This window comes from Camelimonas sp. ID_303_24 (genome assembly GCF_053543495.1).
This window is the reverse complement of the sequence record NZ_JBLLJM010000005.1, coordinates 515,694-631,036: the sequence shown is the minus strand read 5'-3', so window position 1 is coordinate 631,036 and position 115,343 is coordinate 515,694. Positions and strand designations below refer to the sequence as shown.

Genomic DNA, 115,343 nt, shown 5'->3' with positions numbered 1-115,343 from the left:
CGGCGACACGCTGTTTGCTCTTGGTTGCGGCCGCCTGCTGGAAGGCTCGCCGGAGGACATGTGGCGCTCGCTGCAGAAGCTCGTGGCGTTGCCTGACGACACGCAGTTGTTCTGTGGCCACGAGTACACGCTGTCGAACGCCCGTTTCGCCCTGGCGGTCGACCCGGACAACGCCGCGCTGAAACTGCGCGCCGCCGTGGTGGAGGGCCAGCGCGCCGATGGCCAGCTGACCGTGCCGTCGCTATTGCGCGATGAGAAGACCACCAACCCGTTCCTGCGCGCCGACCAGCCAGCGCTGGCCGCTTCGGTCGATCTCGACGGTTCTGATCCGGTCGCCGTGTTCGCCGCCCTGCGCGAGTGGAAGAACAATTTTTGACGCCAGCGGACGCGCCTTGCCGGCGCGTCCGCTGCCCGCGCGCCTTTTTGTTATCGCGCCGCCTGTTGTCGCGCTCGTCGCCATGACGGGCGCCTGCGCTGCAAACATGCGCGGTGGTCTGCCGTCTCCGCTGGCTGGCCGCGCCGGTTTCAGTCGCCGAAGCTGAGCATGGCCATCCGGCCGGTCAGCACCACCACGCCGGCGTCCTCATCGACGATCTGGCCTTCGAGCCGCACGACATGCCCCCGGCTTTTCGGTTCGATCGCGGTCACCTCCCATTCAAGGCGCAGCCGGTGATTGGCCAGGCAAGGCGCCTTGAACTGCACGGCGTAGTCCACCCCCACATAGCCGCGCGCCAGATCCGGCTGCTCCCGCGTTGCTGGCCAGCCCTGGCTCACCGCGCCGGCCAGCAGGGCCGAGGTGTGGGCGCCGCTGGCGAACAGGCCGCCGAAGCGGGTGCGGGCGGCGAACTCCTCGTCATGATGCACCGGATTAAAATCGCCCACGAGGGTGGCGCCAGCGCGGATGGCGTCGACGTCCAGCGTCAGCCAGCTCTGCGTGCGCGCACCCACCTGAAACATAACCATTCCTGCCTCCCGCCGTTTCCAATTCTTGCGTTTCTGGTTTTGGAGCGCTTTCCGGTCTGCCGGTAACGGCTGATCCATCAAAATTCGCTCAAACAAGGAGAATTCTGGCCGCTTGCGATCCGGGTTGAGCGGAAACGGCTGCAAGGCGCGGGCTGGGGCCGGGCGCGCTCATGGAAAAGGCGGCCCGTTTGCCGGGCCGCCTCGCATCGGTTCATCCGCGGTTCGCCTCAGGAGAGCTGGCCGTGGCAGTGCTTGTACTTCTTGCCGGAGCCGCAGGGGCAGGGGTCGTTGCGGCCAACGCGGCCCCAGGTGGCGGGGTCGTTGGGGTCGCGGGCGCCGCCGCTCTCCTGGGCCGGCTGGACCGGCTGGGGCAGGTAGCCGGCGGTGATGAAGTCCTGGCTGACGTTGAAATCATCCTGGCCGGTGAGCGGGTCGAGATGATGCCCTTCCATCGGCGGCAGCGACGGTTCCGGCGGCGCCTCGAACATCACTTCCACGCGCATCAGCTGGGCGGTGACCTGCTCGCGCAGGCTGACGATCAGCTGGTCAAACAGCTGGAAGGCTTCCGCCTTGTATTCGTTGAGCGGATCGCGCTGGGCGAGGCCGCGCCAGCCGATGACCTGACGCAGGTGATCGAGGGTCACCAGGTGCTCGCGCCACAGGTGGTCGAGCGACTGCAACAGCACCTGCTTCTCGATGTAGGTCATCAACTCGGGCGAGTTCTTCTCGATCCGCGCCGCATAGGCCTCGTCCGCGGCCTTGTGCAGGCGCTCGCGGATTTCCTCGTCGGCGATGCCCTCTTCCTTCGCCCAGTCCTCGACCGGCAGGTCGAGATTGAGCCAGCGCTCCACGCCTTCCTTCAGGCCGGCGACGTTCCACTGCTCCGGATAGGCATCGGCCGGAATGTTGCTGGCGACCACGTCCTCAACCGTCGATTCGCGCATTTCGTCGATGGTTTCGCGGACGCTTTCGGCGCCCATGAAATCGCGGCGCTGCTCGAACACGACCTTGCGCTGGTCGTTCATGACGTTGTCGTATTTGAGAATGTTCTTGCGCGTGTCGTAGTTGCGCGCTTCCACCTTGCCCTGGGCCTTGGCGATGGCCTTGTTGATCCAGGGGTGGAAGATGGCCTCGCCGTCCTTCAGGCCAAGGCGCTGCAGCATGCCGTCCATGCGGTCAGAGCCGAAAATGCGCATCAGCTCGTCCTGCAGCGACAGGAAGAAGCGCGACAGGCCCGGGTCGCCCTGACGGCCCGAGCGGCCGCGCAGCTGGTTGTCGATGCGGCGGCTTTCGTGGCGCTCGGTGCCGAGCACGTAAAGGCCGCCGGCGGCCAGCGCCTTCTGCTTCAGCTGGGCGACTTCCGCGCGGATTTCGTCCTCACGGGCGGTCCGCGCCGGGCCTTCCTCCATGTCGCCCAGCTCATAGGCGATGCGCATGTCGGCGTTGCCGCCGAGCTGGATGTCGGTGCCGCGACCGGCCATGTTGGTGGCGAGGGTGATGGCGCCCGGCACGCCCGCCTGGGCGACGATGAACGCCTCCTGCTCGTGGAAGCGGGCGTTCAGCACCGCGAACTGCTTCGACGGCTTGCCGGCGCGGGCGCCTTCGAACAGCGGATCCAGCACGCGCGGATTGCTGAAATCCATCATGCGCAGGCCCTGCTCCTCAAGGAAGGCGGCCAGCAGCTCGGACTTCTCGATGGAGGTGGTGCCCACCAGGACCGGCTGGCCGCGCTCCTGCGCCTCGGCGATCTCGGCGGCGATGGCCTGGAATTTCTCGCGCTCGGTGCGGTAGACGGCGTCGTCCTCGTCAACGCGCTGCACCGGCAGGTTGGTGGGGATCTCCACAACCAGCAGGTTATAGATGTCGAGAAACTCGTCGGCCTCGGTGCCGGCGGTGCCGGTCATGCCCGAGAGCTTCTTGTACAGGCGGAAATAGTTCTGGAAGGTGATCGAGGCCAGCGTCTGGTTCTCGGGCTGCACCTGCACGCCTTCGCGGGCTTCCAGCGCCTGGTGCAGTCCTTCAGAATAACGCCGTCCCTGCATCATGCGGCCGGTGAACTCGTCGATGATGACGACTTCGCCGTCCTTGACGATGTAATCCTTGTCGCGGGTGAACAGGGTGTGGGCGCGCAGGGCCTGGTTCACATGATGCACCAGGGTGGCGTTGGCGGCGTCATAGAGGCTGCCTTCCTGCATCAGGCCGGCTTCGCGCAGCAATTCCTCGATGCGCTCGTTGCCCTCTTCGGTCAGCGATACGGAGCGCTGCTTTTCGTCCAGGTCGTAGTGCTCTTTGGTCAGATGCGGGATCAGCCTGTCGATCTGGTTGTACAGATCGGAGCGGTCTTCCAGCGGGCCTGAAATGATCAACGGCGTGCGGGCTTCGTCGATCAGGATCGAGTCGACCTCGTCGACCACCGCGAAGGCATGCCCGCGCTGCGTCATCTGCGCGATGTCATACTTCATGTTGTCGCGCAGGTAGTCGAAGCCGAATTCGTTGTTGGTGCCGTAGGTGATGTCGCAGGCATAGGCGGCGCGGCGCTCATCGTCGTCCAGTCCATGGACAATGACGCCGACGCTGAGGCCAAGGAAATTGTACAGCCGGCCCATCCAGGCGGAGTCGCGGCTGGCGAGGTAATCGTTGACGGTGACGTTGTGGACGCCGTCGCCGGGCAGGGCGTTGAGATAGGTGGCGAGCGTCGCCACAAGGGTCTTGCCCTCGCCGGTCTTCATCTCGGCGATGGACCCATCGTGCAGCACCATGCCGCCAACCAGCTGCACGTCGAAGTGGCGCTGGCCAAGCACGCGCTTGCCGGCTTCCCGCACCACGGCGAAGGCTTCTTCCAGCAGGTCGTCCAGGGTCTCGCCGGCGGCCAGACGGGCGCGGAAATCGTCAGTCTTCTGGCGGAGCTGGTCGTCCGTCAGCTTCACCATCTCGGGCTCGAGCGCGTTGATGCGCTTGACCCGGGCCTGATAACCCTTGACCCGACGGTCGTTGACCGAACCAAACAGTTTCTTCGCGAGTGCGCCGAACATCGAAGACCTTTCGGACTGGCGGACCGCCACAGAGAGGCGTGCGCCGCCCTGTAAATCAGGGCGTCGCGAACAAGTCCACCGGAAACGTCCGCCGGCGGCCATGCGGCGCCGGCGTCCTGAAACATATCAATCCGCCCTCCGGGTGGGGGGCGGCCCGGATTGCGTCACACAGTAATGGTCGCAATCCAGAACTGGCGCATGTCCCGGAAATGGCGCCATCTGCCGATGGCATGCGCCTCAAGTCATTGCGCGCGCTTCATTATCTGAGGGCGCTGCGTTCGCCGGACAACAACCGGCGATCGCACCCGAAGCGCGGCGTTCGCCGCAGATGGCGCATGCTTTTCAAGCGCCCACATAAGTATTGCGCCGCCAGTATTCAACCGGCGGCGCAATGCCTTGTGGAGCAGGCTACCTATAGCAGGTTCGGGCTTTTCCGGCAAAACCCGCGGCCCGCGACCTGCAAGACCTGGACGCCCTGTCAGGAAGCCCATGTGCCGGATGCGCCGGCTTCCCGCGTCAGTCCACCGGCTTCAGCCCGGCCTCGATCTCCGCCCGGCGCGGCTCGAGGAACGGTGGCAGCGAAACGCTTTCACCCAGGGTTTCCAGGGGTTCGTCCACCGCGAAACCGGGTCCGTCCGTGGCGATCTCGAACAGGATGCCATTGGGCTCGCGGAAGTAGAGGCTCTGGAAGTAGTAGCGCTCGACCTCGCCGCTGTTGGGAATGCGCAGATCCTTCAGCCGCGCCGCCCAGGCGTGATACTGCTCCGGGTCCGGCGTGCGGAAGGCGACGTGATGCACGGCGCCCGCGCCCTGCCGCGCCCGGGGCTGGCCAGAGGCGTCGACCACATGCACCTCGGCGCCGGCGCCGCCTTCGCCCATGGTCCAGACCCGCACCGCGCCGTTGACGGCGTCGGCGTAATCGCGGGCGAAGCGCATGTTCATCACCCGCTCCAGCACCATCTCCAGCATGGCGACGTCGCGCACCGCCAGGGTGATGGGGCCGAGGCCGCGAATCTGCCGCTCTGCCGGCACGGAGCTGCGGTCCCAGACGTGGGCCTCTCCTTCACCGCCGTCATCAATGAGCGCCAGACGCTGCCCCTCCGCGTCCTGGAAGTCGAGCGTCAGGCGGCCGTCGCGGGTGATGATCTCGCCATGGCTGACGCCGAGATCAGCGAACCGCTGCTTCCACCAGGCCAGGGTATCGGCGCCGGCGACGCGCAGGCCCGTGCGGATGACGCTGTCGGCGCCGCGCTGTTCAGGCGCGGCCGGCCAGTCGAAAAAGGTGAGATCGGTGCCTGGCGCGGCTTCGCCGTCGGCGTAAAACAGGTGCCAGGCGCTGACGTCGTCCTGGTTCACCGTGCGCTTGACGAGGCGCATGCCCAGCGTGCGGGTGTAGAAATGATGGTTGTCGCGCGCCTTTGCGGTGATGGCGGTGACGTGGTGGATGCCAGTGAGCTGCATGGCGCCCTCCTTCTCCGGCGCGGCCGGCTGTGGTGATTGCGTGGCCACAAGCTGATGTGTCCCGCCGCGCAAATCCAGATACACCGTCGCATGCGCTGAATTGCAAATTTGCAATCAAGGCGGATGGAGCCCTGGCCCCGCCGCCATCACGGCTCCAGCTCCGTGTCCCAATAGAGATAGTCCAGCCAGCTTTCGTGCAAATAGTTGGGCGGGAAGTTGCGGCCAGCCTCGTGCAGGTCGAAGACGCCCGGCCGCGCCGGCGCCCGGGCCGGAATCATGCCGATGTCCCTGGGCATGTGGTCGGCCTTGCGCAGGTTGCACGGGGCGCAGGCGGTGACGACATTGTCCCAGGTGGTCTGGCCGCCGCGCGAGCGCGGGATCAGGTGATCGAAGGTCAGGTCCGAGCGCGCGCCGCAATACTGGCAGGTGAAGCGGTCGCGCAGGAACACGTTGAAGCGGGTGAACGCCGGCTCGCGGCTTGGCCGCACATAGCTTTTCAGCGACACCACGGAGGGCAGCTGCATCTCGAAGCCCGGGCTGCGGGCGACGACGTCATAGGTCGAGATGATGTTGACCCGGTCGAGAAACACTGCCCGGATGGCGTCCTGCCACGACCACAGCGACAGGGGATAGTAGCTGAGCGGCTTGAAGTCCGCGTTCAACACCAGCGCCGGGCAGTTCTCCGGGCTGCGGCCTGGGTTGGCGCGAAACGGTGTCCGGACTCGCATGTGAAATGTCACTGACGCGATCTCCCGCAGGAGAGCAGGCGCCAGTCGGCATCAGGCTCCGGGTGGCGACCCGTTCTCGGTCCAGACGGGCCCTGACCGTCACGTCGTCGCCGCGCCCGCCATCGCCAGCAGGCGCTGTTCCGCCGTCACGATGACCGGCATGCGGGTGCGGAGCCGTTAACAGGAAAACGCGTCAACAGCCCGAGGGCCACATCAACCGGCCGCGCGCTCCGCCCGACGTGGAGCGCCTGGGAGCCTGCGTCCGGCTGCTGTCCCAAAAACGCGGGACGCCAGCCAGCGACAGGTGATTCCCTCGACCCTTCGCTGCAGGATGACGCTGTTCCACGACAATCGCATGATGCCGGATGCGGGCGGCGCGCCGGCGTGCGGGGCGCGGAGCAGCAGACTTGCGAATCCACACCAGTTCGCGCCAGACGGGCGCGGCAACCCATGGCGGACCGCAAGGCCGGGCGTAGCCTACACGCGGCGACGGCGGTTTGTGAAGCGTTGCAGCGTCACGATGACAAAAGCCCCCGCGAGGGCGGGGGCCGGGCATCAGGCTGGCAACATTGCGCTGGTAGATCGCGCTGGTGGACTCAGCGCGTCGGCAGCGGCTTTTCGCCACGATAGTCATAGAAGCCGCGCTGGGTTTTGCGGCCCAGCCAGCCGGCCTCGACATATTTCACCAGCAGCGGGCAGGGGCGGTATTTCGAATCGGCCAGGCCCTCGTGCAGCACCTGCATCACCGAGAGGCAGACATCGAGGCCGATGAAATCGGCGAGTTGCAGCGGGCCCATCGGATGGTTGGCGCCCAGCCGCATGGCGGTGTCGATCGAATCGACCGAGCCGACGCCCTCGTACAGCGTGTAGATCGCCTCGTTCACCATCGGCAACAGGATGCGGTTGACGATGAAGGCCGGGAAATCCTCGGCGATGGTGATGGTCTTGTTGAGGGCGCGGATAAAATCCTTGGCCTGCTCAAAGGTCGTGTCTTCGGTGGCGATGCCGCGGATCAGCTCGACCAGCTGCATCATCGGCACCGGGTTCATGAAGTGCATGCCGATGAAGCGCTCGGGCCGGTCGGTGGAGGCGGCGAGGCGGGTGATCGAAATCGACGACGTGTTGGAGGCAAGCAGGGCGTCGGGACGCAGCACCGGGCAAACGTCGCTGAAAATCTTGCGCTTGGTTTCCTCGTGTTCCGTCGCCGCCTCAATGACCAGGTCGCATTCCGACAGGTCGCTGAAGGTGAGCGCCGGGGTGATGCGGGCGATCGAGGCCTGGCGATCAGCCTCATCAAGCTGGCCGCGCGCCACCTGACGGGCGAGGTTGCCATTGATGGTGGCGAGGGCCGAATTGAGCCGCTCCTCGCTCAGATCATTCAGCCGGACGTCGAAACCGGAGGCCGCGCATACATGGGCGATGCCGTTGCCCATCTGACCCGCGCCAATGATGCCAACTTTCCTGATTGCGATCGCCATGTCTTTGCCACCTGAGAGTGAATCGTGCGTGCGGCCGCGAGGGCGCCGTTGAGCGTTTCTCTGGTCCGGTGGACGCCACCTCGCGCGAAGAAACTGCGTCAATGCAAAAAGATAGAGCAGAAATCCGGTTCAGCCTGACGGACCCTGCCCTGGCGGCCCGGCGCGCCGCAGTCGCCAGAACCCGGCGCGTACTTTAGCGATGTTGCCCTGCTTTGGACAGGGTCTAACCGTTGCCCTGCAATGGCGGCGCGCGGCGGGGGGCAGGATGCGCCCCGAAGATCCGATTATGCATGATAAATGCTGTGATATCAACGTGTTGCAGTAATTGCGGTCTGCGTCGGCCCAGAGAGCAGGGCGCTGGCGCGGCGGGCGTCGCCGCCGGATGCCCCAGGCAAATTGTCGCAATGCCTTGATGCAACAATCCGGGCGGCTCCAGCGGCGATCCGCCGGCTGGAACCTTTTCTTTTGGACGGAATCTGGTCGGCCCGGCGATTCCAGCTGATCGGAAAGCGCTCTGGTCGGCCATGAAAAAGGGCGGCGCATCGCTGCGCCGCCCCAGGAATTCATGCGCGCAAACCCGGCGGGCCTGTTCGCCGGCTTACTTGCCGAGCGCCGCCTGCAGTTCCGGCAGCAGGGTGAACAGGTCGCCGACGAGGCCGTAATCCGCCACCTGGAAGATCGGGGCTTCTTCGTCCTTGTTGATGGCGACGATCACGCGGCTGTCCTTCATGCCAGCGAGATGCTGGATGGCGCCCGAGATGCCAACGGCGATGTAGAGCTGCGGGGCGACGACCTTGCCGGTCTGTCCGACCTGCAGGTCGTTCGGCGCGTAGCCGGCGTCGACAGCGGCGCGCGAGGCGCCCATGGCGGCGCCGAGCGCGTCAGCGACCGGCTCGATGTACTTGGTGAAGTTCTCGGCCGAACCGAGCGCGCGACCACCGGAGACGATGATCTTGGCCGAGGCCAGCTCCGGACGGTCGGACTTCGACAGCTCTTCGCCCTTGAACGACGACACGGCCGGATCAGCGGCGGCGGCGACGTTTTCGATGGCGGCCGAACCACCCTCGCCACCGCTCTGGAAGGCGGCGGTGCGGACGGTGATGACCTTCTTGCCGTCGGTCGACTGCACGGTCTGGATGGCGTTGCCGGCGTAGATCGGACGCTCGAAGGTGTCGGCGGAGATGACCTTGGTCACTTCCGAAATCTGCATGACGTCGAGCTGGGCGGCGACGCGCGGCAGGATGTTCTTGCCGTTGGCGGTGGCCGGAGCGACGATCGCGTCATAGGCGCCAGCCAGCGACACCACCAGCGCGGCGACCGGCTCGGCCAGGGCGTTGGCGTAAGCGGCGTTGTCGGCCACCAGCACCTTGTCGACGCCAGCCAGCTTTGCGGCCTGCTCGGCCACGGCGCGGGCGCCCGAACCGGCGACCAGCACATGCACCGGGCCGCCGAGGCCCTTCGCGGCGGCCACGGCCTTGGCGGTGGCGTCGTTGAGGGCGGAGTTGTTGTGTTCAGCCAGAAGCAGGGTGGTCATATCAGAGAACTCCAGCTTCGTTCTTGAGTTTCGACACGAGTTCCTCAACCGAGGCGACCTTGACGCCAGCCGAACGCTTCGGCGGCTCGACGGTCGAGAGAACCTTCAGGCGCGGAGCCACGTCGACGCCGAGCGTCTCCGGAGAGGTTTCGTCCAGCGGCTTCTTCTTCGCCTTCATGATGTTCGGCAGCGACGCGTAGCGCGGCTCGTTCAGACGCAGGTCGGTCGTCACGATGGCCGGCAGCTTCAGCTCAACGGTCTGCAGGCCGCCGTCGATCTCGCGGGTGACCGAGAGCTGTTCGCCAGCGACTTCGATCTTCGAGGCGAAGGTGCCCTGGGCCCAGCCGAGCAAAGCGGCGAGCATCTGGCCGGTCTGGTTGCTGTCGTCGTCGATGGCCTGCTTGCCGAGGATGACGAGGCCCGGGTTTTCGGTCTCGATCACCTTCTTCAGCAGCTTGGCGACGCCGAGCGGCTCGACGTTGGCGTCGGTCTTCACCAGAACGCCGCGGTCAGCGCCCATGGCGAGCGCGGTGCGGATGGTCTCGCTGGCCTGCTGGGGGCCGATGGAGACAACGACGATCTCGGTGGCGACGCCCTTTTCCTTCAGGCGGATCGCCTCTTCGACGGCGATCTCGTCGAAGGGGTTCATCGACATCTTGACGTTGGCGAGTTCCACGCCGGAGCCGTCCTGTTTGACGCGGATCTTGACGTTGTAGTCGACGACCCGCTTGACGGGCACGAGAATCTTCATACCGGCTTCCCTTCAAGCACGAACGGGGCAGGAGAGCGGCCAGTCCCCGCGCGTGCGCGCATTCCCGACAGTCGTCTCCCGATGGGGGCGGAACCTGGCGGCGCCGCCGTCTGTTGTCAACGTATCCATGCAGCCCTTTTCGCGCGCCTTTCGACGCTCCTGGCCGCATTGCCTGCCGGAACAGGCGCTCAGGCGCGAAGCCTGGAAACGCTCCAGATTGCCATGTCCGCTCCGAAGCGTCGGCGCCACACCAGTTTCACCGGCTTTTTCGGGCGCGCCGCAGGTCCGCCGGACGCGCAGCGCCGCCTTCCGGCGCCGGTTTCGGCAAATGGTCGAATGTCAGCGGTTTTGGCCTGGAGTCCAGAGCACGTCGGCCGCGCCCCGGTCATTGAGCCAGCGGGCGGCGACGAAAAAGAAGTCCGACAGACGGTTGAGATATTTGATGGCCGCCGGCGAGACGATCTCGTCCTCGCGGGCGTCGAGGGCCACAACCAGACGTTCGGCGCGGCGGCAAACCGTGCGCGACACGTGCAGGGCGGCGGCGGCGGGTGAGCCGCCAGGCAGGACGAAAGAACGCAGGGGCGACAGGTCGGCGTTCAACTGGTCGATCTCGTTCTCCAGCCGCGTCACCTGGGAATCGGCGATGCGCAGCGGCTCGTATTTCATAGGCTTGCCGGTTTCCGGCGTGGCCAGATCGGCGCCCAGGTCGAACAGATCGTTCTGGATGCGGGCCAGCATGGCGTCGACCGGCCCCTCCAGCGTTGCGGTCGAAAGCCGCGCCACGCCGACGGTGGCGTTGGTTTCGTCCACCGTGCCATAGGCCTCGATGCGCAGGTCATGCTTGGGACGGCGCTCGCCGGTGACCAGGCCGGTGGAGCCCTTGTCGCCGGTGCGGGTGTAGATGCGGTTCAGCGCGACCATGATCGTCCTGTCCAGTTTGATCCGGTTGGGGGCGACCATGTCCGGCCGCCAGGATGCGAAGAGACGAAACGGCGCCCACCTTGCAGGAGGTCGCCAGCCCGTCGGTTCAGAGCGCCCGCCACCACAGCACGCCCATGGCGATGAGGATGGCGACGAACTGCAGCAGCACGCGCATGCGCATCAGTTTCTGGGACCGCTCCGGGCTGCCGCCGCGCATCATGTTATAGAGGCCCATGGCCAGCACCAGCGCGACCGCCGCCACGGCGACGCCGACCAGCCAGTTTGACGCGTCCATTCCTCTTCTCCCGCCTGACATCAGGCAAAACCCTGTCGCACCGACATGGAGTTTCGCCTGGTAATTGACCTTGCCGCTATTCCGGCGCCGGATCGCGCTCCAGATCGCCTGCCATCACGCCTGTGATGACGCGCCGTTCTGGCCAGCCCGTTTTGACCGATGTTCGCCTTGTCTGGGCGCCCGTCCTGGCTGGCCCCCGTTCTGGCTGGCCCCGTCCGCCGCCGTATTAGCGGGGACCGAGCAATCTCTCCAGATAGTCCAGCTCTTCCCGTGAGCGTTCGCTGTCGCCGAGCCGCCGCCGCAGTTCGTCGAGAATGCGCCGCGCCCGGGCGCCGGCGGCTTCGCCTGGCTCGCCGCTCTCCATCTGCCCGGCGCCGCGATCCTGGCCGCGTAGCGGGCGCCCCAGCGGGTCCGTTTCCGCCGCGCCGCCATTGGCGCCGCGCGCGCCCGGCTGCGCGCCGTCGCTGTCTTCGCCCTGTCCGCGTCCCTTGCCGTCCGCCTCCGCCATCTGCCGGGCCAGGTCCTGGGCGCCGCGGCGCATCTGGTCCAGGGCGCGGCCCTGGGAATCAACCGCTTCGCCGGGGCTCTCGCGCTCCAGCGCCTCGCCGGCGCCGCGCATTTCACGATCGGCGTCGCCAAAGCCCTTGCCGGTTTCCGCGCCATCGCGCTTCAGCTGCTGCTGAAGCTCATCAAGCTTGCGGCGCAGGGCCTCCTGGCGCTGGCGCAGGTCGCCGGGGCTGGCGTTGGCATCGGCATTGGGCCTGGCGCCCGGCTGCGCGCCGCGACCCGCGCCATTCTGGCCCTGTTGGCCCTGATTTGGGCGCTCGCCCCGTCCCGTTCCATCGCGTCCGCCCGGCTGGCCCTGGCGCCCGTCTTCACCGGGGCCGTCCTGTCCCTCGCCGTCCTGTCCCTCGCCGTCTTGCTCCTGCTGGCCCTGGCGGAAGGTTTCGTCACGCAGCGCCTGCTGTTCGCGCATCAATTCATCGAGATCGCCAAGCGCCTTGCCGAGCCGGCGTCCGGCTTCGCCCTGGGCGCCCTGATCGCCGCCCTGCTGCCCCCCCTGGCCGCCGCCCTGGGATGGGCTGGCGGTGCGCAAGTTCTCCATGAGTTGCCGCAGACGGTCGAGCAGGCGCGCGGCTTCCTCCCGCTGTCCCAGGCGGGTCAGTTCCTCGATCCGGTCGAGCAGCTTCTGCAGGTCGTCCTGGGTGATGGTCTGGGCGTTGGGGTCGCCTTGCTGCTGCGGCCGCGACCGCGCCTGCCGGCCCATCTCGGCCACATAGCGGTCCATGGCCCGGCGTAATTCCTGCGACAGGCGGCGGATCTCGTCCTCGCCGGCGCCGCGCTCGATGGCGTCGCGCAGCGCCTGCTGGGCCTGGCGGAGCTGCTTCTCCGCGTCCGACAGGTCGCCATCCTCGATCACCAGCGCCAGCTGCCAGAGCTGTTCGGCCACATCGATCAGGGCCGGGTCGCCATCGGCGTGGCGCAGCTGCTCCGCCACCTGGCGCAGGCCGAGATAGATGCCCGATCGCGGCGTGAACAGCTCCGGCGCGATCAGCAGCGCGTCCAGCGCCGTCTGCACGCGCTTGCGGACATCGGGGGTGAGAATCAGGTCGCGCCGCTGCTCGACCAGCGCGCGCGCCAGCGGATCGGCGAAGGTGCGCTCCGGCAGGGTGAGCGTCACCGTCTCGCTGCGCCCCTCCTGGCCTGCGTCGTCCTTCACCACCAGGGTCAGGGACACACTGGCGCCGGCCCAGGGGTGAGAGGCCAGCTCCGCCACCGTGCGCAATTCCGCGCCATCGCCCGGGTTGGCCGGCAGGTTGAGGGGGATGTCCGGCGGCGCCGCCAGACTGCGGCCTTCGCCGCCGCCGGCGCGCTTCACCTCGGCGTGGCCGGAGGCGAGGCCGTAATCGTCCGTCGCCGTATAGGTGAGGGTGAGCGAGCCGCGGGCGCCGCCGGCGGGTATGCCCTTGAGCGCCACCTTCGGCGGCTGGTCCGGAATGGCCTGGAAGCGGACCACATGCGCGCCGCCGCCGGCGCGAATGGCGGCTTCGCCGTCGCCGGTGATCCTGTAGCGCACGCGCTGCAGCCCGGCCGGCGGCGCATCGCCCGCGTCGCTGGCCACTGGCGCGAGGCCGGAGCCGGCGTTGACCGTGAGACCGTCGCCGCCCGCGGCCTGCACCACAAGAATGCTGTTGACGGGAACCCGCACCGGCCCGGCTTGCGGGGCGTCGGAAGCCAGATCGAGCATGACCGGCGGGCGGCGGGTGTAACGCGGCGGGTCGATCCAGCCGTCGAGCCGGCGCGCGTTCTCCGCCGCCAGGTCGAGGCTCCAGTTCCAGGCGAAGCCGGAGGCCAGGCGTCCGCGCCAGTCCGGCCCGGCGACAAAGGCGGCGGTGACCAGGGCGAGCACCGGAATGGCGCGCAGGGCCCGCCGGTCATGGTCTGCCATGCGCACCGTCGGGGTAGGCAGGCGCAAGGCGGCCAGCCGCCGCTCCAGCATGGCCTGGTGGCGACGCCACAACGCCTGGGACGTGGGATCGGCGAGGCCCGTGGCCTGGGAGTCGGCATAGGCCGAGGCGATGCGGGCGGACGCCAGGCTCGCGCCGGATGCATCGCGCGCCGACCGGTCGAGGCGCGCCAGGGCTTCGTCACGCCCGGGCCAGCGCAGGCGGGTCAGCGGCCACAGGGCCGCGACGGCGGCGATGGCAAAGCCAGAGCGCAGGACATGGGCGAGGGCCGGCGGCGCGGCCGTCCACAGGCCGGCGAGAGTGGCGGCGAGATACAGCAGGACGACGCCGGCAAGCGGCCACAACGCCGGCCACAGCCGCTCCCAGAACAGCGCCGCCTGGGCGAGGCGCGTCAGGCGCTTCAGCCGCAGGTCGCTGCGTCTGGACGTGGCTGTCGCGCCGGGCGCGTCAGCGCGCGGCCCGGATGGCGGCGTTGCTGTCATCCATGTCTCCGCGCGACGGCTGGCGTCGCGCTCTGTCTGGTCCGGATCAGAACCCCACTGTCGGCGATGAACAGGGCGGGGCCATGACCGCTGGCGGCAGCGCAACAATCGGCGACGGAAGCGATTGTTGCAATGTCCGCATCATGCGCGCCCGCCCGGATTATTCCAGCCAGGCCGGCAGGCGATCCATGGCGATGATCTCGTCGACGGTGACGCGCGGCCGCACCACGGCCCAGGCGTCGCCCTTCGCCAGCACCTCGGGCACCAGCGGCCGGGTGTTGTAGGTGGAGGACTGCACCGCGCCATAGGCGCCGGCGGTCATCACCGCCAGCAGGTCGCCGGCCTTCAGCTGCGGCAGCGACCGGGCCAGGGCGAGGTAGTCGCCGGTTTCGCACACCGGGCCGACAATATCCGCCACCATGTGCGGCGCATCCGCCGGGCTCGCGACCACCGGAACGATGTCGTGATACGCCTCGTACAGGGTCGGGCGGATCAGGTCGTTCATCGCCGCGTCAACGATGACGAAGGTCTTGCCCTCGCCATGCTTGACGTAGAGCACCTCGGTCACCAGCACGCCGGCGTTGCCGACGATGAGGCGGCCCGGCTCGAACACCAGGGTGAGGCCGAGATCGCGCGTTTCCTCGCGGATGATGCGGGCGTATTCGGAGGGCAGGGGCGGCGGTTCGTTGTCGGTGCGGTAGGGAACGCCGAGACCGCCGCCGAGATCGACATGATGCAGCTGGTGGCCGTCGGCCAGCAGGTCGCGGGCAAGGCCGGCGATCAGCTTCGCGGCGTTGGCGAAGGGGGTGAGATCGGTGATCTGGCTGCCGATGTGCATGTCGACGCCGCGGATCGTCACGCCAGGCAGCCCGGCGGCGCGGGCATAAACCGCGCGCGCCAGCGAAATCGGAATGCCGAACTTGTTGTCGAACTTGCCGGTGGAAATCTTGGCGTGGGTCTTCGCGTCCACGTCCGGATTGACGCGGATCGACACCGGCGCCTTGCGGCCCATGCTCACCGCGACTTCAGACAGGGTCTGCAGCTCCGGCTCGGACTCGACGTTAAAGCAGAGGATGCCGGCTTCCAGCGCCATGGCCATTTCAGCCCGGGTCTTGCCGACGCCGGAAAAGACAATGCGCTCGCCTGGAATGCCCGCCGCCAGGGCGCGCCGCAGCTCGCCGCCGGAGACAATGTCGACGCCGGCGCCAAGACGCGCCAGGGTCTTCAGCACCGCCTGGTTGGAATTGGCCTTGACCGCGTAGCAGACCAGCGCCGGCCCGTCGCTGAACGCCTCGGCGAAAACGCGATAGTGCCGCTCGATGGTGGCGGAGGCGTAGCAGTAGAACGGCGTGCCGACATCCTGGGCCACATGGCGGAGATCGACGTCCTCGGCGTGCAGCACGCCATCGCGATATTCAAAGTGACGCATGACAGGTCCAGACGGTGACAGGTTCCAGGCGGCGCGGATTGCTGGCGACGCGAATTTCTGGCGGCATCAGATCCGCGACGTCAGATCATGGCCGGCCGGAGGGGGAGCGCCGGCTCCCGGGACATCCGGCGCGCGGCGCGGTTCCGGCCGGAGCCGCGTCCGTTCAACGGGTTGACGTCGCGGCGCGGGCGGCCGGCGTCAGAGCAGCGGATCGAGAATGAATGGCCGCTTGGGAATGGTGATCCCCTTGGGACGTTTCTTCTGGCCGCCGGGAATCGGCGAGGTCACGACTGAATCATTGCTGTCGTCGTCCTCATCGCCGCCAACCACCGCGCCGGTGCGCTGGCTGTCGCCGGCCTGGGCCTGCTGCGCGGCGGCGTTGGGCGGCGCTTCGAGCGCGCCGCGACGGCCACAGCCGGCCAGCGCCAGGCCGAGCGCCAGGACGATGAGGGCGGAGCGCGTCGCGCCGGAGGCCGACAGGCCAGGGATTGCCGTATTGCGAGCCAAGGGCTGGGTCCCCACAGGTGTTGACTGATGGCGGCTCGGTCCAGAGCCGCCTTCCGGTCCAGATTGACCGGAGCATGCTCTATGCCATGAAACCTTGCGTTTGCGAAAACGGCGGCCCGGGAAGCAGGGCCGCCGCGTGGGCGCGGCGCCGCGCTCAGGCCCCGGCCCTGTCATTGCGCTCCAGCTTGCGCAGCCAGCGGCGCGCCTCGCGGCGCACGTTGGCCGGCGCCGTGCCGCCGAAGCTGACGCGGCTGCGCACGGATTTCTCCACGCCCAGCACGGTGAAAATCTCCTGGGTGATGCGCGCCTCAACCGACTGCATCTCTTCCAGCGACAGCTTCTCCAGCCCCACGCCTCGTTCGGAGGCGAGGCCGACGATGCGGCCGGTGACGTGGTGCGCCTCGCGGAACGGCAGGCCAAGCACCCGCACCAGCCAGTCGGCCAGATCGGTGGCGGTGGCGTAGCCGCTGCCGGCGGCCTTGCGCATGGCCGGCAGGTTCGGCGTCAGGTCCTGCACCATCCCGGTCATGGCCGCGAGACACAGGGAGAGGGTCTGGATGGCGTCGAAGGCGCCTTCCTTGTCTTCCTGCATGTCCTTGGAATAGGTCAGCGGCAGGCCCTTCATGACGATCAGCAGGCCATTGAGCGCGCCGATGACGCGCCCGGCCTTGCCGCGCACCAGCTCCGCCGCGTCCGGATTGCGCTTTTGCGGCATGATCGAGGAGCCGGTGGAGAAGGCGTCCGACAGGCGCACGAAGCCGAACTGCGGCGTCGCCCACAGCACGATCTCCTCGGCGAAGCGCGACAGGTGCACGGCGCAGATGGCGGCGCCCGACAGGGTCTCCAGCACGAAATCGCGATCGGACACCGAATCCAGCGAATTGGCGGTGGGGCGGTCGAAATCGAGCGCCGCCGCCGTCTGGTGCCGGTCGATGGGGAAGGAGGTGCCGGCCAGCGCCGCCGCGCCCAGCGGGCATTCGTTCATGCGGCGGCGGGCGTCGATGAAGCGGCTGCGGTCGCGCCCGAACATCTCCACATAGGCCAGCAGATGGTGGCCGAAGGTGACTGGCTGGGCCGATTGCAGATGGGTGAAGCCGGGCATCACCGCGCCGGCGAACTCCAGCGCCCGGGTGGCCAGGGCGTGCTGCAGGGCGGCGAGCTGGCCATCCAGATCATCAACCGCGTCGCGCACCCACAGGCGCATGTCGGTGGCGACCTGGTCGTTGCGCGAGCGGGCGGTGTGCAGGCGGCCGGCGGTGGGGCCGATGAGGTCGGCGAGGCGCGACTCCACATTCATGTGGATGTCTTCCAGCGCGCGGGAGAACTGGAATTCGCCGTTTTCGATTTCGCCGGCGATCTGGCGCAGGCCCTCGGCGATCTTTGCGGCGTCAGGCTTTTCGACGATGCCGGCCTCGGCCAGCATGGCCACATGCGCCAACGAGCCGCGCACGTCCTGGGGGCCAAGCCTCTTGTCGAACTCGATCGAGGCGTTGATCTCTTCCATGATAGCGGCTGGCGCTGAAGAGAACCGGCCGCCCCACATCTTGTTGCTCATTGTCCGCCCGATCCTGGATTCATGAACGTGTCAGATAACAAATCGCGCGCCCCGCGTATCGCGGCTGTCGCCGTTCTCGCCGTCGCGCTCCTGGGCGCAGGGGTATATTGGCTTGCGCAAGATCGCAATGTTTCTGGTGGCCCGGGCGGACAATGCCCGGCCCAGGACATGGCGCCGCTCGCCGGCCTCGCAAAGGGCGACATGGCCGGCATGCGCATTCTGTCACGGCCGGAGCGGCTGCCGGAATTCACATTCGTGGACGCGGCCGGCGCGCCGAAGACCATGGCCGACTTCAGGGGCAAGGTGACGCTGCTGAACCTGTGGGCCACCTGGTGCGCGCCCTGCAAGCTGGAGATGCCGGCCCTCAACGCCCTGCAAGGGGCGAAGGGCGGCAAGGACTTCGAGGTGCTGGCCATCAACATGGACAGCCGCGACGCCGGCAAGCCGCGCGAATGGCTGAAGGACAACAAGATCGACCACCTGGCCTATTACGCCGATACGCCCGGCAAGATTTTCCAGGCCCTGCGCGGCGCCGGCCGCGCCTCCGGCCTGCCGGTGACGCTGCTGATCAACCGCGACGGCTGCCTCGTCGGCGCCCTGGATGGCGCGGCGGAGTGGCATTCGGAGGATGCGAAGGCGCTCATCAAGGGAGCGGTTGGGGGGTGAGGGGCGCGTGCGGATGGCGTCGGCCGGTCACAGGCGTCTTTCTTTGACGTCCTGCTTCGAAAATAAGATTCTTATGCTTGGTTTTTTGTATCCATGGCGATTTCGCAACTGAATAGTTGCAGATTGGCGTAGAAAAGATGCTTCGCTGTCGGATGCGAGGCTGACGGCAGTTGCTTTCACCGCTGCCGCTCGGGGGCAGGGACAGAAGCGGATGCCAAAAAGCTACCATCATGGCCCCATCACAGACCACTTCGACGGCCGGCGGTTCTCGAATCCGCGGCATCCGCCAACGGACAGGAAGATTGCCGATCTGTGGCGCTGGTGGCGGTCCGGACAGCGGGAGCAATGGCCGCGCCAGATCGCCGTGACCCAGGTTACGCCTGAGGCAGATGCGGATGGCGTCAGCATCACCATGGTTGGTCACGCCACGCTGCTGATCCAGGCGGGCGGCTGTAACATTCTCACCGATCCGGTGTGGGGCGCGCGGGCGGGGCCGCTGTCGTTGCTTGGTCCAAGGCGCGTCACCGCGCCGGCGGTTCGCTTCGCCGATCTGCCGCGCATCGACGCCGTGCTCCTCAGCCACAACCACTACGACCATTTCGACGCGCAGACCCTGCGTCGCCTGCAGAAGCGATGCCAGCCGGTGTTTGTGACGCCTGTTGGCAATGAGCGCCTGTTGCTGAAGGTCGCGCCCGGCGCCCGGATTTTGACTGGCGACTGGGGCGATGTGGTGGAGCTGCCGCGCGGCGTGGCGGTCCGTTTCACGCCGGCCAATCACTGGTCGCGGCGGGCGTTGCGCGATACGCGCATGGCGCTGTGGAGCGGCTTCATGATTGAGACGCCGGCGGGGCGCGTCTGGTTTGCCGGCGATACCGGTTATGGCGACGGCGGCGTTTTTCGCGACATTCGCGCGGCGTTTGGCGCGCCTGACGTGGCGCTGATCCCGATTGGCGCCTATGAGCCGCGCTGGTTCATGGCCCCGCAGCATGTGAACCCGGATGAGGCCGTGCAGGTATTTCGGGACATCGGAGTAGGGCGGGCGCTGGGCATGCATTGGGGCACGTTCCAGCTCACGGACGAGGGGCGCGAGCGGCCGCGCGAGGCGCTGGAGGCGGCGCTGCGGCGCGAGGGCATCGACGCTGACCGCTTTGTGGCGGCGAAGCCTGGCGATGTCTTCAGCTTCTGAGACGCCGGCCGCGTCTTGCGGATGCGGCGCATAAAGCAAAACGCCCGCGCTGGGGCGCGGGCGTCACATTCAGTATGCATCGTGTCGGCGGCTTTGCAGCGGTAAGCCTGTTCGCGCCAGCTAGGCCTCAGGCCTCCTGCTTCACCGCGATGCCCTTGCCGTTGAACAGCTCCTGCAACTCGCCGGCCTGGAACATCTCGCGGACGATGTCGCAGCCGCCGATGAACTCGCCCTTGACGTAGAGCTGCGGGATGGTCGGCCAGTTGCTGTAAACCTTGATGCCCTCGCGCACCGCGTCGTCGGCGAGCACGTTGACGCCCTTGTAGGTCACGCCGAGGTAGCCGAGGATCTGGGCGACCTGGCCAGAGAAGCCGCACTGCGGGAAGTCCGGCGTGCCTTTCATGAACAGCACGACGTCGTTGGACTTCACGGTGTTGTCGATCTGGGCGTTGATGTCGGTCATGTCGTGTTCCTGTTGTCGCAAAGCCTTGCGTCACAACGCTCTGCGCGCCCGACGCCGCCGTAATAGCTCTCACCCCGCCCGTCAAACCGCGATGAACGGCGCCGAACGGATCCATTTGCCGGGCGCACTATAGGGCGTTTTTGCCCGCCTGTGACGTCCCCGCAAGCTCCACCCTCATGTGTGCGACGCAAGACATAAACGCAAGCGACTGCGGGAGGATTTGTCGCGCCGCCGGCCGGAAACGCAGCCCGCCGGATTTTGCGCCCGGCCGGGGCCGCGCGCATGTGCTGTGGAGCACCTACGGGGCGAACGCGGCTGGCTAAAACAATAGCCATGGAGCGGGGTTGCTCCAGAGGACTTTGGGGGCAGGCAAATGACCGCAGTGAAATCAATCGGTTCGATCATGTTCGCGACGCCCATCGGTTGGGCTGTGATGGTCACTGGCCTGATCGTCTGGGCGCGCCTGGCAGCCGGCTGACTGGCTGGGGCGCTCATTGAGATGAGGGTTCGATCTTCTGGCCGCCTTCGGGCGGCTATTGTTTTGTCTGGCTGCGCAATGGTGAAGCCCGGCCGCTCATGACGGTCTGGTTGCAGGTTCGCGCAGATACAAAAAGGGCCAGGGTTGCCCCCGGCCCGTCGCTGAATGCCTGACCAGCAAAGAAGACGTCGCCTCAGTCCTGCGTCGGCGTCACCGTGGTCAGGGCCAAAGCGTGCAGCACGCCGCCCATGTTGCCCTGCAAGGCGGCGTAGACCATCTGGTGCTGGGCGACGCGGCTCTTGCCGCGAAACGCCTCCGAAATCACCGTGGCGGCGTAATGGTCGCCGTCTCCGGCCAGATCCTGGATGCGAACGATGGCGTCCGGCAGCGCCTTGCGGATCATTTCTTCAATTTCACGGGCCTGCATGGCCATGGCGCATGTCTCCAGGAAGTACTTCCCTGACGCAAGGTGGACGTCGCCTGGCATCGGGAAAATGCGTGAACTCAAAATGCGGAAGCGTTTTCCAGCAATGCTGGGGCGGCCCCGCCTGGATGGCGGGGCGCGCATCAACCATCAGGGATGATCGATTTCGCCGGCCATGTAGCCCGGCAGCCAGTTGTCATGGCCATTGCGCAGGTCGGCGACCTTCGCTGGCGCCTCGCCCGGGATGTTGATGGCGTCGCCGCCAGCCACGCCGAGCTTGCGGAATGGAACGCCGGCTGCGTTTGCCTCGGCCGCTACCGCATCGATGGTCGCGGCGTCGGCGGCGATGACATAGCGGGCCTGGTCCTCGCCGAACAGGAAGGCGTGGGCCGGGATGCCGGCCGGCAGCGCGTCGAACGCGACGCCGATGTCGCCGGCCATGGCCATTTCCGCCACCGCCACGGCGAGGCCGCCGTCGGAGCAGTCATGCACCGTCGTCACCTTGCCGGCGCGGATCAGGCTGCGCACGAAGTCGCCGTTGCGACGCTCAACCGCCAGATCGACCGGTGGCGGCGCGCCTTCCTCACGGCCGCAGATGTCGCGCAGATAGACCGACTGGCCAATCCAGCCCGTGGTGTCGCCGATCACCGCCAGCACGTCGCCGGCCTGGCGCAGCGCCACGGTGGCGTGCAGGGTGACGTCGTCGAGCAGGCCAACGCCGCCGATGGTCGGGGTCGGCAGGATCGAGCGGCCCTGGGTTTCGTTGTAGAGCGAGACGTTGCCGGAGACGACGGGGAAATCCAGCGCCAGGCAGGCCTCGCCAATGCCCTTCAGGCAGCCGACGAACTGGCCCATGACGTCGGGCTTTTCCGGGTTGCCGAAGTTCAGGTTGTCGGTGATGGCCAGCGGCAGGCCGCCGACGGCGGTGATATTGCGCCATGCCTCGGCCACGGCCTGGCGGCCGCCCTGCACCGGGTCAGCCTCGCAATAGCGCGGCGTCACGTCGGTGGTCATGGCCAGGCCCTTGGGGCCGTCCTCGATGCGGACGATGGCGGCGTCGCCGCCGGGCTTCTGCACCGTGTTGCCGAGAATCAGGTGGTCGTACTGCTCCCACACCCAGCGCTTCGAGCACAGGTCCGGCGTCGCCAGCAGGCGGGCGAGCGCCGTGGCGTTGTCCACCGGCGCGGCGACGGAGGCCGGGTCGATCGTCGGCTGGAAGGCGTTGGCGATGTGCGGGCGGTCGTACAGCGGCGCTTCGTCGCCCAGCTCCTTGATCGGCAGGTCGGCGACGGTCTCGCCCTGGTGCTTCACGACGAAGCGCAGGGTGTCGGTGGTGTAGCCGACAACGGCGAAGTCGAGGCCCCATTTGCGGAAGATCGCCTCGGCCTCTTCGCGCTTCTCGGGCTTCAGCACCATGAGCATGCGCTCCTGGCTCTCCGAGAGCATCATCTCATAGGCGCTCATGCCCTCTTCGCGGCACGGCACGTTGTCGAGGATCAGCTCGACGCCGAGGTTGCCCTTGGCGCCCATTTCCACGGCGGAGCAGGTGAGGCCGGCGGCGCCCATGTCCTGGATGGCGATGACCGAATCGGTCTGCATCAGCTCCAGGCAGGCTTCCAGCAGCAGCTTTTCGGCGAAGGGGTCGCCGACCTGCACCGTGGGGCGCTTCTCGTCCGAATTGGCGTCGAACTCGGCCGAGGCCATGGTGGCGCCGTGGATGCCGTCGCGGCCGGTCTTGGAGCCGAGATAGACGATCGGATTGCCGACGCCGGCGGCGGCCGCGTAGAAGATGCCGTCTGTCTTCGCCAGGCCAACGGCCATGGCGTTGACGAGGATGTTGCCGTCATAGCGGGTGTGGAAGCCCACCGAGCCGCCGACCGTCGGCACGCCGAACGAATTGCCATAGCCGCCGATGCCGGCGACGACGCCAGAAACCAGGTGGCGGGTCTTCGGATGATCCGGCGAACCGAAGCGCAGGGCGTTCAGGGCCGCGATCGGCCGGGCGCCCATGGTGAACACGTCGCGCAGGATGCCGCCAACACCCGTGGTCGCGCCCTGGTAGGGCTCGATGTAGGACGGGTGGTTGTGGCTCTCCATCTTGAAGGCGATGGCGTCGCCGTCGCCGATGTCGATGACGCCGGCGTTCTCGCCCGGCCCCTGGATCACCCACGGCGCGCTGGTCGGCAGGCCCTTCAGGTGCAGGCGGGAGGACTTGTACGAGCAGTGCTCGTTCCACATGGCCGAGACGATGCCAAGCTCGGTGATGGTCGGCTCGCGGCCGATCAGCTCAAGGAAGCGCGCGTATTCATCGGGCTTCAGGCCATGCTCGGCGACGAGTTCCGGGGTAATCTTCGGGGCTTTGGCGGTCATCGGTCGGTCTGTGCTCTGTCAAAGGGGGCGGCGGGCCGGGGCGGAGGCGCGTTCAGGCGGCCATGCGGGAGGCGAGGCTCTCGAACAGGCCGCGCCCGTCGGTTCCGCCCACCAGCGCGTCGATCAGGTTTTCCGGATGCGGCATCATGCCGAGCACGTTGCGCTTTTCCGAATAGATGCCGGCGATCGAATTGACCGAGCCGTTGCAATTGGTTTCCGGTGAGACAACGCCGTTGGCGTCGCAATAGCGGAACGCCACCAGCCCCTCACCCTCAATGCGCGCCAGGGCGTCGGCGTCCGCGGTCCAGTTGCCTTCGCCGTGGGCGATGCAGACGTCGATGACCTGGCCTGGCGCGTAGCGGTGGGTGAAGGCGGTGTCGGCGCGTTCGACGCGCAGGTTCTGGCGCTTGCACATGAAGCGCAGGCGATCGTTGCGCATCAGCACGCCTGGCAGCAACTGCGCCTCGCACAGGATCTGGAAGCCGTTGCAGACGCCAAGCACAAGGCCGCCGCGCGCCGCATGGGCCTGCACCGCCGCCATGATGTTGGAGCGGGCAGCGATGGCGCCGCAGCGCAGGTAGTCGCCGTAGCTGAAGCCGCCCGGCAGGACCACCAGATCCGTGCCGGCGGGCAGGTCGGTTTCTGCGTGCCAGACCATGGCGGGGGCAACGCCGGAGGCGTGCTTCAGCGCCCGGGCGATGTCGCGCTCGCGGTTGGAGCCAGGGAAGGTGACGACGGCGGCTTTCATGATGCGTCCCGTGACGGTTGGGGGGCGAAGGCCCGGCTGAGCGCGCCGCCCATGATGTCGAGGGCGGCTTCGGCCACCCTCACGACCTTCGACATGGTGAGGAAGCCATGCATCTGGTCGCTCATATGCAGATAGGTGGCCCTTACGCCGGCTTTCTCAAGGGCGCGGGCATAAGCGGCGCCTTCATCCGCCAGCGGATCGTGGCCGGCGGTGAGAACGAAGGCCGGCGGCAGGCCGGCGTGGGAAGGGGCGTGCAGCGGCGAGGCGCGCCAGTCGGCCCGGTCCTGTCGCGATACGCCGTAGTGGTCGATGAACCAGCGCATGGTTTCGCCGGTGAGGGGGAAGCCGTCGAGGTTCATCGTCTGCGACGGCCAGGCGTCGCGCATGTCCACGGCCGGATAGATCAGCAGCTGGTAGACCAGCGGCGGGAGGTCGCCGTCCCGGGCCATCAGCGCCATCACCGCCGCCAGATTGCCGCCGGCGCTGTCGCCGCCCACGGCGATGCGCTGCGGGTCGACATGCAGGCGGCGGGCGTTGTCGGCGACGAAGCGCACGGCGGCGGCGCAATCCTCCACCGCGGCGGGAAAGACGTGCTCCGGCGCCAGCCGGTAGTCCACCGCGACCACGGCGCAGCCGGCGGCGTTGGCCAGCCGGCGGCAGACGTAATCGTGGGTTTCCAGATCGCCAATGACCCAGCCGCCGCCGTGAAAATAGACGAGGCAGGGCAGGGGGGCGAGTTCGTCGGGACCGATGGGGCGATAGTACCGCAGCGGCGTGACGCCGCCGGGGCCTGGCGCGGAAAAGTTCTCCACCAGCGCCACGTCCGGCGCGTCGGGACCCAGCGCCCGCCGCGAATTGCGGTAGGCCTCGCGCGCCTCCAGGGGCGACAGCGCCGTCATGGCGGGCCGTCCGGCTGCCTTCATGAGGTCGAGGACGGTCCGGGCGTCAGGGTCCAGCATCGCCGTGCTCCAGCGTCAGGAGAGGATTTCGACCCTGTAGTTCTCGATGACGGTGTTCGCGAGAAGACGCTCGCACGCATCCTTCAGGGCCGCTTGCGCCGCCTCAGGTTGGGTGTGGGCGAGTTCAATGTCAAAGACCTTGCCCTGGCGGACGCCAGTGACGCCTGCGACGCCGAGGGACGAAAGCGCGCCTTCGATTGCTTTCCCTTGCGGGTCGAGCACGCCGGTCTTCAGGGTTACGGTGACTCGGGCCTTCATGGATGCTCCGCACTGTCCGGGTGTGAAAGGGGGGATTAACCGTTCTTGCCCGCCCAGGCAATCACACAGCGGCGACCAGGCGCAGTCCGATCGCCGCAGGCAGCCCGCCGCGTCAGCGCAATGTCTTGCGGGCGTGGCCGTCGTTGGCGTCGCCGTGATCCTCGCTGGAGGTCTCCGGCGGCGCGCCGGCGGCGCGGGCAGGCGTGGTTTCCGGCTTGCGCGCCGGTTCGCCCGTCGGGGTGGTGGTGACGAGGCCGCCGCCGCGCCAGACCAGCCAGGCGTAGCTGCTGATGGCGATCACCGACATCACCGGCATGATGACCCGCAGCGAATTGTATGGCTCGTTGAACAGCAGCGCCGCCACCGCCGTACCGGCAAGGCCGCCGCCGATCTGCATGAAGCCGGTGACGGCCGAGGCTGCGCCGGCGATGCGCGGGAACGGCGCCAGCGCCGCGGTGGTCGCGCCCGGCATGATGAAGGCGTTGCCAAAGGCCCACAGGGCAGTCGGCGCCATCACCGAGATGAACGAGGGCGGCCAGATGCGCAGGCCGATGCAGAAGCCGATGCCGGACAACGCCACCAGCAACAGGCCGATGGGCACGAGGCGGGTGGCGTCCATGCGGCGCAGCAGCACGCCGGCCAGCGCCGCGCCGGTCATGAACGAGCCGGTCTGCGCCAGCATGCCCACGCCGAACTGCGTCGGCGTCAGCCCCACCTTCTCGATCATGACGAAGGGCAGAATCGCCGCCAGGGTGTAGAGGCCGCCCGGCGACATGGCGATGAGCAGCGACGTGGCGACAAAGGTGCGGTTGGAGAACAGGGTGCGGTAGCTGGCGAGAACGGCGGCGGGCTTCGCCAGCGCCCGGTCGCGGTTGCGGTTGGTTTCGGGGGCGACAAAAGCAATGAGCCAGATGGCGACCGAGCCATAGAGCACCATGACGAAGAAAATCGCCTGCCAGCCGATGGTGGACAGGATGACGCCGCCAAGCGTCGGCGACACCGCCGGGCCGATGGCCAGCATCACCCCGATGAGATTGAGAATGCGCGCCGCCTGCTGGCCGCTGTACTGGTCGCGCACCATGGCGCGCGACATCGAGATGCCCGCCGCCGCGCCAATGCCCTGGAGAATGCGGCCGGCCAGCAGCCAGGACAGGGTGGGCGCCGCCGCGGCTATGACGCTGCCAGCGAGGTAAATGGCGAAAAAACTGATGCCGACCGGCCGGCGGCCATAAGCATCCGACATCGGGCCGCAGACCAGCTGGGCCAGGGCGAAACCGACAAAATAGACCGTGAGGGTGAGCTTGATCGCCGCCGGCGTGGTGTCGAAGGCGTGCACCATGGCCGGCATGGCCGGCGTGTACAGCGACATGCTGATGGGGCCGAGCATGACGACGAGCGCGCCGATCACCGCCGTGCGCATCTCGCTCATGCGTACATCAGGATCCAGGGCGGCGGAAGGCCGCAGGCGCAGCTTCACGGCGCGGTTTCCGGCGCGGCGCGGCTGCCGCCAGGGTTTTGGGTTTCGCCAGGGCTCTGGCCTCGGCCAGGACTTTGCGCGACGCGAAGCGCGCCGGTGGCGGCGATCACCATCAGGGCCAGCGAGGCCAGCACGTTCCAGCCGGCCATGGACAGCCCGAACAGGCGCCAGGCGGCCTCGGTGCAACTGACGACGCGGATTGACCGCAACTGGTTCAGCAGGTTGGCGGCGTCCGTCGGCGCGCCCTGGCCGCTACAGCCAGGGGGGCCTGGCCAGAACTTCCACTCCACCCCGGCGTGATAGGCGCCGAGCCCGGCGCTGATCAGGAAGACGAGGGCGAGCAGCAGCAGGCCGACGCCGCGCAGGCGCTTCTGCGGTTCAGGCGTGGCGGCGATCAGCGCCGCCAGCGGCGCGCCGAAATACCACGGCAGGCGCTGTTGCAGGCAGAGCGGGCAGGGCTGGTAACCGAAGACATACTCGAAAATGAGGAAAGTGACGATGACCGCCATGGCGCCCGCCATGACGATGAGGGCCGCGCAGCGGGATATGGACATGCGGGCCAGCATGGCGGCCTCCTCAGACCAGGAACCTGGCGGCGACGAAGCCGGCGATGATGAAGAAGACGATGGCGAAACCGATGACGCCGGCATGGCGGTCCATGAGGCGCCGGATCGGCTCGGCGAACAGTTGCATGGCGCCGGCCACCAGCGCGAAACGCAGGCCGCGCGTGACGATGCACAGGGCCACGAACCACAGCAGATTATATTCGGCGAAGCCGGACATGATGGTCACCAGCTTGAAGGGGATCGGCGTCAGTCCCTTCAGCAGGATGATCCAGTGGCCGTATTCGGCATAGGATTCGCGGAACTTCGCCACGCCGTCCTGCATGCCGTAGAAATTGATCACCCACTGGCCGAGGGAATCAAACAGCAGGTAGCCAATGGCATAGCCGACAAGCGCGCCGAGCACCGAGGCGACGGTGCAGACAAAGGCATAGAACCAGGCCTTGCGCGGGCGCGCCAGGGCCATGGGGGCCAGCATCACGTCGGGCGGAATCGGAAAGAACGAGCTCTCGGCGAAAGCCACGAGGGCCAGCGCCCAGGTTGCCCCTGGCCGGTTGGCCAGGCTCAGGGTCCAGTCATAGAGCCGTTTGAACATGGAGACCTTCTTATTGAGCGGCTGGCCGGAGGTCTAATGCCCTGTTGGGCGCCGCGGATATCCGGCCCGGCGTTTTTTGCATGGCCAGATTTTCCGCGATTTCGGGCCCGGTCACTGTGCCAGCGCCTGGTTTCCGGATGATGAATGGCAGGCGTTGCCCGGACGCGCGTCGCCTCCGTCACGGGCTGGCTCCAAACGCAAAAACGGGCCCGGCGAACCGGACCCGTTTCAAGGTCATTTCTGTTCAGATTGGGGCGAAGGGCCCTGATCTTCCCGAAAACGTCAGGGCTGGACCAGACGCGGGCCGCCAGCCTGGGCGTTCTCGGACTCGCCGAGGATGCCGAGGCGACGCGCCACTTCCTGATAAGCCTCGACCAGTCCGCCCATGTCGCGGCGGAACCTGTCCTTGTCGAGCTTGTCGGCGGACTTGACGTCCCACAGACGGCAGGAGTCCGGCGAGATCTCGTCAGCAACGACGATGCGCATCATGTCGCCTTCCCAGATGCGGCCCGTCTCCATCTTGAAGTCGATGAGGCGGATGCCGGCGCCGAGGAACAGGCCGGACAGGAAGTCGTTGACGCGGATGGCCAGGGCCATGATGTCGTCGATTTCCTGCGGATTGGCCCAGCCGAAGGCCGTGATGTGCTCCTCGGAGACCATCGGATCGTCGAGCGCGTCGTTCTTGTAGTAGAACTCGATGATCGAGCGCGGCAGCTGGGTGCCCTCCTCAAGGCCAAGGCGCTTGGCGAGGGAGCCTGCCGCGACGTTGCGCACCACGACTTCGAGCGGAATGATCTCGACTTCACGGATCAGCTGCTCACGCATGTTGAGCCGCCGGATGAAGTGGGTCGGCACGCCGATGTCGTTGAGGTTCTGGAATATATATTCCGAGATGCGATTGTTCAGCACGCCCTTGCCGTCAATCACCTCATGTTTTTTGGCATTGAAGGCGGTGGCGTCATCCTTGAAGTGCTGGATAAGCGTACCAGGCTCCGGGCCCTCATAGAGGACCTTCGCCTTGCCTTCGTAAATACGACGGCGACGATTCATCGGCGTATACCGTGTCTTAAGAAAATCCATAGGGGACCGCCGTCGCTCCTTGAGAAGGGATGAAGTCCGCGGCCAGCGGGCTTTCTGGGTATCCGACCCGCCGGGGCAACCTAGCCGATCGGGGGCAGAAGCACAATGAGTGAGTTAAGGCGCTGGCCAGGCGCATTGTCACGGTCGTGAGCAGAAGGCAGACACTTCCGGCTATTTCAGGGCATTGTCCAGAAATATATGGATTGTATACAGTTTTTGCGATCACCTGTTGGGGGCGCCGTTGCGGAATATCAGGCATGGCGACTGTCGCCGTCGCTCTGGAAAACAAGGCGGGGGTTTTGCCCTGCAGCCACTGGCAAACCCCGGGCGCGCTTCCTACATCAGGATCTCAATTCGTATGAAACACCAGTCGGGGCCCTCTACATGACGTCGTTTAACAAGCGCGAAGAAGCCTTCGAGCGTAAATTTGTTCTTGATGAAGAGCTGCGTTTCAAGGCGATGGCGCGGCGGAACCGCCTGTTGGGCGAATGGGTCGCCGGCAAACTCGGCAAGTCGGGCCAGGAGGCGAGCGACTATGCCAGGTCGGTGATTCTGGCGGACTTCGAGGAGGCCGGCGACGAGGACGTGTTCCGCAAGGTGAGCGGCGACCTTGCCGCTGGCGGCGTGACGATCAGCGAAACCGAGATTCGGGACACCATGGAGCGGCTGCTGGCGGCGGCTGTGGAAGAGGTGCAGGCCGGCTCCTGACCTGACGGGGCGCCCCGGACTTCCAGCGTCCCGGCGCCGGTGAGGCGCCGGGACGCTGCGCATGGCAGTGGACAGAGCGGAAGGACCAGCCCCTCCGGGCGTTGACCTGAGGCGACGCGTCGCTATGATCCGCGCCCAATGCCCCTGTGGTGGAATTGGTAGACGCGCTCGACTCAAAATCGAGTTCCGAAAGGAGTGCTGGTTCGAGGCCGGCCAGGGGCACCAATATTTCGCGCCCGACGCATTCGCGTCGGGCGTTTTTTTGTGGGCGGCGCGGTTTTGACGGGCGCAGGCGTTGTCGGGCCGGAGCGGCCGTTTTTTCTGGCTGCGCCGAGAGGGCCGGTGACTGGCGGGCTGGGGCTGGCGGACTTGAGCTGGCGAACCTGGGCTGCGCTGCGGGCGAAGCACGGCTTCTTCCCCGACACTGGCGCGCCAGGTCACAAATTGGGCGTTTGCGGCAGCCTCATATGCGTATATCTGGCGCATCTGATCGCGCCGGACGCTGATTCCGGCCCGGTGGGGCTGGTGTATGGCGGCGTGGCCCTGAGCGGCTGCCGTCTGTTTTTGCAAGCGCAGCAACGAGCTGCAGGGAGTTGGGCATGACCATTCGCCGCATCGAGAACGGCCCGCGCATGAGCCAGGCCGTGGTTCACAATCAGACCGTCTATCTCGCTGGCCAGGTTGCCGGCGGCGCCTCCGTCGCTGAACAGACCCGGACGATTCTCGGCCAGATCGACGCGCTGCTCGCCGCCGCCGGCTCCGACAAGACGAAGATCCTGACCGCCACGATCTATCTCACTGACATCGCCACCTTTGGCGAAATGAACCAGGAGTGGGAAAAGTGGGTCTCGCCCGGCGAAACCCCGGCCCGCGCCACTGTCGAGGCTGGCCTTGCCGCGCCGGAGTACAAGGTCGAGATCGCCGTTATCGCCGCGATCTGAGGCATTCTGGCCAGACGGTTGTCGATGCGCGGGGCTGTCCCCGCGCATTTTTTTTGTGCCCCGGCCGCTTCTGGCCTCGGCCATGGGATATTCCCGGCATCCGGGGTCTCAGTTGGCCAGCACCAGCGCCCAGTAGGAGCCGTAACCCTTGCCGGGCGAGGTGGCTTTCGCCAGGCCGATGCGGCGCATGTCCGGCAGCAGCATGTTGCGGTTGTGGCCGGGTGAGCGCTTCCAGCGGTTGATGACGTCGGCCACGTCGGACGAGCCGGCGCTGAGATTTTCCGCTGCGGCGCCGGGCGCGCCATAGCGCTCCATGCGCGCGCTGAAATTGCCGTGGGTCAGCTTGCCGTACTGGGCGACGGCGACGGCCTGTTCCGTGGCCGGGGCGTTGAGCGCCGTGTCGAGACGCACTGGCGACAGGCCGTTCGAGACGCGCCAGGCGCTGATGAGACTGGCGGCGCGGGCGGCGTCAGCGGTCGAGACGGAAATGTCCTCACGGGCCACGCGCTTTTCCGGCTGCAGCGCGCAGGCGGCAAGAGCGGCGGCGAGGACTGTGACGGCGCAGGCCGCCCGGATTGGGGAGAGATTTGTCATGGCCATCTGCCATGGCGCTGAAATCAGGCGACAATTCAGCAGCCGCCGGAATTTTTGCTGGTCGCGCCGGCTTTGCTGGAGGGGCTCCGGGCGCCTCCCGTGCTGGCGGGGAGCGTTTCACGCAAGCCGTCATGCCGCGCTCCTTCCGTCATGGCCGGGACCTGTTCCGGCCATCCACGGAAGGTTGTGGGGGCTGTGACTGGCCCAGGCGCGCATGCCCGGACGCGTATTCCATGACGCGTATGCCATGACACGCATGCCCGGACACGTATGTCTGGCCCAGGGCAGAAAGCGCGTTGGCCCACCGCGACGGGCGCAGGCATGCGGCGCTGGGGGCGCTGCGCATTCCCGGGTCTGGCGGCCCCGCCGTTTCGCGTCACACGTCGAGGTTGGAGACCGTGAGGGCGTTGTCCTGGATGAAGGCCCGGCGCGGCTCCACCACGTCGCCCATCAGCTTGACCAGCAGATCGTCGGCGTCCTGGACGTCCTTGACCTTCACCTGAAGCAGCGAGCGGTTGTCGCGATCCAGCGTCGTTTCCCACAACTGGTCCGGGTTCATCTCGCCAAGGCCCTTGTAGCGCTGCAACGAAAGACCCTTGCGGCCGGCGGCGGTCACCGCCTCGAACAGTTCGTTCGGGCTGTGAATCGGCGTGATGTCCGCCCTGCGGAGCAGGGTGGCCGGCGCGGCGTAGACGTCGTGCAACTGGGCCTGACGCTCCGACAGGCGCAAGGCTTCCCCTGAAGCCAGCAGGCCGGCGTCGAGATCCACCGCCTGTTTCACGCCGCGCACCATGCGGGTGAAATGGTAGCCGCCATTGGCGATCACGCCCGTCCAGCCGCGCTCGGTCTCTTCCGAAATCACATCGAGCCGGGCGGCGATGGCGGCGGCGATCTGCGCCGCGGCCTCCGGTTCATTGTCGACGATGCCAGCGCGCAGGCCGCCGGCGATGGCCGCCTGCTCCACGACGGTGCGGTTGTAGCGGGTGTGCAGGGACGACAGCAGCGTGCGGACGTTGCGGGCCTCCTCAACCAGGGTGCGCAGGTCAAGGCCGCCGCGCTCCTCGCCGTTGGCGAGGCGCATGGTGGCGCCGTCGAGGCCGGCGTCGATCAAATAGTCGTCCAGGGCGCGTTCGTCCTTGAGGTACTGCTGGGACTTGCCCTTGGTAACCTTGTAGAGCGGCGGCTGGGCGATATAGACGTGGCCGCGGTCGATGATCTCGCGCATCTGGCGGAAGAAGAACGTCAACAGCAGCGTGCGAATGTGGGAGCCGTCGACGTCGGCGTCCGTCATGATGATGATCTTGTGGTAACGCAGCTTGTCCGCGTTGAAGTCCTCGCGGCCAATGCCCGTGCCCAGCGCCAGGATCAGGGTGCCGATCGTCTCCGACGACAGCATCTTGTCGAAGCGGGCCCGCTCGACATTGAGGATCTTGCCGCGCAGCGGCAGCACGGCCTGATACTCGCGGGCGCGGCCCTGCTTGGCGGAGCCGCCAGCCGAATCGCCCTCGACGATGAACAGTTCGGAGAGCGCAGGATCGCGCTCCTGGCAGTCCGCCAGCTTGCCAGGCAGCGAGGCGATGTCCAGCGCGCCCTTGCGCCGCGACAGCTCGCGTGCGCGCCTGGCCGCTTCACGGGCCGAGGAGGCCTCCACCACCTTGCCGACGATCACCTTCGCTTCGGCGGGGTTCTCTTCCAGCCACTGGCTGAGCGCCTCGTTCAGCGCGCCCTCAACGGCGGGGCGCACCTCCGAGGACACCAGCTTGTCCTTGGTCTGCGAGGAGAATTTCGGGTCCGGCGCCTTCACCGACAGCACGCAGGTCAGGCCCTCGCGGCAGTCGTCGCCGGTGAGCGAGACCTTTTCCTTCTTGCTCAGGCCGCTGGAGTCGGCGTAGCCGGTGATCTGGCGCGTCAGGGCGGCGCGGAAGCCAGCGAGGTGGGTGCCGCCGTCGCGCTGCGGGATGTTGTTGGTGAAGGCCAGCACGTTCTCGTGATAGGTGTCGTTCCACCACAGGGCGGCCTCGACATCGATGCCGTCGCGGGTGGCGTGCACGACGATCGGCTTGCCCACCAGCGGCGTTTTGGCGCGGTCAAGATAGCGCACGAAGGCTTCGACGCCGCCTTGGTATACCAGCTCTTCGCGTTTGTGCTCGGCGCCGCGGGCGTCGGTCAGGATGATGCGCACCCCCGAATTCAGAAACGCCAGCTCGCGCAGGCGGTGCTCCAGGGTGGGGTAATCGAATGCGACCTGGCTGAAGATCTCGGGCGAGGGCAGGAACGACACCTTGGTGCCGCGATTGCCGTTGGACGGGCCGGTGACGGCCAGGGGGGCCACCGCATCGCCGCCGCGAAACTCCATGGCGTGCTCCTGGCCGTTGCGCCAGATGGTGAGGCGCAGCCAGGTGGACAGGGCGTTGACCACCGAAACGCCGACGCCATGCAGGCCGCCGGACACCTTATAGGAGTTCTGGTCGAACTTACCGCCGGCGTGCAGCTGGGTCATGATGACCTCGGCAGCTGAAACGCCCTCTTCCGGGTGCAGATCGGTGGGGATGCCGCGGCCGTTATCGGTAACGGTGCAGGAGCCATCCGGATTCAGGGTGACGGTGACTTCGGTGGCATGGCCGGCGAGCGCCTCGTCGATGGCGTTGTCCACCACCTCGTACACCATGTGGTGGAGGCCAGACCCATCGTCCGTGTCGCCGATATACATGCCCGGACGCTTGCGGACCGCATCCAGACCTTTCAGGACGCGGATCGAATCGGCGCCGTAGCTTTCGGCATCGGCGTTACGGGCTGCTTCTGACATCTGTTTCCCTGAATTGCAGACGGGCTTCATACGCCTGACGGCTGGAGCGGGCGCCGTGCGCCAGACCGGCGAATGCCGGCCAGCGCCACCGGGTGCGCGCGCGCGCGTACATTACGAATCCCGACCCCATCTATATAGGCCTTTCACAGCCAGCGCGCCAGTCGCGGCTGGCGCGGATTGTCCAGGGCGTAATGAAGATGCCGTCCGGCGAACGCGGCTGGAAATTTCGTTGCGCCAATGGGTTGGCCAGAGGGCTGGCCAATGGGTTGGCGTGTGGGCTGGCGGCGCGGACGCTGCTTCAGGCCGGCGCGGTGTACGGGGCCGCCGCCCCCGGCGTCACCCGCAACAGCTGCGAGCCGGCGGGCAATTCGCCGAACAGGGCCGGGTCGGCGCCGGTCATCCACACCTGGGCGCCAAGCTCCGTCAGCTCCAGGTACAGCGCCCGGCGCCGGCCCGGGTCCAGGTGGGCGGCGATCTCGTCCAGCAGCACCAGCGGGGCGATGCCGCTCATGGCGGTGACCAGGCGGGCATGGGCCAGCGCCAGACCGATCAGCAGGGCTTTCTGCTCGCCGGTGGAGCACAGTTCGGCCGGCATGTCGCGTGGGCCATGGCGCACGGCCAGATTGGTGGTCTGGGGGCCGGAGAGGGTGCGCCCGGCGGCGCGGTCGCGGGCGCGGCCGTCGCGCAGCAGACGCCGGTAATGGTCTTCCACGTCGAGGGCGGGGGCGCTGGCCACCATGTCCTCGATGGCCCCGTCGAGGCGCAGGTCCGCCCAGGGAAAGGCCGAGGGCGCGTCGCGGCGCGTCGCGGCAAGGGCGGCGAGGCGGTCGGTGGTTTCGCGGCGGGCCGAGGCGACTGCGACGCCCAGCTCCGCCACCTCGCGCTCCACCGCATCGAGCCAGGCGCTGTCGGCGCGCGGGTCTTCCAGCAGGCGGTTGCGCGAGCGCAGGGCGCGTTCGAAGGCGTTGACGCGCGCGCCATGGCTGGCGTCAACCGCCAGCACCAGGCGGTCAAGAAAGCGGCGGCGGTCGCCAGGCGGGCCGGCGAACAGGCCATCCAGCGCCGGGGTCAGCCAGACAATGCGCACATATTCGGCGAAGGCGGCGGGGGAGGGGGCGGCCTCGCCGTCAATGCGGCTGCGCCGGGAGAGCGCGCCCGCCCGCTCCTCGAGCGCCGCGCCGAGCCGGACGCCGCCGCTGTCCTCATCAAGGGTGATGGAAACGGCGAAGGTCGCGGCGCCGGCGGTTGCGTCGCCAGCCGGCGCTGGGTCAGGCAGGGTCTGGCCAACTCGGGCGCCGACAACTGCTGCGCCACCTTGGGCCATATGACGCATGTCGCGCAGTTCGGCCCGCCGCAGGCCGCGGCCGGGGGAGAACAGCGAGATGGCTTCAAGGATATTGGTCTTGCCGGCGCCATTGTCGCCAACAAGGGCGACCAGCGCGGCGTCGGCGCGCAGATCCAGCGCGCGGTAGCTGCGAAAGTCGCGCAACATCAGGCGCGTGATGCGCGGTCGTAGGGTCATGACGCTGTTCCGGAGCCTGGCGGGCCGGGCCTCGACCCGCTTCCCCGGATCGTCTGGCGATCAGGGGAGCCGTGATCCCGTCCCTGTCAGGCCTGGCGCATGGTCCCGGGTCAGGGGGGGGCTCCACCTTGCCCGAATATGCCCCAGGCCGCCGGCCTTCTCCTGAAAATCAGACGCGCATCGGCATCAGGACGTAGAGGGCGGGAGCGCCTTCGCGATCCTGGACGATGGTGGGCGAGCCGGCGTCGGCCAGCTTGAAGAAGGCGGTGTCGCCGTCAAGCTGGGCGGCGATGTCGAGCAGATAGCGGGCGTTGAAGCCGACATCGAGCGGCTCGCCCTCATAGTCGACGCTGATTTCTTCCACGGCCGAGCCGGAGTCCGGATTGGTCACGGACAGGGTCAGCTTGCCTTCCTGCAACGACAGCTTCACGGCGCGGCCGCGCTCGGAGGAAATGGTCGAGACGCGGTCCACGGCGGGCGTGAACTCGCCCAGCTCCACCACCATGACCTTGTCATTTCCGGCGGGAATGACGCGCTGGTAGTCGGGGAAGGCGCCGTCGATCAGCTTGGAGGTAAGCACCACGGGGCCGATGGACAGGCGGATCTTGCTGGCCGACAGCTCGATGACCGCGTCGCCGTCAACGCCGTCGAGCAGCTTCTGGATTTCCGCGACGGCCTTGCGCGGCACGATCACCCCCGGCATGCCCTCGCAGCCGGCCGGCGCCGCCACGTCCACCCGGGCGAGACGGTGGCCGTCGGTGGCCACGGCGCGCAGGGTCGTCTCGCCGTTGCCGGCGGCGGCGTGCAGGTAAATGCCGTTCAGGTAATAGCGCGTCTCCTCGGTGGAGATGGCAAACTGCGTCTTGTCGATGAGGCGCTTGATGTCGGCGGCCGGCGCGGCGAAGCGGTGCGGCAGCTCGCCGGCGGCGATATCCGGGAAGTCGCTTTCCGGCAGGGCCTGCAGGGTGAAGCGTGAGCGGCCGGCGCGGATGAGCATCTGCGAGCCGTCGCCGGCGCTTTCCAGCGATACCTGCGAACCGTCGGGCAATTTGCGGACAATGTCATAAAGGACATAGGCCGGCACGGTGGTGGCGCCAGCCTGGGCGATTTCGGCGGCGACAGCTTCGGTGACCTCCAGATCGAGGTCGGTCGCCTTCAGGTTCAGCGCGCCGTCGGCCGCCCGCAGCAGCAGGTTCGACAGGATCGGAATGGTGTTGCGCCGCTCGACAACGCGATGGACATGGCCGAGCGCCCGGAGCAGAGCAGTTCTCTCGACAGTGACTTTCATGGCCTGACCCGTTGACGTTGTGGAGGGACCGTGGCGGCGGGAGCCCGACGCCGGAAGAGGGGCCTGGCGGGTCCGGCATGGACCCGCGCAGGGCTGGAGACAATGCAATCTTGCCGCTTCCTGCGCAAGCCCGGAAGATGCAACCGGGGCGACAGCTGGGGCCGTCCACAGCCGGCGGCCGCGACCTATCAGGACTTTCCGCCCCCGGCAGGCTCGACATGGGCCGGCCCTCCACCGCATCATGCGCGTCAAAGTGGCGGCGGCGAAGCCCGGTCGGGCCCACGCGCCGCCTTGCATGCCAGGCGCATGGGCGCAGCTGTTCCGCTGCATCCGTCAATGTTCCGGCTTACAGGGAGATCCGGCCAGATGAGCGTGCAAAAAGGCGTGCTGGACAGCATTATGGCGTTCCGGGACGAAATGGTTGCCTGGCGGCATGACATTCATGCCTGGCCGGAGATCGGCTTCGAGGAGACCCGCACCGCCGCGCTTGTGGCGGACAAGCTGGAAAGCTGGGGGTATGAGGTGCATCGCGGCGTCGGCCGCACCGGCGTTGTCGGCGTGCTGCGCGGCCGGGCGGTGAGCGGCGACGGGCGCTCGGGCGGCAATGTGCGGCGCGTCGGCCTGCGCGCCGACATGGACGCCCTGCCGATGGAGGAGACGACCGGCCTGCCGTTCGCCTCGCGCAATCCGGGTCGCTTCCACGGTTGTGGCCATGACGGCCACACCGCCATGCTGCTGGGCGCGGCGCGCTATCTCGCCGAGACCCGCAATTTCGACGGCGTGGTCAATCTGATCTTCCAGCCGGCGGAAGAGGGGCTGGGCGGCGCCCGCGCCATGCTGGCGGATGGCCTGTTCGAGCGTTTTCCCTGTGACGAGATTTACGCCCTGCACAACGCTCCCGTCGGGCCCAGCGGGCATGTGGGCATTTGCCGGGGCGCGGCCATGGCGGGCGCGGATTTCTTCGACATCGAGATCACCGGCAAGGGCTCCCACGGCGCCATGCCAAATGCGGGCGTCGATCCGGTGATGGTCGCCACGGCGCTGGCCCAGGCCATGCAGACCATCGTCAGCCGCAATATTGATCCGCACCAGCCGGCCGTGGTGTCGGTCACCCGCATCCACGCGGGCTCGGCCTACAATGTGATCCCCGAAAAGGCGACGCTTGCCGGCACTGTCCGTGCTTTCGACGACAGGGTTCTCAAGAAAATTCGCCAGCGGATCGAAGCGTTGGCCCAGGGCATCGCCGCCGCTTACGGGGCCACGGCCCGGGTGGAGATGCGCAACATCTTCAGCGTGCTCAACAATCACGACGTCCAGTGCGACGTGGCGGCGGAAGCGGCGACCGAACTGCTGGGCGCCGCAAAGGTTCATCTGGACGAGACGCCCAAGATGGGCAGCGAGGATTTCGCCGACATGTTGCAGCAGGCGCCTGGCGCCTATGTGTGGCTGACCGGCGACGTGTCGGCGCCGCTGCACAATCCGTCGTTCGTCTTCGATGACAAGATCCTGCCGGTCGGCGCGGCTCTGCTGGCGCGCATCGCGGAGAAGCGGGCGCGGGCAGGCTGAGCGGCGCGCGGCTGCGTCGCGGCGGCGGAAAGTCTCCGCGCCATCCATCCGTCGCGGCAAATCAGGAATATGAGACGACTGTGCGGGCGGCGCGGCGCGCCATCGCCTTATGTCCAGTATTTCTGGTCGTTTTTTTCTGGCCGCCGCAGTGTGTTGACAGGGGCTGAGCGTTCGCGGCGCGATGCGCTTTGCCTGGAATGCTCCGCCATCCTTTTTCCCCCATGTATTCCTGCGCGGAATTCGGGGTTCATTTCTTGCAGGGGCGCTCCGGCTTTGCCGCGATGCGTGGGCAGTGGGCAGTGGGCAGGGCCCAACAAAAAACCCCCGCTGGGGCCAGCGGGGGCGTAGCCGGGGTTGGCGGAGCGCGCTCCCCGCTTCCGGAGCCGCGACGGCGGCTCCAGCTCTCTCGCGCTCCGGCTATTGCGCCGTGTCCGCGCGGGGCGGACACTGGCGCGTGCGGCCGGCCGCTGCGGCTCAGTCGAGCAGCATGCGCTTCAGCAGCTCCACTTCTTCTGACAGCGAGCGGTCCTCGCCGACCTGTTTCTCGATCTTGCGCACCGCATGCAGCACGGTGGTGTGATCGCGGCCGCCGAAGCGACGGCCGATTTCCGGCAGCGAGCGCAGGGTCAGCTGCTTCGACAGATACATGGCGATCTGGCGCGGCTTGACCACCGCTGCGGTGCGGCGCTCGGACAGGATGTCGGCGCGCGACACGTTGTAGCGCGTGGCGACAAGCTTCTGGATGTCCTCGATCTTGACGCGCTTCGGCTCGCGGGTGCGCACCAGGTCGCGGATGGCGTTCTCGGCGGTTTCCACCGTGATCTCGCCGCCCGACAGGGTGGTGTGGGCCAGCAGGCGGTTGACGGCGCCGTCAAGGTCGCGGCCGTTGGTGGTGATCACCGAAGCCACATAGGTCACGACTTCCGGCCCAACCTGGAACGCCGGGTGCTTCACCTGCATGGCGGCGATGCGCGCTTCCAGGATGCGCGTGCGCAGGGCGTCGTCGAGCGGTCCCATTTCGACCACAAGGCCGCCGGCAAGACGCGAGCGGACGCGCTCGTCCAGGGTTTCCAGCTCGGCCGGCGGCCGGTCGGCGGCGACAACGATCTGGCGGCCTGCGTCAATGAGCGCGTTCACCGTGTGGCCGAACTCCTGCTGGATCGACTTGCCCTGGATGAACTGCACGTCGTCCAGAACCAGCAGGTCGATGGCGCGCAGCTTCTCCTTGAAGGCCAGGGCGGTTTGCGACTTCAGGGCATTGACGAAGCCATACATGAAGCGGTCGGCGGTCAGATAAATGACCTTGCGGCCGCGCCGCTCCATCTCCTGGGAGACGGCCTGCAGCAAATGGGTTTTGCCGAGGCCGACGCCCGCATGGAGGAAGAACGGGCTGTAAAGCGGGGCGCCGCCGTCATGGCTGGAAATGCGTTCGGCGGCGGCGTGGGCGAGGGCGTTGGAGCGGCCCACGACAAAATTCTCGAAGCACAGGCGCGCGTCCAGCGAATTGCCGACGATCTCGGATTCGGCGCCGGCAACCGGGGTCGCCGCCGGGGCCGCGGTGGCGGGCGCAGGCGCGCTGGCCGGCGCGGCGTTGCGGGCCGGCGCGGCGAGCGCCTGGGGCTGGGCCTGCGGCGCGGGGCGCGGCGCCTCATCTGGCATGCGTGACGAGATCACGGCCCCGCCAGCGGAGCGCACGCCGATAATCAGCCGGGAGGCGCCAGGAAAGCCGGTGCGGAAAATGGTGAGGACGCGATCAAGGTAATTGGCCTCGATCCAGCTTTTGAGGAAGCGGGTGGGTACAGTGAGACGCGCGGTATCGCCCGAAATGGCGTCCAGCTCCAGCCGGCCGAACCAGCTCGAAAACACGTCTTCGCCAAGTTCGGCGCGCAGGCGGCGGCGCACGCCGTTCCAGGCGTCGGCGCGATCTTCCGGCGACATCTCGCCAAGGCTCCCGAGGGCGTGATCTGCGGCGGCGGCGTCCCGGATGTCGTGACCATTCCCAGCGGCGCTGATCTCACCCTTAAGCATACCTACGCACTCCGTGTCAGTTCTGGCGCATGACCGGTCCGTCCCCGGTCGCGGTCACGCGCGGTTTCAGTTGGCTGGGGCCGGGCATATAATGTTCGTTACGGGGCCGGACAGCCGTCCCGTGCAAACACAACATGCTCCAGGCAAACGCCACCCCGTTCAGCAGGCGCTGGGCGCCACGCTGACGCTCACAAGTATTTCCACACTCAAGTCAACGCAAAACATAACGACTTCAGCTAGCGCTGGCGCATGTTCTTGCATGGCGGAAAAAACACGTTTTACCCGCCTCTTCAAAGGGTGGAATTACATAAAACATCTTGAGGAAAACCCGGGGTGACCCGAGTGAAGTGACCTTACATGCGGGGCGCGGCCCCCGCAACTCGCTTGTTGGAAACTTTCAGCCAAGGGGCTGGCGCCGGAGCCCCGATGGCCGGGGCCGTCCTTCGGTAGCGTTTTGCAAGCCATTGGGAGTACGTCAGTTTCCGGATGGAAAAGGCAGGTGTGGCGGCCGCGTGACATTCATATGATTGCGATACAAACGTCCTGTCACAATTGGCTGGAGAGCCGATGATTCGATTGGATCAGGATGCTTTGCATCGTAAACACATGGCATTGCTAAGCTTTTCATGACCGCTTGCGCGCTGCCTGGTCTGTCGCTGCGCTGTAATATCAGCGAATGTGTGTCAATCCTTCCGACGGAAGAAAATACGTCTGGCGCGACCTCGTGAAGACAATAAAAAAGGCGCAGCGACAAGGCGCTGCGCCTTTCAATGTCAGTGCTGCGAATGTCAGGCGCTGAGCGCCTTCACCCGGCTTGCCAGGCGCGACACCTTGCGCGAAGCCGTGTTCTTGTGCAGCACGCCCTTCTGGGCGGCGCGCATCAGCTCCGGCTGCGCAGCGCGCAGCGCGGCGGCGGCGGTAGCCTGGTCGCCGCCGGCAATCGCCTCTTCAACCTTGCGGAGGAAGGTGCGCATGCGGCTCTTGCGGCTCTTGTTCACAGCCGTGCGAGCGAGGATCTTTCGGGTCGCCTTTTTGGCCGACGATGTGTTGGCCATCGCGCCGTCCTTGTGTTGTGCGGGGCGCCGCCTGCCGGGGCAGGGGCAACGCCCGGAGAGTTAAAACAAAGCGGACGGCGCCGGGCCGTCCTGTTGGTCTGGCTTATAGGAGCAGGCGGGCCCGGCGTCAACGCGCGGCGGCTGAAATTCAGAAGATTTCCGGCGCGGACGGATTCCCCCTGCAAACTCAACCCAGCATGGATCGCCACGGGCCGGCCGGGTCGAGAAATAGCCGCAGCGCCATGGCGCAACAGGCGATGACCAGCAGCGGGCGGATCAGCCGGGCGCCATTGCGGATGGCCAGATGGGCGCCGATTCTGGCCCCGGTCCACGCGCAGACGCCCATCAGCAGGCCCAGCGGCCAGGCGATTGGCTGGGTGAGGGCGAGAATCGCCAGCGCGCCGGCGTTGCTGGCGAAGTTCAGCGCCTTGGCCCGGCCGGTGGCGCGAACCACGCCAAGGCCAAGCAGGCCGACAAAGGCCATCATCAGCAGCGAGCCGGTGCCGGGCCCGAACACGCCGTCATAAAAACCGATGGCCGGCGCCACGGTGGCGGTGAAGACGGCGGGCGGGATGCGGTGTCCGCGATCGTCATCGCCTGGGCGACCGGCCAGACCCATGTACAGGGCGATGGCGACCAGCATCGGCGGCATCAGCAGCCGCAGGAAGCCGGTTGGCAGCGCGCTGACCAGCAGCGCGCCGGCCATCGCGCCGGCGGCGGCGAGGGCGAACATGGGCGCGGTGGCGCGCCAGTCGATCAGCCGCGCGCGGGTGAAGGCGAAGGTGGCGGAGCCGGAGCCAAAGGCGGCCTGCAATTTGTTGACGGCGAGGGCGCTGGCTGGCTGGAAGCCAGCGAGCAGCAGCGCCGGCAGCACCAGCAGGCCGCCGCCGCCGGCGATGGCGTCGATCAGTCCGGCGACGAAGGCAATGAGCAGCAGGACCAGGACAAGGCCGACGCTGAGGCTGGCGCCGGGAAGCAGCGCGCCGCCCCAGTCCAGCGGCGTGGCGAGCAGGGCGTGGGCGGTGGCGGCGATATCAGGCATGGGGCTGGCGTCTGGAGCAGAACCGGCTCGCGCTGGCCGGAATTGCGCCCCGCCTTCTGGCATGGGGCGCTTTCCGTATGCGCGGCGGCGGCCTCGCCGGAAAGCGTCGGGGCAGGCCGGCAAAATGGCGACGCCCCGGCGTCAGGTGCGCCGGGGCGTTGCGTTCATAGGGCAAAATCTGGTCCGGCTGAACCGGAAATTCGCCTTTTCGTTTAACGCGGCGCGATGTGTTGCGGCGCGCGGCGCGGTAGCCTCAGGAGTTGGTGAAGTTCGGCGGCCGCTTGGCGACGAAGGCGGACATGCCCTCCTTCTGGTCGGCGGTGGCGAACAGGGCGTGGAACACCCGGCGCTCGAAGCGCACGCCCTCGGACAGGGTGGTCTCGAAGGCGCGGTTGACCGTCTCCTTGGCCAGCATCACCGATGGCAGCGAGAACGAGGCGATGGTTTCCGCCGCCTTGAAGGCTTCCTCCTGCAGCTTGTCGGCTGGCACGACGCGGGCGACGAGGCCGGAGCGTTCGGCCTCTTCAGCGTCCATCATGCGGCCGGTCAGGCACAGGTCCATGGCCTTGGCCTTGCCGACGGCGCGGGTGAGGCGCTGGGTGCCGCCAATGCCCGGAATGACGCCAAGCTTGATTTCCGGCTGGCCGAATTTGGCGTTGTCGGCGGCGATGATGATGTCGCAGATCATCGCCAGTTCACAGCCGCCGCCAAGGGCGAAGCCAGCGACCGCGGCGACCATCGGCTTGCGCCGGGCGGCGATGCGATCGCCGGTGACGAAGAAGTCCTCCAGATAGGTGGCCGGATAGGTCTTCTCTTCCATTTCCTTGATGTCGGCGCCGGCGGCGAAGGCGCGATCGGAGCCGGTGAGCAGGATGCAGCCGATGTTGGCGTCCGACTCGAAGGCGTCGAGGGCGAGATTCAGCTCGTCCATCAGCTGGGCGTTCAGGGCGTTCAGCGCCTTGGGGCGGTTCAGGGTGATGACGCCGACCTTGCCGCGGGTCTCGGCGATGATGGTTTCATAGCTCATGTGCAACTCCCTGCCCTGAGACGCCGGACAGCGGGCCAGGCCCGCGCGGCGTGTGTCGTTTTGCGCCTGTCCCGTCATGGCTGATGGGTGCGCTGCAATCCTGCTCTAGCCTGGCCAGCCCGCCGGCGTCCATGGGCGCCTGATAGATCAGGGCGCCTGATGGTTCAGGGCGTCTGGCGGTACGGGATGTGGGCAGCCCCCCTGAAACATCGCCCGGATGAACGGGGGCCGATCATGCTCCCGGTTTCCGGTCCAGGCGAATTCCGGCCGGCTCGGCGCTTCGGTCTGGCTGGACCGTCCCTAGCGCTGGCAGCTTTCGCACCAGAAGGTCGAGCGGCCGGATTGCACCGATCGCGTGATGACGCCCTTGCAGCCTGGGGTGGGGCAGGGGCTGCCGGCCCGGTCGTAAACCCGGAACGCGTGCTGGAAATAGCCAAGGGCGCCGTCGGCGTGGTGAAAATCCTTCAGGGTGGAGCCGCCGGCCGCCACCGCCTCGGTCAGCACGTCGCGGATGACCCCGGCAAGGCGCTCCGCATCGGCGTCGTCGAGCGTTCCCGCCTTGCGGTAGGGCGACAGGCCCGCCCGGTGCAACGCTTCGCTGACATAGATATTGCCAAGCCCCGCGATCAGGCGCTGGTCGAGCAGCGCGGCCTTCAGCGGCGCGGCCTTGCCCGCGAACAGCTGGCGCAGCAGGGCGCCGCCCAGGGCGTTGCCCAGCGGCTCCACGCCGATATTGCGAAATAGCGGATGGGAATCGAGCGCGGCGCGGTCGATCAGATCCATGAAGCCGAAGCGGCGGGCGTCGTTATAGACAATGGTGGCGCCGCCCGTCAGATGCAGCAGGACGTGATCGTGCGGCGAGGGCGCGGGGCCGCCAGGCGCGGTGACAATATTATGGTAGAAGGCGCCGGGGGAACTGACGCGTTCTGGCGTCTGCGCCGGATCGCCATCCGGCGCGTGAATGGTGAAACGGCCGGTCATGCCCAGATGCATGGCCAGCACCTCGCCCGAGGACAGGTCGGCCAGCAGATATTTGGCCCGGCGTCCCAAAGCGATCACGGTCTGGCCGGTCAGCCGCCGGGCGAAGTCTTCGGGAAACGGGAAGCGCAGGTTTGGCCGGTTGACCTCAACCCGGGCGATCGTCGCGCCGGTGAGCACCGGGGCGAGCCCGAGGCGGACGGTTTCGACTTCGGGCAATTCGGGCATGCTGGCTCCTGAGGCTTGCTCCTTATAAGCGCCGTCATAAAGTCGCAGCAAGGCGGAGACAGGGAAACAGCGGGCGGAAACCGTGCCGGCAGACGTGGCGGCGCCGGCCAGGTTTCGCTATGTTGCCGGCTGCGAAAGGATGGCCCCATGACAGCCCCGACTCATGACGCGACCGGCGGCGAAGCCAGCGCGCGCACGCACTTCGGTTTCTCCACCGTGGACCTCGACAGCAAGCAGGGCCTTGTTGACGACGTGTTCCACAAGGTGGCGAAGCGTTATGACGTCATGAACGACCTGATGTCGGGCGGGCTGCACCGGGCCTGGAAGGCTGACATGGTGGCGGCGCTCAATCCCTCGCCGACGCGAACGCTGAAGGTGCTGGATGTGGCCGGCGGCACCGGCGACGTGGCTTTCCGCACCCTGAAGGCCGGCGGCGAGAACACCGAAGTCACCGTGCTCGACATCAATCGCGAGATGCTGGCGGTGGGCCGGGAGCGGGCCGGCGACCGTTTCGGCGATCGCATCGAATTCGTCCAGGGCAACGCCGAGGCGCTGCCATTCCCGGACAATTCCTTCGACGCCTACACCATCGCCTTTGGCATCCGCAACGTGCCGCGTCTGGAGCAGGCGCTGGCGGAGGCGTATCGCGTGCTGCGGCGCGGCGGACGCTTCCTGTGCCTGGAATTCTCCAATGTGGACATGCCGGGGCTGGACAAGATTTATGACGCCTATTCGTTCCACCTGATCCCGGCCATGGGCCGGATGGTGACTGGCGACAGCGAACCCTACCGTTATCTGGTGGAATCCATCCGCAAATTCCCTAACGCCGCCCTGTTCTCGGCAATGATCATGGACGCCGGCTTCGCCCGGGTGAAGGCCCGTCCCATGACCGGCGGCGTCGTCGCCATGCACTCGGGTTGGAAGCTCTGAGACCGTGTTCAGCACCCTGATTTATGGCGTCCGGCTTGCCGGGGTGGGCTTTGTGTTCGCGCGCGAGGGCGCGCTGGCGCTGGTCGACCCTGCGATGCTGCCGCCCGCCGGCCGTTTCGGCCTGCGCCTGGCGCGGCTGGTGGAGCGGCGCGGCGCCGACGCAAGCCACGGCGAGGGGCGGCTGGCGGCGGCGCTGACCCGGCTCGGGCCCAATTGGGTCAAGCTCGGCCAGTTCATGGCCACCCGGCCTGACGTGGTTGGCGTGCGCATCGCCCGTGAGCTGGAGCGCCTGCAGGACCGGATGCCGCCGTTTCCGACGGAGGAGGCGCGGGCCATCGTCGCCCAGTCGCTCGGCCGTCCGTTCGACGAGATGTTCGCGGAGTTCAGCGAGCCCGTCGGCGCGGCCTCGATCGCCCAGGTGCACATGGCGCGCCTCGCGCCTGGCGCCCGGCGACAGGCTGGCGAAGCCGGAGATGATGCGTCTGGCGACATGTCCGGGGCAGAGACGGCGCTGGTGGCCGTGAAGGTGTTGCGCCCTGGCGTGCGCGGCCGGTTCCAGCGTGATCTGGGCGCCATGCGCTTCGCGGCGCGTACGGCGGAAAAGTTTTTGCCGGCGGCGCGGCGGCTGCGTCCGATGGAGGTGGTGGAAACCCTGTCGCGCTCGGTCGCCATCGAGATGGATCTGCGCCTGGAGGCGGCGGCCCTGTCGGAAATGGCCGCCAACACCGCCGGCGACGCGGGCTTCCGCACGCCGCGCGTGGAATGGTCGTTCACCGAGCGCGACGTGATGACCAGCGAATGGATCGACGGGGTCAAGCTCACCGATCTGGCGGCGGTCGATGCGGCGGGGTTCGACCGCAAGGCGCTGGCGGCGAACATTATCCAGTCGTTCCTGCGCCATGCGCTGCGCGACGGATTTTTCCACGCCGACATGCACCCCGGCAATCTGTTCATCGATCCCCAGGGGCAACTGGTGGCGGTGGATTTCGGCATCATGGGCCGGCTGGGGCACAAGGAGCGCCGCTTCCTGGCCGAGATCCTCTACGGCTTTATCTCGCGGGACTACCGGCGGGTGGCGGAAGTGCATTTCGAAGCCGGCTATGTGCCGGCCTCCCACAGCGTCGACGACTTTGCCCAGGCCATCCGCGCCATCGGCGAGCCGATCCATAACCGCCGCGCCGACGAGATTTCCATGGGCCGGCTGCTCACCCTGCTGTTCGAGGTGACGGGCCTGTTCGAAATGCAGACACGCCCCGAACTGGTGATGCTGCAAAAGACTATGGTGGTGGTTGAAGGCGTGGCGCGCAGTCTCGATCCACATCTCGACATGTGGAAAACCGCCGATCCGGTGGTGCGGGCCTGGATCACGCGCAATCTGGGGCCGGCGGGCCGGGTGGAGGAAATCGGCCGCGGCGCCTCGGCGCTGATCTCGCGCCTCGGCAGCCTGCCGGATACGCTGGAGCGCGGCGAACGGGTGCTGGCCCGGCTTGAGGATGCAACCACGGGCGCGGGCTTCGCCATCAACGCCGACAGCGCCGATCGCATTGGCCGCGCCGAGGGACGGGGCCTGCGCCTGGCGACGCTGGCGCTGTGGGTGATCGCCGCGCTGCTGGCGGTTCTGGTCTGGCGCATGTGAGGGGTGAGCTGCGAGCGGGTGAGGCGCACTCTTGAGACACACTCCTGGAGCGGGCCTCTGGAACGCACTCTTGGGGCGTATTCTTGGGGCGTATTCTGGAGCCCGCGCCGCCGCGCGCCAAGCTGCGCCTCCTGCTGCGCCTCTTGCCGCGTATTTTGCCACGATCTTGCCGGGCGTCTTGCCATTGGCGCGCCCATGCGGCAGGCAATGGCGACAATGCCTGGGGCGCGCGTCTGCGCGCGGTCCCCGTCAGTGGAACAAATGCGAAGGAGACGTCCATGCTGTCAGGTCGCCGGGTCCTTCTGATCATCGGCGGCGGCGTCGCCGCCTACAAGGCGCTGGATCTGATCCGGCGGCTCAAGGAGCGGGGCGCCGTGGTGCGCTGCGTGATGACCGATGGGGCGCAGCAGTTCGTGACGCCGCTGTCGGCGTCGTCGCTGTCGCAGGAAAAGGTGTTCACCGATCTGTTCTCCCTCACCGACGAGGCGGACATCGGCCACATCAGCCTGTCGCGTGAGGCGGATCTGATCGTCGTGGCGCCAGCCACCGCCGATCTGATGGCCAAGGCCGCCAACGGCCTGGCGAATGATCTGGCGACCAACATTCTGCTGGCCACCGACAAGCCCGTGCTGATGGCGCCGGCGATGAACCCACGCATGTGGGGCCATCCGGCGACGCGCCGCAACGCCGCGACGCTGGCGGGCGACGGGGTGCTGTTCGTTGGCCCCAATGCCGGGACCATGGCCGAGCGCGGCGAATCTGGCGTGGGGCGCATGGCCGAACCGCTGGAGATTGTCGCCGCGGTGGAAGCCGCCCTGGCTGGACCGGGCGCCGGATCCGCAGCCCAGGTCGGATACCAGAACGTCATCTACCAGGGGCAGGGCGTTGGCGCCACAGCGGCGCCGGGCTTCGGCCGTTTGCAGCCGCAGGGACCGCTCACCGGCCTCAGCGTGCTGGTCACCTCAGGGCCCACCCACGAGCCGATTGATCCGGTGCGCTATATCGCCAACCGTTCGTCCGGCCGTCAGGGGCACGCCATCGCCCAGGCCGCCGCCCAGGCCGGCGCCCACGTCACGCTGATCAGCGGGCCGGTGAACCTTCCCGACCCGCCCGGCGTGCATGTGGTGCATGTGGAGAGCGCCCGCGAGATGCTGGCGGCGGTTGAAGTGGCTTTGCCGGCCGACGCGGCGGTGTTCACCGCCGCCGTGGCCGACTGGCGCGTCGCCGGGGCGGCGGAGGAAAAGATCAAGAAGCAGGGCGGCGGCGCGCCGTCGCTCAGCCTGGTCGAGAATCCGGACATTCTGGCGACCGTGTCGAAGCTGACGGCTGGCCGGCCGCAACTGGTGGTGGGTTTCGCCGCCGAGACCGAGAAGGTGTTGGCCCACGCCGAGGCCAAGCTGGCGCGCAAAGGCTGCGACTGGATCGTCGCCAATGACGTCTCGCCGGAAAGCGGCGTGATGGGCGGCGATCGCAACACGGTGCATCTGGTGACGGCGGAGGGCATCGAGGACTGGCCGACCATGGGCAAGGACGAGGTGGCGCGCCGTCTCGTCGCCCGCATGGCGGATGCGCTGGCGCGAAGTGGCGCCAAAAGCGGTGGGGCGGATCGTTCTGGCGCGGCGTCATGAGCGGCGGGCGGGAGATGCAGGAGATATTGCTGCGCCGGTTGCCGCATGCGGCCGGTCTGCCGTCGCCGGCCTACGCCACGGCCGGCGCCGCCGGCTTCGACCTGCGCGCCGCCATCGATGCCGAGATCACGCTGGCGCCGGGCGCGCGGGTTCTGGCTCCGACAGGTTTCTGTTTCGCCGCGCCAGCGGGCTGGGAGATCCAGGTCCGGCCCAGGTCCGGGCTGGCGGCGAAGCACGGCGTGACGCTGCTCAATACGCCGGGCACCATCGACAGCGACTATCGCGGCGAGGTTTTCGTCTGCCTGATCAATCTCGGGCAGGAGCCATTCATCATCCGTCGCGGCGATCGCATTGCCCAGGCGGTGGCGGCGCGGGCGCCGCAACTGGCGTTGCGGGAAGTTGACGCCCTGGATGACACGGCGCGCGGCGCCGGCGGCTTCGGCTCGACCGGCGTGGCCTGAAAACCGGCCGCGGCGGCATGCGATCAGCGTGCGTAATTTACACTTTATGGAGTGAAAAGCTTTTGTTGCACGACAGAGGCTGTTAAAAACTGTCTCCACCAGATGAAAATGCGACCCGCCGCAAGGACGCGCGGGCAGGGAGACCAGGGCCATGATGCTGTTGTCGCGACGGAGCGTGCTTGCCATCGCAGCGGTTGTCGACGTCGCGCTTCACGCCCGCCCTTTGCCGGTGGCCGCCAAGCTGCTGGCGGCGCGCCACCGGCTGCCGCCGCGCCATCTGGAAACCGTATTGCAGACCCTTGTGCGCGCCGGCATCCTCAAGGGCGTGCGCGGCCCGCGCGGCGGCTATGAGCTGGCGCGGGAGCGGCGGCGCATCAGCGCCGGGCAGATCGTGCGCGCCGTGATGGCGGCGCAGGAGGACGAGGGGCTGCCGCCGCTGCCGGAATCGAAGCTGGTTGAACAGGTGATCGAGCCGTCCGTGAAGGAGGCTGGCGAGGCGTTCCTCGACCGGCTCGATTCCGTGACTATTGAGGATCTGTGCCGCGATGCTGAAGCCCGCAGTGTGTTTGGCGATGTCGCGGCTCCAATGGATTTCACGATATGATTTGTGAAAAAAATATTTGCACATTTTTCTGCAGGTTATAACGTCGACCCGGTCTTTCATCGGGTCGGCGGGCAAGGGCCGGTCGCCCGGCCTGAACCGGCGTCGCCGGCAAACGGATTTCTTTAACGGGTCGCATTTTCTCATGCGAAGCGATGTCGCCTTCGCCGGAAATGCCACAGGGGAGCAGGTCATGGCGGATAACTCGTCCAGCAGCGCAGACGGCAAGAAGCCCGGTCGCGGCCGCATCTATGATTCCATCACCGCCACCATCGGCGATACACCGCTGGTGCGCCTGTCGCGTCTGGCGGCTGAAAAGGGCGTCAAGGCCAACCTCCTGGCCAAGCTTGAGTTCTTCAACCCGATCTCCAGCGTCAAGGACCGGATTGGCGTCAGCATGATCGACGCCCTGGAGGCCGAGGGGCGCATCGCGCCGGGCGCGACGCTGATCGAGCCAACGTCCGGCAACACCGGCATCGCCCTGGCCTTTGTGGCGGCGGCGCGCGGCTATCGCCTGATTCTGGTGATGCCGGAGACCATGTCGATCGAGCGCCGCAAGATGCTGCAACTGCTCGGCGCCCAGCTTGAGCTGACCCCAGGCGCCCAGGGCATGCGCGGCGCCATTGCCCGCGCCCAGGAACTGCACGCGCAGATTCCCGGCTCGATCATCCCGCAGCAGTTCGCCAATCCGGCCAATCCGGCGATCCACCGCGCCACCACGGCGGAGGAAATCTGGAACGACACCAACGGCGAGGTGGACTATGTGGTCTCCGGCGTCGGCACTGGCGGCACCATCACCGGCGTCGGTCAGGTGCTGAAACAGCGCCGCCCCGGGGTGAAAATGGTGGCCGTGGAGCCGGAGGACAGCCCGGTGCTGTCTGGCGGACAGCCGGGGCCGCACAAGATCCAGGGCATCGGCGCCGGTTTCGTCCCGGACGTGCTGGACCGCAGCCTCATTGACGAGGTGATCACGGTCGGCAACCAGACCGCTTTCGACACCGCCCGCCAGCTTGCCCGCGTCGAGGGCATTCCTGTCGGCATCTCCTCCGGCGCCGCCGTGGCGGCCGCGCTGGAGCTGGGCGCCCGCCCGGAGGCCGCCGGCAAGAACATCGTCATCATCATCCCGTCCTTCGCCGAGCGTTACCTGTCGACGCCGCTGTTCGAAGGGCTGTGAGATCCAGGCCGGCCCGTTCGGGCCGGCCGCTCATGCAGGCGGCCCCTGCCGCCGCGCGGGCAGCAGGGGCCGGGACAACAAAAGGCGCGCCGTCATCGACGGCGCGCCTTTTTCGTTACTGACTGCGCCAGGACGTCATTGAGCCGGCTTGTAGTCGTCCGTCAGGATCGGTCCAAACAGCACCCAGCGCTTGCCGTCGAAGCGCATCATCTGGAACTGCTTGTTGATCTTGTAGTCGTCTTTGGTCTCGACGCTCATTCCTGGCAACGCCAGGTCTGGCGTGAAGTTCCGGATATTGGTGGCCTGCTTCATGAGGTTGGCGCGGGTGAGGTTGTCGCCGGCCTGCTTCAGGATCTGCTCCAGAAACTGGGCGGTGGAGTAGCCATAGGTGGCGATGCCGCTGTCGCGATCCTCATTGGGGGCGTACTTGGCCATGAACTCCTTGTAGCGCTTCATGCCCGGATCGTTGGCCCACTGCGGATCCAGCGGATCCTTGCCGTAGTTGACCGAGATGATGTCCTTCGAGTTCTCCAGCCCGGCCGGGACCAGCGTCTGGCTCACCGGGGTGGCGTTGATGTCGAGGATGTGCACCGGCTTCCAGCCCATCTCGGCGGCCTTCTTGATGGCCTGGGCGCCAAAGCGCGGCGTCGACATGTTGTAGAACAGGTCCGCGCCGGATGCCTTCAGCTTGACCATCTGGGCGTCGATGGTCGGGTCGCTCAACTCATAGGACGCTTCGGCGACGATCATGGATTTCGCCTTGTCGCCCAGGGCGTCCTTCAGGCCCTTCACATAGTCTTTCCCAAGGTCGTCGTTCTGGTAGAGGATGCCAATCTTGGCGTTGGGGTGGTTCGCGAGGATATATTTGCCGTAGATGTGCGCCTCCGACTGGTAGTTCGGATTATAGGCGAGCGTCCACGGGAAGTTCTTCGGGTCGGTGAACCGGGTCGCGCCGGTCGACGCCAGCAGTTGCGGCACCTTCTTCTCGTTCAGATATTTCTGCACGGCGGCGTTCGACGGGGTGCCGATGATCTGGAAGGTGCTGAGGACGCCATCGCTCTCCACCAGCTTGCGCACCTGCTCCACCGCCTTCGGCGGGTTGTAGGCGTCGTCGTACTGGATGAAGTTGATCTTGCGGCCGTTGATGCCGCCTTTCTCGTTCAGCATGCGGATGTAGGCTGCCTGGACGCGGCCAATGCCGCCATAGGCCGAGGCGGGGCCACTGAGCGGCGTGGTCTGGCCGATCTTGATCTCGGTGTCCGTGGCGCCCTGATCGTATTTCTTCTCTGCAAGGGCGGGAGTGGTCAGAAGGGCGGGCGTGGCGAGCGTCGCGGCGAGCGCGAACGCGGCCCATGCCGGCATCCTGGGTCTGCTCATGCGTCTACCTCCAGAACATGGCGCGTCCGTTGTCGCGCCTGTGTCCACCACGATAATTTGGCCTCACGGACAAGTGTATTCGTCTTCCGGCGAATGCCGGGGAGAAAAAATCCCCCGTCAAGTCAACGGGTTTACATAAAATTCGTGGGCGTCCGGCCAGTCTTCGGGCAATTCTTCACAACAGAGCCTCACAACAGAGCCTCGCAACAAATCCTCCTGAAAAATCTTCTTGAGGGATCCTCCTGGCAAATGCTGGGGCCTGACGGCGGCGACGGGCCTGGCGCAAAAAGAAAACGCCCGGCGCGGGGCCGGGCGTTTCCTGTTGCTGCTGCGCTGCCGGAGGGCTTCAGCCTTCCTTGGCGTTCTTCATGCGCTTGCGATCGTTCGGGTCGAGGTAACGCTTGCGCAGGCGGATGGACTTCGGCGTCACTTCCATCAGCTCGTCGTCCTGGATCCACGCCAGCGAACGCTCCAGCGTCATGCGGATCGGCGGCGTCAGCTTGACGGCCTCGTCCTTCGACGTGGTGCGGATGTTGGTGAGCTTCTTGCCCTTGAGAACATTGACCTCAAGGTCGTTGTCGCGGTTGTGGATGCCCACGAGCATGCCCTGGTAGACCTTGACGCCGGCGTCGATGATCATCGGGCCGCGATCTTCCAGGTTCCAGAGGGCGTAAGCCACCGACTCGCCCTGCTCGTTGGCGATCAGCACGCCGTTGTTGCGGCCCGCCAGTTCGCCCTTGTAGGGCTCGTAGCCGTGGAACAGGCGGTTCATGATCGCCGTGCCGCGCGTGTCGGTCAGCAGTTCGGACTGGTAGCCGATCAGGCCGCGGGTCGGGGCGTGGAACACCAGACGCAGGCGGTTGCCGCCCGACGGCTTCATCTCGATCATGTCGGCCTTGCGCTCCGACATCTTCTGCACGACGGTGCCGGAATATTCCTCATCGACGTCGATGACGACCTCTTCCATCGGCTCCAGCGTGTTGCCGTCGTCGTCCTGCTTGAACACCACGCGCGGACGCGACACGGCCAGTTCGAAGCCCTCGCGACGCATGGTCTCGATCAGGATCGACAGCTGCAGTTCGCCGCGACCCGAGACGAAGAAGCTGTCCTTGTCAGCCGATTCCTCGATCTTCAGCGTCACATTGCCCTCGGCCTCCTTGTACAGGCGGTCGCGGATCATGCGGCTGGTGACCTTGTCGCCTTCGGTGCCGGCCAGCGGGCTGTCGTTCACCAGGAACGACATGGTCACGGTCGGCGGGTCGATCGGCTGGGCCTGGATGGCTTCGGTGACCGAAGGATCGCAGAAGGTGTCCGCCACCGAGCCCTTGACCAGGCCGGCGATGGAGACGATGTCGCCGGCCTCGCCGACTTCAATCGGCTGGCGCTCGATGCCGCGGAAGGCGAGGATCTTCGACACGCGGCCGTTCTCGACCAGATTGCCGTGACGGTCGATGACCTTGATGGTCTGGTTTGGCTTCACCGTGCCGGAGGCGATGCGTCCGGTGATGATGCGGCCAAGGAAGGGGTTGGCTTCGAGCAGGGTGCCGAGCATGCGGAACTGGCCAGGCTCGACCTTCGCTTCAGGCACGTGCCTGAGCACCAGATCGAACAGCGGGGCCAGGCCCTGGTCGCTCGGACCCTCAGGCGCCTCGGCCATCCAGCCGTCGCGGCCGGAGCCGTAGAGGATGGGGAAGTCGAGCTGCTCGTCGGTGGCGTCGAGCGCCGCGAACAGGTCGAACACCTCGTTGATGACCTCGTTGGCGCGGCCATCGGGACGGTCGATCTTGTTGATGGCGACGATGGGCTTCAGGCCGATCTTGAGGGCCTTGCCGACCACGAATTTGGTCTGCGGCATTGGGCCTTCAGCCGAGTCGACCAGCACGATCACGCCGTCGACCATCGAGAGAATGCGCTCTACCTCGCCGCCGAAGTCGGCGTGGCCGGGGGTGTCGACGATGTTGATGCGGGTGTCCTTCCAGACGATCGAGGTCGCCTTGGCCAGGATGGTGATGCCGCGCTCTTTCTCGATGTCGCCGGAATCCATGACGCGCTCGGCGACGCGCTGGTTCTCACGGAACGAGCCGGACTGCTGCAGCATCTTGTCGACCAGCGTGGTCTTGCCATGGTCAACGTGCGCGATGATCGCGATATTGCGAAGTGACATATAAAGGCGCCTGCCTGTGTTTCAGCGCAATTCGGAAAGTGAACGGACAACGCCTGTTCGACTGGCCGATTCATTCAGGCTGAACACGACCATGCAACGGCAACCGCCGGGTCCCGGGGGACCTGCGCCAATTTTGCTGATGCCCCCATATGCAAGCCGGCGGCGCAGGATGCAACCCCCGAAGCGTGTTGTTTTTACACGCAATAGCGCCGCATCCCGGCGTAAAAACCTGGCAATCGGGGGCCTGGGAGCGGGGAGGGGCGGCTGAATCCGGGCGCGCCGGCTCGCGCCGCGCCCGCCTGGATATGGCCTGGGTTTGCCGTCGGCCGGGTGTGCGGGAGCGCCTGAGGGCGGCTCCCGGAGCTTTTCCGAAGCTGCTCCCGGTGCGTTTCCCGGAGCCGTCCCCAGAGCCCTTGCCGATCAAAATGGATCGGAAAAGGGCTTCTGGGTCCTGTGTTTGAGCGAATTCTGGCCGATCAGACGGTTCCGTCTGATCGGCAGGCGCTTTAGAGGCCGAGCTTCTTCTTGCGCTGGGCCAGGGTGCGCAGGCGCAGGGCGTTGAGCTTGATGAAGCCGGCGGCGTCGCGGTGGTCATAGGCCACGGCGCCCTCCTCGAAGGTCACCAGATCCTGGTCGTAGAGCGAGTAGGGGCTCTGGCGGCCGATGACATGGATGCCGCCCTTGTAGAGCATCAGACGGACTTCGCCGGTGACGAATTCCTGGCTCTTGTCGATGAGGGTCTGCAGCATCTCGCGCTCGGGCGAGAACCAGAAGCCGTTGTAGATCAGCTCGGCGTATTTCGGCATCAGCTCGTCCTTCAGGTGAGCTGCGCCGCGGTCGAGGGTGATCGACTCAATCGCGCGGTGGGCGTCAAGCAGGATCGTGCCGCCGGGGGTCTCATACATGCCGCGGCTCTTCATGCCGACGAAGCGGTTCTCGACGAGGTCGAGGCGGCCAATGCCATTGTCGTGGCCGAGTTTGTTAAGAGCGGTCAGCAGGGTCGCCGGGCTCATCTTCACGCCATCGATGGCGACGGCGTCGCCCTTTTCGAATTCAATGGTGATGATGGTCGGCTTGTCCGGGGCGTCCAGAGGCGAAATCGTCCGCGAGAAGACGTAGTCCGGCACCTCGTCGTTCGGGTCCTCCAGCACCTTGCCCTCGGAGGACGAGTGCAGCAGGTTGGCGTCGACCGAGAACGGGGCTTCGCCGCGCTTGTCTTTGGCGATCGGAATCTGGTGCTTCTCGGCGAAATCGATCAGCGAGGTGCGCGAGGTCAGGTCCCATTCGCGCCATGGGGCGATCACGGTGACGTCGGGCTTCAGCGCATAATAGCCGAGCTCGAAACGCACCTGGTCGTTGCCCTTGCCAGTGGCGCCGTGGGACACGGCGTCCGCGCCGGTGCGCTCGGCGATCTCGATCTGCTTCTTTGCGATCAGCGGGCGGGCGATGGAGGTGCCGAGCAGGTAGACGCCTTCATACTGGGCGTTGGCGCGGAACATCGGGAAGACGTAGTCGCGCACGAACTCCTCGCGCAGGTCCTCAATGTAGATGTTCTCGGGCTTGATGCCGAGCAGCAGCGCCTTTTCGCGCGCCGGCTCCAGCTCCTCGCCCTGACCGAGGTCAGCGGTGAAGGTGATGACCTCGCAACCGTAGGTCGTCTGCAGCCACTTCAGGATGATCGAGGTGTCGAGCCCCCCCGAATAGGCCAGAACAACCTTGTTGACGCGCTTTGCCGTCATGATCTTTCCATCGCAAATACCGGATGCGCGCGCCCGGTTGGGGACAGGCCCCGGGCAGGGTGTGGGCTGGCGCGATCCGCGGGTTAACCGGGAAACTGGACATGCCCGCCCGGAAGTTCTCCGGCCAGGCCATACGCGCGCGGACTATAGGGCGAAGCGCCGCGCGCGCAAGCCGCGAGCGATGCCCGCCGCCGCCAAAAACACGTCAGCGCCTTGACATTGTGAGCGCGACCCTGATGTTGCAGGGCGAAACCGGTGCGCCCGGCGCGGGCGGGTCCAGAAGGCCGGACCGGCGGCAGGGCGCCTGGATTTTGAACCTTTGGTCACATTGGCGCAGGGCCTGGGCCCCGCCGCGGAGATCCCGTCATGGCGCATATCGATATCGCCCGACGCGTGTATGACCACAGTTGGAAGCTGGACCCGATCGTCCGCAGCCTGCTGGATACCGATTTCTACAAGCTGCTGATGTTGCAGATGATCTGGGGGCTGCGCCGCGACGTGCGCGCCGATTTCACCCTGATCAACCGCTCGAAGGACATCCGCCTGGCGGACGACATCGACGAGCAGGAGCTGCGCGACCAGCTCGACCACGCCCGCACCCTGCGGTTCTCCAAAAAGGAGATGATCTGGCTGGCCGGCAACACCTTCTATGGCCGCAAGCAGATCTTCGAGCCGGACTTCCTCGACTGGCTGGCGGATTTCCAGTTGCCCGAATACGAATTGCGCCGCGAGGACGGGCAGTTCGTGCTCAATTTCACCGGCCTGTGGACCCACACCAGCATGTGGGAGATCCCGGCGCTGGCCATCGTCAACGAACTGCGCTCCCGCGCCGCCATGCGTCGCATGGGGCGGTTCGATCTTGATGTGCTCTACGCCCGCGCCAAGGCGCGCCTGTGGGAGAAGGTGGAGCGCCTGCGGCAGCTGCCGGACCTGCGCATTTCGGATTTCGGCACCCGCCGGCGCCACGGCTTCCTGTGGCAGCGCTGGTGCGTGGAGGCATTGAAGGAGGGGCTGGGCAAATCGCTGCTCGGAACCAGCAACGTGCTGCACGCCATGGAAACCGACCTGGAGGCCATCGGCACCAACGCCCATGAGCTGCCGATGGTGATGGCGGCGCTGGCCGACACCGACGGCGAGCGCCTGATGGCGCCTTATACGGTGCTGGAATCCTGGAAGAAATACTACGGCGGCAACCTGCTGGTGGTGCTGCCGGATGCCTTTGGCACCACCAGCTTCCTGAAGCACGCCCCGGACTGGGTGGCGGACTGGACCGGCTTCCGCCCGGACTCCAAGCCGCCGATCGAGGGCGGCGAGGAGATCATCGCCTGGTGGCGCCTGAAGGGCCGCGACCCGCGCGAGAAGCTGCTGGTGTTCTCCGACGCGCTCGACGTCGATTCCATCGAGAAGACCTACCATCACTTCCATGGCCGCGTGCGCATGAGCTTTGGCTGGGGCACTAACCTCACCAATGATTTCGAGGGCTGCGCCACCCGGCCGGATCTCGATCTGCGCCCGGCGTCGCTGGTCTGCAAGGTGTCCTCGGCCAATGGCCGCCCGGCGGTGAAGCTGTCGGACAATCTGCAGAAGGCCACCGGGGCGCCGGAGGCCATCGCCCATTACATGCAGGTGTTCGACTACGAAACGCCGTCGCGCCTGGAGCCGGTGGACGAGCGGGTTGCGTGAGCCGGGGCTGACATGAGCGAAGGCGGGAGAGGGGGCGCAGGCGCGGGCTGGAGCGAATCGGCGCCGGCGTGGATCGCCGCTATCGACAGCGATTTCTCGCGCCACGCGGTGCTGGATGCGCCGATGCTGGCCCGCGTCCGGGCGGGCGGCTACGGCGACGCCCTTGACGTTGGCTGCGGCGAGGGGCGCTTCTGCCGGATGATGCGCGCCGCCGGCGTCCGCCCGGTTGGGGTCGACCCGATCCCGCTGATGCTGGAGATGGCCCGCGCCCGTGATCCGGGCGGTGACTACCGCGTCGGCCGGGCCGAAAAGCTTGATTGGCCCGACGCCAGTTTTGACCTGGTGGTGAGCTATCTCACCCTGATCGATATCGACGACATGGAGCAGGCGGTCGCCGAAATGGCGCGGGTGTTGCGCCCGGGCGGCGCATTGCTGATCGCCAATCTCAATTCATTCTCGACCGCCGGCGGCTGGGAAGGCGAAGGCGCGGCGCAGCGTTATGCCATTGACGGCTATCTCGACAGCCGCGCCGAATGGGTGGAGTGGGCCGGCGTCCGCGTGCGCAACTGGCATCGGCCGCTCTCCCGTTACATGCAGGCGCTGCTGGCCCAGGGGCTGACGCTCGCCCGTTTCGACGAGCCGGAGCCCGATCCGGCCTGGCCCGACGCCGCGCGCGTCGCCCGCTACCGCCGCGCGCCCTGGCTGTTGCTGATGGAGTGGCGCAAGCCATAGGCGCCGGGCGCATCGCATGGCTCGCTCCTGAGGTTGAAACCTGCTAGAGCCTCGCTCCAAATTCCCACACGCGGTTGCGCCTCCAACGATGGCGCGGCCAGCAACCGGCGGCCTTGCGCCGCCAGATCGCATTTTGATGAACGTCCAGACCTCGCCGGAAGCGCAGGCGGTCGAACGCCGCCGGACCTTCGCCATCATCTCCCACCCGGACGCGGGCAAGACCACGCTCACCGAGAAGCTGCTGCTGTTCGGCGGCGCCATCCAGCTCGCCGGCGCGGTGAAGGCCAAACGCGGCGGCGCGGCGACGCGCTCGGACTGGATGGGCATCGAGAAGGAGCGCGGCATTTCCGTCGTCACCTCGGTGATGACCTTCGAATACGGCGATCACGTCTTCAACCTGCTCGACACGCCAGGCCACGAGGACTTCTCGGAGGACACCTACCGCACCCTGACGGCGGTGGACGCCGCCGTGATGGTGATCGACGCCGCCAAGGGCATCGAGGCGCGCACGCGCAAGCTGTTCGAGGTCTGCCGCCTGCGCGACATTCCGATCGTCACCTTCGTCAACAAGCTCGACCGCGAAGCCCGCGATCCGTTCGACCTGCTCGACGAGGTGGAGAAGACGCTGGCCCTCGACACCTCGCCGGTGACCTGGCCGATCGGCAGCGGCCGCTCCTTCGCCGGCACCTATGATCTGCGCAACCGCCGCGTGCGGCTGGTGGACAAGGACGACGCCGGTTTCACCGTCACCGGAACGGATGACCCGAAGCTGCTCAGCCTGCTGCCGGAGCATGAGCGCGACGCCTTCCACGAAAGCGTTTCGCTGGCGGAAGCCGCGCTGGAGCCGTTCGACCTGGAGGCTTTCCGTCAGGGGCACCTGACGCCGGTGTTCTTCGGCTCGGCCCTGCGCAATTTCGGCGTGCGCGACCTGATCGACGCCGTCGCCGAATTCGCGCCGCCGCCGCGCGGCCAGCAGGCGGCCACCCGCATGGTGGAGCCAACCGAGAAGCGGATGAGCGGTTTCGTGTTCAAGATCCAGGCCAACATGGATCCGAACCACCGTGACCGCATCGCCTTCATGCGCGTCTGCTCCGGCCGGCTGACGCGCGGCATGAAGGCGCGGCTGGCCCGCACCGGCAAGCCGATGACCCTGTCGGCGCCGCAGTTCTTCTTCGCCCAGGATCGCTCCATCGCCGAGGAAGCCTTCGCCGGCGACGTGGTCGGCATTCCCAACCACGGCACCCTGCGCATCGGCGACACCCTGACCGAGGGCGAGGATCTGGTGTTCCGCGGCGTGCCGAGCTTCGCGCCCGAAATCATGCGGCGCATCAAGCTCACCGATCCGATGAAGGCCAAGAAGCTGAAGGAAGCCCTGCAACAGATGGCCGAGGAGGGCGTCGTGCAGGTGTTCCAGCCCGTCGATGGCTCCGGCGCCATCGTCGGCGTGGTCGGCGCCCTGCAGCTCGACGTGCTGAAAGAGCGGTTGCAGGCGGAATATGGCCTGCCGATCGATTTCGAGCCGACCCGTTTCTCGATCTGCCGCTGGATTTCCAGCGACAGGGCGGGCGAGCTGGACAAATTCGTCAACGCCCACACCTCGTCGATCGCCCTCGATCTCGACCGTGAGCCGGTGTTCATGGCCACTACCGCCTTCTCGCTCAGCTATGAGCAGGAGCGCTGGCCGGACATCAAGGTTTCGGACATCAAGGATTATCAGGCCGGCGTTGGCGGCTGATTTCGCGCATACAAGGTGGTTTCGATGGCCCTTCCTCCGCTGCTTTCCCTTGCCGGCGTGCGGCTGCGTCTGGGCACGCAGCAATTGCTCGACGGCGCCGAGCTGTCGGTGGCGCGCGGCGACCGGGTGGTGCTGGTGGGCCGCAACGGCTCCGGCAAATCCACCATGCTCAAGGTCGCCGCCGGCCTGCTGGAGCCCGATGCCGGAACCCGCTTCCTGCAACCCGGCGCGACCCTGCGTTATCTGCCGCAGGAGCCGGATCTCTCCGGCCATGACACGGTGATGTCGTGGGTGATGGAGGGGCTGTCCGAGGGCGACGACGCCTGGCGCGCCAGCATGTATCTGGAGAAGCTTGGCCTGACTGGCGACGAGCACCCGGCCAGCCTCTCCGGCGGCGAGGCCCGCCGCGCCGCGCTGGCCCGCACCCTGGCGCCGGAACCGGACATCCTGCTGCTCGATGAGCCGACCAATCACCTTGATCTGCCGAGCATCGAATGGCTGGAAGAGGAGCTGGCCGGCCTGCGCACGGCGCTGGTGCTGATCAGCCACGACAGGCGCTTTCTGGAAAAACTTGGCAAGTCGATCGTCTGGCTGGATCGCGGCCAGACCCGCCGCGCCGATATCAGCTTCGACCGTTTTGAAGCCTGGCGCGACGAGGTTCTGGAGCAGGAAGAGGTCGCGGCCCAGAAGCTCGACCGCAAGATTGCCGCCGAGGAACACTGGGTGCGCTATGGCGTCACCGCGCGCCGCAAGCGCAATGTGCGCCGCATGGGCGAGCTGTCGGCCTTGCGCCAGCAGCGCCGCGAGGCCCGCAGCGCCGTCAACCAGGCCTCGGCCCAGGTCAGCATGGCCGCCTCGGAGGCGGAGCTGTCCGGCAAGCAGGTGATCGAGGCGAAGGCCGTCAGCAAGCATTTTGGCGAACGGGCGATCGTCCGCGACCTGTCGCTGCGGCTGCTGCGCGGCGACCGGCTCGGAATCATTGGCCCCAACGGCGCCGGCAAGACCACGCTGATCAATCTGCTGACCGGCGCGCTGGCGCCGGACGGCGGCGTGATCCGCCTCGGCGCCAATCTGGAGCTGGCGACGCTGGACCAGCGCCGGGCGCTGCTCGACCCGGAGGCCACCCTGGCCGAAACCCTGACCGGCGGGCGCGGCGACAATGTCTTTGTCGGCGGCCAGCCGCGCCATGTGGTGTCCTATATGGCGGACTTCCTGTTCCCGCCGGAAATGGCGCGCACGCCCGTGAAGGTGCTCTCCGGCGGCGAGCGGGCCCGCCTGATGCTGGCCCTCGCCATGGCCAGGCCCTCGAACCTGCTGGTGCTCGACGAGCCGACCAACGATCTCGACCTGGAGACCCTGGACGTGCTGGAGGAGATGCTGGGCGCCTATTCCGGCACCGTGATCCTCATCAGCCACGACCGTGATTTTCTCGACCGCATCGTCGACGCCGTGCTGGTTCCGGAAGGCGATGGCCGCTGGCAGGAATACGCCGGCGGCTACAGCGACATGCTGCGCCAGCGCGGCGGCGACATCGCCAGCGCCAAACTGGCGGCGAAGCCGGATGCGGGCAAGGCCGCCGCGAAGCCTGTGGAGAAACCTGGCGAGAAACTGGCGGAAAAGCCGGCTGGGAAGGCCGCCGCGAAGCGCATGAGCTTCAAGGACAAGCACGCCCTGGAGACGCTGCCCAAGACCATGGCCGAGCTGGAAGCCAAGCAGCAGGCGGTGCAGGCGAAGCTGGCCGATCCGGATCTCTACGCCAAAGACCGGGCGGCGTTCGAAAAGTTCACCGCCGCCGCAAGCCAGCTTCAGGAGCAGCTTGCCGCCGCAGAGGATCGCTGGCTGGAGCTGGAGATGCTGCGGGCGGAAATCGAGGGGGAGTAGGCGACGCCAGCCTTCAGGACATCGTGCCGCCGTTGTCTGGGCGCGCGCCAGAATCTGTTCGCGCCGCAGGCCGGGTGGCCCGGAAACACATGCCCGCCATTATCGGGGAAGCCGCTCTTTGAACGCGGCCCCGGCCTCCTGATCTGATGTCTTGTCTGCGGCGGTGGTTCTGCTCGCGCATGCCGCGGGCGCCCGTTCAGGGCGCCAGGGCGTTTTCCAGGGTTTCGACGTTGCGTCGCATCATGTCGATGTAGGTTGGAGCCGGGCCGTCCGGCGGCGACAGGGAGTCGGTGTAAAGCTGCCCGCCTGGTTTCACGCCGGTTTCCCTGGCGACCCGCTGCATCAGGCGCGGATCGGCGATGTTCTCCAGAAATACCGCCGGCGCCTTTTCGGCGCGGATCTGGCGCACCACGCGGGCGACGTCGGCGGCGGAAGCCTCGGTGTCGGTGGAGAGCCCCTGCGGCGCGATAAGGCCAAGGCCATAGGCGCGGCCGAAGTAGCCGAAGGCGTCGTGAGTGGTGATGATGCGCCGGCGGTCGGCCGGGATCGCCGCCATGCGGCGACGGATGTCAGCGTCAAGATCATCCAGACGGGCCAGATACGCGGCGGCGTTTTTTTCATAGACCGCGCGGCCGGCCGGATCGACGGCGATCAGGCCGTCGCGGATATTGCGCGCATAGGTCCTGACATTGGCCACGTCCTGCCAGGCGTGTGGGTCGAGGCCGCCATGGTCGTGCTTTTGGGTTGCGCCATGGTCGTGGTCGTGGTGGCTCCCGTCCCCGTCCAGATGGGCGGCGTTGACGCCTTTGCTGGCGACGACGACCGGCGCTTTGGCGCCAGAGGCGCTGATGAGCCGGGGCAGCCAGCCTTCGAGGGCGAGGCCATTGGTGATGATCAGCCGGGCCGCGGCGATGCGCTTCGCGTCGGCCGGCGCTGGAGAAAAGACATGCACATCGCCGCCGGGACCGACCAGGGCCGCGACCTCCACCCGCTCGCCGCCGACCTGACGGGCGAGATCTGCGAGAATCGAGAAGCTGGCGACAACGGGAACCTTGTCGGCGCCAATGCCGTTGCCATCGCTGGCGTGGGCGCCTGGCGCGCCGCAGGCAAGAGTCAGCGCAGCCGTCAGCGCAGCCGCCAGCATGGCTCTGCGGTTTATCCGGACGGTGCGACCGGGGTAGGCGTGCATGGACTGGCTCCCTCAAAAACGCCTTTCGGCTCGGCGGCGACCGCCTGCGTGACTGGCGCGGATGCAGACGACGGTCGGTATGTAATGAAATAACATTACGACTTCAACCGCCGCATGGCGGCGTCGCGTTGCTTCCCGGGCGCGGCCCCGTCCAGTTCGCGCGGTGGCTCAGGCGTCGGCGCGCTGGAAAATGATTTCCATGGTGCGCGTCATCGTCTCCAGATCCTGGGGATCAATGCCGGCGACGATTTCAGCCTGGTAAGCGTGGGCGAGCGGAACGATCTGCCGGTACAGCTCCTGCCCGTCGTCGCTCAGCCACAGGTTGATCTCGCGCCGGTCGTGCGGGCTGACTTCGCCGCGCACCAGGCCGCGCGCCTCCAGCGCGGTCACCGCGCGGGACACCTTGGTCTTGTGCATGCGGCTGTGCTGGCCGATCGCCTTGGCGGTCAGCGGCGAGAACGCGCCCAGCGTCGCCAGCACCCGCCATTCGGGAATGGCGAGTTTGAAGCGGTCCAGATGCTGTCTGGCCAGCCCCTGGGCCACGACCTCCGACAGCACGGCCATGCGGTAGGGCAGGTATGACTGAAGATTGAGCTCCGGCGCCTCGCCGTCAGCGACCCCGTCGTTGGACATGATGCTCATCTGGAATATTGCGGCCCGATATTGCGGCAACGCCCGCATAGCACGGTTCGGCGGGAAGGCGTAAATGTTTTGAGAGGGCGCTTCACGCGCGCCGCGCGGCGTGCTGTCCTGCGCTGGAGATGGGAAAATACCGGCCCCGGCGGCGCGTGGTTCTGGCGGCGGGGCCTGTTCCCGCGGCGGTTGCCGGGAAAGCTCCTGGTGGGCAGGCTCCCACCGGACACGCTCTCAGGGAGATGTGGGATGATGGATCTGATGGTGCACCTCGACGGCTCGGCGGAGGACGAGGTCCGGCTCGCCCATGCGCGGACGGTGATCGCCAGCGTTGGCGTCGCCAGCGTGACGCGTCTGATCGGGCTGTTCACCAATGCGTTGCCGGAGTTCGCCACGGTGATGCCGATCGAGGCCGGGGCGGCGGCTGTCTCTGTCGTGGCTGACATTGAGGATCAGGTGCGGCGCGAGGGCGACAATATCGAAAAGGCGCTCAACGAGCGGCTTGCCGGCTATGGCGCGCCCTATGAGGTGCGCCGCCTTGAAGCCCGCCCCGCCGGTCTCGCCCGGCTGGCGGCCCGCCAGGCGCGCTGGGCCGACCTGTTCATCGCTACCTGCCCCTATCGCGGCGATGCGGAGCAGGATTGGGGTGATCTGGTCGAGGCGGTGCTGACCGAGAGCGGACGCGGCGTGCTGCTGGCCCCCCCCGGCGCCCATGCGCCGGAGAAGTTCGATCGCATCCTGATTGGCTGGCGCGACTGCCGCCAGGCGACCCGGGCCGTCGCCGAGGCCATGCCGCTGATCGCCAGCGCCCGCCAGACTGATATCGTCTACGCCTTCACCAAAGAGGATGAAGCAACGGACCGCTCCGCCGAGGACCTGGCCGCCCATTTGCGCCGGCAGACGGCGCAGGGATCAGGACAGGTCGCCATTCATCCCGTGAAGCTGGACGCCGGCGTCGCCACCGAGGCGCTGCTGGATGAAGGCGAGCGCCTCGGCTCCAACCTGATGGTCATGGGCGGCTATGGCCAGTCGCGCTGGCTGGAATGGTTCATGGGCGGGACGACGCGGGACGTCATCACCCAGACCGACCGGGCGCTGTTGCTGGCGCATTGAGGCGTTTTCCGGTGAAGCGGGGGGCCGTTTCACCGGACATCATCCAGGGCTATCGCGTCTGGATCACTACCCGGCCAATGGCCTTGCGGTCGCGGATCAGCTCGAACGCTTCGCGCCAGCGCTCCAGCGGCACAACGTGGGAGATGTGCGGCTTCAGCCTGCCGCTGGCCGCCAGTTCGGCCAAAGCGGTTTTGGCGCGCTGGCCGCTGGCCGGATCGTGCTTCGCCGATTCACCGGCGCGCACGCCGAGCACGCTGGCGCCCTTGATCAGCACCAGATTGGTCGCGGCCTTGCCGACGCCGCCGGTGAAGCCGATGATCAGCAGGCGACAGCCCCAGTTCATGCAGCGCAGGCTCTGCTCGAAAACATCGCCGCCGATCGGGTCGAACACCACGTCAGCGCCCTTGCCGCCGGTCAGGCGCTTGACCTCGTCCTTGAACGGACCGGCGCCGTAAAGAATGGCGTGGTCGGCGCCGCTGGCGCGGATGACGTCGAGCTTCTCCGGCGATGAGGCGCAGCCGATCACCGTTGCGCCCATCATCTTGCCGATCTGCACGGCGGCCAGGCCAACGCCGCCGCCGGCGCCATGCACCAGCAGCACCTCGCCGGCCTTCAGATGGCCGCGCTCGTTCAGCGCATACCAGGCCGTCAGGTAGGCGACGCGGAAGCAGGCGCCCTCGGCGAACGACAGGGCGTCCGGCAGGGGCTCCAGCTGGGTTTCCGCCGCCACCGCCTCTTCCGCGAAAGCGCCGGTCTTGCCTGCCATCATCACCCGGTCGCCGACCCTGAAGCGGGTGACGCCCGGCCCGACCTCGCTCACCACGCCCGCCGCCTCCATGCCAGGGACGTAAGGCGTCTCGGGTTTGAACTGGTAACCGCCGGTGGTCATCAGAAGATCGGGGAAATTGATGCCGGCGGCATGGATCTCGACGCGTACCTGGCCTGGGCCGACCGGCGCGCGCGGCGCCTCCTGCAGCGACAGCCCGTCGAGGCTTTCAAGGGCGTGACAGACGACGGCGCGGGGCATGGGCGTTTCCTTCATGTTTCGTCATTATTGTTGTTGTGCGTCGCGGAAAAATCCCCTCCCGGGCGGAGGGGCGACGGCGATCAGGCGGCGCGGCCGCGCAGGATGGCGTCGCGGATCAGCGGCATGCGGTCGTTGCCAAAATACATGTCGCCGCCGTTGACGAAGATGGTTGGCGAGCCGAAGCCGCCGCGCGCGATCACCTCATCGGTGTTGGCGCGCAGGGCGTCCTTGACCTCCTGCTGGCCGATGGCGGCGAAGAAGGCGTCGCGATCAATGCCGAGCCGGTCGAGGATCGGAACCAGGTGCTCATCCTGGGAGATGTCGTTTTCATCGCGCCAGTAGCTCTCGAACACGGCGCGGGCGAACGGCTCCATCTTGCCCTGGGGCAGCAGCCAGACGCAGCCGCGCATGGCCTTGACGCTGTTGACCGGGAACACCTTGGGCCAGTTGATTTCAATGCCGCAATGGCGGGCCCAGTCCTGCAGGTCCTTGCGCATGTAATGGGCCTTCTGCGGCACCGGCTGCTGGCGCGAGGCATAGACCGTGGGATTGATGGTGTTGAAGATGCCGCCCACCATGATCGGCTTCCAGGTGATGGTTTCACCCAGTTCGCCAGCCAGCTTGATGAGCGAATCGAAGCCCAGGTAGGTCCACGGGCTGGAGCAGTCGAAGAAGCATTCAATCGTGGTCATCGGAAAAGGCCCTGGATGCGGAGGATCAGTTGCGGGTCGGCGCGGCGCCGGCGGCGGTCTGGCCGAACAGGACCTTTTTGGCCTCGTCGGTCATTGGCTTGCGCCAGTCCTTGCCTACGTCGAGGCCGGCCTGCAGCTTCGGCCGCTGGCGCAGTTCGGCGTACCACCGGGCGATGTGCGGGTAGGCGTCCAGGGAGATCTCCTGGGCCTTGTGGGTCATGATCCACGGGAAGATGGCCATGTCGGCGATGGAATATTCGCCGGCGACGCAGGCGCCGGTTTCGCCAAGCTGGCGGTCGAGCACGCCATAGAGGCGCCGGGCTTCATCGCCGTAACGCCTGATGCCGTAGGGCACCTGTTCCGGCGCGTAGAGCTTGAAGTGGCCGTGCTGGCCGAGCATGGGGCCGAGGCCGCCCATCTGCCACATCAGCCATTGCAGCGCGCGGTAGCGCCCGCGCACGTCCGCCGGCAGGAACTTGCCGGATTTCTCCGCCAGATATTCGAGAATGGCGCCGGATTCGAAGATCGACACCGGCTCGCCGCCGTCAGCCGGGGCCGTGTCGACGATGGCGGGCATGCGGCCATTGGGGCTGATCGCCTGAAAGTCCGCCTTGAACTGGTCGCCTGCGCCGATGTTGACCGGGACCAGCCGGTAGGGAATGCCGGCTTCCTCCAGCATGATGGTGATTTTCCAGCCGTTCGGGGTCGGCCAGTAGTGCAGGTCGATCATGGGGTGTTTCCTCCTCGGCCAACCTTGCTGGCTGGCTCCAGCCTGCCGGGGCGTTGAGCCTCCCCGGCAGGATCGCGCCTGGCTGGCGCCGCGCCCCAGATATTCAGGGCGTCAGATTTTGGTGCAGATCAAATCTTGCGCAGATCAGATTTTGGGATTGGCGTATTTCGCCGGGCGCTTTTCCATGTTGGACATGATGGCTTCGACCTGGTTGGGGCTGCCGATCAGCACGCCCTGTTCGATCGATTCATCAATCAGGCCTTCCATGGGCGAGACGATGCCGGCGCGGTTGAGGATGCGCTTGCTGGCGCGGATGGCGTCCGGGCTCTTGTCGGCGATCTGGCGCGCTGTCTCCATCGCCTCTGCGTAAGGGTCGGCGCAGACGCGGGTGGCGAAGCCATAATTCAGGGCTTCCTCGCCGTTGAAGATGCGGCCGGTGTAGGTCAGCTCGCGCACCACGTCCTCGCGGGCGAGGTGGCGCATGATCTGGGTGCCGGCCATGTCCGGCACCAGGCCCCACTTGATCTCCATCACCGACATGCGCGTGTCCGCCGTGACGTAGCGCATGTCCGCGCCCAGGGCGAGCTGGAAGCCGCCGCCGAAGGCGACGCCATGCACGGCGGCGATCACCGGCACCGGCAGTTCGCGCCAACCCCAGACGGCGTATTGCGGGCGGTTGGCGGCGCCATGGGTGCGCGGCTCCAGCTTGCGCGGCACGGCGGCCTTGCCGTCGTCCTGGCCATTGCCAGCCATCCTGCCGAAATTGCCCATGTCGAGGCCGGCGCAGAAGGCGCGGCCTTCGCCGGAGAGCACCACGACGCGCACGTCAGGGTTCTTGCCGAGGGTTTCGGTCGCCTCGACCAGCGCGTCGAACATGGCGTGATCGAGCGCGTTCATCTTGTCGCTGCGCACGAGCTTCACGTCGGCGACGCCGCCGGTGATGTTGATTGCGATGCGGCCCTGCATGGTCTTCCGTTCCTCCTGCCAGGTTCGTCTGGTGTGTCAGGCTCCTGCGGCCAGAACAGCCCGCAGCCTAACAAGCATTCGATTGAATTTGGTTGCTGATGGTCAGGAGCGCGCGGCAATTGTCAAGCGCCGTCGCATCGACGGCGCGTGGCTCAGGTCCCCGTCCAGAGCCACGCCGCCCCGCGCACGCCGGAGCTGTCGCCGTGCGCCGCCTTGCGCACCGGCGTGTCGAATACGTCCGAGAAAATGTGCGGCGTCAGGGCGGCGGGCAGATCGACGTACAGTTCGTCCACATTGGACATGCCGCCGCCCAACACGATGATGTCCGGATCGAGTACATTGATAACGGCGCCGAGGCCGCGCGCCAGCCGCTCCAGATAACGCTGGTACGACGCCCGGGCGAGGCGGTCGCCGGCGCGCATGGCGGCGATGACCTGCTGCGCGGTCATCGCGTCTGGCGCGGGCTGGCCGCTGGCCCGCAGCAATGCCTGATGGTCGCGGGTGAAAGCCGGGCCGCTGAGAAAGGTTTCGACGCAGCCGCTCCGGCCGCAATAACAGGCGTGACCAGCCGATTCCGCCTCGCTCACGCCAGGAAGCGGCATGTGGCCCCATTCGCCAGCGATGGCGTTGCGCCCGGTCAGGGGGCGGCCGTCAATGGCCAGTCCCGAGCCGACGCCGGTGCCGAGGATCACCGCCCAGACCACGCGCGCGCCAGCCCCGGCGCCATCGGTGGCCTCGGACGCGGCGAGGCAGTTGGCGTCGTTGGCGATGAGCGCCGGGCGGCCCAGCGCCGCCTCCAGGTCGCGTTGCAGCGGCCGGCCGTTCAGCCAGGTGGAGTTGGCGTTGCGGATCAGGCCGCTGGCCGGGGAGGGCGAGCCGGGGATGCCGAAGCCCAACGGGGTGCTGCGTGGCGGGCAGCCTGCCTCTGCCTCCACCTGCGCCACCAGCGCGGCGATGGCGGCGATGCCGGCCTCATAGTCATGGCGCGGGGTGGCGACGCGGCGGCGCGCCAGCTCCCGGCCGTCGGCGGCCAGCGCGATCGCCTCGATCTTCGTGCCGCCGAGGTCAACGCCAAGGCGAACAGTGTCGGGGCGAGCGCCATCAGGGCGCCTCTGGTCTGGATGGCCAGCGCCAGGATCTGCTTCAAGACCTGCTTCAAGGCCTGCGTCACGACTGGCGCCCGCGGGCGCCGCGCCCGTCGCGGCGGGCGTCCGCGAGCCGGATATCACCGGGTCAGACGTTCGATGTGCGCGGCGAGCGCGTCGGCATAGCTCTGGAGGAACTTGCGCGTTCCGTCATCGGTGATCGCATCGGCGCTGTCGATCAGGCCGGGTTTGGCGCTGAAGTACAGCTCGGGCTGCGACATCAGCAGGGCGCCGGCGGCGCTGATGGTGGTGCGCACATGGGCCTGGGCCGTCGCCGTGCCAATGGCGCCCGGGCTGGCGCCGGCGATGGCGGTGGGCTTGTGCATCCAGCTGCTCTTGCCATAGGGGCGGGAGCCCCAGTCGATGGCGTTTTTCAGCAGCGGCGAGGTGGAGCGGTTGTATTCCGGCGTCAGCAGCAGGGCCGCGTCGGCCGCCTCCAGTTCCTGCTTGAAGCGCAGCACGGCCGCTGGCGGATTTTTCCACAGGTCGTCATTGTACATGGGAAGATCGTCGATCTTCAGAAAACGGAAGGCGAGCCTGCCCTCCGCCAGCTTCGCCAGGGCGCGGCCAAGCTGCTGGTTGAGCGAGCCTTCCCGCACGCTGCCAACGACGACTGCAACTGTCTTCATCTGGTTTACCTCGTTGTGGCCCGCCGTGCGTCCGGTCCTGACGCGTCCAGCTCTGGAGCGTCCCTGTCGCCGCCATTGCCAATCCCAAACGCATCCGGCGTAATGCACCGCAAATTATGTATCGACCGGCCCGTCGGAAAGAGGCGCGTCGAGGGAGGATTATCATGGCGACCTTGCGACCCGGCCTGGGGCACCCCTTCGCGGGGCAGGACATCCGCACGCTGGTAGACTACCGCGCCCGGGCAAGCGCCGACAAACCCTTCATCATCTGGGAGCCATTCGAGGGGCCAGGGCTCGCCTGGTCCTTCGCCCAGTTCGCCAACCGGCTGGCGCGTTTCGCCGCCGGCCTGCAGGCGCGCGGCGTGCGGCCCGGCGACCGGGTGCTGGTGCACCTGGACAATTGCCCGGAATCGATCGTCTCCTGGCTGGGCTGCGCCTATGCCGGCGCGGTGGCGGTGACCACCAACGCCCGCTCCAGCGCTGATGAGCTGACCTATTTCGCCGATCACAGCGGCGCGGTCGCCGGCATCACCCAGCCGAAATTCGCCAACCTGGTCGCCGGGGCGTGCAAGGGCCTGCGCTGGCTGGCGGTGACCGAGACTGACAATGGCGCGGACGCTGGCGCCAACGCCCCCGCGCCGGCGGATGCTTTCAGCGCCATCGACGGCGATCCGTCCGCCCTGCTGGCCCGGCCGCATGATCCGATGGCGCCGTTCTCGCTGCAGTTCACCTCCGGCACCACCTCGCGACCCAAGGCCGTGCTGTGGACCCACGCCAACGCCTTGTGGGGCGCCAAGGTGAACGCGGTGCACGAGGAGCTGCGCGCCAGCGACACCCACCTGATGACCATGCCGCTGTTCCACACCAACGCCCAGGCCTACACGCTGCTGGCCAGCCTGTGGGCCGGGGCGACCTGTGTGGTGCAGCCGCGTTTCTCCGCCTCGCGCTTCTGGCCCGTGTCCCTGAAGCATGGCTGCACCTGGGCGTCGATGATCCCGTTCTGCATCAAGGCGCTGATGGCGCACGACGTGCCGACGCACAGCTACCGGGCGTGGGGCGTGGGCGTGAGCGACGCGCCGTGGGACGCGCATTTTGGCGTGCGCTCCCTGGGCTGGTGGGGCATGACCGAAACCATCACCCACGGCACCGTCAGCGAGTTGCACAGCTACAGCCGGCCGATGTCGATGGGGCGCTGCGCGCCCGAATACGCCGTGCGCATCGTTGACGACAATGGCGTTGAACTGGGCGCCGGCGAGACCGGCGATTTCCAGATCAGGGGCATCCCGGGCCTGTCGCTGTTCGCCGCCTATGACGGCAACGAGCAGGCGACCCGCGATTCCTTCACCGACGACGGCTGGTTCATCACCGGCGACCGGGTGTCGCTGATGGAGGACGGTTTCTTCGTCTTCGCCGACCGCAGCAAGGACATGCTGAAGGTGGGCGGCGAGAATGTCGCCGCGTCGGAGATCGAGCGCGTGGCGCTGCTGGTGCCTGGCATCTCCGAGGTCGCGGTGGTGGCGAAAAAGCATCCGATGCTGGATGAAGCCCCGGTCGCTTTCATCCTGCCGCTTGCCGGCCAGCAGCCGGCGCCGGATCTGGCGGACCAGGTGCTGGCCGCCTGCAAGGCGCAACTGGCCGGCTTCAAGGTTCCGCACGAGGTGCGGGTCGTCGCCGAGCTGCCGCGCTCGACGCTGGAGAAGATCAACAAGGCGACCTTGCGCAAGATGCTGGCTGACGAGCAGGTCTGACCAGCGCAAGGGGGACGGCGCCGCGTGCGACGGCGCACGGGCGGATCGCCAGGGACGCGACAGGATTGGGATGTTGCAGCGATTGCCGGCCAGGCGGAGCCGTCTGGCCGGCAAGAGCGCGCGCAAAACAGGCAACGCTGGCGTATTTCCGGATCCATAGTGACCGGAAGCTGCCCTGGCGACGCAATCCGTTTTGAAATCCGTTTTGACGGCGTCCCTGGAGCATCCAATGAGCAGAGTATGGTTTGACGGCGCGATCGCGGGTTCGCGCGCCGCCGGATTTATGGCGGCGGCCCTGCTGGCGGCGATCCAGCTGGCGGCTCTTCCGGCCTCGGCGCAGCCGGCGGGCAAGGCGTCCGCGCCCCGGATCGTTGATCGTTGCGTGCTGGTGGTGGATGCGGCCAGCGGCGCGCGCGTGCACCGCGAAGGCGATTGCGGCGCGCGTCATGCGCCGCAGTCAACCTTCAAGATCCCGCTGGCCCTGATCGGCTTCGAGGCGGGCCTGCTGGCTGGTCCGCACGATCCGGTCTGGCGTTACGACGGGACGTTCGAGGCGCCGGAACGCGACCGCAAGGATGTGGACCCGGTGATCTGGGAGCGCGATTCGGTGGTCTGGTTCTCGCGTGAGCTGGTGAAGCGGCTGGCGGCGCGCGATGGGGCGGGCGCTTTCGGCGCCTGGGTCGGCCGGCTGAACTATGGCAACCAGGATGTCTCGGGCGATCCAGGGAAGAACAATGGTCTGACCAACGCCTGGCTGTCGTCTTCGCTGAAAATTTCTCCGGAGGAGCAGGCGGCGTTTATCAACCGCCTGTTGCGCAACGATTTGCCGGCTTCGGCCCGGGCCATGCAACTGACCCGCGACGTCCTTCCCGAATTCGCCGCCAGCGACGGCTGGACCATCCGCGGCAAGACGGGAAGCTCCGCCTGGATGAAAACCGCGGACGGGCGGCAGGGCCATGGCTGGTTCGTCGGCTGGGCGCGCAAGGGCGAGCGCACGCTTGTCTTCGCCGTTCACGAAACGGTCCGTAACCTGCCGCCGGGCGAGTATGTCGGCCCGCGCCTGCGCGCCGCGACCCTGCGCGACTTCTCCGGCTGGCTCGAACGGGGCAAGTGACAATGGACGCCGCGTCGCTGATGGGGCTGGCGCGAATCCAGGTCTGGCTGGCCGGTTTCGCGTCAGGAAAGGGCGGCGAGCTTCAGGCCGCCGGCGTGTTGCCCTTGCGGACGTAGCGCAGCACGCCGATGACGTGGCGGGCGACGTCCGCCGGCGACATGTGCGATGACGGGCGATACCAGATCACCGCGCTGTTCAGCGCGCCGAGCACATGCAGGCGGAACAGGTTGCGGTTGACGTCGTCCGGCAGGTCCAGCGGCTCAATCAGGCTGTCGAACAGCCGGTCGTGCTCGTCGCGGGACTGGATAAGGCGTGGGCGCACGCCCAGCAGGCTGGGCGGGAATTTCACGTCAAGCACTGCCGTCCGGTCTCCGGTCAGCAGGGTTTCACAGTGGGCGATGGCGGCGGCCTCCAGCCGGGCCCAGGCACCCTCGACGCCTTCAATCGCTTTTTGCACCGCTTCCGACACCATGCGGATATTGGCGTCATAGACGGCGACGAACAGCTCTTCCTTCGAGGCGAAATGGTAGTACAGCGAGCCCGAGAGCAGGCCGGTGGCGGCGGCGATCTCACGCATGGAGGCGCCTTCAAAACCACGGGCGGCGAACAGTTTGCCGGCTTCCGTCAAAATCTGCTTGCGGCGCTCCGCTGCGCCCGCGTCGGCGCCACGCTCATTGTCCTTGCGCATACGTCCCGTCGATCTGGCCATGCAACCTCCACTACGCGCCACGCCGCGCCCGGGGAAAGGCGCGCCAACGCCAGACCTGGCCCGAATCAGCCGGGGCGTCGTCCTTTGTCTCTGTCCTGACGCGATTTTCTGGCGCCGGCCGCTGGTGCGGCGCGCCTGAAAATGCCCTGGCGGCAACCTCCGGTCGCGGGGGGCGCGACGGTGCTGCGACATCAGTCTAACAAACGATAGGTTGACGGGCTAGCGGCATTGACCAATATCGTTTCGCCTCTTGGTCTTCCATCCCACATCGGTTACAGGCCAGTGGAACTGAACAACGCGAGAGGCGCCTTCGCCAATCGCGCGACGGAGAAGAGTGGCATGGATATCAACGGCGTTTCCGCGATCGTCACCGGCGGTGGTTCGGGCCTCGGCGAGGCGACGGCCCGGGCGCTGGCGGCGAAGGGCGCGAAGGTCGCCATCGTCGACCTGCAGGATGACAAGGCGGCCCAGGTCGCCGCCGACATTGGCGGCATTGCCGTGCGCGCCGACGTCACCAGCGAGGCTGATATTCGCGCCGCCCTCGCGGCCGCCGCCAGCGCCCATGGCGTCGTGCGCGTCGCTGTCAACTGCGCTGGCGTGGCGCCGGCCGCCCGCGTGGTCAGCAAGAAGGGCGTCCATGCGCTCGACATGTTCCAGAAGGTCGTCAACATCAATCTGATCGGCACCTTCAACGTCATCCGCCTCGTGGCCGAGGGTCTGATGGAGGCTGAGCTGCGCGACGGCGAGCGCGGCGTCATCGTCAACACCGCCTCGGTTGCGGCGTTCGACGGCCAGATTGGCCAGGCCGCCTATGCCGCCTCCAAGGCCGGCGTCGCTGGCCTGACCCTGCCGGTCGCCCGTGACCTCGCCCAGTATGGCGTGCGCGTTTGCACCATCGCGCCGGGACTGTTCCTGACGCCGATGCTGCTGGGCCTGCCGGAAGAGGCGCAGAAGAGCCTTGGCGAGCAGGCGCCGTTCCCCTCGCGTCTCGGCAACCCGTCGGAATACGCCAGCCTTGCGGTGCAGATCGTCGAGAACTCGATGCTGAACGGCGAGACCATCCGCCTCGACGCCGCCATCCGCATGGCGCCGCGCTGAGGCTGCGCCGGCAGGGCGGACGCCGCCCTGGGCAGGTTCTGCGCCTCCTGAGGCGCGCGTATCGGGCGGAGCGCTCCTGAAGGGGGCGTCCGCCATTGTGGAAGGCGCGGTCCCCTGCGGGCCGCGTCGCAGGGGAGGAAACATGACGCTCGAACGCATGAAGCTGACCATCGATGGCCCGGTCGCCATCCTGGCGTTCAACCATCAGGAAGTGCTGAACGCGCTGTCGCCCAAGCTGCTGCAGGACTTCAACACGGCGCTCGACACCATTGAGGACCCGGCCAGCGGCGTGCGCTGCCTGGTGCTCACCGGCGAGGGCCGCGCTTTTTGCGCCGGCGCCAACCTGCAGGGCGACATGGGCAAGCGCGACGGCGGCAAGATCGACGCCGGCGCGGCGCTGGAAACCGTCTACCACCCGATCCTGCGCCGCCTGCGCAACCTGCCGTTCCCGATCATCACCGCTGTCAACGGCCCGGCCGCTGGCGCCGGCATGAGCTTCGCGGTGATGGGCGACCTGATCGTCGCGGCCCGCTCCGCCTATTTCATGCAGGCGTTCCGTCGCATCGGCCTGGTGCCGGACTGCGGCTCCACCTGGCTGCTGCCGCGCCTGATCGGCCGCGCCCGCTCGCTGGAGCTGTCGCTGCTCGGTGACCGCCTGCCGGCCGAGAAGGCGCTGGAATGGGGCCTGATCAACCGCGTCGTCGACGACGGCGAGGCGCTGAACGAAGCCCTGAAGCTGGCGACGGAACTGGCCAACGGCCCGACCGTGGCTCTGGGCCTGATCCGCAAGCTGTATATCGAATCGACCGACAACAGCTTCGAGGAGCAGCTTGATCTGGAGCGTCAGTCCCAGCGCACCGCTGGCCGCGCCGAGGATTTCGCGGAAGGCGTCCAGGCGTTTCTCCAGAAGCGCCCGGCCCAGTTCAAGGGCCGCTGAGGCCGAAAGGCGGCGTTCGCAGCCATGCAAACGCCGCGCTGCCTGAATGATCTGAAAGCCCTGGCGAAAGCCGGGGCTTTTTGTTTGACTGGGTATACAAAACAGGTCGGGCGCTTCAGGGCGCGACGCATGGCGCAGCCAACAGGCGCGCCAGACCAGATAACAGGGCGGATATCCGGTTCAGCTGAACGGATCTTGCGCCATGGGGAGGACGCATGAACTTCAAATATATGAAGCTGACCCTCGATGGTCCGGTGGCCGTGCTGGCGTACAACCGGCCAGAGGTGCTCAACGCCATGTCGCCGGAATCGCTGGCTGAATTTGGCGAGGCGCTCGACGTTATCGACGATCCGGCCAATGGCGTGCGCTGCGTGGTGCTCACCGGCGAAGGCCGCGCTTTCTGCGCCGGCGCCAATCTGCGCGAGCGCGCCTCCGGGAATGCGCCTGAAGCGGGGGCTGTGCTCGATACGTCCTACCACCCCATCCTGCGCCGGCTGCGCGACCTGCACTGCCCGCTGGTGACGGCGGTCAACGGACCGGCGGCGGGCGGCGGCATGGCGTTCGCGCTGATGGGCGACCTGGTCGTTGCTGTCCGCTCGGCCTATTTCATGCAGGCGTTCCGCCGCATCGGCCTGGTGCCGGATTGCGGCTCCAGCTGGCTGTTGCCGCGCCTGATTGGCCGGGCCCGTTCACTGGAGCTGTCGCTGCTGGGTGGGCGTCTGCCGGCGGAGAAAGCCCTGGAATGGGGCCTGATCAACCGCGTTGTCGACGACGGCGAGGCGCTGAACGAAGCGATGAAGCTGGCGCGCGAACTGGCCAGCGGCCCCACCGTGGCGCTCGGCCTGATCCGCCGGTTGTATGCGGAATCGAGCGAGAACAGCTTCGAGGAGCAACTTGACCTGGAGCGCCAGTTCCAGCGCCGCGCCGGGCGGGCCAGCGATTTCGCCGAGGGCGTGCAGGCGTTTCTGGAAAAGCGGCCGGCGCAGTTTACCGGGCGTTGAAGGGCGTTTTGTCCTGAGGGGCAGGTTCCGCGAACATGAAAAAGGGCGCCCGCTGGAGCGCCCTTTTCCGTTTTCTGCGCCAGGCAGGCTTATTCGGCTGCTACCTGCGCGCCTTCCGGCAGGGTGCGGGCGTCGAGCACGATCACCTCGGCGTCCGGTTGGGGGGCGAACAGGCGCTGCACCAGATCATCGCGACGCTCCAGCGCGGCGCGCTGGTTGATGTAGCCCTTGTCGGTGATCTCATTGCCATCGACGGAGGGTGGCTCGGACATCAGCAGGGCCCGGGCGATGCGGGTGCTGGAGCCGGGGTTCTCCGCGTTGTAGGTCTTCAGGCCGTCGCGCACGGTGGCGATCACCGCCGGGTGACGGATCAGTTCCTCGGCGCCGGCTTCCGGCAGCCCGGCGATCTGCCGGCAGGCCAGGACGTTGGGGAACACCAGCAGGGCGATGTAATCCTTGTCCTGGCCGGCGACCACCGCGTCCTGCGCCGCAGGCGACATGGCGGCCACGGCGGCGACGCGTAGCGAGCCGACATGGACGAAGGTGCCGGTCATCAGCTTGAAGTCCTCGACGACGCGGCCGGCGAAGACGAGGCCTTCCTCCGGGCGGTTCGTGTCGACCATCACGCCGGCGTCGCCGATCTTGTAGAAGCCTTCCTCGTCGAACGCCTTCTCCGTCAGCTCCGGCTGGCGGTAGTAGCCGGGGGTGACGGTGACGCCGCGCAGGCGCAGCTCATACTTGTCGCCGACCGGAACCATCTTCAGCTCCATGCCCGCGAAGGGCAGGCCGATGAGGCCGACGCGCTCGGTCTCCCAATAGGTATAGGTGGCGGTCGGCGCCGTCTCGGTGCAGCCCCAGCCGGTGGAGAACACATAGCGCTTGCCGGTGTACTTCACCGCCAGGTTCTGCATGCGGGTGTACAGGTCGTCCGGCAGGGTGGCGCCGCCATAGCCGAGCTGGCGCAGGTCCTTGAAGAACGCCTCGCACAGTTCGGAATCGCGCTCCATGGCCGACACCAGCGCGGCGAAACCGGCGGGCACGCTGCCATAATAGGTCGGCGAGACTTCGCGCAGGTTGCGGATGGTTTCGTCAAACTGGCCGGGGAGGGGACGGCCGTCGTCGATGTAGAATGAGCCGCCGTCGGCCAGCACCGAATGGAAGGTGGAGTTGCCGCCCATGGTGTGGTTCCAGGGCAGCCAGTCCAGCACCGTACGCTTGGTCTCGGCCGGGTCGCGCGGGCAGGCCTGCTGGCCCATGGCGACGTTGGCGGTCATCATCTCCTGGGTGTTGATGACGGCCTTCGGCATGCCGGTGGAGCCGGAGGTGAACAGCAGCTTGCCAATGGTCTGCGGGGTGATGGCGGCGATCGATTCCGCCACGGCGCCGGTTACCGGCGTTTTCTCCAGGTCGGCGTAAGCGAGGCTGTCGATGCCGGGGGCCGGGCGCTCCACATGGATGACGGTGACGCCCGCGAGGTCCAGGGTCTTCAGGGCGTTGGCGAAGGCCGGGCCGTCCTGAACCATGATGACGCCAGGCGTCAGCAGGTTGAACACATGCCTCAGCTTGGTGAAATCCTGGCTCATCAGCGAGTAGCCCGGCGACACCGGCGCAGCCGGCAGGCGCGCCTGCATCGCCGCCTGGGTCATCAGGGCGTGCTCGATCGAATTGCCGCTGAGAATCATCACCGGGCGGTCTTCGGCCAGCCCGAGGTTGAGCAGCGCCTGGGTCAGGGCGTCGACGCGCTGCTTCGCCGCGCCGTAGGTCACCTTCTCCCAGTCGCGATTGGGGCCGCGACGCTGGGCCAGCCACACCGCGTCGGGCGCCTCGACCGCCCATTGCGCCAGAAACGCCGGGATGTGCCGCTCATAAGCCTGAAGCGGAATACGCTGCCGCATGATCATGGAGCCGTCGGCGCGCCGCTCAAGGTCGATGTCGCGCGGCATGAAGTTCAGTTTGTGGAACGGCGGCAACTGGCTTCCGGCCATGGCGTCTCTCCTGCAGACCTTTGCTGGACAAGCATCAACCGCCGCGCCGGATTGAAAGCGCGCCGCCGTGCCCAGTCATTGTGGTCGCAGACGATATATCCGAATGGCGGTACACGCCAGTACTTCGCCGGAAATGCTGATGAAAACGTCCATTCGCCCAACGCCTGGCCGGGTGCGTTTCTGGGGCGGGCAACAAAAAACGCCCGGGTTTCCCCGGGCGTTTTCAGATGGCGTGATCCTTGCTGTAATCCTGGCCGTGATCTTTGGCGTTATCGCGCCGGATCAGGCGACGGCGGCCGGGCCCTTGGCCTCCTTCGGCCAGTAGCGGTCGCGCAGGATGCGCTTCATCAGCTTGCCCGTCGGGGTGCGCGGCAGCTCCGGATCGAAGTCGATGCTCTTCGGGCATTTGATGGGCGACAGCTTCGTGCGGCAGTAGGCCATCAGCTCGGCGGCGAGTTCGGGGCCGGCTTCATAGCCGGCGGCCGGCTGCACCACGGCCTTCACTTCTTCGCCCATCTCGGCGTTCGGCACGCCGAACACGGCGGCGTCGGTGACGGCCGGGTGGCCGATCAGCGCGTCCTCGGTTTCCTGCGGGTAGATGTTCACGCCGCCGGAAATGATCATGTAGGACTTGCGGTCGGTCAGGAACAGATAACCGTCCTTGTCGAGGTAGCCGACGTCGCCGAGCGAGGACCAGCCCTGCGCGTTGTAGGCGCCCTTCGTCTTCTCCGGGTCGTTGTGATAGCTGAATTCAGGCGCGCCGGCGAAGTAGATCTGGCCGATGTCGCCAGGGCCTTCCAGTTGGCCGTCCTCGCCGAGGATCTTGATCTCGCCGACCAGGGCGCGACCGACCGAACCAGGGCGCTCCAGCGCTTCCTTCGAGTTGATGATGGTGACGCCATTGCCCTCGGAGCCGGCGTAGTACTCCAGGATGATCGGTCCCCACCACTCGATCATCGCCTTCTTGACGTCGGCGGGGCAGGGCGCGGCGGCGTGCACGGCGCTCTTCAGCGAGGAGATGTCGTACTTCGTGCGGATGTCATCGGGCAGCTTGAGCATGCGGATGAACATGGTGGGCACGAGCTGCGAGAAGGTGATCCTGTGCTTCTCGACGAGGCGCAGGTACTCCTCGGCGTCGAACTTCTCCATGATGATCGAGGTGCCGCCATAGCACATGATCATCATGTTGAAGCGCATCGGAGCCGCGTGATAGAGCGGCGCCGGCGACAGATAGACGGTCTCGCTGTTGGCGCCGCACATCGTGCCGACAAGCGCGTTCAGGAACGGGTTCAGATCGGTGATCGGCGTGCCTTCGAACGGCTTCTTCACGCCCTTGGGACGCCCGGTCGTGCCGGAGGAATACAGCATGTCGGGGCCGGTCACCTCATCGGCGATCGGCGTTTCCGGCATGGCCTTCACCGCGTCCTCGAACGAGCGGAAGCCGGGAGCGACGCCGCCAATCATCAGGCACACCGTGTCGGGGCTGAGCTGCTTGCGCAGCTCTTCGGCGCGGTCGGCGAACTTGATGGAGGTGATGAAGACCTTCGCGCCGCAGTCGCCGACGATATAGGCGATCTCTTCGGGCTGCAGATGGGTGGAAATCGCCGTGTAGTACAGGCCGGCGCGCTGGGCGCCGAAAGCCACCTCGTAGAAGCGGGCGCTGTTTTCCAGCACGAACGCCATGTGGTCCTGCGGCTTCAGGCCAAGGGACCGGAACAGCTGGGCGACCTGGTTGGAGCGGGCCTCAAGCTGGCCATAGGTCACGGTCTCGCCCGTGGCGGCCATGATGTAGGCGGGTTTGTCCGGATTGGTCCGGGCGTGAATGGATGGATGCGTCACTTGGGCCCCCTCACGGTCTTGAAGGTCTCGAAATTGTTGGCGCGGGTTGCGCGTAGCGGATCAACGGGCCGCGATGTTGCTGGCGCCATCTTTCCGCGCTGGCGTTGACAAGCACGAACGCACGCGATGCGCAAGGCGTCAGACCGCCGGACGGGCGATCCAGCCTGTTGGCGGATCGCCCGTCCGGTTGTCCTTACTTGATAAGCGGGCAGCCGCCTTCGTTCACCGGACGGATCATTTCATCGCCCGGAATGCTGCGGATGACCTTTGCCAGGTCCCATTCGGACTTGACCTCGGACGGCGCCTTCACCTCGAGCAGGAGCATGTCGCGGATAACGCGTCCGTCCTCGCGCAGCTTGCCGTTCTTCGTCATGAAGTCGTTGATCGGCAGTTCGCGCATTTTCGCCATGACAGCCTTCGCCTCATCCGTGTTGCCGGCGTCGATCGCCTTCAGGTAGTGCGACACGGCGCTGTAGACGGCGGCCTGGGTGTGCGCCGGCGGGCGGCCCATCTTCGCCTCATAGCGCTTTGAGAAGGCGCGGCTGGCGTCGTCGGCGTCCCAGTAATAGCCGGCGAGGAACACGGCGCCCTGGGCCAGCTCGGAGCCGATGCCCTTTGCGTTGATGATGGTGAAGATCGGCACCGCCAGCTTGACGCCCTTGCGGGTGACGCCGAATTCGGCCGCCTGCTTGATGGAGTTGGTGGTGTCGGCGCCGGCGTTGAGCAGCGCGAGCACCTGGGCGTCGGCGCCCATGGCCTGCATCAGGAACGACGAATAATCGTTGGTGGCCAGCGGCGCGCGCACCGCGCCGACGACATTGCCGCCGTTCAGCTTCAGCGTGCGGGTCATGTCGTCCTGCATGGCGTGACCGAACGCGTAGTCGGCGGTGAGCAGGAACCAGTTCTTGTGCGTGTCGTCGAGCAGGGCCTTGGCCAGGCCCTTGGCCAGCGAGTAGCTGTCATACAGCCACAGGGCGCCGTTCGGCGAGCAGGCCTTGCCGTAGAGATCGGCGTGGGCCGAGCCGACATGCAGGGCGACGCGGTTGGTGTCCTGGACGAGTTTCTGCATCGCCAGCGACACGCCCGAATTCGCCATGTCGACGAAGGCGTCGACCTTGTCCTGGTCGATCAGCTTGCGGGCGTGGGCGAGGGCGACGTCAACCTTGAGCTGGTGATCGACGGAAATCAGCTCCACCGGCTTGCCGGCGGCCTTGCCGTTGTGGTCGTCAATGGCCAGCTGGGCGGCGACGACGGAGCCCTTGCCCGAGGTGTCGGAATAGGCCGACGACTGGTCGTTCATGACGACGATGCGGACGACGTTGTCGGAGATTTCTGCCTTCGCGGCAAATGGCGCTGCAAGCGGCGCGACGCACGCGAGCGCGGCGATGGCGCCCAGCAGGCGCGTTTTGAATTGGTTCATCAGTTCCCCCAGCGCGCTTTCGCGACGCGTATCATGACCTCTGGCTTCCGCGCGCTGACAACGTCTGGCGCGGAGCCTGGCAGCCTGCCGCCGGTCTCCGTGGAACTGTTTCTTCCCTGTGCGCGGTCCATGTCGTCGCGCCGTGGAGCAGGGCGGCCGCCTCAACTGACGCGTTGAGGGGCAGCTGCCTGATCCAGACGCGGACGCCGGATGCGCTTGTCGCAGAGGCCCGCCGGAACTTCAGGAAGTCCCGGCGGCCAGGCTGGCGCGGCGACCCGCGCGCGCCAGAAGATGCCGGCGTCAGATGTTGCGGCCGATCAGCTCTTTCATGATCTCGTTGGCGCCGCCGTAAATGCGCTGCACGCGGGCGTCGGTCCACATGCGGGAGATCGGGTATTCGCGCATGTAGCCGTAGCCGCCGAACAGCTGCAGGCACTCGTCCATGACCTTGCCCTGGGTGTCGGTGGTCCACCATTTCGCCATCGCGACGGTCTCCACGTCGAGCTTCTTCTCCAGCACCAGCGCGGTGCAGTGCTCGACGAAGGCGCGGGCGACGCGGGCGTGGGTCTTCACCTCGGCCAGCTTGAAGCGGGTGTTCTGGAAGTCGGCGATGGTCTTGCCAAACGCCTTGCGGTCCTTGACGTATTCCGCGGTCAGCTCATAGGCGCGCTCCATGGCGGCCACGGCCTGCACGGCGATGATCAGGCGCTCCTGCGGCAGCTGCTGCATCAGGTGGATGAAGCCCATGCCCTCGCGCTCGCCGAGACGGTTGGCGACGGGCACGCGCACGTCGTCGAAGAAAATCTCGGAGGTGTCGGCGGCGTGCTGGCCGATCTTGTCGAGGTTACGGCCGCGACGGAAGCCTTCAACCTTGTCGACCTCGACCATGATGAGCGAGATGCCCTTGGCGCCCAGCGACGGGTCGGTCTTGGCGACGACGCAGATCAGGTTGGCGGTCTGGCCGTTGGTGATGAAGGTCTTCTGGCCGTTGATGACGTATTCGTCGCCCTCGCGGCGGGCGGTGGTCTTGACGCCCTGCAGGTCGGAGCCGGTGCCCGGCTCGGTCATGGCGATGGCGCCGACCAGTTCGCCCGAGGCCATGCCCGGCAGCCAGCGGTGACGCTGCTCTTCGTTGCCGTAGCCATAGACATAGTGGGCGAGAATGCCGGAGTGCACGGAATTGCCCCAGCCGCCGACGCCGGCCTTCACCTGCTCCTCAACCAGCACCTTCTCGTGCAGGAAATTGCCGCCAGCTCCGCCGTACTCCTCCGGGATCGAGGCGCAGAGCAGGCCGTACTCGCCCGCCTTGTTCCAGATCTCGCGATCAACGACGCCCTGGTCTTCCCAGCGCTCCACATGCGGGACGCACTCGCGCTCGAAAAAGCGGCGGGCGGTCTCGCGGAACATCGCGACGTCTTCAGGCTCATTGGCAAGGGCAAACTGGCTCACGGCGTTTCCTGTCTTGCAGTGCTCCCGCGCATCCCGGGCGTCCGCTGCATGGCGGACTGCGCGAGGGGCTGCTGCGGGAGGCAGCGGATCTGGGCTGACCTATATCTATCTAACACTTGCTTGACAATTGGGCCCGGGGATATGGGCAGGGGGCATGGCAAGGCGCCCGGCCGGGAGGCTGGGGAAAGGTTCTGGCGAAAGGTCCTGGCGGGAATCTGGACCGGAACCGGACCAGCGCGCGAGGGGCGCCCGCCGGATCGCCCGCCCGCGTTCGCGCCTGCCTGTCAGCCCTGCTGACCTTGCGCGCCAATGGCGATGGTGGCCACCTCGTGGGTGCGATTGCGGATACTGAACACCGCCGTGCCCGGCTCCAGGCCGCGGCGCACTTCGGACAGGTTGAAGCTGCCGGCGAGGCGGGCGTGCAGGCTGGCGATGTCAGCGGCGCGCCACGAAACGCCCCACAGTTCGTCGTCTTCCGCCGCCTTCGCCGGGTCCTCGCGGCTCGCCACCTCGATTTTCATGTCGCCGCAGCGGAACAGGGTGACGCGCGCGCCCATCTGCTGGAAGGTGCGGTCGAAGCGCAGGCTCAGGCCCATCCGGGCGCCCCAGAAGGCCATGGCGCGTGTGGGGTTGGCCGATCGCAGCACCAGATGGTCGACGCCGACGATGGCGCCGGCTCCGGCGAGGCCGGTTTCCGCCTCGCGCCGCGTGTCGCGGGGCGGCGTCGGCTCCAGCGTCACCGGAGCGCCATGGGTCGCCGCGTCATCGAGGCGCAGGCGGGGACCGTCCGGGCCGTTCTCCCGGGTCCACGCCACGCCCCGGTTGTCGAGCAATCTGGCGGCGCGCCCCAGGTCCTCGACGCCGAAGGCCATGCCGCACAAGCCGCGACAGGTCGCGCCGGCCGGCTGGAGCAGCACATCCGTGTTGGCGAGGCGGAAGCGGGCGCTGTCGGCGTCGCGCGCGTGGGGCTGGACGCCGAACAGTTCGGCGTAGTCGGCGCAGGCAGTCGCTGGATCGGCCACGGAAATATCGATGCGGTTGAGCTGCTTGATCATGACGCTTCCTCTTTGCCCGACAGGGTCGTCGCTTCCGGGCCGGACGGCAAGTCGCGGGGGGCGCAAAAATCACATTGCCCCAGACGCGCGGGCAGGCGAAAAAGGCCTCAACATCACCAACGATCCAAAAATCATTCCGGGAAGAAACGTCATGAGTTTTCTGAACGCGCAGCCGACCGTCGGCGCACAGACCCTGCGCGCGCTGGCGCGCTATCCTGACCGGACCGCCTTCGTCACCGAAACCGGCAACATCTCTTACGCCCATGTCATCGACATGCTCGGCCGCATGCAGGCGGTGCTGGCCGGGCTGGGGCTGCCGCGCGGCGCCGGCGTCGCGGCGCTCACCTCCAACCGTTGGGAAACCTGGTGCCTCACCCAGGCGGCGCAGGCGTCCGCCCTGTGCACCACGCCGCTGCATCCGCTCGGCTCGCTGGAGGACCATCTGGACCAGCTGGCCGACGCCGACATCCAGGTGCTGGTGGTGGACGCGGAGACCTACGCGGCCCGCGGCGCCGATCTGGCGCAGAAGGCCAGCGGCGTGCGCCACGTGCTGACCATCGGCAAGGCGGATTATGGCATTGACCTGATGGCCGCCGCCGCGGCGGCTGGCTCCACGACCCCGCGCGATCTGGCGCGGCCGGATGATTCCTGCGTCATCGGCTACACCGGCGGCACCACCGGCAAATCCAAGGGCGTCTGGCGCGACCATCGCAGCGCCGCCGCCATCAGCCCGGCGATTCTCGCCGATTTCGAACTGCCGGACACGCCGCACTACCTGGCTGTCGCCCCCATCAGCCATGTGGCGGGCACCAAGGTGATGCCGACGCTGATGCGCGGCGGTTCGGTGACGCTGATGAAGAGTTTCGATCCCGAGCGGGTGCTGCAGACGATCGCGCGCCAGCGCATCAACTTCACGCTGCTGGTGCCGACGATGATCTATGTGCTGCTCGATCATCCGGGGCTCGACAAAACCGACCTGTCGTCGCTGGAGCTGCTGCTCTACGGCGCCTCGCCCATGTCGCCGACGCGGCTGCTGGAGGGGCTGGAGCGTATTGGTCCGGTGTTCTCGCAGCTCTACGGCCAGTCCGAGTGCTATCCGGTTTCCGTGCTGCGCAAGGCCGATCACGATCCGGCGCGGCCGGAACTGTTCGCCTCCTGCGGCTTCCCGCTGTCCAATTGCGATGTGGCGCTGCTCAATGAGGACGGCGAGCGCGTGGCGCCCGGCGAGGCGGGCGAGATCTGTGTGCGCGCGCCCCAGGTCATGGGCCGTTACTGGAAGCGCCCGGAGCAGACGGAAGAGGTTTTCCGCCACGGCTGGCTGCACACTGGCGACGTCGCCCGGGCTGACGAGCGCGGCTATCTCTATATCGTCGACCGCATGAAGGACATGATCGTCACCGGCGGCTTCAACGTCTATCCGCGTGAGGTGGAGGACGCCATCACCAGCCATCCCGCTGTCGCCATGGCGGCGGTGATCGGCGTGCCGGACCCCAAATGGGGCGAGGCGGTGAAGGCCCTGGTGGTGCGCAAGGCTGGCGGCGACGTGACCGATGAGGAACTGATCGCCCTGGTGAAGCAGAAGAAGGGATCGACCCAGGCGCCCAAGTCCGTGGAGTTCATCGATGAACTGCCGGTGACGCCCGTGGGCAAGGTCGACAAGAAGGTGCTGCGCGCCCGCTATTGGGCCGGCCAGCAGCGCATGGTGGGCTGAGACGATGCTCGACAGCAAGATTCGTGGCCGGCTGCGTCTGCCGGTCATCGCCGCGCCGATGCTGCGCGTTTCGGGGCCGGACCTGGTGGTCGCCGCCTGCCGCAGCGGCGTGGTGGGCTCATTCCCCACCGCCAACGCCCGCACGGTTGAGGAGCTGGACCAGTGGCTCCAGGACATCGCCGCGCGGTCGTCTGCGGGCGGGGCTACCTACGCGCCCTGGTGTCCCAACCTGATTATCCGCCAGCCGCGCATGCAGGACGATCTGGCCTGCCTGGTGCGCAACCGGGTGGAAATGGTCATCACCAGCGTCGGTTCGCCGGCGGGGGTGGTGAAGCCGCTGCACGACATTGGCGCGCTGGTGCTGGCTGACGTGGCGACGGTGAAGCACGCGGAAAAGGCGCTGGAGGCGGGCGCCGATGGCCTGGTTCTGCTGACCGCCGGCGCTGGCGGCCAGACCGGCTGGATGAACGGTTTCGCGTTCGTGCGGGCGGTGCGGGCGATGTTTGACGGGCCGGTCGTGCTGGCCGGCGGCGTCACCGACGGCGCCTCGCTGCTGGCCGCCGAGGCGCTGGGCTGCGACCTGGCCTATATGGGCACCCGCTTCATCGCCACCCATGAGAGCATGGCGGCGGATTCCTACAAGCAGATGCTGGTATCGTCCTCCATGGACGACGTGGTGCTGACCAAAGCCTTCACCGGCTTGCAAACCAACATGCTGCGCCCGTCGATCCTGGCCGCCGGGCTCGATCCGGAGCGGCTGGACGAGCAGGTCAGCGCCCAGACAGCCAAGGAAATGTTCGGCGGCGGCTCGCAGGCGCCGGGGCCGAAGCGCTGGGTCGATATCCGCAGCGCCGGCCATTCGGTTTCCGGCGTGCGCCAGGTGGAGCCGGTGGCCGCGCTGGTCGACGAAATGGCGGCGCAATATGAGGCCGCGAAGGCCAGCATGCGGGCAGCCCTGGCCTCGTGAGGCCACAGACTGGCCTCCCGCCAGAACCTGGCGAACGGACCCGCCAGAGGTTTCGCAAGGTTTCGCCAGGCGTCTGAAGCCTGGCGCGATCTGGAAACAGGTTCCGGAAAACAGAACGCCAGCCCGTCGGGCTGGCGTTTTTTTCGCTCGGTCTGTGCGGCGCGGCCCATGCGGGCCACGGGCCCTTACTTTTCCACGAACGCCTTCTCGACCACGAACTGGCCGGCCTCGCCGTGGTTGCCTTCGACGAAGCCCGCCTCCAGCAGCATGGTCTTCAGGTCGGCCAGCATGTGCGGGCTGCCGCAGATCATGGCGCGGTCTTCCTCGGCCGAGAGCGGAGCCAGGCCAAGATCCTCATAGAGCTTGCCGCTCTGCATCAGCTCGGTGAGGCGGCCGGTGTTGCGGAAGGCTTCGCGGGTCACCGTGGGGTAGTACAGCAGCTTCTCGCGGGCGTCCTCGCCCAGGAATTCGTCCTGCAGCACGGCGTTCACCAGCTTCTCGCCATAGGCCAACTCGGACACGAAGCGGCAGCCGTGGGTGAGAATCACCTTGTCGTAGCGGCCGTATATCTCCGGGTCGCGAATCAGGCTGGCGAATGGCGCCAGGCCCGTGCCGGTGCTCAGCAAATAGAGGTTGCGGCCGTTCTCGAGATTGTCGAGCACGAGGGTGCCGGTCGGCTTGCGGCCGATCACAATCTCATCGCCCTCCTTCAGGTGCTGGAGGCGCGAGGTGAGCGGGCCATCCTGAACCTTGATGGAGTAGAATTCGAGCTCCGGGTCATAATTGGCGCTGGCGATGGAATAGGCGCGCAACAGCGGCTTTCCGTTCACCGGCAGGCCGATCATGATGAACTCGCCATTGCGGAACCGCAGGCCATCGTCACGGGTGGTGCGGAAGCTGAACAGGGTGTCGTTCCAGTGGCGAACGGCAAGGACTTTTTCCGTATAGAAATTGCTCATCTCTCATCCACGAACTGGCGGACACGCGCCGCATCGCCGCGCTGGGGAGCCCCGGACGCCTGGCGGAGCAGGAGGGGTAACACAGGGAGGCCGCGCCGCTCAATAATTTCCCGATCGTGCGCGGGAAAAGATTTTAAATTGGCGACTTGGCCGTGAAATAGAACGAATCCATTCTGCGCCGGGGCGGCGTGAAGAAATATTTTTCTACCCTGCTTCGCGAGCTTCGGGAATCTCCGCCCTCGATGACGCTGGCGTATTTTTACCCCGGACGCTGCCCCAGACCGGCCAGCTCCATCGCGACGCTGGCGGCCAGGCGCGCGCCATATGTTTGCGGGCTACACCGCCAGCAGCGCGTCGCGGGCGTCGGGGTCGGCATCCAGCTCCGCCATGGTGCCGGAAAAGCGGCTTTCGCCGCCGGCCAGCACATGCGCCCGGTCTGCCAGCAGGCGGGCGAAGTTGAGGTTCTGCTCGGCGACCAGCAGGCTGAGGCCTTCGCGTTTCAGCGCCAGCAGGGCCGCCGCCATGTCCTCGACAATGCGCGGCGCGAGGCCCTCCGCCGGTTCGTCCAGCAGCACCATGTGAGGGTTGCCCATCAGCGTGCGGGCGATGGCCAGCATCTGCTGCTCGCCGCCGCTCATGGCGCCGCCGGGCCGATCGCGCATACGGCCAAGGTTGGGAAACAGCTCGAACAGCCGCTCCGGCGTCCATTGCGGCGCGCCCGGGCGGGGCGGCTGCCGGCCGGTCTCAAGGTTCTCATCCACCGTGAGGTCGGTGAAAATGCGCCGGTCTTCCGGCACATAGCCAAGGCCGCGCCGGGCGATGGCGAAGGGCGGCATCGGGCCAATGTCGGCGCCGCGAAACTCCAACTGGCGGGCGCTGCGCCGCACCAGCCCCATGATGGCGCGCAAGGTCGTGGTCTTGCCGGCGCCGTTGCGGCCCAGCAATGCGACGATCTCCCCCGGCCCGACGCTGAGGCCGACGCCGTGGAGGATCTGGGCCTGGCCATACCAGGCGTTGAGGCCATCGACGCGTAGCCCGTCCGCGTCCGGCGCGCTGGCGGGCGAAGAACTGGAGGGAGGAGAACTGGCGGGCGGCGGGCTGGACGGCAGTTGCTGTGCGGCCATGCATGCTTCCTTGATATTCATCGAAGAGAAGCGGAGAGGGCTTCCCGGATAATGGGGATGATGTGCTTATACTGGAAAACGACTGTCATGAAGACGGGGTTACCGCCCGCGGATCGCCGGCGGTCGCCGCGAACAGCACCCCGTCGCCCAGATAGGCGGCGCGCACCGCCGCGCTGTCGCGCACCTGCGCCGGCGCGCCGCTGGCGATCAGCCGGCCGCGATCCAGCACCAGAATCCGGTCAGCATGGGCGAAAACCGCATCCATGTCATGCTCGGTGAACAGGACGCCGATGCCCTGCTCGCGGGCGACGGCGGCCGCCGTCCGCATCAGGGCGGCGCGATCGGCCGGGGCCATGCCGGCGGTGGGTTCGTCCATCAGCAGCAGGCGCGGCGCGCCGGCCAGGGCGATGGCCAGCTCCAGCCGCTTCACGTCGCCATAGGCCAGTTCGGCTGCTGGCCGCTCGGCCTGGGCGGCCATGCCGGCCAGCGCCAGCAGGCGCATGGCGTCGTCGCGGGCGATGTTCCGCCCCGCGCCCCAGGGGCGCATGATCTGCCCGCGCGCCGCGGCCAGCGCCGTCTGCACGTTCTCGCGCACGGTCATGGAGGCGAAGGTGGCGGCGATCTGGAAGGTGCGGCCGACGCCGGCGCGAAAGGCGCGCGCCGGGCCGGCGCCGGTGATGTCGCGGCCGGATAGCAGCACGCGCCCGGCGTCCGGTCGTAACTGGCCGTTGATGAGATTGAAGCAGGTGCTCTTTCCCGCGCCATTAGGGCCGATCAGCGCGACGATCTCGCCGGCTGCGACCGAGAAGCTGACGTCGTCCACGGCCCGCACGCCGCCCCAGGCTTTGGCGAGGCCTGTCGCTGCGAGCAGGGGAGGCGCATTCATCGCTGCCGTCATGGAGGCTCTCCATGGCCAGGCCGTCGCTTCGTCAGCCAGCGGTCGCGCCACTGGTTGATGACGCCGACAAGGCCGCGCGGAAAGGCCAGCACCACGACGAGGATCACCAGACCAAGCGCCAGCTTCGACCATTGCGTCTGGCTGAGCAGCCAGATCGACAGCGCCTTGTAGGCGACGGCGCCCGCCAGCGGCCCGAGCGTGGTCTGCACGCCGCCGAGCAGCACCATGACCAGGGAATCGACGGATACGGGAATGGCCAGCGTATCCGGAAACACGCTGCCTTTCAGGAAAGCGAACAGGGCGCCCGCCACAGCTGCGCCGGTTCCGGCGATGGCGAAGGCGCACCAGCGCATCAGTCCTGGACTGACGCCAATGCTGGCGGCGCGCCGCGCCTCGTCGCGCGCGCCGCGCAGGCCATAGCCGAACGGTGAGAACACGATCACCCGGCTGGCGCCGATGACCAGCACGGCAAGGCCCAGGGTGAGCCAGTAGAAACCCGCCGGCTGCGCCGCGAAGCCGGTTGGCCAAAGGCCGAGCACGCCATTGTCGCCGCCGGTGACATCGACCCACTGGAAGGCGATGGACCAGAGAATCTGGGCGAAGGCCAGGGTCAGCATCGCCAGATAGACGCCGGAGAGGCGCGCCGCCGCCAGCGCGAACAGGCCAGCGCCAGCGAGCCCCGCCAGCGGCGCCAGGGCCAGCGCCGCGCCCATGCCGAGGCCAAGCCCCTTTACGGCCAGGGCCACGCCATAGGCGCCCAGGCCGAAGAACGCCGCATGGCCGAAAGAGGCGACGCCGGCGACCGACAGCAGGATATGCAGGCTGACCGCCAGAATGGCGAAAATCAGCGTCTCGGTGGCGGCGATGACCAGATAGTCGCCGCTGACGAAGGGCAGCGCCGCCGCGGCGAGCACGAGCGCCGCCATGGCGAGGCGCCCCGCGCCGCCAAGTGGTCGCCACGGGCGGGCCGACGTGGCGGCGGGCGGGCGCTGGGCGACGTCGGGCCGACCCAGCAACCCCCACGGGCGCACGGCCAACACGGCGGCCATCACCAGGAAGATGATGACCAAAGAGATTTTCGGAAACAGCAGGATGCCGAAGGCGTTGAGCTGGGCAACCAGAAGGGCGGCGACAAACGCCCCGGTGATGCTGCCGAGGCCGCCGATGACCACCACGACGAAGGCGTCGACGATGATGCGCAGATCCATGTGGTGGTTGACGGATTCCCGCGGCAGTTGCAGCGCGCCGGCGAGAGCGGCAAGAAACACCCCGAGGGCGAAAACGCCGGTGAACAGCCATTTTTCGTTGACGCCGAGGGCCGCCGCCATCTCCCGGTCCTGGGTCGCGGCCCGCACCAGAACGCCGAAGCGGGTGCGGTTGAACAGCAGCCACAACAGGCCCAGCGCCACGGGCCCCAGGGCGATCAGGAACAGGTCCCAGGTTGGGATCATCTGGTCGAACAAGGCCACGGAGCCGGTGAGGCCCGGGGCGCGGCGTCCCACCAGTTCATCCGGCCCCCACAGCATCACCACCAGATCGGCGGCGACCAGCGTGAGGCCGAAGGTGGCGAGCAGCTGGAACAGCTCCGGCGCCTGGTAAATGCGCCGCAGCACGAGGATCTCGGCCAGCGCCCCCAGCGCCGCCACGGCGGCGGCGGCCAGCAGCACGCCGCCCCACCAGCCGAAGGCGCCGGACAGGCGCTCGGTGAGCGACCAGGCCACATAGGCGCCGATCATGTAAAAGGCGCCATGGGCGAAGTTCACCACGCGGGTGACGCCGAAAATGATCGACAGGCCCGAGGCGACCAGAAACAGCGACGCGGCGCTGGCGAGGCCGGTCAGAAACTGGGCGATCCAGAAACTCATGTCCGGCAGGCCACTGTCACGCTCCGCTCCCCGGATGCTGGCTCCAGGCAGGGTGAACGCCGCCCGGCGTGAAGGCAATGCATCAGGAGCTGGTGGTTCGGTTCCGGCATTCCCGCGCCGGCTGTTGCGCCGCTCAGTTGCCCGCCGGGCGCATTTTGGCGGCCTCGGCTTCGGACGGCAGGTAGTCCTCACCCTTGCGATAGGCCGGGTTCATCATCACGCCCTTGCCGTCGCGCACGCCCGTGACGCCGATAAAGGCGCCCATGGTGGACTGGTGATCGGCGGGGCGGAAGGTGATTGGCCCAAAGGGCGTGGTCAGCGACAGGCCGCGCCCCGCTTCAATCAGCTTGTCAGCGTCCGTCGCGCCGGCCTTGCGCAGCATGGCGGCGGCCGAATGCATGGCGCTGTAGCCAATGATCGAGCCAAGGCGCGGGTAGTCATTGAAGCGCGCCTGGTAGGCCTTCAGGAACGCCGCGTGCTCCGGCGTCTTGATGTCGTACCAGGGATAGCCGGTGACGATCCAGCCGGCCGGGGCCTCGTCCTTCAGCGGATCGAGATACTCCGGCTCGCCGGTGAGGAAGCTGACCACCGCGCGGTCCTTGAACAGCCCGCGGGCGTTGCCTTCGCGCACCAGCTTGACCAGGTCGGGGCCGAACATGACGTTCAGGATGGCGTCCGGCTTCGCCGCGGCGATGGCCTGGGTCACCGGGCCGGCGTCGATCTTGCCCTGGGGCGGCCATTGCTCGGCGACCCATTCAATATCCGGGCGTTTTTCCGAGAGCAGCTTCTTGAAGACCGCGACGGCCGACTGGCCATATTCATAGTTGGGCGCGATCACCGCCCAGCGCTTCGCCGGCAGCTTTGCCGCTTCCTCCGCCAGCATGCGGGCCTGCATGTAATTGGAGGCGCGCAGGCGGAATGTATAGGGATTGCCCTGGGACCAGACCATGGCGTCGGTCAGCGGTTCGGCCGCCAGATAGACGATCTTCTTCTGCCTGGCGAAATCGCTGAGGGCGAGGCCGACGTTGGAGAAAAAGGCGCCAACCAGCATCTCCGCCTTCTCGCGGGAAACCAGCTCGTTGGCGGCGGTGAGCGCCTCCGCCGGCTTGCCGCCGTCATCGCGGGAAATCACCGTCAGCTTCTTGCCATTGATGCCGCCAGCGGCATTGACCTCTTCAACGGCCAGCTGCCAGCCCTTCCGGTATGGCTCGGTGAAAGACGGCAGGGTGGAATAGGAATTCAGCTCGCCAACGCGAACCTCACCAGAAAGCTGGGCTTCCCCCGCCGTAACCGCCGGCCCCGAAAGCGCAAGCGCGGCGAATGCCATCGCCATGGTCTTGCGAAACTTCATGCGTCTGCTCCCTGCGGCGGTCATGTCCCTGCGGTGGTCATGCCCCTGTGGCGGTCATGCGCCTGTGGCGGTCATGGGCCGGCGGGCGTCCGCGCGCCCGGCCGGCTTCTCCGCCCGACAGCCTCTAGCAAGCCGGGGCGCCGCCCGCAACAAGCTGACTTTCGCGCCTGGATCATGGGACCGGCGTCCCAGGCTGAATCGCACGGCCGGAGCGCGGCGGGCAAGCGTAGCGGACAAGTGAGGCCGACAAGTGAGGCCGACATGGGGCAGGCGCATCCGTCTGCCCCGGTGTCGCGATGTGGATGGAAGCGATCAAGTATAGATAGAGTATTTTTAGAAATAATTCTTGAGCCGATCGTTTTTAGTTGATATTAATTTCATGTCGTTAGCTGTGGTGGCGACGAAATTGGCTACAAGATGCAGTGTGGGGCGCTTTTCCGGCCGCGCTGGTGGCGGCGTACTGAAGAAATGTCGACCCGCATATGGATCGAAAGGACGATCAATGCAGACTGGCACCGTCAAGTGGTACAATGAGCAGAAGGGCTATGGTTTCATCCAGCCGGATGCTGGCGGCAAGGATGTGTTTGTGCATGCGACGGCGCTTGAGCGCGCCGGCATGCGCGGCCTGATGGAGGGGCAGAAGGTTGGTTTTGAGGTCGAGGTCGACCGGCGCACGGGCAAGCAGGCCGCGGGAAGTCTCCAGCCCGCCTGAGCGTACCCTGGCGGCAGCTCCACGTGCATTCATTATTGAGCGATGCGTCTCTCTTGTGTCGGTATGCTTGCGGGGTTGAGAGATTATTCAGGCATGATGATTGTATATCTGGTGTTATTACGGGAGCGCGCCTGCATCTGGCCAGATGAGCCGGGAGAGCGCTTTGACATGAGAACACGCTGATATGGAGTGGTTCCGTCCAGGATGGTTCACGTGGACAGCAATCGCTTCCGGGTGTTGCGTCCAGTAATGTCAGGCAAGAGCGCATCGGGTTCGTGAACCGCACCTGGTCGTGCGTTTGACAGCGTTCCCCGCTGGTCAGCGGTCGTTCAAACTCCGGAAAACAGCAGCCGGCGCTGGTCCATAGTGGCGGTAACGGCTCTGGCGCTTCCGTTCAGTCGTGAACTGTCGGCGATATCGCGTCGGCGGGGCCCTGGCTCCGCCGACGTCGCATTCTCTGCGGCCGCCGTATTGTTTCACCGGCAGTGCGAGGTTTTCGCGCCCATGCCTGAAGGTGTGGCTTGTTATTGGGGTCTGCTGTTGATGCGTGCTGTTGAGGCTCTGGCCGGCTGGAGTTCTTGCGGGCGGGGCCGGGTTCTGGATGGGCTGCCGGGGGCAGGCGCGCGATGCGCTGTCGCCAGCATGGTCGCCTCCAGTTGGGTCGCGCCCGGCGGCGCTGGTGCATGCGGGCGCTGCGGTCGGCGGCTATTCTGCGCGCCTGTCGTAAATATTTGATACTGCGGATTGCCCAGGCACTTTATATTGCAGCCGATCTGCGCCATATAGGCGGGCAAGCAACCGGGCGTTTATGAGCGCCCGCACCACGCGTCGGGCTGACGGCGCCGGGCTTTCGCCTGTCCCGCCGTCCATTGCGTTGACGCCTGCATGTGCTGTCAGGCTGTTTTCCGGGCGGATGCAGGAGCGGGGGTACCCCGTATGATGCGAGAAGAGACTGTATGGCCAAGGAAGAACTGATTGAATTTGATGGTCTCGTCACCGAGATCCTGCCGGACGCCCGTTTCCGCGTCCAGCTTGAGGGCGGTCATGAGGTGATCGCCTATACGGCGGGGCGCATGAAGCGCAACCGCATCAAGACGCTGGCCGGCGACCGGGTTACTGTTGAGATGTCGCCTTACGACCTGGACAAGGCCCGTCTGGTCTATCGCCACAAGGACGAGCGTCCAGGTGGTCCTGGCGGCCGTCCGCCGCAGCGTGGCGGTTTCCGTCGCCGCTGATTGCTCCGGACGGGCTCGCCGTCCGGACAGCACAAGACGCGCAGGCGATCCGTTTCGGGTCGCCTTTTTTGTTGGTCAGCCCTCCCGCCGGCGATGGCCGGGGGCGGCGCCGTTGTCCATTGTTCCCTGCAGGGGGCTGGCAGGACAGGCTCCGGCAGGACACTCTCTGACAGGACGCATTCTGGCAGGGCGTTCCCTGGCAAGAGGTTCCCTGGCAATGCGTTTCGCGCCCGGCATTGGCCGCCTCGTCGCGGAGATGTTCGCAGACCCGCAATTGCTGGGTTTTCTTCCTGCCCGACGGGATCGGGCTTCCCGTCAGACGCCGGGGTGATTCGGGCGTCCGGCTGGCTGGCGCGCGGTTTTCGCGCGCCAGCGCTTCAATCGTGGCGACTTGTGACAGGTTTGCCGAATGTCGCACAGATCGCAGGACTTCAATCCCAGAAAGTGTGACTGGCGGTTTTCATTGAAACTGTTGACGTTTGGCTGTGTGTCGATCACGACACCGTGAAAATAGGCCTTAACCTTAACGTCCAGTTAACCAATCCCGGGCACCCATTGGGCGAGAGGTTTGGTCTGGCGCGTTTCTGCCAGGCTCTCGGATGGGAAGCAGGCAGATGGCATCCGGCAAGGTCGATCACGCGCGTTGTCTCGTTCCAGCCGCCTCACGCGCCGTGCGCGTGGCGGGCGCGACGATGGCCCTGACAGCCCTGGCGGGCGCCGCCCAGGCGGCCGACTGGACGTCCGGCTATGGCTCGGGAAGCGGCGCGCAGCCCGCTGGCTCGATCATCGCGATCGACACCTCGGTCACGGCGACCACCAGCAATTCGATCTTCGCGAATACCTCGGTCACGGCGGCGTTGACTGGCGATCTGGAACAGGTTTCCGGCTGGCGCGCCCGTGTGGAAGGGCAGGTCGGTTCATTCGAATATCGCAGCGACGATACGAAGATCATCGGCAACCAGCAGTCTGGCTCCGCCCTTGTGGGCTATGAATGGGCCGAGCCCGATGTTCACGTGGCCGCCTACATCGGCTTCAACTACCAGAACATCAAGCTGGACCCGGTCGATCCGAGCAACGGCACCCGCGGTCACGGCTATGGTTTGCGCGTGGTCGGCGAGCTGTACGCCAACCCGACGCCCTATACGATGGTGTCGGCATATGGCTCGTACTCGACCCACGCCAACGCCTATTACACCCGTTTCAAGGCGGGTTACGCCCTGTACGACCGCACGTTCATTGGTCCCGAGTTCTCGATGCTTGGCGACAATTTTTACAAGCAGTGGCGTGTCGGCGCGCATATCAGCGGCCTCACATTTGGCCGCTTCCAGTTTGGCCTGTCGGGCGGCTATGTGCGCGACAGCCGGCGCGGGCCTGGCGGGTATGTCCTTGTTGACTCACGCGTGACCTTTTGACCCGTTGGCGTATACTGAATGGCGAGTCATCTACGCCGGATGGACGACGAGACGCAGCTAGCGCGTTGCGCCACTATCTTCTGTTGCAATCTGCGATAATCTGCTGCACTTCACATTTTCGTAATTCTCCGTGAGCCATCAGTCATGGCGGGAGGGGAGAGGAAATGGTAGCAGCGCTCAGGTGGCTAGCCTGGATTGTTTTCGGTAGCCTCACCCTTGTCTTCCTGACTCTGCCCGTCGGCGTGCCGATCCAGCTCGTGCTGGGGCTGGCCGTCATTTTCGGGATGATCGCGGTCTGGCTGTTCATGACGGGGTTTCTGTCGCGCCAGATTTTTCTCGCTCTCGGCACGCTTCTGGTCATCCGTTACGCCTTCTGGCGGATCACCAACACGTTGCCGCCAGCCACGGATGCGCCGGGTTTCGCGGCGGGCCTGATCCTGCTGATGGGCGAGTTGTACTGCGTTTTCTTCCTCGCCATGACCCTGGTGATCAACGCGGATCCGCTGAAGCGTCCGCGCGCGCGCCGTCTTGGCGACAGCGAGGCGCCCAGCGTCGACGTTTTCGTGCCGTCCTATAACGAGGATCCGGCGATGCTGGCGCTGACCCTGTCGGCAGCGCGGGCCATGGACTACCCGGCGGGCAAGCTGAATGTCTGGCTCCTGGATGACGGCGGCACCGACCAGAAGTGCGGGGATCGTGATCCGGAAAAGGCGCTGGCCGCCCGCCAGCGCCGCGCCACCCTGCAGACCCTGTGCGCGGAACTTGGCGTCCGCTATCTGACGCGCGAGCGCAATGAGCGCGCCAAGGCCGGCAACATGAACAACGGCCTGCAGCACTCGTCCGGCGATCTCATTCTCGTTCTCGACGCTGACCACGTGCCTTTCCGCGAGTTCCTGCAGGAAACCGTCGGCTATTTCGTCGAAGATCCCAAGCTGTTCCTGGTGCAGACCCCGCACGTGTTCCTCAATCCGGATCCGGTTGAGAAAAACCTGGGCACCTTCGGGCACATGCCGAGCGAGAACGAGATGTTCTACTCGGTCACCCAGCGCGGCCTCGACAAATGGAACGCCGCCTTCTTCTGCGGTTCGGCCGCCGTGCTGCGGCGCGAGGCGCTGGAAACCGCTGGCGGCTTCCATGGCGTGACGATCACCGAGGATTGCGAGACCGCGTTCGAGCTGCACTCGCGCGGCTGGCACAGCGTCTACGTGGACAAGCCGATGGTGGCCGGCCTGCAGCCGGATACTTTTGTCTCGTTTATTGGCCAGCGCACACGCTGGTGCCAGGGCATGTTCCAGATCCTGATGCTGAAGAATCCGGCCTTCAAGCGCGGCCTGTCGTTCATGCAGCGGATTTCTTATCTGTCGAGCATGAGCTTCTGGTTCTTCCCGGTGCCGCGCCTGATCTTCCTGCTCATTCCGCTGCTCTACATCTTCCTCGACCTGCGCATTTTCGTCGCCACGGTTGATGAGTCGATCGCCTTCACCTTCACCTACATGATCGCGTCTCTGATGCTGCAGAATTATCTGTATGGCCGGGTGCGCTGGCCGTGGGTGTCGGAGATGTATGAGACGCTCCAGGGCATGTTCCTGGTTCGGGCGATTGGCGCGGTGCTGCTGAACCCGCGCAAGCCGAGCTTCAATGTGACGGCGAAGAACGACGTGTCGTTCGACGATCATCTCTCGGAGCTGGCGTGGCCGTTCTTCGTGCTGTTTGGCGTGTTGCTGCTGGCCATGGTGGTGGTGATCTACCGCTTCTTCACCGAGCCGGGCGTTTCGGCGGCGATGATTATCGTCGGACTGTGGAACGCATTGAACCTGATGATCGCCGGCGCCTGCCTCGGCGCGGTGGCCGAGCGCCGCACCGCCTCCCGCCAGCCGTCGCTGGATATCGAGCGTCGCGGCGTGCTGATGGTCGGTGGTCACAAGATTCCGGTGATGATCGACAATGTGTCGAGCGCCGACTGCGTGCTGCGCCTGATGGCGGACGCGCCGCGTGATCTGCCGGCCGGCGATCTCGCCGGGCGTCTGCTGATCCAGCCGGTGGGCGCCATGCCCGCCCGTGACAGCTTGCCGGTGATTTTCTCCCGGCAGAACCGCGAAGGCGAGCAGGGTGGATTGCTGACGCCGTTTGGTCCGCTGGAGCCGCGCCATTACGCCGTGCTGGCGGATCTGATGTACGGGCAGCGCGAGGCGCTGTCGCGGTGGCTCGAAAGTCGCCGCAAGCATATGGATATCATCCGGGGCACGGCCCTGATGATGAAGTGGGGCCTGATAGGGCCATTCCGCGCCCTGAGCTATGCCCTGAAGCCGCGTCAGCAGCCAGCCGGCGCGGCGTCGGAAGGCGCTCCGCCGCCAGTGGGTCCGCGCGATGAGGGGCAGCGTCTGCCATCGGGCCTCGTGACCGATCCCGCTTCTGTTCTGGCTACGCGATGAGGGGGGCGGCGAAGGTGTTCAGGATGCGCCTGGCTTCATTCCCGATGTGGCGGTCCCTGCGGCTGGCCATGCCTGTCGTCGCCCTCGCGGCGTCCGTGTCGCTGGCGACTGGTCTGCGCGCCCAGGGGTTGCTGGACGCGGCCGGCCCACTGCAGTCCGGCTCCAGGGGGGGCGCGCCGCAGCAGGCCGCGCCGCCGCCTGCGCCGCTGGAAGCGCCGGCGCAGTTCCAGCAACCGCCGCAGCAATCCCAGCCGCAGCAATCCCAGCCGCAGCAGGCCGCGCCCGTTGCGTCATCAGGCGGGCCGGCGGCGCCAAGCCCGACGTTGCAGGGCCGGCGGGTGGTTTTTGGAGCGCCGCCTGGCGGAATGCCGCAGCGCATCCGGTCATTCCTGCCGCGCGGCTCCGCGGCGGATGACGGTCGCTCGGCGCCCACCATCCAGAGCGCGCCGGGTCAGGATGGGGAAATCTTGCGCGAAGCGGGCGTGCAGTTGCGCCGCATGCCGGTCAATCTGCACGGCTACCGTTTGCGCGGCGAGATCGACGCCACCGAATGGCCGGTCTATTTGACCGACAGCGACGCCCGGTCCCGTCTCCGGTTCCGCGTCAGTTATCTGACGGCCATTTCCGTGATGCCGGAAGCCTCGGTTTTGACCCTGATCGTCAATGACGTGGTGCTGGGCCAGACCAATCTGCAGGCGCCCAGCGGCACGCGCTATGTGGTGTTCGACATACCGCCAGAGCTGATGCGCCCTGGCTGGAATTCCGTTCGGCTGACGGCGGACATGCGCCATCGCGTCGACTGCTCGCTTGGCGCGACCTATGAATTGTGGACCCAGATCGATGCGGCCAACACCGGCCTGCTGGTGTCGGGGCTGCCTGGCCGCGTGCTTGACGCCCAGGACGTGGCGTCGCTGGCGCCGGACAACTTTGGCGCCTTCCCGGTGCGTGCGGTGCTTCCCGGCCGGACAAGCATCGGCAATATGGATCAGGTGATGAAGGCGGTGCAGGGCGTGGCCCTGCGCGGCCGGTTCCTGCAGCCGGTGGTCGACATGGGGCCAGCGGCCCAGGGCGACGCCGGCATGAATCTTCTGGTCGGCGTCTACAAGGATATCGCGCGTCAGCCCGGCGTTGAGGGGCTGGGCGCGGTCACCGGGCCGCGCGTCGCGTTGCTGCCCGCAGGCGCCGGCCGCCGGCCGATGCTGGTGGTGACCGGCCAGACCGATCAGGATCTGGCTGAGGCGCTGGAAAGCCTGGCGCGACCGGAGGAGGCGCGCGGCTCGCCATCTGGCCTGGCGGCGCTGGCGAACTACCGGGGCCTGCGCGTCGCAGGCGCCGGACGCATATCGCTGCGCCAGCTCAACATCCCCAGCGTCGAGTTCAACGGCCGGCTGTTCCGCGTGGCGTTTGATCTGGTGCTGCCGCCGGATTTCTACACCTCGGATTACGCCAAGGTGCGGCTGCGTCTTGATGGCGGCTATGTGGCGGATCTTGGCCCGGAGCCGCAGATTTCCATCAGCGTCAATGGCCGTGACGCCGCCACCACGGTGCTGTCGCGCCGCGATGGCGAGGTGTTTCGCAGCAACGAAATTCCGTTTCCGCTCGGGCGCCTGAAGCCAGGGTTCAACCGGGTGGAGATTCTGGCGCGCGTGCCGTCGCCGGCCGACAAGACCTGTGACCCGGTCGCCGCCATTGGCGCGTCCAAACGCTTCCTGCTGCTCGACAGCAGCGAACTGATCATTCCGACGCTGGCGCGTGTGGCGGATATGCCCAATCTGGCGCTGTATGCATCCGCCGCCTTTCCGTTGACGCTTGGCGAGCCCACACAGCTCTTCCTGCCCTCGCCGGACAGGAGCGCCGTGGGCGCCGCTGCGACCCTGGCCGCCCAGATGGCGCTGGCGGCCGACAGGGTGATGGACCTCGACGTGACGGTGACGCCGCCTGCCGACAGCATGCGCTCCACGCTCGTTGTCGCGCCGGCTGGCGCGCTTTCAGATGCGACGCTTGCCGCCGTTGGCGTTGACGCCGCAGCGTTGAAATCTGCTTGGGCCAACAGGCAAAATCCGGCGGCCGCCGATCCGGCCGGATTGTCGACCTATGCGCAGCTGGCGCGTCAGCGCGCGGCGCTGACCCGGAACCTGCCGGGTTATTGCATGATGCCGAAGGTGAGCGACGCGGGTGTCGTCACGCCGCGCCTGGAGGCGCAGGCGGCGCCGGAAGCCGGCAAGCCTGGCTTCGATACCACCGGGTTGCCGGATCGCGATGTGCTGGCGCAATGGAATGAGAACATTTACGGCCGCACCAGCCTGCTCGCCCAGGTGCGGGGCCTGTTCAACAATCTTGTTTCCCTCGGCGCCGGCATGGCCAATGGCGCGAAGTCGCTGGTGCAGGACGCCAGCGGCAAGGCGCGGCAGACAAGCCAGGTGCCGGCGCCGACCTCGCTGGTGATGGCCCAGAGCGTGCTGACGGGCGGCAAGGCCGCGGCGCTGACGCTGGTGACCGCCCCCAATGGCGCCGACCTGTTCGACGCCACGGCCTGTCTGACGGACCCGCTGGTATGGTCCCAGGTCGCAGGGCAGAAGACGCTGCTCGACGCCGCTTCGGGAGAAGTGACAATCATCGCGCCGCGTGAAACGCACTTTATGCCCACCACCGTGTTCTCGCTTGTGAATGCGCGACTGGTGGCCGCGAGCTGGCTGTCGCATAATCCAAGCTTCTACGTGGTGTCGTCCCTGCTCGTCGCCATACTCCTTGGCGGCGCGACCACGTGGCTGTTGCGTAACATTGGACGGAAGCAGTGAATAGCATTGGCCCGCGATCGCACCGCCTGAAAAGTCTGTTTCACGCTATGCTCATTGGCGCTGGCGGCTTTGCCATGACGTGCGGCGCCGCGCAGGCGCAGGCGCCGGCACAGCCGCCCCAGAGCCAGCAGGTGCAGAACCAGCAGGCGCCAGGTCAGCCTGGAAATGTTCAGCCTGGAAATGGTCAGGCCGCGGCCGAACTGCCGGAGTTGCGGCTGGATACGCGGTTGATCCCGCTTGGCGGCGCCCTCAAGTCGCCCGAGATCTGGGCGGCCTTCAAGGCGCGCTTCGTCACGGATCAGGGGCGCGTGGTGGATACCGCCAACGGCATGATCAGCCATAGCGAGGGCCAGGGGTATGGGATGCTCGCAGCTGTCGCGGCCAATGACCGCGAGGGGTTCGAGCGGATCTGGGGCTGGACCCGCGCCAATCTCATGGTGCGCGATGACAAGCTGATTGCCTGGCGCTGGGATCCGGACAAGCGGCCGGGCGTTGGCGACATGAACAACGCCACGGACGGCGACATCCTCGTTGCGTGGGCGCTCGCCGAGGCGGGAGAGTTGTGGAACAACGTCGCCTACCGGGTCGAAGGGCGGCGCATCGCGGTTGAAGTCGGGCGCAAGACGGTGCTGTTCAAGACCCGTTGGGGCGCCTTGCTGTTGCCCTCGATTTTTGGCTTCGGGGCGGAACAGCGGGCCGATGGCCCGGTCGTCAACGTGTCCTACTGGGTGTTCCCGGCGTTTCCGCGCCTCTATCTCATTGCGCCCGAGATCGACTGGTCGGGCCTGAGCCGGTCGGGCATGGAGCTGCTCGCGCGGGGACGGTTTGGTCCGGCGCAACTGCCGACGGAATGGATGTCGGTCAGGAACGCGACCCTCAGGCCGGCTGAAGGATTTCCCCAGAATTTTGGCTACAACGCCATCCGCATTCCGCTTTACATGGCCTGGGCGGGTCTGGGCGACCGACCGGACTACGCGCCATTTGTGAAGTTGTGGTCGCCGGGCGGCAAGGGCACCGGGGTCGTGGACGTCAGGGGTGGGCGCGTGCAGGGCATGAGCGAAAGCGGCTATGCGGCGATCGCCGCGCTGACCCTGTGCGCCGTCAATGGCGCGCCGGCGCCGGATGACTTCCTTCGTCCGCGCGCCAACGAGAACTACTATCCGGCCATTTTGCATTTGATGTCCGTGATCGCCATGCAGATGCGTTATCCGAATTGTCTGCGGGGGAGCGGGCGATGAGGCGTGAACGGCGCAAGCATTACGCCGCGGTGGGGCGGAGGACTGGCCAGCGCCCGGGTCGTCGGGCCGCCATGCTGGCGGCTCTCGGGCTGGCCCTGCTGGCGCCGCAACCTTCCCAGGCCCAGCAACCTTCGCAGCAACCTTCTCTGGAGCCGCTCGCCAGACCTTCTGGCCAGGGCGCCAGCCAGGGCATGATCCAGCTGGACGGGGCGCAGTCTGGCGGCCAGGTCGGGCCGGTTCCGGCGGCGAATGGCGGGCGACTGCTCACGGAAAAGGCGGCCGATGGCCGGCCGGTGGCGCGCCCGGGCGTGCAGCCGGACCTTTCGGCCCTGCGGTATTACATTCTCAGCCGCCAGAAAGAGCGGGCGGACGCCGAACTGCACCGCATCCAGCGGCTGTACCCTGGCTGGACCCCGCCGTCGGAGATCTATGATACCGCAGAGCATACGTCCGGCGACGAGGAGCCGTTCTGGGCGCTGTTCGCGGCGGATCGTCTGGACGAGCTGAAGGCGGGGATTGAGGCGCGCCGCAAGAGCGAGCCGGGCTGGCAACCGTCGCGCGATCTGCGCAACAAGATCGCCCGCAAGCTGCTTCGCATGGAGATCGAGAAAGCCTCGCGCGAGGGGCGTGAGAAGCTGGTGCTTTCGGCTTTGCGGGATTCCGGGCTCAACGAGCGCGACCTGGAGCTGGACCTGCTGTGGCTGGTGGCGGCGGCGGAGGCGCGTTCCGGCCAGCCCGAGAAGGCCCTGGAAACCTACAGGCTGATCCTGTCAACCAACGATAATGCGCAGGAGCGCATCGCGACCGTGCAAAAGGCGATGGCCGTTTTGCCCATGAACGACGTCGACAAACTGGTCGCCATGGCGCGCACGGTCAACGGAGTCAGCGAACTGGAGCCGATCGCCATCGACATCATTCGCGCGCGGATCAGCGCCTTCCTCAAGGAAGAACGCTCCCAGCCGGTCGATACAGCCGAATTGCACCGTTTCGCGGAGTACGCCAGGAGCGTTGATGACGGTGCCCAGGCGGCGCTTGTCGCGTGGTATTTCTATAACCAGAAAGACTATCGGCAGGCGTTCGAGTGGTTCAAGACCAGTATCGACAGGGGCGGCGACGCCATGGTCGCCCATGGCCTGGCGCTGACCCTGGTCAACCTGACCATGTATCGGGAAGCGGAAGAGGTGGCCTACGCCTGGCGCAATTCGCTGATCAACAACATGATCCTGTATGTCGATATTCTTGAACGCGATCTGACCAAGACCATTCCGCCCTACATCGAGCCCGAGCGTCTGGCGCGCTATGGCCAGGTGGCGATGCAGATCACGTCCGGGGAGGCGGCCCAGGGTCTGGCCTGGTATGCCTACAACTCCTGTCAGTATGATGTGGCGCTCCAGTGGTTCTCGCGGGCGATGGCCTGGTATCCCAAGGAGGCGACGGCCTACGGCTACGCCCTGGCGCTGGACCGCATGAAGGACCGGCAAACCCTGGCAGATGTCATCAACCGCTACGACGGGCTGTTCTATAAGGTGGTCGAGCTGGTGTTTCCCGATGGAACCATCAAGCCGCCAACGCCCTGCGACCTGCAGGAGCGTCAGCAGGCCGAGCAGCGCCGCGGCAAAGGCCGCCGCAAGGCCGCTGTGGAGGACGTCGCCGCCCCCCAGACGCAGGATGGCGTCAACTACCTTGGCCAGAACTACCAGCAGCAGATCGCCCGGATGCAGGCGGGGGGCGCTTCGGAAAACCAGGGGCTCGCGGGCTCCGGTCTGCGAGGTTCGGTCCCGCGTGTGCCCGCCCCGGATGCGGCGATGGGTGGCGTGGATCTGCGCGGCCAGCCGTTACAGGGCGCGCCGGCGCAACCAAAACTGACGGCGAAGGAGTTCCCCATCAGCGTCAATCCGGCCAATCCGCTGCGTTACGCCGGGGTGGACGCTGGCGCGGTTGTTGGGTCTCCCTATGCCCCGGCGGCGACGGGTTATCTGGTCGAGCCGGTGAAGGGGCCGTGGCCTCTCGTGGCCCGTCGGGTGCCTGGCGTCGGGCCGATGCCCTACGAACGTTACGGGTTTTCACTTCTGCCCGCGTGGAATGGCCTGACGACGGCGACCGAGCCGACCTACGCCACCCAACCGGCTCCTGCGGGCACGTTGTGGGCCGAGCAGCGGCATGCGGACCAGTACATCGGCGGTCGTTAGGGTATTCCCGGGAAAATTTGGCGCCGCTTTGAACAGATGCGGCAGGCCAGGCAGAGCGGATGCGTGCGGCGATGCAAGTTCACCGGCCCCCCGGGTGGAGCGACCCTGACGTCCGGTCCGGCGTCACTTCACGCCGGGAGCAAAATGGGCGAACGCATACGTTTCACCGCATAGCCAGAAAGGCCGTCGTTGGTTGCGTGATTCCATGAACTGCGCCACCCCCATTTTGTCGACGGGCGCCAAAGCCGAAAGCAGGTCGCCGGCCCGATGGTCCTGATGGCTGCTTCCGGAACGTCACGCCGCGTCGCCGCTGGCTGACCAGCCAGGCCGGCGATACTTTGCGCGCATAGAATTCGCCGCTTCAAGGGATCGGGAAGCTCTGGTTCAGTCTGGGTGGATTTTCTCCGGGTCGTAGCAAAGTAGATACCACTTTGTGGTAGGAAAGCGCGTCGAACCTGGGCGTGAGGGCAAGGCTCCTCTCCCACATGAGCTGACCCGCTCCACCTTTCTGTGGTGCGTCCGGGTTGCGCCATGTGGTGAGAACGCCGCTGGCCCGCTGTTTTCTGGACGGTCGTTGATGGAGTTGCTGGTGGATATGCCGTTCAGTGGCCTGGTGCGGAGCAGGAGCCGGATGCGCGTGACGTCGACCTGTCGCCCGGCGATGGCAGGCGCCGTCATGCTGGTTCTGGCAGGCGCAAGCGCTGGCGCCATGCCTGCCTCCGCCGCGCTTGCCTCGTTGCCGCCATCGGCCGGGCGCGTCATGGCGGTGGAGGAGAACGGCGCCGGTTCGGGGGTCCGCCAGCGTATTGTTCTGTCGGGCGGCCATATGGGCGCCAACACGCTTGAGATCGCGCTTGGCCAGGAAGCCGTTGCGCCGTCCCCGGCGCTACTCGAATCCGAACTGGCCAGCCGCTTTCCTGGCGTCGCCATGACGCCGCTGCCGGGGCGGATGTTGAAGAGCCGCTACGGGGCCATGCATGTCTCCATCGGCGCGCCTGCCGGGGGCGGGCGCTGCCTTTTCGCCTGGCAGTCGATCCGCGATTTTCCTGGGGAAACGGGCATTCTGAAAGCCGCGACGCCAGCGGTGATTCGCATCCGCCTGTGCAGCGCCAGGGCGACCCTGGACCAGCTGGCGGAGATGAGTGAGCAGATCATGCTCACGCCGCCCGTAACGCCAGCTCCGGCTCTGGTGGGAGACGCGGCGGGGCTGAGGCTGTCGCCGATCGAACCGGAGCAGGCGCTGGCGGATGAAACGCCGCGCATACAGCTTGCCCAGGCGTCAGGCCGGCGTCGGGCCCGGGGCGGGCCCATTCTGGATCCGGCGCGTGGAAATCCGGGTGGGCTGATTGGCCTGCTGCGCGGCTACAGCCGCACGGATCCGATTGGCAGCACGCGACGATCCGGGCGCGTTCGCTCCGCGCCGCAGCAGGAGACCCGCTTCGGATACCGGCCGCTCCTCGGCAATGACGATCTTCAGCCGCAATCTGGCTTGCTGGGACGCTGGAACGGCCGCAGCGAACCTCGCCGGGCCCAGTCGCCGCGCGCGCGCCGCTACGTGGAGCCGTCCGCGCCGCGCCAGGCCGCGCCGCGTCGCGTCTCCCGACCGGCCGCCGCCCCGCCCAGGCGAAGGGCGGAGCCGGCGCCGCAGCGTCGCCAGGTCGAGCAGGCGACGCCAGCGCCAAATGTCCGGGCCCCCCTGCAGGGTTATCAGACCCCCGGCGGCGCACGTTATCTGGGCCCCGCTCCAGGAGCCGCGCCGATCCAGACCGGGCCGTCCGTGGCGCCGCTGCCCGGGCCGGGCGGTGGAGCCCCGGTTCCGCAAGTGCCGCGTCCGGCCCAGGGCGGCGCGGTTTCTGCCCCTGCCGCGCCGCTTCCGCGTCCGGCCGCCCACCCCGGCTCCCAGCCGGGACCAATGGGAGGGCAGCCGGCCGCGCGCGGGCTCGATCCATCGTTGCCAGGACGCGCCTATCGCGGGCCGGGGGGCTGAGGCTGAGCCTGGGCGCGCCTGTTGAACGGCGCTGGCGCACGCCGCGCAAGCCGTGGCGCTTGCGGTGGGCGGTGGGCGGTGGGCGATGGATGAGCCCTGACGGATGCATGCAAGGCGGCGCCCGATGGGTTTGCCCGCCATGGAGAACTGCCGGGACGCCATGGCGTCGGGTGTCCGCAAACTGACATCAGCAAGCATGCCCTTGCCAGGCATGCCTGGCGCGGCCCGCGCCTCGCCTGGGCCTGATGGGGCGCGCTTGCCGGGCCCCTGGCGTCAGGCGTTGATCTTGTGCTCGTCCAGATAAGCGACGATCCGCTCGACGCTGGCGCGGATGTCGAGGGTCAGCGCCTTGCGCGCGGCCTCCGGGTCACGCTGGCGCAAGGCCGCTATAATCATCAGATGCGCGTGGCGCTGGCGTGGCGCGCGGGGCGGATAGTCGCGAAAGGCGTTCATCGTCGGGCCGCATTGCAGCCAGAGGTTCTCCACCATGTGGTGCAGCACCGGCATGGCGGCGATCGCGCAGAGCGCCTGATGAAAGCGCTCGTTCACCGCCATGAGTTCCTCCGCCTTGCCCTGTTCGTGGGCGACGCAAAGCGCCTCGTGGATGTCCACCAGGCTGGTGATGTCCTCCTGGGTCGCCAGTTGCGCGGCGCGGGCGGCGGCTTCGCCTTCCAGCAGCACGCGGACGTCGCTGATATGACGGTAGCGTTCGGCGTCCATGACGGGCACGCGCACCGAGCGGCGATCTACCTGAAACAGGGCGTGCTCGGAAACCAGACGTCCCAGCGCCTCGCGAATGGGCGTGGCGCTGATGCCCAGTTCTTCGCTGACCTCTTTCAGCTTGATTTTCTGGCCCGGCTTGTACCGCCCCGCCATCAGTTGCCTGCGAAAGTGCCGGTAGGCCTGCAAGGCAAGACTTTCGGTGCGGACGCCCCCCTGGTGGTTGGTTTCTGTTTCCATACCCGTGCTTGTTTTTTGGTTTTATGTATATTTTATATGAGATGCAGATTTTGCCGCCGTGTTCAAGAGCGTTGGCGCGGTTTTCCCGCTGATTGAGCAGCCAGGCAGGTTTTCAGGCGTTTCTGCAGTATTGTCCCGTTGTGTCCGGCGGCAAAATAAAACGCCCGGATAATACATCCGGGCGTTTGCCAGCGAGAGGTGGGGCCGCGACAGGCCTTTGTTGCGGCGTGGTCTGGAATTTTTCGCACACAGGCGACTTGCCAGGTGGCGGAGCTGCTTGTGCGCGCTTCTCACGGCAAATATTGAAACGCGTTCCAGCCGCGCTCGCAAGGAATCTCAGAGCGAACGCGAAATGACCAGCTTCATGATCTCGTTCGTGCCGCCATAGATGCGCTGGATGCGCGCGTCGATGTAACGACGGCTGATTTCGTATTCCTGCATGTAGCCATAGCCGCCGTGCAATTGCAGGCACTCGTCGGCCGTCTGGCTCTGCTTGTCGGTGACCCACTGCTTGGCCATCGAGGCGGTGACGGTGTCGAGGTCGCCGGCAATCAGGCGCTCGATGCAATGGTCGATGAACACGCGGCCAATGGTGGCCTCGGTCTTCCGCTCGGCCAGCTTGAACGCCGTGTTCTGGAAATCCATCAGGGATTTGCCGAACGCCTTGCGCTCCTTGACGTATTCGGTGGTGATCGCGACCGAACGCTCGATGGCGGCAATCGCCTGGATCGACAGGCCGAGACGCTCCTGGGGCAACTGCTGCATCAGCTGGACGAAGCCCAGGCCTTCTTCCGCGCCCAGCAAATTGGCGACCGGCACGCGCAGTTCATCGAAGAACAGCTCGGAGGTGTCGGAGGCGTTGAGGCCGATCTTGTCGAGGTTGCGGCCGCGACGGAAGCCCTCCGCGCCTTCGGTTTCGATGACGATCAGCGAGATGCCCTTCGAGCCCTTCGTCGGGTCGGTCTTGACCACGCAGACGATGATGTCGGCGAGCTGACCGTTGGTGATGAAGGTCTTGGCGCCATTGATGACATAGTGGTCGCCGTCGCGACGGGCGGTGGTGCGCACGCCCTGCAGGTCGGAGCCGGCGCCAGGCTCGGTCATGGCGATGGCGCCGACCCATTCGCCCTTGGCCATGTTCGGCAGCCACTTCAGCTTTTGCTCATGGGTGCCGTAGGCATTGATGTAATGGGCGGTGATGACGGAGTGCACGCTGACGCCGGTGGCCATCTCGGGCAGCCAGGTTTCCAGCTCCTGCATCACGGCGGCGTCCCAGGCGAAGCTCAGGCCCATGCCGCCGTATTCCTCCGGCACGGAGCAGAGCAGGGCGCCCATGTCGCCAAGGCCGCGCCAGGCGGAGCGATCAACCATCTTCTCCTCGCGCCAGCGCATGGCGTGCGGGGCAAGCTCAGTTTGCAGATAGCGGCGGAACTGCTCGCTGAAGCTCGCGATGTCGTCGGTCATCCAGCTGGAACGATAGGCCATAAGGGTCTCCTGGAGCATGATGCGCATAAAACGGAGACCGCTGCTGCGCCAGATCATGCGTCGTTAAGAACCTGGCGCCTGATGCGGTTCAGGATGAACGGACCGAGCGCCAGAAACAGGTTGCGCTGTCAATGCTTGATACGAGCGGGTACCGCAAGGGGGAGTGGGGACGCATGTCAATCAAACGCGCGTCTGTCGTGGAGGCAAAGCGCTGGACAAAGGTAGCGGCATGACTTTCGACCGACCTTATGCGCGGGCAACTGACGAAAAATCGCGCGCATGACGAAACGCCAGCGCTATCCGGGTAGGGGCAAACCGACAGGCCCGTTAGAAGGCCGCTTTCAACCCATTGCGAACATTGTCACGTCGCCCAGGTCGCCATTTCTTGAAGAGCCTGAAGTCCGGGATAGTCCTGTTTGTCGCGGTACCTCTGACGGTAGTAGGCATCCCAATAGCTAATAGCCCGCTCGCGGAGCAACTGCACAGCCTGCTGGTTTTCACGGATGAGGTTTGCGTAGACGGACTGATCCAGGGCCGGAAGCGCGTCCCGGATGTCCTTGACGATCTCGACTACATATTCACCGAGCAAGATGAGGACGAATGGCGCGATCCATACGCTTTGGTGGTCAATGATCGACCGGAGGGCCTGTTGACGTAAGTAGCCATCTGTTGAACGGGTGATAAGACAGCGCGACGCCAGGCTGAAATTCCCCAGCCCGTCTTTGCAAGCAGACAGGCCGACGAAATGTAAACGTCGAGGAATGGCAACCATCTTCCCCGTCACGTTGAGGGCGTCAGAATTCTGCCTGTAGGTGTCATCAACGAACGGCGTTAGCTCAGAAGCAGCTTCATGCGCTAAAGGCGCAATGTTGGACGGGAACGCTCGAAGCGCGGCTTCCTTAAATGGTTTTGGGGCTAAAGTGTCCATCGCAAAGCTATGCGAGCGAAAGCAGATGACCGCAGTCACCAATTGCAGACATTTACTGTGTCCGCGCGGGGACGGAGCGCCTCAAGAATTTTTGTGCATCAGACAAACGCGATAAGGCATCACGATCATGAAGGGGCTTTAACGGGATGTTGCAAACGAGAACGTGAAAGTCGCCGCCTGACACAACGCCGTCGGCAGCCTGTCCAGGCGGCAAACTGGTCCGAAATCCAGAGTAAGCCTTGACCGTGAGTCTGAATTTAGTCTGCGCCTTTTTACCCGCCAGCCTTCAGGCCAAAGATCAGAAAGTCCGCCATCTGCTCCAGTTCCGGGCCCTGCACGAAGGGTTCATTGATGAGCAAGGGGTGGCAGAAGCGCATCCAGCCGGTCATCAGGCAGGCGCTGGCGACGGCGGGGTCATGCGCATGGAATACGCCTTCCGCGACCCCATCGCGCACAATCTGCTCGACCATCAGCCGGATTGTCTCCACATGGGCCTGAATCACCGGCCAGCGTTCATTCATCGCCACCGCGACCATGTCGCGGACGCGTGGGTCGCCGACGAAATACTGCGTCGACAGGCGATGATCAGCGTCAAGGAAAGCGCGCAGGCGCGGCTCAGCCGGGGTTTCCGCGTTGGCGATCGCCTCAAGCGCATGCTCGACGCCATCAAGCAGGCTGATGGCGACGGCCTCGAAGATGGCGCGCTTGGATTCGTAGAAACGGTAGATATTGGCCGGGCTCATATCCATGGCCCGGGCAATGTCAGCAACCGTGGTTTTCTGGTAGCCGTATTCGCGGAACAATTGCTCTGCGGTGGCCAGAACACGCTGTCTGGCTGCGGCGTGGCTGTCCGCCTGGCTGCTGGAGGCGTCGCCAGGGTTGCGCTCTTCATTCCGGGTCATGGGGATGCTGGCTCCGGCGTCGCGTGGTTGCTGGAGACGTCTGGTTTGGTATCGAGCGTTTTGCGGAAGGCCATCGCGTACAATGCTGGCAGAAACAGCAGGGTCAGGAAGGTGGCGACGAACAGGCCGCCCATGATTGTCGTCGCCATCGGTCCCCAGAAGGCCGAACGCGACAGCGGGATCATGGCGAGGATCGCCGCCAGCGCCGTCAGCACCACCGGGCGGGCGCGGCGCACCGTGGCCTCGATGATGCCCTGGCGCCGCGTTGCGCCATGGGCGACGTCGGTCTCGATCTGGTCCACCAGGATCACCGTGTTGCGCATGATCATGCCGGCCAGGGCGATGAGGCCGAGCAGCGCGACAAAGCCAAATGGTTGCCGGAACAGCAGCAGCCCGAGCGTCGCGCCGATAATGCCCAGCGGCGCGGTCATGAAGGTCAGCGCCAGGCGCGAGAAGCTCTGCAACTGGATCATCAGCAACGTCAGCATGATGATGACCATCAGCGGGATCAGGCCCACCAGCGAGGCGTTGCCCTTCTGCGACTCCTCGATGGCGCCGCCCATCTCGATGCGATAGGCGGGCGGCATGGCGTCGCTGATCGCCTTCAGCTTCGGCCAGATCTGCATGGTCACGTCCGGGGCCTGGACGCCGTCGACGATGTCGGCGCGCACGGTCATCACCATGTCGCGGTTGCGCCGCCACATGATCGGCTCCTCGTGGAGGTATTCCAGCCGGGCGACCTGGGCGAGCGGCACCGAGGCGCCGCCGCGGGTCATCACCGACAGGTCGGCGATCTTGCCGAGGTCGAGGCGCTCCGCAGGAAGCGTGCGCGCCACCACGTCGACCTTCTCGACGCCATCGCGCACTGTGGTGACGGTGACGCCGGACAGCAGCGTCTGCAGCGATTGCGAAAGGTCCTGCGGCGTCAGGCCAAGGGCGCGGGCGCGCTCCTGGTCAACCACCAGTCGCACCGAGGGGCTCTGCTCGTTCCAGTCCAGATGCGGATCGACGACATTGCGGTTGGCGCGCATGACGTCGCGCACCTGATTGGCGTAATCGCGCACCTTGCCCGTGTCGGGGCCTATGACGCGGAACTGCACCGGGAAGCCGACCGGCGGGCCGAAATTGAAGCGATCGACGCGCACCCGGGCCTGGGCGAGGGCGCCCCCGGCGATCGCCTTGTCGAGCCGCGCCTTGACGCGCTCGCGTTCAGCCACGCCCTTCGTCAGAATGACGATCTCGGCGAAAGCCTCGTTTGGCAGCTGCGGGTTGAGCCCGAGCCAGAAGCGCGGGCTGCCCTGGCCCACATAGGTGGTGTAGGTGGCGATGTCCCGGTCGTTGTGCAGCAGCTTTTCCGCCTGTTTCGCCGTCGCCGTGGTGGCGCCCATGCCGGTGCCCTCGGGCATGCGCATTTGCAGGAACAGCTCCGGGCGCTCGGACAGGGGGAAGAACTGCTGCTCCACCTTCGTGAAGCCGAACATGGCGAGGGCGAACACGCTGGCGGTGGCGGCGACCACGGTCAGCCGGTGGTCGACGCACCAGGTGACGACGGCGCGCAGGCCCCGGTAGAGGCGGGTCTGGTAGATGGCGTTGGGGTCGTGATGCCCCTTGCCCATGTCCGGCAGCAGCTTGACGCCGAGATAGGGCGTGAAGATCACCGCCACGAACCATGAGGCGACGAGGGCGATCGCCACCACCCAGAAAATGCCGCCAGCGTATTCGCCCGTGGCCGAGTTGTTGAAGCCGATGGGCAGGAAGCCGGCGGCGGTGACCAGCGTGCCGGTGAGCATGGGGAAGGCGGTGGAGGTCCAGGCGAAGGCGGCGGCCTCCATCCGGTTCACGCCCTGCTCCATTTTCACCACCATCATTTCAATGGCGATGATGGCGTCGTCGACCAGCAGGCCCAGCGCGATGATCAGCGCGCCCAGGGTGATGCGGTGCAGGTCCAGCCCCATGGCGGCCATGACGATGAAGACGATGGCCAGCACCAGCGGCACCGACAGGGCGACGACGATGCCGGTGCGCCAGCCGAGCGAGAGGAAGCTGACCAGCAGCACGATGCCCAGCGCTTCGATGAACGAGCGCACGAACTCGCTGACCGCATGGTCCACCACCAGCGGCTGGTCGGCCACCTGGGTCAGCGCCACGCCCTGGGGCGCGGCGGCCATGAACTGGTCCTTGGCGGCGTTCACGTTCTCGCCGAAATCGAGAATATTGCCGCCGCGCGCCATCACCACGCCGATGCCGATGGCGGGCTTGTCCTCCTGGCGGATGACGTAATCCGGCGGGTCCTTGAAGCCGCGCGTCACGGTGGCGATGTCGCCGAGGCGGAAGACGCGGCCGTTGGCCTCCACCGGCGTCTCCTCCACCGCCCGGGCGCCGTCGAGCGCGCCGGTGACGCGCAGCGGCACGCGCTGGGCGTTGGTCTCGACCACGCCGGCGGGAACCACGGCGTTCTGGCGGGCGAGGCTGTCGAACAGCGACTGCACCGGAATGCCAAGGGTGGCGAGGCGGGCGTGCGAGAACTCGACGAAGATCTTTTCGTCCTGGGTTCCGTACAGATTGACCTTGGTGACATCGGGCACGCGCAGCAGCGCCTGGCGCAGGCCCTCCGCCACCTTCTTCATCTGGGCGTAGTCGGCGCCGTCGCCGGTCATCATGTAGAGGATCGAGTCGACGTCGCCGTATTCATCGTTGAAATTCGGGCCGATCAGGCCTGATGGCAGCGACGGCTTCAGGTCGCTCATTTTCTTGCGCAACTGGTAGAACAGCTGCTGCACGTCCTTCGGCGGCGTGGTGTCCTTGAAAGCCACCTGCATCGCCGTGAACGAGGGCTTCACATAGGTGATGACCTTGTCGAAATACGGCAGCTCCTGCAGCTTCTTTTCGATGGGGTCGGCCACCTGCTCCTGCATCTCGCGCGCGGTGGCGCCTGGCCAGATGGCCGTCACGATCACAACCTTGATCGTGAAGGAGGGATCCTCGGCGCGGCCGAGCCGCAGATAGGAGATGAGGCCGCCAGCGCTGACGGCGATGATGAGGAACAGGATCAGGGCCGGATGACGGACGGCCCAGGCGGAGAGGTTGAAGCCCTTCATCGCCCCGCCTCAGAAGCTCAGGCCGTCGACGACGCGGACCTTGCGCGCCGGATCGATGCTGTGGACGCCCATGGCGACGACCTTGTCGCCCTGGTTCACGCCCCCGGTGATGATGACGTCCTGGCTGTCATAGGCCTTGACCTGCACGGGCGTCAGCGCCACGGCCCCATCGGGCTTCACCACATAAACGGCGGGGCCGGCGTTCTGGTTGAGCAGGG

The 115,343-nt window shown here is 66.8% G+C and carries 92 protein-coding genes and 1 tRNA gene (2 of these 93 cut by a window edge); 33 read left to right on the top strand and 60 right to left on the bottom strand.

The genetic code is table 11. The annotated features are described in order from the left end of the window. Window positions 1–376, top strand: partial view of a hydroxyacylglutathione hydrolase gene (gene gloB, locus ACERNI_RS08350; protein ID WP_448832796.1) — the end only. The gene continues 392 nt to the left of window position 1, outside the view; 376 of the gene's 768 nt are visible here — the last part of the coding sequence; the start codon falls outside the window, past its left edge; the stop codon is at window positions 374–376. A 149-nt stretch (window positions 377–525) separates the two neighbouring features. Here gloB and ACERNI_RS08345 read toward each other — a convergent pair whose 3' ends face one another. The 13 genes from ACERNI_RS08345 to argH form a co-directional block, all read right to left on the bottom strand. Next, on the bottom strand, window positions 526–963 hold the full coding sequence (locus ACERNI_RS08345) for a MaoC family dehydratase (protein ID WP_448832795.1): 438 nt from the start codon (window positions 961–963) through the stop codon (window positions 526–528). A 227-nt stretch (window positions 964–1,190) separates the two neighbouring features. Beyond that, entirely contained in the window at window positions 1,191–3,995 is a 2,805-nt protein-coding gene (gene secA, locus ACERNI_RS08340) for a preprotein translocase subunit SecA (RefSeq protein ID WP_448832794.1), read from the bottom strand. Window positions 3,996–4,511: 516 nt separating this feature from the next. Beyond that, a complete protein-coding gene (locus ACERNI_RS08335) occupies window positions 4,512–5,456 on the bottom strand; it encodes a ring-cleaving dioxygenase (protein WP_448832793.1) in 945 nt (314 codons plus the stop codon). A gap of 146 nt (window positions 5,457–5,602) precedes the next feature. Continuing rightward, on the bottom strand, window positions 5,603–6,184 hold the full coding sequence (locus ACERNI_RS08330) for an HNH endonuclease (RefSeq protein ID WP_448832792.1): 582 nt from the start codon (window positions 6,182–6,184) through the stop codon (window positions 5,603–5,605). A gap of 596 nt (window positions 6,185–6,780) precedes the next feature. Then, a complete protein-coding gene (locus ACERNI_RS08325) occupies window positions 6,781–7,662 on the bottom strand; it encodes a 3-hydroxybutyryl-CoA dehydrogenase (RefSeq protein ID WP_448832791.1) in 882 nt (293 codons plus the stop codon). 598 nt (window positions 7,663–8,260) lie between these two features. Beyond that, window positions 8,261–9,196, bottom strand: coding sequence for an electron transfer flavoprotein subunit alpha/FixB family protein (locus ACERNI_RS08320; protein ID WP_448832790.1), 936 nt, complete (start codon window positions 9,194–9,196; stop codon window positions 8,261–8,263). A 1-nt stretch (window position 9,197) separates the two neighbouring features. Further along, window positions 9,198–9,947: an electron transfer flavoprotein subunit beta/FixA family protein gene (locus ACERNI_RS08315; RefSeq protein ID WP_448832789.1), complete on the bottom strand. Its 750-nt coding sequence runs from the start codon at window positions 9,945–9,947 to the stop codon at window positions 9,198–9,200. A 339-nt stretch (window positions 9,948–10,286) separates the two neighbouring features. Next, entirely contained in the window at window positions 10,287–10,868 is a 582-nt protein-coding gene (locus ACERNI_RS08310) for a cob(I)yrinic acid a,c-diamide adenosyltransferase (protein WP_448832854.1), read from the bottom strand. A gap of 106 nt (window positions 10,869–10,974) precedes the next feature. Beyond that, window positions 10,975–11,163 (bottom strand): twin transmembrane helix small protein, encoded by a 189-nt coding sequence (locus ACERNI_RS08305; protein ID WP_448832788.1) that lies wholly within the window; start codon window positions 11,161–11,163, stop codon window positions 10,975–10,977. Window positions 11,164–11,389: 226 nt separating this feature from the next. Then, window positions 11,390–14,113 (bottom strand): TIGR02302 family protein, encoded by a 2,724-nt coding sequence (locus ACERNI_RS08300; RefSeq protein ID WP_448832787.1) that lies wholly within the window; start codon window positions 14,111–14,113, stop codon window positions 11,390–11,392. Window positions 14,114–14,273: 160 nt separating this feature from the next. After that, the gene (lysA, locus tag ACERNI_RS08295) at window positions 14,274–15,542 is read right to left on the bottom strand and encodes a diaminopimelate decarboxylase (RefSeq protein ID WP_448832786.1); all 1,269 of its coding nucleotides are present in this window, start codon (window positions 15,540–15,542) and stop codon (window positions 14,274–14,276) included. 198 nt (window positions 15,543–15,740) lie between these two features. Further along, window positions 15,741–16,049 (bottom strand): LPS translocon maturation chaperone LptM, encoded by a 309-nt coding sequence (lptM, locus tag ACERNI_RS08290; protein WP_448832785.1) that lies wholly within the window; start codon window positions 16,047–16,049, stop codon window positions 15,741–15,743. A 154-nt stretch (window positions 16,050–16,203) separates the two neighbouring features. After that, window positions 16,204–17,604, bottom strand: coding sequence for an argininosuccinate lyase (gene argH / locus ACERNI_RS08285; protein WP_448832784.1), 1,401 nt, complete (start codon window positions 17,602–17,604; stop codon window positions 16,204–16,206). Window positions 17,605–17,625: 21 nt separating this feature from the next. Between argH and tlpA the strand changes: the two genes are divergently transcribed. After that, window positions 17,626–18,270 carry a thiol:disulfide interchange protein TlpA gene (tlpA, locus tag ACERNI_RS08280; RefSeq protein WP_448832783.1) on the top strand — a complete coding sequence of 215 codons (645 nt, stop codon included), beginning with the start codon at window positions 17,626–17,628 and terminating at the stop codon, window positions 18,268–18,270. 211 nt (window positions 18,271–18,481) lie between these two features. Next, window positions 18,482–19,456, top strand: coding sequence for an MBL fold metallo-hydrolase (locus ACERNI_RS08275; protein WP_448832782.1), 975 nt, complete (start codon window positions 18,482–18,484; stop codon window positions 19,454–19,456). A 127-nt stretch (window positions 19,457–19,583) separates the two neighbouring features. Here ACERNI_RS08275 and grxD read toward each other — a convergent pair whose 3' ends face one another. From grxD to purC, 10 genes are all read right to left on the bottom strand, one after another. Continuing rightward, entirely contained in the window at window positions 19,584–19,919 is a 336-nt protein-coding gene (gene grxD / locus ACERNI_RS08270) for a Grx4 family monothiol glutaredoxin (protein ID WP_448832781.1), read from the bottom strand. Between the two features lie 671 nt (window positions 19,920–20,590). Continuing rightward, window positions 20,591–20,830, bottom strand: coding sequence for a BolA family protein (locus ACERNI_RS08265; protein ID WP_191319816.1), 240 nt, complete (start codon window positions 20,828–20,830; stop codon window positions 20,591–20,593). Between the two features lie 141 nt (window positions 20,831–20,971). Further along, the gene (gene purL / locus ACERNI_RS08260; RefSeq protein ID WP_448832780.1) at window positions 20,972–23,191 is read right to left on the bottom strand and encodes a phosphoribosylformylglycinamidine synthase subunit PurL; all 2,220 of its coding nucleotides are present in this window, start codon (window positions 23,189–23,191) and stop codon (window positions 20,972–20,974) included. A gap of 52 nt (window positions 23,192–23,243) precedes the next feature. Beyond that, a complete protein-coding gene (purQ, locus tag ACERNI_RS08255) occupies window positions 23,244–23,939 on the bottom strand; it encodes a phosphoribosylformylglycinamidine synthase subunit PurQ (protein WP_448832779.1) in 696 nt (231 codons plus the stop codon). After that, on the bottom strand, window positions 23,936–24,898 hold the full coding sequence (locus ACERNI_RS08250; RefSeq protein ID WP_448832778.1) for an alpha/beta hydrolase: 963 nt from the start codon (window positions 24,896–24,898) through the stop codon (window positions 23,936–23,938). Before ACERNI_RS08250 ends, purQ begins: the two co-directional genes overlap by 4 nt. 15 nt (window positions 24,899–24,913) lie before the next feature. After that, window positions 24,914–25,156 carry a phosphoribosylformylglycinamidine synthase subunit PurS gene (purS, locus tag ACERNI_RS08245; protein ID WP_448832777.1) on the bottom strand — a complete coding sequence of 81 codons (243 nt, stop codon included), beginning with the start codon at window positions 25,154–25,156 and terminating at the stop codon, window positions 24,914–24,916. A gap of 112 nt (window positions 25,157–25,268) precedes the next feature. After that, the gene (locus ACERNI_RS08240; protein WP_448832776.1) at window positions 25,269–26,585 is read right to left on the bottom strand and encodes a multidrug effflux MFS transporter; all 1,317 of its coding nucleotides are present in this window, start codon (window positions 26,583–26,585) and stop codon (window positions 25,269–25,271) included. A gap of 44 nt (window positions 26,586–26,629) precedes the next feature. Next, a complete protein-coding gene (locus ACERNI_RS08235; protein ID WP_448832775.1) occupies window positions 26,630–27,199 on the bottom strand; it encodes a disulfide bond formation protein B in 570 nt (189 codons plus the stop codon). 10 nt (window positions 27,200–27,209) lie between these two features. Further along, complete coding sequence (locus tag ACERNI_RS08230; protein WP_448832774.1) at window positions 27,210–27,791, bottom strand: YqaA family protein; 582 nt, start codon at window positions 27,789–27,791, stop codon at window positions 27,210–27,212. A 282-nt stretch (window positions 27,792–28,073) separates the two neighbouring features. Next, window positions 28,074–28,871, bottom strand: coding sequence for a phosphoribosylaminoimidazolesuccinocarboxamide synthase (gene purC, locus ACERNI_RS08225; RefSeq protein WP_448832773.1), 798 nt, complete (start codon window positions 28,869–28,871; stop codon window positions 28,074–28,076). Window positions 28,872–29,255: 384 nt separating this feature from the next. Here purC and ACERNI_RS08220 point away from each other — a divergent pair, with 384 nt between their 5' ends. From ACERNI_RS08220 to ACERNI_RS08210, 3 genes are all read left to right on the top strand, one after another. Beyond that, complete coding sequence (locus ACERNI_RS08220) at window positions 29,256–29,579, top strand: DUF1476 domain-containing protein (RefSeq protein ID WP_448832772.1); 324 nt, start codon at window positions 29,256–29,258, stop codon at window positions 29,577–29,579. A gap of 140 nt (window positions 29,580–29,719) precedes the next feature. After that, window positions 29,720–29,804, top strand: a tRNA-Leu gene (locus tag ACERNI_RS08215). Between the two features lie 374 nt (window positions 29,805–30,178). Then, window positions 30,179–30,520, top strand: coding sequence for a RidA family protein (locus ACERNI_RS08210; protein WP_448832771.1), 342 nt, complete (start codon window positions 30,179–30,181; stop codon window positions 30,518–30,520). 108 nt (window positions 30,521–30,628) lie between these two features. Here ACERNI_RS08210 and ACERNI_RS08205 read toward each other — a convergent pair whose 3' ends face one another. The 4 genes from ACERNI_RS08205 to dnaN all read right to left on the bottom strand — a co-directional run bounded on the left by ACERNI_RS08205 (window position 30,629) and on the right by dnaN (window position 36,730). Beyond that, on the bottom strand, window positions 30,629–31,114 hold the full coding sequence (locus ACERNI_RS08205) for a CAP domain-containing protein (protein WP_448832770.1): 486 nt from the start codon (window positions 31,112–31,114) through the stop codon (window positions 30,629–30,631). Between the two features lie 376 nt (window positions 31,115–31,490). Then, window positions 31,491–33,920 carry a DNA topoisomerase (ATP-hydrolyzing) subunit B gene (gyrB, locus tag ACERNI_RS08200; protein WP_448832769.1) on the bottom strand — a complete coding sequence of 810 codons (2,430 nt, stop codon included), beginning with the start codon at window positions 33,918–33,920 and terminating at the stop codon, window positions 31,491–31,493. A 298-nt stretch (window positions 33,921–34,218) separates the two neighbouring features. Further along, window positions 34,219–35,442: a DNA replication/repair protein RecF gene (locus ACERNI_RS08195; RefSeq protein ID WP_448832768.1), complete on the bottom strand. Its 1,224-nt coding sequence runs from the start codon at window positions 35,440–35,442 to the stop codon at window positions 34,219–34,221. A 169-nt stretch (window positions 35,443–35,611) separates the two neighbouring features. Further along, on the bottom strand, window positions 35,612–36,730 hold the full coding sequence (gene dnaN / locus ACERNI_RS08190; protein ID WP_448832767.1) for a DNA polymerase III subunit beta: 1,119 nt from the start codon (window positions 36,728–36,730) through the stop codon (window positions 35,612–35,614). Between the two features lie 366 nt (window positions 36,731–37,096). On the opposite strand from dnaN, the gene ACERNI_RS08185 reads away from it, so the two are divergent. Beyond that, window positions 37,097–38,296, top strand: coding sequence for a M20 aminoacylase family protein (locus tag ACERNI_RS08185; protein WP_448832766.1), 1,200 nt, complete (start codon window positions 37,097–37,099; stop codon window positions 38,294–38,296). Window positions 38,297–38,770: 474 nt separating this feature from the next. Here ACERNI_RS08185 and dnaA read toward each other — a convergent pair whose 3' ends face one another. From dnaA to mutM, 5 genes are all read right to left on the bottom strand, one after another. Beyond that, window positions 38,771–40,234 carry a chromosomal replication initiator protein DnaA gene (gene dnaA / locus ACERNI_RS08180; RefSeq protein WP_448832853.1) on the bottom strand — a complete coding sequence of 488 codons (1,464 nt, stop codon included), beginning with the start codon at window positions 40,232–40,234 and terminating at the stop codon, window positions 38,771–38,773. Window positions 40,235–41,112: 878 nt separating this feature from the next. Beyond that, complete coding sequence (gene rpsT / locus ACERNI_RS08175; RefSeq protein ID WP_448832765.1) at window positions 41,113–41,379, bottom strand: 30S ribosomal protein S20; 267 nt, start codon at window positions 41,377–41,379, stop codon at window positions 41,113–41,115. Between the two features lie 187 nt (window positions 41,380–41,566). After that, entirely contained in the window at window positions 41,567–42,421 is an 855-nt protein-coding gene (locus ACERNI_RS08170) for a TSUP family transporter (protein WP_448832764.1), read from the bottom strand. A 253-nt stretch (window positions 42,422–42,674) separates the two neighbouring features. After that, window positions 42,675–43,448 carry an enoyl-CoA hydratase gene (locus ACERNI_RS08165; RefSeq protein ID WP_448832763.1) on the bottom strand — a complete coding sequence of 258 codons (774 nt, stop codon included), beginning with the start codon at window positions 43,446–43,448 and terminating at the stop codon, window positions 42,675–42,677. A 300-nt stretch (window positions 43,449–43,748) separates the two neighbouring features. Beyond that, window positions 43,749–44,654 (bottom strand): bifunctional DNA-formamidopyrimidine glycosylase/DNA-(apurinic or apyrimidinic site) lyase, encoded by a 906-nt coding sequence (gene mutM, locus ACERNI_RS08160; protein WP_448832762.1) that lies wholly within the window; start codon window positions 44,652–44,654, stop codon window positions 43,749–43,751. A 147-nt stretch (window positions 44,655–44,801) separates the two neighbouring features. Here mutM and ubiE point away from each other — a divergent pair, with 147 nt between their 5' ends. From ubiE to cysK, 6 genes are all read left to right on the top strand, one after another. Then, complete coding sequence (ubiE, locus tag ACERNI_RS08155) at window positions 44,802–45,584, top strand: bifunctional demethylmenaquinone methyltransferase/2-methoxy-6-polyprenyl-1,4-benzoquinol methylase UbiE (protein ID WP_448832761.1); 783 nt, start codon at window positions 44,802–44,804, stop codon at window positions 45,582–45,584. A 4-nt stretch (window positions 45,585–45,588) separates the two neighbouring features. After that, entirely contained in the window at window positions 45,589–47,220 is a 1,632-nt protein-coding gene (gene ubiB, locus ACERNI_RS08150; RefSeq protein ID WP_448832760.1) for a 2-polyprenylphenol 6-hydroxylase, read from the top strand. Between the two features lie 278 nt (window positions 47,221–47,498). Further along, window positions 47,499–48,848: a phosphopantothenoylcysteine decarboxylase domain-containing protein gene (locus ACERNI_RS08145; protein WP_448832759.1), complete on the top strand. Its 1,350-nt coding sequence runs from the start codon at window positions 47,499–47,501 to the stop codon at window positions 48,846–48,848. Continuing rightward, on the top strand, window positions 48,845–49,309 hold the full coding sequence (gene dut / locus ACERNI_RS08140; RefSeq protein ID WP_448832758.1) for a dUTP diphosphatase: 465 nt from the start codon (window positions 48,845–48,847) through the stop codon (window positions 49,307–49,309). Before ACERNI_RS08145 ends, dut begins: the two co-directional genes overlap by 4 nt. A 151-nt stretch (window positions 49,310–49,460) precedes the next feature. Further along, a complete protein-coding gene (locus tag ACERNI_RS08135; protein WP_448832757.1) occupies window positions 49,461–49,913 on the top strand; it encodes an RrF2 family transcriptional regulator in 453 nt (150 codons plus the stop codon). Between the two features lie 190 nt (window positions 49,914–50,103). Next, window positions 50,104–51,084 (top strand): cysteine synthase A, encoded by a 981-nt coding sequence (gene cysK, locus ACERNI_RS08130; protein WP_448832756.1) that lies wholly within the window; start codon window positions 50,104–50,106, stop codon window positions 51,082–51,084. Window positions 51,085–51,219: 135 nt separating this feature from the next. Here the strand turns inward: cysK and ACERNI_RS08125 are convergent, their stop codons facing one another. The 3 genes from ACERNI_RS08125 to ACERNI_RS08115 all read right to left on the bottom strand — a co-directional run bounded on the left by ACERNI_RS08125 (window position 51,220) and on the right by ACERNI_RS08115 (window position 56,364). Then, window positions 51,220–52,461 carry an ABC transporter substrate-binding protein gene (locus ACERNI_RS08125; protein WP_448832755.1) on the bottom strand — a complete coding sequence of 414 codons (1,242 nt, stop codon included), beginning with the start codon at window positions 52,459–52,461 and terminating at the stop codon, window positions 51,220–51,222. A 346-nt stretch (window positions 52,462–52,807) separates the two neighbouring features. Continuing rightward, complete coding sequence (typA, locus tag ACERNI_RS08120; RefSeq protein WP_448832754.1) at window positions 52,808–54,625, bottom strand: translational GTPase TypA; 1,818 nt, start codon at window positions 54,623–54,625, stop codon at window positions 52,808–52,810. Window positions 54,626–55,131: 506 nt separating this feature from the next. Continuing rightward, window positions 55,132–56,364 (bottom strand): argininosuccinate synthase, encoded by a 1,233-nt coding sequence (locus tag ACERNI_RS08115; protein WP_448832753.1) that lies wholly within the window; start codon window positions 56,362–56,364, stop codon window positions 55,132–55,134. Between the two features lie 366 nt (window positions 56,365–56,730). Between ACERNI_RS08115 and pncB the strand changes: the two genes are divergently transcribed. From pncB to ACERNI_RS08095, 4 genes are all read left to right on the top strand, one after another. Further along, entirely contained in the window at window positions 56,731–58,047 is a 1,317-nt protein-coding gene (gene pncB, locus ACERNI_RS08110; RefSeq protein WP_448832752.1) for a nicotinate phosphoribosyltransferase, read from the top strand. Window positions 58,048–58,059: 12 nt separating this feature from the next. Beyond that, a complete protein-coding gene (locus ACERNI_RS08105; protein ID WP_448832751.1) occupies window positions 58,060–58,779 on the top strand; it encodes a class I SAM-dependent methyltransferase in 720 nt (239 codons plus the stop codon). Window positions 58,780–58,915: 136 nt separating this feature from the next. Further along, on the top strand, window positions 58,916–60,514 hold the full coding sequence (locus ACERNI_RS08100) for a peptide chain release factor 3 (protein WP_448832852.1): 1,599 nt from the start codon (window positions 58,916–58,918) through the stop codon (window positions 60,512–60,514). Between the two features lie 24 nt (window positions 60,515–60,538). Then, on the top strand, window positions 60,539–62,395 hold the full coding sequence (locus tag ACERNI_RS08095; protein ID WP_448832750.1) for an ABC-F family ATP-binding cassette domain-containing protein: 1,857 nt from the start codon (window positions 60,539–60,541) through the stop codon (window positions 62,393–62,395). A gap of 196 nt (window positions 62,396–62,591) precedes the next feature. On the opposite strand, the gene ACERNI_RS08090 is transcribed toward ACERNI_RS08095, so the two are convergent. Further along, window positions 62,592–63,584 carry a metal ABC transporter substrate-binding protein gene (locus ACERNI_RS08090; RefSeq protein ID WP_448832749.1) on the bottom strand — a complete coding sequence of 331 codons (993 nt, stop codon included), beginning with the start codon at window positions 63,582–63,584 and terminating at the stop codon, window positions 62,592–62,594. Window positions 63,585–63,752: 168 nt separating this feature from the next. After that, window positions 63,753–64,217: a MarR family winged helix-turn-helix transcriptional regulator gene (locus ACERNI_RS08085; RefSeq protein ID WP_448832748.1), complete on the bottom strand. Its 465-nt coding sequence runs from the start codon at window positions 64,215–64,217 to the stop codon at window positions 63,753–63,755. Window positions 64,218–64,466: 249 nt separating this feature from the next. Here ACERNI_RS08085 and ACERNI_RS08080 point away from each other — a divergent pair, with 249 nt between their 5' ends. Next, window positions 64,467–65,330 (top strand): universal stress protein, encoded by an 864-nt coding sequence (locus tag ACERNI_RS08080; protein WP_448832747.1) that lies wholly within the window; start codon window positions 64,467–64,469, stop codon window positions 65,328–65,330. A 49-nt stretch (window positions 65,331–65,379) separates the two neighbouring features. Here ACERNI_RS08080 and ACERNI_RS08075 read toward each other — a convergent pair whose 3' ends face one another. From ACERNI_RS08075 to ACERNI_RS08050, 6 genes are all read right to left on the bottom strand, one after another. Beyond that, window positions 65,380–66,357, bottom strand: a complete 978-nt coding sequence (locus ACERNI_RS08075) for an NADPH:quinone oxidoreductase family protein (RefSeq protein WP_448832746.1) — start codon at window positions 66,355–66,357, stop codon at window positions 65,380–65,382. An 80-nt stretch (window positions 66,358–66,437) separates the two neighbouring features. Beyond that, window positions 66,438–67,049: a DsbA family protein gene (locus ACERNI_RS08070; protein ID WP_448832745.1), complete on the bottom strand. Its 612-nt coding sequence runs from the start codon at window positions 67,047–67,049 to the stop codon at window positions 66,438–66,440. Between the two features lie 25 nt (window positions 67,050–67,074). Further along, complete coding sequence (locus tag ACERNI_RS08065) at window positions 67,075–67,779, bottom strand: glutathione S-transferase N-terminal domain-containing protein (protein WP_448832744.1); 705 nt, start codon at window positions 67,777–67,779, stop codon at window positions 67,075–67,077. A 144-nt stretch (window positions 67,780–67,923) separates the two neighbouring features. Further along, complete coding sequence (locus ACERNI_RS08060; RefSeq protein WP_448832743.1) at window positions 67,924–68,745, bottom strand: crotonase/enoyl-CoA hydratase family protein; 822 nt, start codon at window positions 68,743–68,745, stop codon at window positions 67,924–67,926. A 152-nt stretch (window positions 68,746–68,897) separates the two neighbouring features. Continuing rightward, window positions 68,898–69,974 carry an ROK family protein gene (locus tag ACERNI_RS08055; protein WP_448832742.1) on the bottom strand — a complete coding sequence of 359 codons (1,077 nt, stop codon included), beginning with the start codon at window positions 69,972–69,974 and terminating at the stop codon, window positions 68,898–68,900. Beyond that, window positions 69,971–70,519, bottom strand: coding sequence for an NADPH-dependent FMN reductase (locus ACERNI_RS08050; RefSeq protein WP_448832741.1), 549 nt, complete (start codon window positions 70,517–70,519; stop codon window positions 69,971–69,973). The genes ACERNI_RS08055 and ACERNI_RS08050 overlap by 4 nt, the downstream gene beginning before the upstream one ends. 164 nt (window positions 70,520–70,683) lie before the next feature. On the opposite strand from ACERNI_RS08050, the gene ACERNI_RS08045 reads away from it, so the two are divergent. Together ACERNI_RS08045 and ACERNI_RS08040 are read left to right on the top strand one after the other, a co-directional pair. After that, window positions 70,684–72,267, top strand: a complete 1,584-nt coding sequence (locus ACERNI_RS08045) for an AMP-binding protein (RefSeq protein ID WP_448832740.1) — start codon at window positions 70,684–70,686, stop codon at window positions 72,265–72,267. A gap of 283 nt (window positions 72,268–72,550) precedes the next feature. After that, window positions 72,551–73,381 (top strand): penicillin-binding transpeptidase domain-containing protein, encoded by an 831-nt coding sequence (locus ACERNI_RS08040; protein ID WP_448832851.1) that lies wholly within the window; start codon window positions 72,551–72,553, stop codon window positions 73,379–73,381. Between the two features lie 82 nt (window positions 73,382–73,463). Here the strand turns inward: ACERNI_RS08040 and ACERNI_RS08035 are convergent, their stop codons facing one another. Further along, window positions 73,464–74,090 (bottom strand): TetR/AcrR family transcriptional regulator, encoded by a 627-nt coding sequence (locus ACERNI_RS08035; RefSeq protein WP_448832739.1) that lies wholly within the window; start codon window positions 74,088–74,090, stop codon window positions 73,464–73,466. 339 nt (window positions 74,091–74,429) lie between these two features. On the opposite strand from ACERNI_RS08035, the gene ACERNI_RS08030 reads away from it, so the two are divergent. From ACERNI_RS08030 to ACERNI_RS08020, 3 genes are all read left to right on the top strand, one after another. Then, window positions 74,430–75,188: an SDR family NAD(P)-dependent oxidoreductase gene (locus tag ACERNI_RS08030; RefSeq protein ID WP_448832738.1), complete on the top strand. Its 759-nt coding sequence runs from the start codon at window positions 74,430–74,432 to the stop codon at window positions 75,186–75,188. 142 nt (window positions 75,189–75,330) lie between these two features. Continuing rightward, window positions 75,331–76,125, top strand: a complete 795-nt coding sequence (locus tag ACERNI_RS08025) for an enoyl-CoA hydratase/isomerase (protein ID WP_448832737.1) — start codon at window positions 75,331–75,333, stop codon at window positions 76,123–76,125. 215 nt (window positions 76,126–76,340) lie between these two features. Beyond that, on the top strand, window positions 76,341–77,126 hold the full coding sequence (locus ACERNI_RS08020; RefSeq protein WP_448832736.1) for an enoyl-CoA hydratase/isomerase: 786 nt from the start codon (window positions 76,341–76,343) through the stop codon (window positions 77,124–77,126). A gap of 89 nt (window positions 77,127–77,215) precedes the next feature. On the opposite strand, the gene ACERNI_RS08015 is transcribed toward ACERNI_RS08020, so the two are convergent. The 5 genes from ACERNI_RS08015 to ACERNI_RS07995 form a co-directional block, all read right to left on the bottom strand. Further along, window positions 77,216–79,111 carry an AMP-binding protein gene (locus ACERNI_RS08015; protein ID WP_448832735.1) on the bottom strand — a complete coding sequence of 632 codons (1,896 nt, stop codon included), beginning with the start codon at window positions 79,109–79,111 and terminating at the stop codon, window positions 77,216–77,218. Window positions 79,112–79,393: 282 nt separating this feature from the next. Continuing rightward, window positions 79,394–80,950, bottom strand: a complete 1,557-nt coding sequence (locus ACERNI_RS08010; RefSeq protein WP_448832734.1) for an acyl-CoA synthetase — start codon at window positions 80,948–80,950, stop codon at window positions 79,394–79,396. A 193-nt stretch (window positions 80,951–81,143) separates the two neighbouring features. After that, on the bottom strand, window positions 81,144–82,370 hold the full coding sequence (locus ACERNI_RS08005) for an ABC transporter substrate-binding protein (protein WP_448832733.1): 1,227 nt from the start codon (window positions 82,368–82,370) through the stop codon (window positions 81,144–81,146). Window positions 82,371–82,670: 300 nt separating this feature from the next. Beyond that, entirely contained in the window at window positions 82,671–83,777 is a 1,107-nt protein-coding gene (locus ACERNI_RS08000; protein WP_448832850.1) for an acyl-CoA dehydrogenase family protein, read from the bottom strand. A gap of 326 nt (window positions 83,778–84,103) precedes the next feature. Then, entirely contained in the window at window positions 84,104–84,874 is a 771-nt protein-coding gene (locus tag ACERNI_RS07995) for a hypothetical protein (protein ID WP_448832732.1), read from the bottom strand. A 151-nt stretch (window positions 84,875–85,025) separates the two neighbouring features. On the opposite strand from ACERNI_RS07995, the gene ACERNI_RS07990 reads away from it, so the two are divergent. Both ACERNI_RS07990 and ACERNI_RS07985 read left to right on the top strand, forming a co-directional pair. Further along, on the top strand, window positions 85,026–86,585 hold the full coding sequence (locus ACERNI_RS07990) for an AMP-binding protein (protein WP_448832731.1): 1,560 nt from the start codon (window positions 85,026–85,028) through the stop codon (window positions 86,583–86,585). Between the two features lie 4 nt (window positions 86,586–86,589). Then, window positions 86,590–87,552 carry an NAD(P)H-dependent flavin oxidoreductase gene (locus tag ACERNI_RS07985; protein ID WP_448832730.1) on the top strand — a complete coding sequence of 321 codons (963 nt, stop codon included), beginning with the start codon at window positions 86,590–86,592 and terminating at the stop codon, window positions 87,550–87,552. 185 nt (window positions 87,553–87,737) lie between these two features. Here ACERNI_RS07985 and ACERNI_RS07980 read toward each other — a convergent pair whose 3' ends face one another. From ACERNI_RS07980 to ACERNI_RS07960, 5 genes are all read right to left on the bottom strand, one after another. Beyond that, window positions 87,738–88,511, bottom strand: coding sequence for a ferredoxin--NADP reductase (locus tag ACERNI_RS07980; protein WP_448832729.1), 774 nt, complete (start codon window positions 88,509–88,511; stop codon window positions 87,738–87,740). A 335-nt stretch (window positions 88,512–88,846) separates the two neighbouring features. Beyond that, on the bottom strand, window positions 88,847–89,635 hold the full coding sequence (locus ACERNI_RS07975) for an ABC transporter ATP-binding protein (protein ID WP_448832728.1): 789 nt from the start codon (window positions 89,633–89,635) through the stop codon (window positions 88,847–88,849). A gap of 85 nt (window positions 89,636–89,720) precedes the next feature. After that, window positions 89,721–90,533 (bottom strand): ABC transporter ATP-binding protein, encoded by an 813-nt coding sequence (locus ACERNI_RS07970; protein ID WP_448832727.1) that lies wholly within the window; start codon window positions 90,531–90,533, stop codon window positions 89,721–89,723. Next, on the bottom strand, window positions 90,530–92,398 hold the full coding sequence (locus tag ACERNI_RS07965; RefSeq protein ID WP_448832726.1) for an ABC transporter permease: 1,869 nt from the start codon (window positions 92,396–92,398) through the stop codon (window positions 90,530–90,532). Before ACERNI_RS07965 ends, ACERNI_RS07970 begins: the two co-directional genes overlap by 4 nt. 133 nt (window positions 92,399–92,531) lie before the next feature. Further along, window positions 92,532–93,725, bottom strand: a complete 1,194-nt coding sequence (locus tag ACERNI_RS07960; protein WP_448832849.1) for an ABC transporter substrate-binding protein — start codon at window positions 93,723–93,725, stop codon at window positions 92,532–92,534. A gap of 526 nt (window positions 93,726–94,251) precedes the next feature. Between ACERNI_RS07960 and ACERNI_RS07955 the strand changes: the two genes are divergently transcribed. The 8 genes from ACERNI_RS07955 (at window position 94,252) to bcsN (ending at window position 107,752) form a co-directional block, all read left to right on the top strand. Then, window positions 94,252–94,461 (top strand): cold-shock protein, encoded by a 210-nt coding sequence (locus ACERNI_RS07955; protein WP_448832725.1) that lies wholly within the window; start codon window positions 94,252–94,254, stop codon window positions 94,459–94,461. Window positions 94,462–95,417: 956 nt separating this feature from the next. Beyond that, the gene (gene infA / locus ACERNI_RS07950; RefSeq protein ID WP_132001785.1) at window positions 95,418–95,696 is read left to right on the top strand and encodes a translation initiation factor IF-1; all 279 of its coding nucleotides are present in this window, start codon (window positions 95,418–95,420) and stop codon (window positions 95,694–95,696) included. 614 nt (window positions 95,697–96,310) lie between these two features. After that, window positions 96,311–97,108, top strand: coding sequence for a cellulose biosynthesis protein BcsS (gene bcsS, locus ACERNI_RS07945; RefSeq protein ID WP_448832724.1), 798 nt, complete (start codon window positions 96,311–96,313; stop codon window positions 97,106–97,108). A gap of 164 nt (window positions 97,109–97,272) precedes the next feature. Next, entirely contained in the window at window positions 97,273–99,540 is a 2,268-nt protein-coding gene (bcsA, locus tag ACERNI_RS07940) for a UDP-forming cellulose synthase catalytic subunit (protein WP_448832723.1), read from the top strand. Window positions 99,541–99,563: 23 nt separating this feature from the next. Further along, entirely contained in the window at window positions 99,564–102,338 is a 2,775-nt protein-coding gene (locus ACERNI_RS07935; RefSeq protein ID WP_448832722.1) for a cellulose biosynthesis cyclic di-GMP-binding regulatory protein BcsB, read from the top strand. Between the two features lie 74 nt (window positions 102,339–102,412). Beyond that, on the top strand, window positions 102,413–103,576 hold the full coding sequence (locus tag ACERNI_RS07930; protein ID WP_448832721.1) for a glycosyl hydrolase family 8: 1,164 nt from the start codon (window positions 102,413–102,415) through the stop codon (window positions 103,574–103,576). Further along, complete coding sequence (locus ACERNI_RS07925) at window positions 103,573–105,765, top strand: hypothetical protein (protein WP_448832720.1); 2,193 nt, start codon at window positions 103,573–103,575, stop codon at window positions 105,763–105,765. The genes ACERNI_RS07930 and ACERNI_RS07925 overlap by 4 nt, the downstream gene beginning before the upstream one ends. A gap of 637 nt (window positions 105,766–106,402) precedes the next feature. Beyond that, the gene (gene bcsN / locus ACERNI_RS07920) at window positions 106,403–107,752 is read left to right on the top strand and encodes a cellulose biosynthesis protein BcsN (protein WP_448832719.1); all 1,350 of its coding nucleotides are present in this window, start codon (window positions 106,403–106,405) and stop codon (window positions 107,750–107,752) included. A 273-nt stretch (window positions 107,753–108,025) separates the two neighbouring features. On the opposite strand, the gene ACERNI_RS07915 is transcribed toward bcsN, so the two are convergent. From ACERNI_RS07915 to ACERNI_RS07890, 6 genes are all read right to left on the bottom strand, one after another. After that, window positions 108,026–108,712, bottom strand: a complete 687-nt coding sequence (locus ACERNI_RS07915) for a GntR family transcriptional regulator (RefSeq protein WP_448832718.1) — start codon at window positions 108,710–108,712, stop codon at window positions 108,026–108,028. Window positions 108,713–109,048: 336 nt separating this feature from the next. Continuing rightward, on the bottom strand, window positions 109,049–110,197 hold the full coding sequence (locus tag ACERNI_RS07910) for an acyl-CoA dehydrogenase family protein (RefSeq protein WP_448832717.1): 1,149 nt from the start codon (window positions 110,195–110,197) through the stop codon (window positions 109,049–109,051). 361 nt (window positions 110,198–110,558) lie between these two features. Next, window positions 110,559–111,125, bottom strand: coding sequence for a hypothetical protein (locus ACERNI_RS07905; RefSeq protein WP_448832716.1), 567 nt, complete (start codon window positions 111,123–111,125; stop codon window positions 110,559–110,561). 272 nt (window positions 111,126–111,397) lie between these two features. Next, entirely contained in the window at window positions 111,398–112,027 is a 630-nt protein-coding gene (locus ACERNI_RS07900) for a TetR/AcrR family transcriptional regulator (RefSeq protein WP_448832715.1), read from the bottom strand. After that, window positions 112,024–115,125, bottom strand: a complete 3,102-nt coding sequence (locus ACERNI_RS07895) for an efflux RND transporter permease subunit (RefSeq protein ID WP_448832714.1) — start codon at window positions 115,123–115,125, stop codon at window positions 112,024–112,026. The genes ACERNI_RS07900 and ACERNI_RS07895 overlap by 4 nt, the downstream gene beginning before the upstream one ends. Window positions 115,126–115,134: 9 nt before the next feature. Next, on the bottom strand, window positions 115,135–115,343 hold the 3' portion of the coding sequence (locus ACERNI_RS07890; RefSeq protein ID WP_448832713.1) for an efflux RND transporter periplasmic adaptor subunit. It continues 979 nt past the right edge of the window; only the last 209 of its 1,188 coding nucleotides appear in the window; its start codon lies beyond the right edge, outside the window; its stop codon occupies window positions 115,135–115,137.

Bases quoted from the DNA above. Each gene is read 5' to 3' on its own strand.
- ACERNI_RS08345 (WP_448832795.1), bottom strand. From the start codon at position 963: ATGGTTATGTTTCAGGTGGGTGCGCGCACGCAGAGCTGGCTGACGCTG.
- secA (WP_448832794.1), bottom strand. From the start codon at position 3,995: ATGTTCGGCGCACTCGCGAAGAAACTGTTTGGTTCGGTCAACGACCGT.
- ACERNI_RS08335 (WP_448832793.1), bottom strand. From the start codon at position 5,456: ATGCAGCTCACTGGCATCCACCACGTCACCGCCATCACCGCAAAGGCG.
- ACERNI_RS08330 (WP_448832792.1), bottom strand. From the start codon at position 6,184: ATGCGAGTCCGGACACCGTTTCGCGCCAACCCAGGCCGCAGCCCGGAG.
- ACERNI_RS08325 (WP_448832791.1), bottom strand. From the start codon at position 7,662: ATGGCGATCGCAATCAGGAAAGTTGGCATCATTGGCGCGGGTCAGATG.
- ACERNI_RS08320 (WP_448832790.1), bottom strand. From the start codon at position 9,196: ATGACCACCCTGCTTCTGGCTGAACACAACAACTCCGCCCTCAACGAC.
- ACERNI_RS08315 (WP_448832789.1), bottom strand. From the start codon at position 9,947: ATGAAGATTCTCGTGCCCGTCAAGCGGGTCGTCGACTACAACGTCAAG.
- ACERNI_RS08310 (WP_448832854.1), bottom strand. From the start codon at position 10,868: ATGGTCGCGCTGAACCGCATCTACACCCGCACCGGCGACAAGGGCTCC.
- ACERNI_RS08305 (WP_448832788.1), bottom strand. From the start codon at position 11,163: ATGGACGCGTCAAACTGGCTGGTCGGCGTCGCCGTGGCGGCGGTCGCG.
- ACERNI_RS08300 (WP_448832787.1), bottom strand. From the start codon at position 14,113: ATGACAGCAACGCCGCCATCCGGGCCGCGCGCTGACGCGCCCGGCGCG.
- lysA (WP_448832786.1), bottom strand. From the start codon at position 15,542: ATGCGTCACTTTGAATATCGCGATGGCGTGCTGCACGCCGAGGACGTC.
- argH (WP_448832784.1), bottom strand. From the start codon at position 17,604: ATGAGCAACAAGATGTGGGGCGGCCGGTTCTCTTCAGCGCCAGCCGCT.
- tlpA (WP_448832783.1), top strand. From the start codon at position 17,626: ATGAACGTGTCAGATAACAAATCGCGCGCCCCGCGTATCGCGGCTGTC.
- ACERNI_RS08275 (WP_448832782.1), top strand. From the start codon at position 18,482: ATGCCAAAAAGCTACCATCATGGCCCCATCACAGACCACTTCGACGGC.
- grxD (WP_448832781.1), bottom strand. From the start codon at position 19,919: ATGACCGACATCAACGCCCAGATCGACAACACCGTGAAGTCCAACGAC.
- ACERNI_RS08265 (WP_191319816.1), bottom strand. From the start codon at position 20,830: ATGGCCATGCAGGCCCGTGAAATTGAAGAAATGATCCGCAAGGCGCTG.
- purL (WP_448832780.1), bottom strand. From the start codon at position 23,191: ATGACCGCCAAAGCCCCGAAGATTACCCCGGAACTCGTCGCCGAGCAT.
- purQ (WP_448832779.1), bottom strand. From the start codon at position 23,939: ATGAAAGCCGCCGTCGTCACCTTCCCTGGCTCCAACCGCGAGCGCGAC.
- ACERNI_RS08250 (WP_448832778.1), bottom strand. From the start codon at position 24,898: ATGCTGGACCCTGACGCCCGGACCGTCCTCGACCTCATGAAGGCAGCC.
- purS (WP_448832777.1), bottom strand. From the start codon at position 25,156: ATGAAGGCCCGAGTCACCGTAACCCTGAAGACCGGCGTGCTCGACCCG.
- ACERNI_RS08240 (WP_448832776.1), bottom strand. From the start codon at position 26,585: ATGAGCGAGATGCGCACGGCGGTGATCGGCGCGCTCGTCGTCATGCTC.
- ACERNI_RS08235 (WP_448832775.1), bottom strand. From the start codon at position 27,199: ATGCTGGCCCGCATGTCCATATCCCGCTGCGCGGCCCTCATCGTCATG.
- ACERNI_RS08230 (WP_448832774.1), bottom strand. From the start codon at position 27,791: ATGTTCAAACGGCTCTATGACTGGACCCTGAGCCTGGCCAACCGGCCA.
- purC (WP_448832773.1), bottom strand. From the start codon at position 28,871: ATGGATTTTCTTAAGACACGGTATACGCCGATGAATCGTCGCCGTCGT.
- ACERNI_RS08220 (WP_448832772.1), top strand. From the start codon at position 29,256: ATGACGTCGTTTAACAAGCGCGAAGAAGCCTTCGAGCGTAAATTTGTT.
- ACERNI_RS08210 (WP_448832771.1), top strand. From the start codon at position 30,179: ATGACCATTCGCCGCATCGAGAACGGCCCGCGCATGAGCCAGGCCGTG.
- ACERNI_RS08205 (WP_448832770.1), bottom strand. From the start codon at position 31,114: ATGACAAATCTCTCCCCAATCCGGGCGGCCTGCGCCGTCACAGTCCTC.
- gyrB (WP_448832769.1), bottom strand. From the start codon at position 33,920: ATGTCAGAAGCAGCCCGTAACGCCGATGCCGAAAGCTACGGCGCCGAT.
- ACERNI_RS08195 (WP_448832768.1), bottom strand. From the start codon at position 35,442: ATGACCCTACGACCGCGCATCACGCGCCTGATGTTGCGCGACTTTCGC.
- dnaN (WP_448832767.1), bottom strand. From the start codon at position 36,730: ATGAAAGTCACTGTCGAGAGAACTGCTCTGCTCCGGGCGCTCGGCCAT.
- ACERNI_RS08185 (WP_448832766.1), top strand. From the start codon at position 37,097: ATGAGCGTGCAAAAAGGCGTGCTGGACAGCATTATGGCGTTCCGGGAC.
- dnaA (WP_448832853.1), bottom strand. From the start codon at position 40,234: ATGTCGCCGGAAGATCGCGCCGACGCCTGGAACGGCGTGCGCCGCCGC.
- rpsT (WP_448832765.1), bottom strand. From the start codon at position 41,379: ATGGCCAACACATCGTCGGCCAAAAAGGCGACCCGAAAGATCCTCGCT.
- ACERNI_RS08170 (WP_448832764.1), bottom strand. From the start codon at position 42,421: ATGCCTGATATCGCCGCCACCGCCCACGCCCTGCTCGCCACGCCGCTG.
- ACERNI_RS08165 (WP_448832763.1), bottom strand. From the start codon at position 43,448: ATGAGCTATGAAACCATCATCGCCGAGACCCGCGGCAAGGTCGGCGTC.
- mutM (WP_448832762.1), bottom strand. From the start codon at position 44,654: ATGCCCGAATTGCCCGAAGTCGAAACCGTCCGCCTCGGGCTCGCCCCG.
- ubiE (WP_448832761.1), top strand. From the start codon at position 44,802: ATGACAGCCCCGACTCATGACGCGACCGGCGGCGAAGCCAGCGCGCGC.
- ACERNI_RS08145 (WP_448832759.1), top strand. From the start codon at position 47,499: ATGCTGTCAGGTCGCCGGGTCCTTCTGATCATCGGCGGCGGCGTCGCC.
- dut (WP_448832758.1), top strand. From the start codon at position 48,845: ATGAGCGGCGGGCGGGAGATGCAGGAGATATTGCTGCGCCGGTTGCCG.
- ACERNI_RS08135 (WP_448832757.1), top strand. From the start codon at position 49,461: ATGATGCTGTTGTCGCGACGGAGCGTGCTTGCCATCGCAGCGGTTGTC.
- cysK (WP_448832756.1), top strand. From the start codon at position 50,104: ATGGCGGATAACTCGTCCAGCAGCGCAGACGGCAAGAAGCCCGGTCGC.
- ACERNI_RS08125 (WP_448832755.1), bottom strand. From the start codon at position 52,461: ATGAGCAGACCCAGGATGCCGGCATGGGCCGCGTTCGCGCTCGCCGCG.
- typA (WP_448832754.1), bottom strand. From the start codon at position 54,625: ATGTCACTTCGCAATATCGCGATCATCGCGCACGTTGACCATGGCAAG.
- ACERNI_RS08115 (WP_448832753.1), bottom strand. From the start codon at position 56,364: ATGACGGCAAAGCGCGTCAACAAGGTTGTTCTGGCCTATTCGGGGGGG.
- pncB (WP_448832752.1), top strand. From the start codon at position 56,731: ATGGCGCATATCGATATCGCCCGACGCGTGTATGACCACAGTTGGAAG.
- ACERNI_RS08105 (WP_448832751.1), top strand. From the start codon at position 58,060: ATGAGCGAAGGCGGGAGAGGGGGCGCAGGCGCGGGCTGGAGCGAATCG.
- ACERNI_RS08100 (WP_448832852.1), top strand. From the start codon at position 58,916: ATGAACGTCCAGACCTCGCCGGAAGCGCAGGCGGTCGAACGCCGCCGG.
- ACERNI_RS08095 (WP_448832750.1), top strand. From the start codon at position 60,539: ATGGCCCTTCCTCCGCTGCTTTCCCTTGCCGGCGTGCGGCTGCGTCTG.
- ACERNI_RS08090 (WP_448832749.1), bottom strand. From the start codon at position 63,584: ATGCACGCCTACCCCGGTCGCACCGTCCGGATAAACCGCAGAGCCATG.
- ACERNI_RS08085 (WP_448832748.1), bottom strand. From the start codon at position 64,217: ATGTCCAACGACGGGGTCGCTGACGGCGAGGCGCCGGAGCTCAATCTT.
- ACERNI_RS08080 (WP_448832747.1), top strand. From the start codon at position 64,467: ATGATGGATCTGATGGTGCACCTCGACGGCTCGGCGGAGGACGAGGTC.
- ACERNI_RS08075 (WP_448832746.1), bottom strand. From the start codon at position 66,357: ATGCCCCGCGCCGTCGTCTGTCACGCCCTTGAAAGCCTCGACGGGCTG.
- ACERNI_RS08070 (WP_448832745.1), bottom strand. From the start codon at position 67,049: ATGACCACGATTGAATGCTTCTTCGACTGCTCCAGCCCGTGGACCTAC.
- ACERNI_RS08065 (WP_448832744.1), bottom strand. From the start codon at position 67,779: ATGATCGACCTGCACTACTGGCCGACCCCGAACGGCTGGAAAATCACC.
- ACERNI_RS08060 (WP_448832743.1), bottom strand. From the start codon at position 68,745: ATGCAGGGCCGCATCGCAATCAACATCACCGGCGGCGTCGCCGACGTG.
- ACERNI_RS08050 (WP_448832741.1), bottom strand. From the start codon at position 70,519: ATGAAGACAGTTGCAGTCGTCGTTGGCAGCGTGCGGGAAGGCTCGCTC.
- ACERNI_RS08045 (WP_448832740.1), top strand. From the start codon at position 70,684: ATGGCGACCTTGCGACCCGGCCTGGGGCACCCCTTCGCGGGGCAGGAC.
- ACERNI_RS08040 (WP_448832851.1), top strand. From the start codon at position 72,551: ATGGCGGCGGCCCTGCTGGCGGCGATCCAGCTGGCGGCTCTTCCGGCC.
- ACERNI_RS08035 (WP_448832739.1), bottom strand. From the start codon at position 74,090: ATGGCCAGATCGACGGGACGTATGCGCAAGGACAATGAGCGTGGCGCC.
- ACERNI_RS08030 (WP_448832738.1), top strand. From the start codon at position 74,430: ATGGATATCAACGGCGTTTCCGCGATCGTCACCGGCGGTGGTTCGGGC.
- ACERNI_RS08025 (WP_448832737.1), top strand. From the start codon at position 75,331: ATGACGCTCGAACGCATGAAGCTGACCATCGATGGCCCGGTCGCCATC.
- ACERNI_RS08020 (WP_448832736.1), top strand. From the start codon at position 76,341: ATGAACTTCAAATATATGAAGCTGACCCTCGATGGTCCGGTGGCCGTG.
- ACERNI_RS08015 (WP_448832735.1), bottom strand. From the start codon at position 79,111: ATGGCCGGAAGCCAGTTGCCGCCGTTCCACAAACTGAACTTCATGCCG.
- ACERNI_RS08005 (WP_448832733.1), bottom strand. From the start codon at position 82,370: ATGAACCAATTCAAAACGCGCCTGCTGGGCGCCATCGCCGCGCTCGCG.
- ACERNI_RS08000 (WP_448832850.1), bottom strand. From the start codon at position 83,777: ATGTTCCGCGAGACCGCCCGCCGCTTTTTCGAGCGCGAGTGCGTCCCG.
- ACERNI_RS07995 (WP_448832732.1), bottom strand. From the start codon at position 84,874: ATGATCAAGCAGCTCAACCGCATCGATATTTCCGTGGCCGATCCAGCG.
- ACERNI_RS07990 (WP_448832731.1), top strand. From the start codon at position 85,026: ATGAGTTTTCTGAACGCGCAGCCGACCGTCGGCGCACAGACCCTGCGC.
- ACERNI_RS07985 (WP_448832730.1), top strand. From the start codon at position 86,590: ATGCTCGACAGCAAGATTCGTGGCCGGCTGCGTCTGCCGGTCATCGCC.
- ACERNI_RS07980 (WP_448832729.1), bottom strand. From the start codon at position 88,511: ATGAGCAATTTCTATACGGAAAAAGTCCTTGCCGTTCGCCACTGGAAC.
- ACERNI_RS07975 (WP_448832728.1), bottom strand. From the start codon at position 89,635: ATGGCCGCACAGCAACTGCCGTCCAGCCCGCCGCCCGCCAGTTCTCCT.
- ACERNI_RS07970 (WP_448832727.1), bottom strand. From the start codon at position 90,533: ATGACGGCAGCGATGAATGCGCCTCCCCTGCTCGCAGCGACAGGCCTC.
- ACERNI_RS07965 (WP_448832726.1), bottom strand. From the start codon at position 92,398: ATGAGTTTCTGGATCGCCCAGTTTCTGACCGGCCTCGCCAGCGCCGCG.
- ACERNI_RS07960 (WP_448832849.1), bottom strand. From the start codon at position 93,725: ATGGCATTCGCCGCGCTTGCGCTTTCGGGGCCGGCGGTTACGGCGGGG.
- ACERNI_RS07955 (WP_448832725.1), top strand. From the start codon at position 94,252: ATGCAGACTGGCACCGTCAAGTGGTACAATGAGCAGAAGGGCTATGGT.
- infA (WP_132001785.1), top strand. From the start codon at position 95,418: ATGGCCAAGGAAGAACTGATTGAATTTGATGGTCTCGTCACCGAGATC.
- bcsS (WP_448832724.1), top strand. From the start codon at position 96,311: ATGGCATCCGGCAAGGTCGATCACGCGCGTTGTCTCGTTCCAGCCGCC.
- bcsA (WP_448832723.1), top strand. From the start codon at position 97,273: ATGGTAGCAGCGCTCAGGTGGCTAGCCTGGATTGTTTTCGGTAGCCTC.
- ACERNI_RS07935 (WP_448832722.1), top strand. From the start codon at position 99,564: ATGCGCCTGGCTTCATTCCCGATGTGGCGGTCCCTGCGGCTGGCCATG.
- ACERNI_RS07930 (WP_448832721.1), top strand. From the start codon at position 102,413: ATGACGTGCGGCGCCGCGCAGGCGCAGGCGCCGGCACAGCCGCCCCAG.
- ACERNI_RS07925 (WP_448832720.1), top strand. From the start codon at position 103,573: ATGAGGCGTGAACGGCGCAAGCATTACGCCGCGGTGGGGCGGAGGACT.
- ACERNI_RS07915 (WP_448832718.1), bottom strand. From the start codon at position 108,712: ATGGAAACAGAAACCAACCACCAGGGGGGCGTCCGCACCGAAAGTCTT.
- ACERNI_RS07910 (WP_448832717.1), bottom strand. From the start codon at position 110,197: ATGGCCTATCGTTCCAGCTGGATGACCGACGACATCGCGAGCTTCAGC.
- ACERNI_RS07905 (WP_448832716.1), bottom strand. From the start codon at position 111,125: ATGGACACTTTAGCCCCAAAACCATTTAAGGAAGCCGCGCTTCGAGCG.
- ACERNI_RS07900 (WP_448832715.1), bottom strand. From the start codon at position 112,027: ATGACCCGGAATGAAGAGCGCAACCCTGGCGACGCCTCCAGCAGCCAG.
- ACERNI_RS07895 (WP_448832714.1), bottom strand. From the start codon at position 115,125: ATGAAGGGCTTCAACCTCTCCGCCTGGGCCGTCCGTCATCCGGCCCTG.